Raw genomic sequence first — 115,343 nt, 5'->3', positions numbered from 1 at the left:
TCCTGGTCGGACCGATGGGCGTCGGCAAGTCCACCGTCGGGCAACTGCTCGCCGAGCGGCTGGGCGCCGGATTCCGGGACACGGACGAGGACATCGTCGCCGCCCAGGGACGGAGCATCGCCGAGATCTTCGTGGACGAGGGCGAGAGCGCCTTCCGGGCCCTGGAGAAGGAAGCGGTGCGCGGCGCGCTCGCCGAGCACGACGGGGTCCTCGCCCTCGGCGGCGGTGCCGTGCTGGACGCCGGGACGCGCGCGCTGCTCGCCGGGCAGCGGGTCGTCTACCTCTCGATGGACGTCGAGGAGGCCGTCAGGCGCACCGGTCTGAACGCGGCCCGCCCGCTGCTCGCGGTCAACCCGCGCAAACAGTGGCGCGAGCTGATGGAGGCCCGCAGGCACCTCTACGAGGAGGTCGCCACGGTCGTCGTGGCCACGGACGGCCGCACGCCGGAGGAAGTCACCCAAGCCGCCCTGGATGCAGTGGAGTTGAAGGACGTATGAGCGAGGCAGTCACCCGGATCCAGGTCGGCGGCACCGCCGGGTCCGACCCCTACGAGGTCCTGGTGGGCCGTCAGCTCCTGGGCGAGCTGGCCGGCCTGATCGGTGCCAGGGCCAAGCGGGTCGCGGTGATCCACCCCGAGGCGCTCGCCGAGACCGGTGACGCGCTGCGTGCCGACCTCGCCGAGCAGGGCTACGAGGCGATCGCCGTCCAGGTGCCCAACGCCGAGGAGGCCAAGACCGCCGAGGTCGCGGCGTACTGCTGGAAGGCGCTCGGCCAGTCCGGGTTCACCCGCACCGACGTCGTCGTCGGGGTCGGCGGCGGCGCCACCACCGACCTGGCCGGGTTCGTGGCCGCGACCTGGCTGCGCGGGGTGCGCTGGATCGCCGTCCCCACCACCGTGCTGGCCATGGTGGACGCGGCCGTCGGAGGCAAGACCGGCATCAACACCGCCGAGGGCAAGAACCTCGTCGGCTCCTTCCACCCGCCGGCCGGTGTCCTGTGCGACCTGGCCGCCCTGGACTCGCTCCCGGTCAACGACTACGTCTCCGGGCTGGCCGAGGTCATCAAGGCCGGCTTCATCGCCGACCCGGCGATCCTCGACCTGATCGAGTCCGACCCGCAGGCCGCACGGACCCCCGCCGGGCCGCACACCGCCGAGCTGATCGTGAGGTCCATCAACGTCAAGGCCGAGGTCGTCTCTTCCGACCTCAAGGAGGCGGGCCTCAGGGAGATCCTCAACTACGGCCACACCCTCGGCCACGCCATCGAGAAGAACGAGCGCTACAAGTGGCGCCACGGCGCCGCCGTCTCCGTCGGCATGCACTTCGCCGCCGAACTGGGCCGCCTGGCCGGACGGCTCGACGACGCGACCGCCGACCGCCACCGCAGCATCCTCGAGGCCGTCGGACTGCCGCTGCACTACCGGTACGACCAGTGGCCCAAGCTGGTCGAGAACATGAAGGTCGACAAGAAGTCCCGCGGCGACCTGCTGCGCTTCATCGTCCTGGACGGCCTCGCCAGGCCCACCGTGCTGGAAGGCCCCGACCCGGCCGTCCTCCTCGCCGCCTACGGTGAGGTGGGCGAGTAGTACCCCAGTGTGCCCTTCCGTCCGATTCGCCCTGCCGGACGGGCACTTCGGACCGCCCCGGGCCGTTCACCAAACAACGGCCGGGGGCGGTACCGTTCGGTAGCAGAACGGCGGGCCCCTTCCCGCCGCCAGCGCCCATCGCCTGTACGAGACGGAGTGGCACCGGATGCAGTACCCAGTGGGTTCTCCGCTGCCGCCGCCCCACCAGCCGGGGCACGGACCCGCCCTCGGCTGGTCCCCGGCCGCACACCACCCTGGCTCCCCCCAGGGACCCGCCCCCGTACCGCCCCCGGCGCCGGGCTACCCCACGGCACCGCGCCGGGCCCCGGCCCCGCAGCAGCCCGGACCGGCGCCCGCCCCGCACCAGCCGGTCTCCGGGCCCGCCTCCCCTCCGCCGGGCCCGGTACCGCACCCGCCGGCCTCCGCCGCGCCGGTGCCGGACACCACCGGCCACGTGCCGTTGCCGCCGGGCGCCCCGGTGGCCGTGCCCAGCGTGCCGCCCGCCGCGGCCGCCGCGCCCGACCCCACCACGACCACCCTCGCGGTACTGCTCATAGGACCGGCGGGGGCCGGCAAGACCAGCGTGGCCAAGTACTGGGCGGACCACCGCCGGGTCCCCACCGCGCACATCAGCCTCGACGACGTCCGCGAATGGGTCCGCTCCGGCTTCGCCGACCCCCAGACCGGGTGGAACGAGCACTCGGAGGCCCAGTACCGCCTCGCCCGCCGCACCTGCGGCTTCTCCGCGCGCAACTTCCTCGCCAACGGCATCTCCTGCATCCTCGACGACGCCGTCTTCCCGGACCGCCCGGTCGTCGGCCTCGGCGGCTGGAAGCGGCACGTCGGCCCCGGCCTGCTCCCGGTCGTCCTCCTGCCGGGCCTGGACATCGTCCTGGAGCGCAACGCCGAACGCAGCGGCAACCGCCGCCTCACCGACGAGGAGGTCGCCCGCATCCACGGCCGCATGGCGGGCTGGTACGGCTCCGGCCTCCCGATCATCGACAACTCCCAACTCGACATACCGGAAACCGCCCAGCTCCTCGACGAGGTCCTCTCCCGTTCCATAGCGAGTCCCCCGAACTGGTAGGCGCCGGTGAGGAAAGCGTCCCCAAGGGGCGCGGGGAACTGCGCGAGAAACCCCCACCGGCGTCCAGACGCCACACAGCACAAGCCCCCACCCCAAGGGGCGCACCCCGCGATTCCCCGGCCCCGCCCACTCGGCCCACCCAAGCGGCGCCCCCACCGGCGGAGCCATACGCTCGGCTCATGTCAGAGGTCTACGCGGCCCGCCGGACGCGCCTACGGGAACGCTGCAACGCGGGCGGCAGCGCGGCGGCGCTCGTCTCCCGGCCCGCCAACGTGCGCTATCTCGCGGGCGCGGCCCCGCGCGGCGCCGTGCTGCTGCTCGGCAGGACCGAGGACCTGCTGGTCTGCTCAGGCCCCCCGGACGACCGGCCGACCGAGGGCCGGCCCGACGAGTCCCTTCCGGTCCGCACCCTGCCCGGTCCCGGCGGCGACCCGGCCGTCACGGCCACCGGCCTCGCCGCGGAGCAGGGCGCCGAGTCCCTCGCCACCGAGGACCACCACCTCACCGTGGTCCGGCACCGGGCGATGACCTCGGTCGCCCCCCGCCTGCGCCTGACGGACCTCGGACAGGCCGTCGAACAGCTCCGGGTCGTCAAGGACGAGGAGGAGATCTCCTGCCTGCGCATCGGCGCAGAGATCGCCGACCAGGCACTCGGCGAACTCCTGGAGTCCATCCTGGTCGGCCGCACCGAACGGCACCTGGCCCTGGAGCTGGAACGCCGCCTCGTCGACCACGGTGCCGACGGCCCCGCCTTCCCCACCTCCGTGGGCACCGGACCGAACTCGGGGCGCCGCGGCCACCGGCCCACCGACCGGCGGGTCGAGGAGGGCGACTTCCTCTCCGTGTGCCTGGGCGCGACGTACCGCGGCTACCGCTGCGAGATCGGCCGCACCTTCGTCATCGGCACCTCGCCGGCCGACTGGCAGATCGAGTTGTACGACCTCGTCTTCTCCGCCCAGCGCTCCGGGCGTGAGGCCCTCGCACCCGGCGCCGCCTGCCGCGACGTGGACCGCGCGGCCCGCCAGGCACTGGACTCGGCGGGGTACGCGGAGAACCTCCCGGCACTCACCGGTCACGGTGTCGGGCTCGAAATCGACGAGGACCCGCAGTTGGCCCCCGCGGCCATGGGTAAACTGGACGCTTGTGTGCCGGTCACCGTCGAACCGGGGGTTCACCTCCCGGGCCGGGGCGGGGTCCGGATCGATGACACGCTCGTCGTGCGCCCCGAGGCGGACGGCGGACCCGAGCTACTCACCATCACGACCAAGGAGCTGCTCGCGCTCTAGCCCCGGGCTGGGCGTGCGTACCCGGGGTCGTCCACGTCAGTCCAGTCCAGGAGATTCCCCAACCGTGGCTTCCACGAACGACCTCAAGAACGGCCTGGTGCTCAAGCTCGAAGGCGGCCAGCTCTGGTCCGTCGTCGAGTTCCAGCACGTCAAGCCCGGCAAGGGCCCGGCCTTCGTGCGCACCAAGCTCAAGAACGTGCTCTCCGGCAAGACCGTCGACAAGACCTTCAACGCCGGGGTCAAGGTCGAGACGGCCACTGTCGACAAGCGTGACATGCAGTTCTCGTACATGGACGGCGAGTACTTCGTCTTCATGGACATGCAGACGTACGACCAGCTGATGGTCGACCGCAAGGTCGTCGGCGACGCCGCCCACTTCCTCGTGGAGGGCTTCGAGGCCACCGTCGCGCAGCACGAGGGCGAGGTGCTCTTCGTCGAGCTGCCCGCCGCCGTCGAGCTGACCGTCCAGGAGACCGAGCCCGGCGTCCAGGGCGACCGCTCCACCGGCGGCACCAAGCCCGCCACGCTGGAGACCGGCCACCAGATCCAGGTCCCGCTCTTCATCACGACCGGTGAGAAGATCAAGGTCGACACCCGTACGAGCGACTACCTCGGCCGGGTGAACAGCTAACCGTGGCTGCTCGCAACACGGCCCGCAAGCGCGCCTTCCAGATCCTCTTCGAGGGCGACCAGCGCGGCGCCGACGTCCTGACGGTGCTCGCCGACTGGGTCCGGCACTCCCGGTCCGACACCCGGCAGCCGCCGGTCAGCGAGTACACGATGGAGCTGGTCGAGGGGTACGCCGAGCGCGCCGAGCGCATCGACGAGCTGATCGCCCAGTACTCGGTCGACTGGACGCTCGACCGGATGCCGGTCGTCGACCGCAACATCCTGCGCCTGGGCGCGTACGAGCTGATCTGGGTCGACGAGACCCCGGACGCCGTCGTCCTGGACGAGATGGTGCAACTGGCGAAGGAGTTCTCCACGGACGACTCACCGGCGTTCGTCAACGGCCTGCTCGGCCGGCTGAAGGAACTGAAGTCCTCGCTGCGCCGGGACTAGCTCCGTGCGTGTCGCCCGTACGGCATGCGAAAACCGCCGGGGTGGCCGGAACCGAATGGTTCCAGCCACCCCGGCGGCACGTTTCTGCTGAGGCGGGCGAGGGTCAGAGTTCCTCGTGGGACGCCACCGCGCGGCGCGCGTCCGCGTCCAGGACACCCCAGCTGATCAGCTGCTCGGTGAGGACGGAGGGCGACTGGTCGTAGATGACGGCGAGCGTGCGCAGGTCGTCCTGGCGGATCGAGAGCACCTTGCCGTTGTAGTCGCCGCGCTGCGACTGGATCGTCGCCGCGTAGCGCTGGAGCGGGCCCGCCTTCTCGGCCGGCACGGTGGCCAGCCGCTCCAGGTCCAGGACCAGCTTCGGCGGCGGCTCGGCGGCACCGCCCGGGGTGGTGCCCGGCAGCAGCTCCTGCACGGGGACGCCGTAGAAGTCCGCCAGCTCGGCGAGGCGCTGCACGGTCACGGCACGGTCGCCGCGCTCGTACGAACCGACCACGACGGCCTTCCAGCGGCCCTGGGACTTCTCCTCGACACCGTGGAGGGAAAGGCCCTGCTGGGTGCGGATGGCCCGGAGCTTGGCCCCGAGCTGTTTGGCGTATTCGCTGGACATATGGCTCCCCGGACAAGGTGTCGACGCGGCAGGCGCTGTTGTCGGCCGCGCGGCTGGTAACTCACTGTGAGGTTACGCAGCGTTACTCTGCCGCGTCAAGCCGAATGGTCCGCACCGACGCTTCCGTGGTATTCGCCCGCCGCTGCTCCGGACGGGTGACCGCGGCGCGGCGCAGGGGTGACGGGGGAGTGTCGGTGGGGGTGCCGGACCGGTTCCGCGGGCCTGGTACCGTAGGTGGCGCAAATCCGACGTCCTTTAAGGTCCGTCCCGTGAGGCGGAGAAGGGGGTCCGTTTCGTATGGACAAGCACCAGGAAGAGCAGGGCGGTCCACAGTCGGCCGCACAGTCCGAGGCCCGGCCCGTTCTGGAAGCGCCCGACATCGCGCGGGTGCTCACCCGCATCGCCCACGAGATCGTCGAACGCGCCAAGGGCGCCGACGACGTGGTGCTCCTCGGCATCCCGACGCGCGGCGTCTTCCTCGCCCGGCGGCTCGCCGACAAGCTGGAGCAGATCACCGAGCGCAAGATCCCGGTCGGCTCGCTCGACATCACCATGTACCGCGACGACCTGCGCATGCACCCGCCGCGGGCCCTCGCCCGCACCGAGATCCCCGGTGACGGCATCGACGGCCGCCTCGTCGTCCTCGTCGACGACGTGCTCTTCTCCGGCCGCACCATCCGCGCCGCGCTCGACGCGCTCAACGACATCGGCCGCCCGCGCGCGGTGCAGCTCGCCGTCCTCGTCGACCGCGGCCACCGCGAACTGCCCATCCGCGCCGACTACGTCGGCAAGAACCTCCCGACGTCGCTGCGGGAGACGGTCAAGGTCCAGCTCGCCGAGGAGGACGGCCGCGACACCGTGCTGCTCGGTGCCAAGCCGGACGCCCCGGGCGCCCACCCGTAGCACCCGCGTACGCGCCCACCCGTGCCGTACGCGTGCTCGGCGTGCTCCCGCACGTGCCCGGCCGCCCGAATTATCCCGCTCTTCCGCATGAATCGCCCTACGGAGCCTGACAGATGCAGCGTCATCTCATCTCGGCCGCCGACCTCACCCGCGACGACGCCGTCCTGATCCTCGACACCGCCGAGGAGATGGCCCGGGTCGCGGACCGGCCGATCAAGAAACTGCCCACCCTGCGCGGCCGTACCGTCGTCAACCTCTTCTTCGAGGACTCCACGCGGACCCGGATCTCCTTCGAGGCCGCCGAGAAGCGGCTGTCCGCGGACGTCATCAACTTCACCGCCAAGGGCTCCAGCGTCTCCAAGGGCGAGTCCCTCAAGGACACCGCCCAGACCCTGGAGGCCATGGGTGTCGACGCCGTCGTCATCCGGCACGGCGCCTCCGGCGCTCCCTACCGCCTGGCCACCTCCGGCTGGATCGACGCCCACGTCATCAACGCGGGCGACGGCACCCACCAGCACCCCACCCAGGCCCTCCTGGACGCCTTCACCATGCGCCGCCGCCTGGTCGGCCCCGACGCCGGGCTCGGCAAGGACCTCGACGGCCGCCGCGTCACCCTGGTCGGCGACATCCTGCACAGCCGCGTCGCCCGCTCCAACGTCGACCTGCTGCACACCCTCGGCGCCGAGGTCACCCTCGTCGCCCCGCCGACCCTGCTGCCGGTCGGCGTCGAGACCTGGCCCTGCGAGGTCTCCTACGACCTCGACTCCACCCTGACCAAGTCCGACGCGGTGATGCTGCTGCGCGTGCAGCGCGAGCGCATGAACGCCGCGTTCTTCCCCACCGAGCGCGAGTACTCCCGCCGCTACGGCCTCGACGGCGACCGGATGGCGAGGATGCCCGACCACGCCGTCGTGATGCACCCCGGCCCGATGGTCCGCGGCATGGAGATCACCGCCGAGGTCGCCGACTCCGACCGCTGCACCGTCGTCGAGCAGGTCACCAACGGCGTCTCCGTGCGGATGGCCGTCCTCTACCTGCTGCTCGGCGGCGCCGAACCCGCCGTCGCCCACGCCCGACCCACCGAGGAGAAGTAAGACGATGAGCAAGACCCTGATCCGCGGTGCGAAGGTGCTCGGCGGCGAGCCGCAGGACGTGCTGATCGACGGCACGACGATCGCCGGGGTGGGCTCCGGCCTGTCCGCCGAGGGCGCGGAGGTCGTCGACGCCGACGGCAAGGTGCTGCTGCCCGGACTGGTCGACCTCCACACCCACCTGCGCGAGCCCGGCCGCGAGGACTCCGAGACCGTCCTGACCGGCACCCGCGCGGCGGCGAGCGGCGGCTACACCAACGTCTTCGCCATGGCCAACACCTTCCCGGTCGCCGACACCGCCGGCGTCGTCGAGCAGGTCTGGCGGCTCGGCCAGGAGTCCGGCTACTGCGACGTGCAGCCCATCGGCGCCGTCACCGTCGGCCTGGAGGGCGCCAAACTCGCCGAACTGGGCGCCATGCACGAGTCCGCGGCCGGTGTCACCGTCTTCTCCGACGACGGCAAGTGCGTCCACGACGCCGTGATCATGCGCCGGGCCCTGGAGTACGTGAAGGCCTTCGACGGCGTCGTCGCCCAGCACGCCCAGGAGCCCCGGCTCACCGAGGGCGCCCAGATGAACGAGGGCGTCGTCTCCGCCGAGCTGGGCCTCGGCGGCTGGCCGGCCGTCGCCGAGGAGTCGATCATCGCCCGGGACGTGCTGCTCGCCGAGCACGTCGGCTCCCGCGTCCACATCTGCCACCTGTCGACCGCCGGGTCCGTCGAGATCGTCCGCTGGGCCAAGTCCCGCGGCATCGACGTCACCGCCGAGGTCACCCCGCACCACCTGCTCCTCACCGACGAGCTGGTCCGGTCGTACAACCCGGTGTACAAGGTCAACCCGCCGCTGCGCACCGAGCGTGACGTCCTGGCCCTGCGCGAGGCCCTCGCCGACGGCACGATCGACATCGTCGCCACCGACCACGCCCCGCACCCGCACGAGGACAAGGACTGCGAGTGGGCCGCGGCGGCCATGGGGATGGTGGGCCTGGAGACCGCGCTGTCGGTGGTGCAGGAGACCATGGTGGACACGGGCCTGCTGGACTGGGCCGGCGTCGCCGACCGGATGTCCGTCAAGCCCGCGCAGATCGGACAGGCCACCGGACACGGCCGTCCCGTCTCGGCTGGTGAGCCCGCCAACCTCACGCTGGTCGACGCGGCATACCGTGGCCGGGTGGACCCCGCGGGCTTCGCCTCGCGCAGCCGCAACACCCCCTACGAGGGTCGTGAGCTGCCGGGCCGTGTGACGCACACGTGGCTGCGGGGCAAGGCCACGCTCGTCGACGGGAAGCTCACGTGACATCTGTAGCACCGGTAATCCTGCTGGCCGCCGAGAAGGAATCGGCGGAAGTGACCGACTGGGCCGCACGCGTCGGCTGGGTCGTCGGCCTCGGCCTGTTCGTCGCGCTCGTCTACTGGCTGATGCGCGAGGGCTGGAAGTGGCGCGGCACCCTCCAGAGCGACCTGCCGGCCCTCCCCACCGCGCCGGACGAGCCCGGCACGGCGAAACTGGCGATGAGCGGCCGCTACCACGGCTCCACCACCGCCGGGCAGTGGCTCGACCGCATCGTGGCGCACGGCCTGGGCACCCGCAGCCGGGTCGAGCTCACCCTGACGGACGCGGGACTGGACGTGGTACGCCCCGGCGCCGCCGACTTCTTCGTCCCCGCCGCCGCGCTGCGCGAGGCCCGGCTCGACAAGGGCATCGCCGGCAAGGTCCTCACCGAGGGCGGCCTGCTGGTCGTCACCTGGGCCCACGGCGACAAGCTGATCGACTCCGGCTTCCGCTCCGACCACGCGGCCGAGCACAACGAGTGGGTCGACACCCTGAACGACATGATCAACAAGACGGAAACGGAAGGCGCACGATGACGACCTCCACCAGGGGAGCCCACCGGACTCCCGCCGTACTCGTCCTGGAGGACGGCCGGACCTTCCGCGGCCGCGCCTACGGGGCCGTGGGGGCCACGTTCGGCGAAGCCGTGTTCTCCACCGGCATGACCGGCTACCAGGAGACCCTCACCGACCCGTCGTACCACCGCCAGGTCGTCGTCATGACCGCCCCGCACGTCGGGAACACCGGGATCAACGACGAGGACATGGAGTCCAAGAAGATCTGGGTCTCCGGCTACGTCGTGCGCGACCCCGCGCGCGTGCCCTCCAACTGGCGCTCGACCCGCTCCCTCGACGAGGAGCTGGCCGCCCAGGGCGTCGTCGGCATCTCCGGCATCGACACCCGTGCCCTCACCCGCCACCTGCGCGAGCGCGGCGCCATGCGCGTCGGCATCTTCTCCGGCAACGCGCTGCCCGACGAGGGCACCATGCTCGCCGAGGTCCGCCAGGCCCCCGAGATGAGCGGCGCCGACCTCTCCGCCGAGGTCGCCACCACCGAGGCGTACGTCGTCCCGGCGATCGGCGAGAAGAAGTTCACCGTCGCCGCCGTCGACCTCGGCATCAAGGGCATGACCCCGCACCGCATGGCCGAGCGCGGCATCGAGGTGCACGTCCTGCCCGCCACAGCCGGCGTCGAGGACGTCTACGCCGTCGACCCGGACGGCGTGTTCTTCTCCAACGGTCCCGGCGACCCCGCCACCGCCGACCACCCGGTCGCCCTGATGCGGGCGGTCCTGGAGCGCGGCACCCCGCTGTTCGGCATCTGCTTCGGCAACCAGATCCTGGGCCGCGCCCTCGGCTTCGGCACCTTCAAGCTGAAGTACGGCCACCGGGGCATCAACCAGCCGGTGCAGGACCGTACGACCGGCAAGGTCGAGGTCACCGCGCACAACCACGGATTCGCCGTCGACGCGCCGCTCGACCGGGTCTCCGACACCCCCTACGGCCGTGCCGAGGTCTCCCACGTCTGCCTCAACGACAACGTGGTGGAGGGGCTCCAGCTCCTCGACCGGCCGGCCTTCAGCGTCCAGTACCACCCCGAAGCGGCGGCGGGCCCGCACGACGCCGCCTACCTGTTCGACCGCTTCGTGAACCTCATGGAGGGCCAGCGTGCCTAAGCGCACCGATATCCAGTCCGTCCTGGTCATCGGCTCCGGCCCGATCGTCATCGGCCAGGCCGCCGAGTTCGACTACTCCGGCACCCAGGCGTGCCGGGTCCTGAAGTCCGAGGGCCTGCGGGTCATCCTCGTCAACTCCAACCCGGCGACGATCATGACCGACCCGGAGATCGCCGACGCCACCTACGTCGAGCCGATCACCCCCGAGTTCGTCGAGAAGATCATCGCCAAGGAGCGCCCGGACGCGCTGCTGCCGACCCTCGGCGGCCAGACGGCCCTGAACACCGCGATCTCCCTGCACGGCAACGGCGTCCTGGAGAAGTACGGCGTCGAGCTGATCGGCGCCAACGTCGAGGCCATCAACAAGGGTGAGGACCGCGACCTGTTCAAGGAGGTCGTCGAGGAGGTCCGCAAGAAGACCGGCCACGGCGAGTCCGCCCGGTCCTACATCTGCCACTCCATGGACGACGTCCTCCAGGGCGTCGACGCGCTCGGCGGCTACCCCGTCGTCGTCCGCCCCTCCTTCACCATGGGCGGCGCCGGCTCCGGCTTCGCCCACGACGAGGAGGAGCTGCGCCGCATCGCCGGACAGGGCCTCACCCTCTCGCCGACCACCGAGGTGCTCCTGGAGGAGTCCATCCTCGGCTGGAAGGAGTACGAGCTGGAGCTGATGCGCGACAAGAACGACAACGTCGTGGTCGTCTGCTCCATCGAGAACTTCGACCCCATGGGCGTGCACACCGGCGACTCGATCACCGTCGCGCCCGCCATGACGCTGACCGACCGCGAGTACCAGGTGCTGCGCGACGTCGGCATCGCCATCATCCGCGAGGTCGGCGTCGACACCGGCGGCTGCAACATCCAGTTCGCGGTGAACCCCGAGGACGGCCGGGTCATCGTCATCGAGATGAACCCGCGCGTGTCGCGCTCCTCGGCGCTCGCCTCCAAGGCGACCGGCTTCCCCATCGCCAAGATCGCGGCCAAGCTCGCCGTCGGCTACACCCTCGACGAGATCCCGAACGACATCACGCAGGAGACCCCGGCCTCCTTCGAGCCGACCCTCGACTACGTGGTCGTCAAGGCCCCGCGGTTCGCCTTCGAGAAGTTCCCGAGCGCGGACTCCACCCTCACCACGACCATGAAGTCGGTCGGCGAGGCCATGGCCATCGGCCGCAACTTCACCGAGGCGTTCCAGAAGGCGCTGCGCTCGCTGGAGCGCAAGGGCAGCCAGTTCACCTTCGTCGGCGAGCCCGGCGACAAGGACGAACTGCTGCGCGAGGCCGTACGGCCCACCGACGGCCGGATCAACGCCGTCATGCAGGCCATCCGCGCGGGCGCCACCCCCGAGGAGGTCTTCGACGCCACGAAGATCGACCCCTGGTTCGTCGACCAGCTCTTCCTCATCAAGGAGATCGCCGACGAGATCGCCGGGGCCCGCGAGCTGACGAGCGAGCTGCTCACCGAGGCCAAGCGGCACGGCTTCTCCGACCAGCAGATCGCCGAGATCAGCGGCCTGGGCGAGGACGTGGTCCGTCAGGTGCGGCACGCGCTCGGCGTCCGCCCGGTCTACAAGACCGTCGACACCTGCGCCGCCGAGTTCGCCGCGAAGACGCCGTACTTCTACTCCTCCTACGACGAGGAGAGCGAGGTCGCGCCCCGCGAGAAGCCCGCGGTGATCATCCTGGGCTCCGGCCCGAACCGCATCGGCCAGGGCATCGAGTTCGACTACTCCTGCGTCCACGCCTCCTTCGCGCTGTCCGACGCCGGGTACGAGACCGTGATGGTCAACTGCAACCCCGAGACCGTCTCCACCGACTACGACACCTCCGACCGGCTCTACTTCGAGCCGCTCACCCTGGAGGACGTCCTGGAGATCGTCCACGCCGAGCAGCAGGCCGGACCGGTCGCGGGCGTGGTCGTCCAGCTCGGCGGGCAGACCCCGCTGGGCCTGGCGCAGGCCCTGAAGGACAACGGCGTGCCGATCGTCGGCACCTCCCCGGAGGCCATCCACGCCGCCGAGGACCGCGGCGCCTTCGGGCGCGTCCTCGCCGAGGCCGGGCTGCCGGCCCCCAAGCACGGCACCGCCACCACGTTCGGCGAGGCCAAGGCCATCGCCGACGAGATCGGCTACCCGGTCCTGGTGCGGCCCTCCTACGTGCTCGGCGGACGCGGCATGGAGATCGTCTACGACGAGGCCCGGCTGGAGGCGTACATCGCCGAGTCGACCGAGATCAGCCCGTCCCGGCCGGTCCTGGTCGACCGCTTCCTGGACGACGCGATCGAGATCGACGTGGACGCCCTGTACGACGGCGAGGAGCTGTACCTCGGCGGCGTCATGGAGCACATCGAGGAGGCCGGCATCCACTCCGGCGACTCGGCGTGCGCCCTGCCCCCGATCACGCTCGGCGGCTTCGACATCAAGCGGCTGCGCGCCTCCACCGAGGGCATCGCCAAGGGCGTCGGCGTGCGCGGCCTGATCAACATCCAGTTCGCGCTGGCCGGCGACATCCTCTACGTCCTGGAGGCCAACCCGCGCGCCTCCCGCACCGTCCCCTTCACCTCGAAGGCGACGGCGGTGCCGCTGGCCAAGGCCGCCGCCCGCATCTCGCTGGGCGCCACCATCGCCGAGCTGCGCGCCGAGGGAGTGCTCCCGGCCAACGGCGACGGCGGCACCCTGCCGCTGGACGCGCCGATCTCCGTCAAGGAGGCCGTCATGCCGTGGTCCCGCTTCCGGGACATCCACGGCCGCGGCGTCGACACGGTCCTCGGCCCGGAGATGCGCTCCACCGGCGAGGTCATGGGCATCGACTCCGTCTTCGGCACGGCCTACGCCAAGTCGCAGGCCGGCGCGTACGGGCCGCTGCCCACCAAGGGCCGCGCCTTCATCTCGGTCGCCAACCGCGACAAGCGCTCGATGATCTTCCCGGCCCGCGAGCTGGTCGCCCACGGCTTCGAGCTGCTGGCCACCTCCGGCACCGCCGAGGTCCTCAAGCGCAACGGCATCAACGCCACCGTGGTGCGCAAGCAGTCCGAGGGCACCGGCCCGAACGGCGAGAAGACCATCGTCCAGCTCATCCACGACGGCGAGGTCGACCTCATCGTCAACACGCCGTACGGCACCGGCGGGCGCCTCGACGGCTACGACATCCGCACGGCGGCCGTGGCCCGCTCGGTGCCCTGCCTGACCACGGTCCAGGCGCTGGCCGCGGCGGTCCAGGGCATCGACGCCCTCACCCACGGCGACGTCGGAGTGCGCTCGCTCCAGGAACACGCCGAATTCCTGACCGCGGCCCGCGACTAGCGGCCCCGAGGGGGACACCGGAAACGGTGTCCCCCTCTTCATGAGCCCCAGAGCACCGCAGAGGCTTCCCGAGGACACATGTACAAGATCTTCTTCCAGCTCGTCTTCTCCCGCATGGACCCCGAACGGGCCCACCACCTCGCCTTCCGCTGGATCCGCCTGGCCGTCCGCGTCCCCGTCCTGCGCACCTTCGCCGCCGCCGCGCTCGCGCCCCGGTACAAGGAGCTGCGCACCGAGGCCCTGGGCCTGCGCATGCACGGTCCCTTCGGGCTCGCCGCCGGCTTCGACAAGAACGCGGTCGCGATCGACGGGATGGCGATGCTCGGCTTCGACCACGTCGAAATCGGCACGGTCACCGGCGAGCCGCAGCCCGGCAACCCCAAGAAGCGGCTGTTCCGCCTGGTGGGCGACCGGGCGCTGATCAACCGCATGGGCTTCAACAACGACGGCTCGCTGGCCGTCGCGGCCCGCCTGGCCTCCCGCACGCCCGTCTTCCGGACCGTCGTCGGCGTCAACATCGGCAAGACCAAGGTCGTCCCCGAGGAGGAGGCCGTCGGCGACTACGTGAAGTCCGCCGAGCGGCTCGCCCCGCACGCCGACTACCTGGTCGTCAACGTCTCCTCGCCCAACACGCCCGGCCTGCGCAACCTCCAGGCCACCGAGGCGCTGCGCCCGCTGCTGAGCGAGGTGCGCGAGGCCGCCGACCGCGCGGTGACCGCCCGGCGTGTCCCGCTGCTGGTCAAGATCGCGCCCGACCTCGCCGACGAGGACGTGGACGCGGTCGCCGACCTTGCCGTGGAGCTGGGCCTGGACGGCATCATCGCCACCAACACCACCATCGCGCGTGAGGGCCTCGGCCTGACCTCCTCGCCCGCCCTGGCCGGCGAGACCGGCGGGCTGTCCGGCGCCCCCCTCAAGGCACGCTCCCTGGAAGTGCTGCGCCGCCTGTACGCGCGCGTGGGCGACCGGATCACCCTGGTCGGCGTCGGCGGCGTCGAGACGGCCGAGGACGCCTGGGAGCGCATCCTGGCGGGCGCCACACTGGTCCAGGGCTACAGCGCGTTCATCTACGAGGGGCCCTTCTGGGGCCGCGCGATCCACAAGGGGCTCGCCGCGCGCCTGCGGCAGAGCCCGTACGCCACCCTCGCCGACGCGGTCGGCGCCGACGTGAGGAAGCACGCATGACGGTACGCGAACCCTTCGGCGCCCGGCTGCGCCGCGCGATGGACGAGCGCGGTCCCCTGTGCGTCGGCATCGACCCGCACGCCTCCCTGCTCGCCGACTGGGGCCTGAACGACGACGTGGCCGGCCTGGAGCGCTTCAGCCGCACCGTCGTGGAGGCGGTGGCCGACCGGGTGGCCGTGCTCAAGCCGCAGAGCGCCTTCTTCGAGCGTTTCGGCTCGCGCGGCGTCGCCGTCCTGGAGACGTCGGTCCAGGAGGCACGGGAGGCCGGTGCGCTGGTCCTGATGGACGCCAAGCGCGGCGACATCGGCTCGACCATGGCCGCCTACGCCGAGTCGTTCCTGCACAAGGACGCCCCGCTGTTCTCGGACGCGCTGACCGTCTCCCCGTACCTCGGCTACGGCTCCCTGAAGCCCGCCGTCGAGCTGGCGCGGGAGAGCGGCGCGGGCCTGTTCGTGCTGGCGCTGACCTCCAACCCGGAGGGCGGCGAGGTCCAGCACGCGGTGCGGGAGGACGGCCGGAGCGTCGGGGCGACGATGCTCGCCCACCTGGCCGCCGAGAACGCGGGGGAGGAGCCGCTGGGTTCGTTCGGCGCGGTGGTCGGCGCCACGCTCGGCGACCTGTCCTCGTACGACCTGGGCATCAACGGTCCGCTGCTGGCCCCGGGGATCGGCGCCCAGGGAGCCACGCCGGCCGACCTGCCGCGCGTGTTCGGAGCCGCGGTGCGCAACGTGGTGCCGAACGTCAGCCGGGGTGTTCTTCGTCACGGCCCGGACACGGACGCGTTGCGGACGGCCGCCGACCGCTTCGCCGCGGAGATCCGGGCCGCGGTCACGGCATCCTGACTCTGGATACACCCTCAAATCAGAGGGATTATGTCCTAAATGCCCGACCTGACAGAGGCTGACCAGGACTTTTCCGCTGTTCTCGCTGACTCTGGCGGAGTTGACCGCTAGTCTCCGTCGAGAGTCAACGGGCGAGCGTGTTGCTCGTGGCTCACCAGGTGAGGGACGACTAGGTTCCTCACCGGTCCGTATCCGACAGTTCGACATCCGAGGTGACGTAGGCGTGGCTCTTCCGCCCCTTACCCCTGAACAGCGCGCAGCCGCGCTCGAAAAGGCCGCCGCGGCTCGCCGGGAGCGGGCCGAGGTCAAGAATCGACTCAAGCACTCCGGTGCCTCCCTCCACGAGGTCATCCAGCAGGGACAGAAGAACGACGTCATCGGCAAGATGAAGGTCTCCGCCCTCCTCGAGTCCCTGCCGGGCGTGGGCAAAGTCCGCGCCAAGCAGATCATGGAGCGACTGGGCATCTCCGAGAGCCGCCGCGTGCGCGGTCTCGGTTCCAACCAGATCGCGTCCCTGGAGCGGGAGTTCGGCAGCACCGGTAGCTGAGTCCCGACCACTCCGCGATTGCTGGAATAATCGCTGCATGGCTGCAACACCCCGGGGGACGTCCCCCGTACCCCCGGACGCACGTCCGCGGCTGACCGTGCTCTCCGGCCCTTCGGGGGTCGGCAAGAGCACGGTCGTCGCCCATATGCGCAAGGAACACCCCGAGGTTTGGCTGTCGGTCTCGGCGACGACCCGCAAGCCCCGCCCCGGCGAGCGGCACGGCGTCCACTACTTCTTCGTCAGCGACGAGGAGATGGACAAGCTGATCGCCAACGGCGAGCTGCTGGAATGGGCCGAGTTCGCCGGCAATCGCTACGGCACGCCGCGCACGGCCGTGCTGGAGCGCCTGGAGGCCGGTGAGCCGGTCCTCCTCGAGATCGACCTCCAGGGTGCACGCCAGGTCCGCGAGTCCATGCCCGAGGCGCGGCTGGTCTTCCTGGCCCCGCCCTCCTGGGAGGAGCTGGTGCGCAGGCTCACCGGCCGGGGCACCGAACCGCCCGAGGTGATCGAGCGCCGCCTCGCCGCGGCCAGGGTCGAGCTGGCGGCCGAGCCGGAGTTCGACCAGACCCTGGTGAACACCTCCGTCGAGGACGTGGCGCGCGAGCTGCTAGCCTTGACGAACGTCGTGTGATCGCCACTGCTCATCCCGCGGTCGTCCCGACTGAATCTTTCCCATCCATCGGAAGGTAGAGCGTGTCCTCTTCCATCTCCGCGCCCGAGGGCATCATCAACCCGCCGATCGACGAGCTCCTCGAGGCCACGGACTCGAAGTACAGCCTCGTGATCTACGCGGCCAAGCGGGCCCGCCAGATCAACGCGTACTACTCGCAGCTCGGCGAGGGCCTCCTCGAGTACGTCGGTCCGCTCGTCGACACCCACGTCCACGAGAAGCCGCTCTCGATCGCCCTGCGCGAGATCAACGCGGGGCTGCTCACGTCCGAGGCCATCGAGGGCCCGGCGCAGTAGTACCAGCAGCATCGGCGGTCATATCTTCAGCCTTACGCTGACTTTTCCACAGGCCCGGCAGCCCGACTGCCGGGCCTGTGGTGTGTGATGGGTCGTGCGCCGCGGTCCGAGCGGCGCGCAGTGCGAACGCGTTATCCGAGCCGGGGAGAGACGGTGGACAAGCCCAAGGTCGTTCTGGGGGTCAGCGGCGGCATCGCCGCGTACAAGGCCTGTGAGCTGCTGCGCAGGCTCACCGAGTCCGGGCACGACGTCCGGGTCGTCCCCACCGCATCCGCGCTGCACTTCGTGGGCGCCGCCACCTGGTCCGCCCTGTCCGGCCACCCCGTGTCGACCGAGGTCTGGGACGCCGTCCACGAGGTCCCGCACGTGCGCATCGGCCAGCACGCCGACCTGGTCGTCGTCGCCCCCGCCACCGCCGACATGCTGGCCAAGGCGGCCCACGGCCTGGCCGACGACCTGCTCACCAACACCCTGCTCACGGCCCGCTGCCCCGTCGTCTTCGCCCCCGCCATGCACACCGAGATGTGGGAGCACCCGGCCACCCGGGAGAACGTGGCGACGCTGCGCCGCCGCGGCGCCGTCGTGATCGAACCCGCCGTCGGCCGCCTGACCGGCGTCGACACCGGCAAGGGTCGGCTGCCCGACCCGGGCGAGATCTTCGAGGTCTGCCGCCGGGTGCTGGCCCGCGGTGTCCGCGAGCCCGACCTCGCCGGGCGGCACGTGGTCGTCAGCGCCGGCGGCACCCGGGAGCCCCTCGACCCGGTCCGCTTCCTCGGCAACCGCTCCTCCGGCAAGCAGGGCTACGCCCTCGCCCGCACCGCGGCCGCCCGCGGCGCCCGCGTCACCCTGGTGGCGGCGAACGCGTCGATGCCGGACCCGGCGGGCGTGGACGTGGTGCCGGTCGGCACGGCGGTGGAGCTGCGCGAGGCGGTGCTGCGGGCCGCTGCGGACGCCGACGCCGTGGTCATGGCCGCTGCGGTGGCCGATTTCCGGCCATCGACGTACGTCACCGGGAAGATCAAGAAAAAGGACGGAGAGGAGCCCGCGCCGATCGCCCTCGTGCGCAATCCGGACATCCTCGCGGAGGTCTCCGGGACCCGGGCCCGCTCCGGGCAGGTGGTCGTCGGCTTCGCCGCCGAGACCGACGACGTCCTGGCCAACGGCCGGGCCAAGCTGAAACGCAAGGGCTGTGACCTGCTCGTGGTGAACGAGGTGGGGGAGCGCAAGACGTTCGGTTCCGAGGAGAACGAGGCGGTGGTCCTGGGCGCCGACGGCAGCGAGACACCGGTCGCCCGCGGCCCGAAGGAAGCCCTGGCCGACACGGTCTGGGACCTCGTCGCCCGCAGGCTGGAGTGAATGACCCATTCGCTCCAAGCGGCCCGGAAGACGTCTCATTCCAGCGTGGCGCCCCTGGCCAAGGACGCTTGCTTCCGGGCAGAATGCGGGTGCCGCAGGTCACAGCCCTCCCGAGAGCTGAGACGGGTGGGCCCGCGGCAGAGTGCGACCGATAAACTGTTCTCGGACGTCGCCGGGTGCAGCTCCCCGTGCCGTCCACAAATGATCAGCCAGCAGCCGCTGCAACCCCAGGGAGCGTTGTGTCCCGTCGCCTGTTCACCTCGGAGTCCGTGACCGAAGGTCACCCCGACAAGATCGCTGACCAGATCAGCGACACGATTCTCGACGCGCTTCTGCGTGAGGACCCGACCTCCCGGGTCGCCGTCGAAACCCTGATCACCACCGGTCTGGTGCACGTGGCCGGAGAGGTCACCACCAAGGCCTACGCGGACATCGCCAACCTGGTCCGCGGCAAGATCCTGGAGATCGGCTACGACTCCTCCAAGAAGGGCTTCGACGGCGCCTCCTGCGGCGTGTCGGTCTCCATCGGCGCCCAGTCGCCGGACATCGCGCAGGGCGTCGACACCGCGTACGAGAACCGCGTAGAGGGCGACGAGGACGAGCTGGACCGGCAGGGCGCCGGCGACCAGGGCCTGATGTTCGGCTACGCGTCCGACGAGACGCCGACGCTGATGCCGCTGCCGGTCTTCCTGGCGCACCGGCTGTCCAAGCGCCTGTCCGAGGTCCGCAAGAACGGCACCATCCCCTACCTGCGTCCGGACGGCAAGACCCAGGTCACCATCGAGTACGACGGCGACAAGGCGGTCCGGCTGGACACCGTCGTCGTCTCCTCGCAGCACGCGAGCGACATCGACCTGGAGTCGCTGCTGGCCCCGGACATCAAGGAGTTCGTCGTCGAGCCGGAGCTGAAGGCGCTCCTGGACGACGGCATCAAGATCGACACGGAGAACTACCGCCTCCTGGTCAACCCGACGGGCCGGTTCGAGATCGGCGGCCCGATGGGCGACGCCGGTCTGACCGGCCGCAAGATCATCATCGACACCTATGGCGGCATGGCCCGCCACGGCGGCGGTGCCTTCTCCGGCAAGGACCCGTCGAAGGTGGACCGCTCCGCCGCGTACGCGATGCGCTGGGTCGCCAAGAACGTCGTCGCCTCGGGCCTGGCCGCCCGCTGCGAGGTCCAGGTCGCCTACGCGATCGGCAAGGCCGAGCCGGTCGGCCTGTTCGTGGAGACCTTCGGCACCGCGAAGGTGGAGCCCGAGAAGATCGAGAAGGCGATCGACGAGGTCTTCGACCTGCGCCCGGCCGCCATCATCCGCGACCTCGACCTGCTCCGTCCGATCTACGCGCAGACCGCGGCGTACGGCCACTTCGGCCGTGAGCTGCCCGACTTCACCTGGGAGCGCACCGACCGCGTGGACGCGCTGCGCGAGGCCGCGGGCCTGTAGACGGGGCTCCCGGGCGGCGTCCCGCCCGACGGCACGTGAGGAGGCCCGGTGTCCCCGAGGGGGCGCCGGGCCTCCGCCGTGTGCCGCGGTTCCGGGGATCGCGCCGCCGCGCCGTCGCCCGGCCGCGCTGTCAGTGGTCTTTGCGAGAATGCAGGCGTGAGCAGCGACAACGGACCGGAGCAGGGCGGCGCGCAGGACGCGCCGCCCGAGCAGCTCGCGCTCATCCGGGAGACGGTCCGCAGGGCGAAGACCCCCCGGGCCAAGCCCCGCACCTGGCGCGGGGCCGCGCTCGCCAAGGAGCTGCCGGTCGCCCGCGTCCTCGTCGACAAGGGCGTGCTCCACCTCGACCGGTACTTCGACTACGCCGTGCCCGAGGAACTGGACGCCGAGGCCCAGCCGGGCGTTCGGGTGCGGGTGCGTTTCGGGGCCGGGCGGCACCGGGTGCGGGACGGACGGCGCGAGGGCGGCGGGCTCATCGACGGATTCCTCGTCGAGCGGCTCGCCGAGTCCGACTACACGGGGCCCCTGGCCGCGCTGGCGCAGGTCGTCTCGCCCGAGCGCATCCTCGACGAGGAGCTGCTCGGCCTCGTCCGCGCGGTCGCCGACCGGTACGCGGGCAGTGTCGCCGACGTCCTCCAGCTCGCCGTACCGCCGCGCAACGCCCGCGCCGAGAAGCGGGCCTCGCCGCAGCCGCTGCCCGCACCGCCGGTGCCCGAGCCGGGGTCGTGGGCGCGGTACGAGCAGGGGGCGGCGTTCCTGTCGGCCCTCGCGTCCGGTGCCGCGCCGCGCGCGGTGTGGAACGCGTTGCCCGGTCCGCAGTGGGCCGGGGAGCTGGCGCGGGCCGTCGTGGCGACGCTGGCCTCCGGCCGGGGCGCCCTCGTCGTCCTGCCGGACGGGCGGGCGGTCGCCCGCGTCGACGCCGCGCTCACCGCCCTCCTCGGCGAGGGACGGCACGCGGTGCTCACCGCCGACGCCGGACCCGAGAAGCGGTACGCACAGTGGCTCGCGGTGCGCCGGGGCGCCGTACGGGCCGTGATCGGGACCAGGGCCGCCATGTTCGCGCCGGTGCGCGACCTCGGTCTGGTCGCCCTGTGGGACGACGGCGACGACAGCCACAGCGAGCCGCACGCTCCCCAGCCGCACGCCCGCGAGGTGCTGCTGCTGCGCGCTGCCCAGGACCGGTGCGCGTTCCTGCTGGGCGGCTGGAGCTGCACCGTGGAGGCGGCCCAGCTCGTGGAGACCGGCTGGGCGCGGCCCCTGTTCGCCGCGCGGGAGCACGTGCGCGCCGCCGCGCCGCTGGTGCGGACCGTGGGGGACCAGGACCTGGCCCGTGACGAGGCCGCCCGCGCCGCGCGGCTGCCCACCCTCGCCTGGCAGGCCATCCGGGACGGCCTGCAGCACGGACCGGTGCTCGTGCAGGTGCCCCGGCGGGGCTACGTACCGCGGATGGCCTGTGCGGCGTGCCGGACGCCCGCGCGGTGCCGGCACTGTTCGGGCCCGTTGCAGGGGCAGGAGTCCGCCTCCGCCCTGCGGTGCGGCTGGTGCGGGCGCGAGGAGGGCGCCTGGCACTGTCCGGAGTGCGGGGCGTTCCGGCTGCGGGCGCAGGTCGTGGGCGCCCGGCGCACCGCCGAGGAGCTGGGGCGGGCCTTCCCGGCCGTGCCCGTGCGCACCTCCGGGCGGGAGCACGTGCTGGACACCGTCTCCGAGAGCCCTGCCCTGGTCGTGAGCACCCCGGGCGCCGAACCCGTGGCCGAGGGCGGTTACGCGGCGGCGCTGCTGCTCGACGGCTGGGCGATGCTCGGCCGGCCGGATCTGCGGGCCGGCGAGGACGCGTTGCGGCGTTGGATGGCCGCCGCCGCGCTGGTCCGCCCGCAGAGTGATGGGGGCACCGTCGTCGCGGTCGCCGAGCCGACGCTGCGGCCGGTGCAGGCGCTGGTGCGCTGGGACCCGGTCGGACACGCGTTGCGTGAGCTGGCCGAACGGGCGGAACTGGGCTTCCCGCCGGTGTCGCGGCTGGCGGCCGTGGCGGGGCCGCCCGAGGCGGTGGCCGACTTCCTCGGCGCGGTCGAGCTGCCCCGGGAGGCGGAGGTGCTGGGCCCGGTGCCCCTGCCGGTCACGGCGGCCGGACGGCCGCGGCGGGCGGGCGCCCCACCGCCCGGGGAGCACTGGGAGCGGGCACTGGTCCGGGTGCCGCCGGGGCGCGGGGCGGCACTGGCCGGTGCGCTGAAGACCGCCCAGGCGGCGCGCACGGCCCGGGGGAGCGACACGGCCGTGTGGGTGCGGATCGATCCGCCCGACATCGGGTGAGGCACGCTCGCACCGCGGCCCTCCGTCTCCCGGGGTCGGGGAGGGCGGAGGGCCGGTGCGGGGTCGCGGTTCGGCCGGTGCGTGCGGCCGGTGCGGGTGTGTCCTGGGGGTGGGTCCTGCGCGTCGGTTGTGCTGTGGTCGGTCGTGCTGTGGTCGGTCCCTGCGGTCAGCCGTTGCGCGGGCCGGGGAAGGCGGTCGGGCGGACCTCGTCGCGCAGGGACGGACTGCCCGAGGTCGGCTGGGTCGGCATGGAGCGGGCCGCCGGAACCGTGGGTACCGGGGGGAGCCCCGAGCCCACGTCGACCGGACGGGTGCCCGTCGGCTCCGGTGCGTGCTCGGTGGTCTCGGCGGTGGACGCGGCCGCCTGGGCGGCGGCGCGCCGGGAGCCGTAGCGCCGGTGCACCGCCTGTTTGGTGACGCCCAGCGCGGAGCCGACCGCGTCCCACGAGAAACCGAGCGAGCGGTCGAAGTCCACGGCGGCCGTGACCAAGGTCTCGACACTGTCCCGCAGCTCCTGGGCGAGACGGACCGTCGGGGCGGGGGCACGTCCGTAGACGACGAAGCCCGTGGAGGGGCCGGAGCGCCGCGGGCGGTAGACGTTGCCCAACTGGGCGGTGAGGGTGCGCAGTGCGTCCACCTGCCGGCGGACCCGCTCGATGTCCCGCACCAGCAAGTGCAGGCTGGCCCGAGCCTGGGCGTCGTGGGTTGCGTGGTCGGCCATGAACAAGCCTCTCGAACCGGCGTTGAAGGAATCGGGCCGCGCGGGCGGCCCGGTGTGTCAACTCTTCCTTGACCAACGTGCGGGTGCGGAGTTGGTCACGGGGCGGGGGCGTGGGGGCTGGCTCGTGCGCCCCCTCGGCCTCCCGGCCCGGGGCTCTCCCGCCCGCGCACCACCTGTTCGCCGTCGGTCGGTCGGCTGAGCCGTCCCGTGGGGTACCGCGCCGTGGGCGGCGCTCTCCCGTGGGACCCCGTGCCATGGGCGGCACGCGCACGCGGGGGTACCGCGCCGTCGGCGCCGCTCTACCGTGGGGCCCGCGCCGTCGGCGGCGCTCTCCCGTGGGGCCCCGCGCCGTCGGCGGCTTTCCGCCGCTCGACGGCTCGTAGACTGGGGCGTCGCCCGCAACCACCCCCGCCCGAGAGGCCCGTCCCACCCATGAAGCTCGTCTTCGCCGGTACCCCCGAGGTCGCCGTTCCCGCCCTGGACGCCCTGATCGCCTCCGGGCGCCACGAGGTCGCCGCCGTCGTCACGCGGCCCGACGCTCCGGCCGGGCGGGGGCGCAGGCTGGTCGCCTCGCCCGTGGCCGAGCGGGCCGAGGAGGCGGGCATCGAGGTGCTCAAGCCCGCGAAGCCGCGCGACCCCGGGTTCCTGGACCGGCTGCGCGAGATCGCCCCCGACTGCTGTCCCGTCGTCGCCTACGGTGCCCTGCTGCCCCGCGTCGCCCTCGACGTGCCCGCCCACGGCTGGGTCAACCTGCACTTCTCGCTGCTGCCCGCCTGGCGCGGCGCGGCTCCGGTGCAGCACGCGCTGATGGCGGGCGACGAGATCACCGGCGCCTCCACCTTCCAGATCGAGGAGGGCCTGGACTCCGGCCCCGTCTACGGGACGGTGACCGAGACCGTCCGCCCCACCGACACCAGCGGCGACCTGCTGACCCGGCTGGCCTTCGCCGGGGCGGGCCTGCTGGCCGCGACCATGGACGGCATCGAGGACGGCAGCCTGAAGGCCGTGCCGCAGCCGGAGGAGGGCGTCACGCTCGCCCCGAAGATCACCGTCGAGGACGCCCGGATCGACTGGAGCGCCCCCGCCCTGCGCGTGGACCGGGTGGTGCGCGGCTGCACCCCGGCCCCCGGCGCCTGGACCACCTTCCGGGGCGAGCGGCTCAAGCTCGTGCAGGCCCTGCCGCTGCCCGACCGGACCGACCTCGCCCCGGGACAGCTCGCCGCGGGGAAGAACAACGTGTACGTCGGCACCGGCTCGCACGCCGTCGAGCTGCTGTGGGTGCAGGCGCAGGGCAAGAAGCCGATGCGGGCCGCGGACTGGGCGCGCGGCGCGCGGATCACCGAGGGCGAGCTGCTCGGCGGCTGACCCGGGCCCTGCGCCCGCGACTCACCGCTCACCGGCCCGGCGTACGCTGGTGAGCGCACTTCACCCCACACCCGGAGCACCTTTTTCGTGAGCGAGCAGCCCCGTCGTCCCCGCAAGCCCGGCAAGCCGTACCGCAGGCCCCAGAAGGACCCCGTCCGCGTGCTCGCCTTCGAGGCCCTGCGGGCCGTGGACGAGCGGGACGCGTACGCCAACCTCGTCCTGCCGCCGCTGCTGCGCAAGGCCCGCGAGAAGGAGGGCCCCGAGAAGTTCGACGCCCGGGACGCGGCCCTCGCGACCGAGCTGGTGTACGGCACGCTGCGCCGGCAGGGGACGTACGACGCGATCATCGCGGACTGCGTGGACCGGCCGCTGCGCGAGGTCGATCCGCCGGTGCTCGACGTGCTCAGCCTGGGCGTGCACCAGTTGCTCGGCACGCGGATCCCGAGTCACGCCGCCGTGTCCGCCTCCGTGGAGCTGGCCCGGGTCGTGCTCGGCGACGGGCGGGCCAAGTTCGTCAACGCCGTGCTGCGCAAGGTGGCCCGGGACGACCTCGACGGCTGGCTGGAGCGGGTCGCCCCGCCCTACGACGAGGACCCCGAGGACCACCTGGCCGTCGTGCACTCGCACCCGCGCTGGGTCGTCTCCGCGCTGTGGGACTCCCTCGGCGGCGGCCGGGCCGGCATCGAAGACCTGCTGGCCGCCGACAACGAACGCCCCGAGGTGACCCTCGTCGCCCGCCCCGGACGGGCCACGGCCGACGAGTTGCTCGGCGAGGAGGCGGCCGTACCGGGGCGCTGGTCGCCCTACGCCGTGCGGCTGAGCGAGGGCGGTGAACCCGGGGCCGTCGAGGCCGTGCGGGAGGGCCGCGCCGGTGTGCAGGACGAGGGCAGCCAACTGGTCGCCCTGGCCCTCGCCCACGCCCCCCTGGACGGACCCGACCGGCGCTGGCTGGACGGGTGCGCGGGCCCCGGCGGCAAGGCCGCGCTGCTCGGTGCGCTCGCCGCCGAACGGGGCGCCTTCCTGCTCGCCTCCGAGAAGCAGCCGCACCGCGCCGGCCTCGTGGCCAGGGCGCTGGAGGGCAGCCCGGGGCCGTACCAGGTGATCGCCGCCGACGGGACCCGCCCCGCGTGGCGGCCCGGGAGCTTCGACCGGGTGCTGGTCGACGTGCCGTGCACGGGGCTCGGCGCCCTGCGGCGCCGGCCCGAGGCGCGCTGGCGGCGCCGCCCCGAGGACCTGGAGGGCTTCGCGCCGCTCCAGCGCGGGCTGCTGCGCGGTGCCCTGGAGGCCGTACGGGTCGGCGGCGTCGTCGCCTACGCGACCTGCTCGCCCCACCTCGCCGAGACCCGCGCCGTCGTCGCGGACGTCCTCAAGCAGCACCCCGGCGCCGAACTGCTCGACGCCCGGCCGCTGCTGCCCGGCGTCCCCGCCCTCGGTGAGGGGCCCGACGTCCAGCTCTGGCCGCACCTGCACGGCACGGACGCCATGTACCTGGCGCTCGTGCGCCGGACCTCCTGACCGGCCCCGCCCCTCGGCCCGGCTAGCGCCGGCCCACCTTCACCCGCTCGCCGCTCGCCAGCTCCGGTTTCAGGTCCACCTGGACCTGATGGGTGGTCTGGTGGTCGACCGAGCCGCCCAGTTCGGCCGTCACCACCCCGATCCGGACGCCGCCCCGGCCCGAACCGGCGCGGTGCACCTGCACGGTGAAGGTCAGACTCACGTTCTCCACGGCGAAACCGAGGTTCCGGCCCTCCGCCTCGGCGCGGGCCTCCTCCAGTTCGCCGCGGATCCGGCCGATCACCTCGGCCAGCCCCACGAAACCCGGTTCGTTCGTCAACTCGCCTCCGCACGGAGCTCGTTCACTCTTGTCGCAGCAGTATGCGCCAGGTGCACCCGCCCGTATAGTTCGCATATGGCTGCTGGCGGGGGAGATCCGGCCGCCTCGCCCTTGAAGACACCGAGCTGGGCGGTGCGGATCCGGGGAGCGGACGGGGAGATCGCGGGGGCCGGCATCCTGCTGACCCCCGACCAGGTGCTCACCTGCGCGCACGTGGTGGACCGCGCCGAGGAGCGGCTCACCGCGGAGTTCGTCGGCGCCGCCGACCACAGCGTGCCCGCGGTGCCCGCCCGGGTGGACGGCAGCGCCTACGTGCCGGAGACGCGGGACGCGGACGGCGACCCCGTCGGGGACGTGGCACTGCTGCGGCTGGACCGGCCCCGGCCGGCCGAGGAGACGGTGCGGCTGCACCGGCTGTCCGCACCCGGCCGCGAAGTGCGCATGTACGGCTTCCCCTACGCCCACAACGGCGGCATCTGGTTCCGTTCCACCGTCGTCGGCGGCTGCGGGCGGGACGGGCAGGTGCAGCTCAGCCCGGTCAGCCCCGGCGAACTGGCCAGCCCGGGGTGCAGCGGCGCGGGCGTCGCCGACAGCCGTACCGGCGAGGTCATCGGCATGGTGCTCAGCGGGCAGCAGGACCAGCACGGCAACCGGTTCTCCTTCATGAGCCCCGCCGAGACCATCGCCCGTCACCTGCCCCGGCTCAAGCCGCACATCGTGGGCCCCACGGCCGTCGACGAGCGGCTGCTGCCCACCGACGACGGTGCCGCCCAGGACCTGCTCGACGAGCCGTTCGCCCAGCGCCTGGCCGCCTGGCTGCGCGACGACGGCAGTCAGGTGAAGATCAGCGTGGTCCGATCCGGCGACGCCGCCCGCGCGGCCACGCTGCGGCGCGCCATCACGCTCGCCGACCGGGAACTGCGCACCGCGGTCTCGGTCGACCGCGCGTCCCTCGACCCGCCCGGCACCGTCCCGTCGGCCGGGGGCCACGACCTCGCCGTGGACGCGAGCGGGGTGAGCGCCGCCGAGATCGCCGAGCGGATCGCCGAACGCATGGGCCTGTGGCAGCACCCGGAGGATCCCCCGCTCGACCGCATCCGCGCCTCCCGGGCCACCCTCAACCTGGTCGTCGTCGGCGTCGACGAGGCCGTCGACCCGCTGCCGCTGCTGGACCTCCTGGAGGTGCTGCGGGCCGGCGGCAGCCGTCTGCTGCTGGTGTTCCGCGAGGACGGCGACTGCCACCGCCGTGCCCGCGACCGGCTGCTCACCCGGCCCGAGCGGGAGCGTCGCGCCCGGCTCGTCGAGCGGCTGCGGGCGATCACCGGGCCGCTCGCCCGTGACCTGCACGAACGCCTCGCGGCCGTGGTCCCGCACGGCATGCGCCCCCTCGACTCGGACCTGGTCGCCGCCCACGCCGCCCTGGCCGGTCTGCAGCGCACGGACGACACGGACGCGGACGACACGGAGCGGGAGGGCGAGGACCGGGTCGACGGAGACCGGGAGGGCGAGGACCGGGAGGGCGAGGACCGGGACGACGGTGGCCTGGAGGGCGGCCGTCCGGGCTCCGGCCGGGTGCCCGGGCCCGGCCTCGACCTCGGGCGGTACGAGCGCCTGGCCGACCGGGTGTCCCGCCGGCTGGTGAAGGCCGTCGCCGAGCTGGACCGGCTCCGCGACCGGCGCGACGAACTCGCCGGACGCCTGCGCAGCTACCACGTCCTGCACCAGCACGCCCTGCGCGGAGAGGAGGACCCGGCCGTGGACGGCCTCTACCTCCGGGCCCACACCCTGCTCCGGGCCAGACCCTGCGACGTGCGTGCGGCGGAGGCGGCGGTGGACGCCTACACCCGGCGCGTCGACGGCCACGGCGCAGCCGACGACCACGGCGAAGGGGACGCGCGATGACGGCGAGAAGACCCCGGCCCGCACCCCGGCCGTGCGGGGAGTTCCCGGCATGAGCGGCAGAGCCTGCGTCCGGGCCGACTGCCGGGGCGGTCACATCATGGTCACCGGGTTCTGCGACACCTGCTACCGGCGCGCCCCCGCCCCGGAACCCGCCCCGCCCGGGAGCACCACCGACCCGGCCGACCCCGCCGCTCCGGTGCCACCGCGTCCCCCGGCCACCGCGCCCCCTGGCGAGCTGGACCGCGACGGCCTCCTGGTCCTGCCGCACCTGCCCTCGCCGGACCCCTCCGAGGCCGCCGACACCGTCGCCCGGCCCCCGACCGGCGGGCGGCGCTGCGGCGTGGACAACTGCGCCGGCACCATCGGGGTCTCCTACGACGGCGGTCCCGCCCCCGACCACGGGTTCTGCCCGGAGTGCGGCACGGAGTACTCGTTCCGGCCGAAACTGCGGCCCGGTGACCGGGTCGGCGGGCACTACAAGGTGCTCGGCTATCTCGCGGTCGGCGGCCACGGCTGGGTCTACCTGGCCGAGGACACCCGGGTGCCCGGACTGCACGTCGTCCTCAAGGGACTGATCAACACCGGCGACGCCGTGGCCCGCCGGGCGGCCGTCGAGGAGCGGCGCTCGCTCAGCACCCTCCACCACCGCGACATCGTCCGCATCGTCACGCACGTCCAGCACCTGGCGCCGGGCGACGCCGAACCGACCGGCTACATCGTGATGGAGTACGTCGGCGGCCGGTCCCTCGCCTGGATCCGGTTCGCCCCCGAGGAGGAGCTGACGCGGCTGTTCGGCGCCGGGGGCCTCACCTTCGGGCACGTCATCACGTACGGCTGCAAGATCCTCGGCGCCCTGGAGTACCTGCACGACCGGGGCCTGCTCTACTGCGACATGAAGCCCGAGAACGTCATCCACTACGGTCGCGAGATCAAGGTCATCGACCTGGGCGCCATCCGCCGGATCGACGACCGTTCCTCCGGGCTCGTCCACACTCACGGCTATGCCCCGCCGAAGCGCGAACGCGACCGGCGCGGCCTCGACGTCGACAGCGACCTGTACACCGTCGGCCGGACCCTGAAGGTGCTCGCCGAGCGGGCCACCCGGCCCGCCGGACTGGCCGCCCGCTCCTTCGAGGCGCTGATCCGCAGGGCGACCCACCCCGAGCCCGCCGCCCGCTTCCGCTCCGCGGCCGAGATGTCCCGCCAACTGTGGGAGGTGCTGCGCGAGGACCAGGCGCTCGGCGGCCGGGAGCCGTACCCCGAGCGGTCCACCCGGTTCGAGCCGACCGCGGCGGTCTTCGGCGCCGGACTGGGTACGGTTCCGGCGCTGGGGTGGTGGACGCGGCGGTCCGGCACCGGGGCGCCGGAGCTGCCGGCCGGTGCTCCCGACCCTCGCGCGACGGCCCGGGCGCTGCCGGTTCCCCTGCCCGACGCCGCGGACCCGGCGGCCGTACTGCTCGGCGGGCTCGCCGCGGACACCCCCGACCGCACCGCCGAACGGGCGGAGCGCGACCCGGCGCTGCGCACCGTGGAGACGGCGCTGTGGCTGTGCCGCGCCTACCTGGACGCCGGGAACGCCGCCCGGGCCGAGGAGTGGGTGGCCCGGGCCAAGGGGTGGAGCGGTGACTACGACTGGCGGATCTTCTGGCACCGGGGCCTGGTCCACCTCACGCGCGGCGCGGTGGACCAGGCGGAGGACGAGTTCGCGGCCACCTACGCCGCGCTGCCCGGCGAGGCGGCGCCCAAGCTGGCGCTCGGCTACTGCGCCGAGTACCTGGCCGCACGGTTCCGGGAACCCGGCGCACGGGAGCCGGACCCGCCGGGGCCGGCCGCACGGGGAGCGGCCGCACGGGAACCGGGCGCGCGGGACCCGGGCGGGCGGGAGCCGGGCCCGCGCGGCCCGGACGCGGCGCAGGCGGCCGCGCGGGCGCGGGCCCGTGAGGCGCAGGCCGAGGAGTTCTACGAGGCCGTCCTGCGGCGGGACCCCACCCAGGGCAGCGCCGCCTTCGGGCTGGCCCGGGTCCGGCTGCGCCGTGACGGACGCCGCCGGGCCGTCGACGTGCTGGACGGGGTGCCGACCACCTCCCGGCACTACGACGCCGCACGCGTCGCGGCGGTGCGGATCCTGGCCGGCCGGCTGCCCGGCGGGCCCGCTCCGCTCGTCGCCGAGCTGCGCGAGGCCGGTGAACGGCTGGCGGAGCTGCACCTCGACGACGGCGGGTCCCGGGACCGGCTGGTGACCGAGTTGCGCGAGTACGCGCTCGTCTGCCGCCCGCCCGGCGGCTGGGGGAGCGGCTTCCCGGCCGGTGAGCTGCTGGGCCCGCGGGACACCGAGGACGCGCTGCGCAGGCTGCTGTCCGGGTCGCTGAGGCGCCTCGCCGACCAGGCGGGCAGCGCCGGCGAGCGCGGCGACCTGCTGGACGCCGCCTACGCGGTGCTCCCGGCACCGGCCGGGCTGCGGGAGCTGGTGCGGGGGTGGCGGCGTACGGCGTGAACGCGGGACGGTGCGGGCAGCCAGGACGTGGGCGGGACGGCGACGACGGGGTGAGGGGGCAGGGACACCGTGGTGACGGAAACGCCCGGGACGGGCGGAGCGGCCGGACAGGTGGCCGCCGGACTGGAGATCAGCCAGTGGAAGTACCTGTCCGGCGAGGCGGACGACCCGCAGATGCACGCCATCCTCAGCGTGCGCGTGGACGGCACCGGAGGCGCCGGCGGCCCGGGCGGGCCGGTGCTCGCGCAGGTCCTGGCCGTGGACTGCTCCAGCTCCATGACCTGGCCGGTGGAGAAGCTGCACGCCGCCCAGCAGGCGGCGGTCGCGGCGATCCGCAAGCTGCCCGACGGCACCCCGTTCGCGGTGGTCCGGGGCAACGAGCAGGCGACCGTGGTGTACCCGGACACCCCGCGCATGGCCCGCGCCTCGGCCGGAACCCGGGCGCGGGCCGCGGCGGCCGTGCGCGAGATGGTCGCGGGCGGCGGCACCTGCATCGGCGCCTGGCTGGACCTGAGCCGACGGCTGCTGGCCGAGCAGGACGCGCCGATCGGCCACGTCCTGCTGCTCACCGACGGCAAGAACCAGCACGACGAGCAGATGCCGCTCGCCCGGGTGCTGGAGGAGTGCGCGGGCCGGTTCGTCTGCGACGCCTGGGGCATCGGCGACGGCTGGGACGGCCGGGAACTGCTGCGGATCACCCGCCGGCTGCACGGCAGCGCCTCCTCGGTGCGTGAGGAGGCGGCCCTGCCGGGGGAGTACGAGCAGCTCATGAACCGGCTGCTCACCAAGACCGTGCCCGAGCTGGTGATCTCCGTGACCGCGATGCCCGGCTGCTCCGTGCGCTACCTCAAGCAGGTCTTCCCCACCGAGGCCGAGCTGACCGCCGAGGACGGCACCGGCCGGTTCGTCACCCGCGCCTGGGGCGACGAGACCCGCCGCTACCAGCTCTGCCTCACCGCCGACCCGTCCGGACGCCCGCGCCAGGAGGACCTCCAGCTCGCCGTGGTCGCCGTCGACGTGCCCGGCGGCGACGAGGTCCGGCTGCCGCCGCCGCAGCCCTGCCTGGTGCACTGGACCGACGATCCGGCGCTCTCCCGGCACACCGACGTCCAGGTCGAGCACTTCGAGCAGCACCAGAGGCTCGGCGAGGCCGTCGCCGCCGCCACCGACGCCCACCGCCGCGGACAGCGCGACCTGGCCGAACGGCACCTGGGCCGGGCCGTGCAACTGGCCCACGCGATGGGCGCCGACGGGCAGCTCGGCCGCCTGGCCCGGCTGGTGCGGATCGAGGACGCGCAGGAGGGCCGGGTCGCCCTGCGCCCCGACGTGGCGGCCGTCGACTTCCAGCACCTGATCACCGCGAGCAGCCACAGCACCTACGGCCCCGCACCGGGCACCGGCGCCGGCAGCAACGGCACGGCGGGCACCGCACCCGGCACCTCGGCCACCGTGCGCTGCCCGGCCTGCTCGCACCGGGCTCCGGCGACCGCCCGGTTCTGCCCCTCCTGCGGCCACCGCTTCGAGGCACGGCCGTGAGCACCACCGGCCGGGACCTGGTGCGCAGGCTCAGGCTGCTGCTGGTCCTGGCGACCGCGGCCACCCTCGCGCTGTTCTTCGCCTACCGGGGGGTGCACGACGACACCGTGCCCCTGTCCACCGCGAGCACGCCCGGCATCCGCGCCGTGGACACCGCGCGCGGCGCGCTGCGCCAGGCGCACGACGTGGTCCGCGAGGGCGGCGCCGAGGGCGACACCAGCGGCGAGTTCCTCACCCAGATCTCCGTCGCCCAGCAGAGTCTCGCGCTCGCCGCCTCGGAGAACGTCACCGGCCTGGCGGGCCGCCACGACGTCCAGACCGTCACCGGGCTGATCGCCGTCTACTCGGGCTGGGTCGAGCGCGGGGGCCGTGAACCGGAGGGCTCACCGCTGCGGGCCGCCTTCCTCCACTACGCCGAGAAGGTCCTCGGCGTGGAGACCGAGGCCGGAACCGAGGGCGACATCATGAGCCGCCTCGACGCCCTGCGCGGCGAACAACTGGCCGAGGCCCGGCGGCAGGCCGCCTTCCCCTGGGAACTGTGGCTCGGCTGGTGCACGGTCGCCGTGCTGTACGCGGCTCTGTGCGGGGCGCTGCTGGAGACCGGGCTGTTCCTGCGGCGCCGCTTCCGGCGGCCCGTGCCGGTGCGCCTGTCGGCCGCCACCGCGCTGTGTGCCGCGGGGGTGCCGGTGCTGGCCTGGCAGACCTTCTCGGCGCACCGCGCGATGACCGACGCCGTAGCCGGGGTGCGGGTGCCGCCGGCCGGTCCGGACGCCGTTCCCGAGGGGGCCGGCGAGGTGCGGGGCGCGCTCGCGGACGCCGGGTTCTGGGCCTCGCTGTCCAACTGGATACCGCTGGGAGGAGCCGCGGTGGTGGCGCTGACGCTGTGGGGACTGTGGCCGCGGATCGCCGAGTACCGGTTCCGGGGGCAGCGATGAGACGCCCGGGCGGCCGGACCCTCGGCATCCTCTGCCTCTGCCTGGTCCTGCTCGGGGCCGGCGTGTACGCGGGGGTCCGCTGGGCGCGCGACTGGGAGGGCTCGGTCACCCTGCTCGCCAACTGGAGCGGCACCGAGCGCGAGCAGTTCGAGGAGCACGTCCTCGAACCGTTCGAGAAGAAGTACCGGATCGACGTCGTCTACCAGGGCAGCTCCGCGCTCAGCCAGGTGCTCGCCGCCGACATGGCGGCCGGCAACCCGCCCGACGTGGCGGTGCTGCCCGGCCCCGGCGAACTGCTCGCCTACGCCGTCGACGGCCGCCTCCACCCGCTGGACGGCCTCTTCGACGCAGGGGACTACGACCGGTTCTGGGCTCCCGAGGTCACCGTGCCGGGGCAGGACGCCCACACCTACTGGCTGCCGGTGAAGACCGGCCTGAAGAGCATGGTCTGGTACGCCGGTCCGGCGCCGACCGCGAAGACGGCCGGTCCTCCCGGCCGCTGGTGCCTCGGCATGGAGTCCGGCGCGACCTCGGGCTGGCCCGGCACCGACTGGGTGGAGGACATCCTGCTCCAGCAGGCCGGCCCCGGGGTGTACGAGGACTGGGCCAACGGCAGGCTGCCCTGGACCGACGACGCCGTGCGCAGGGCCTGGACGACCTGGGCCGGCCTGGTGGGCGCGGGGGACGGCGCCCGGGTCGAGCAGGTGCTGACCACCGCGTTCGACGCCGACTGCGCGGCGGGCCGGCTGGAGCACCAGGGGTCCTTCCGCGCCGGGCACTGGCGGCGGGAGGGCGGCGACTACGTGCACTCCTCCGAGGTCGTGCCGGGGGCCGGGGCGGACGCCGGTGCCTGGGAGGTCTCCGGAGACCTGGCGGCCGTACTGAACCCGACCCCGGAGGCCGAGCAGCTCGTCCGCTACCTCGCCGACCCGGACACCGCGCTGCCCGAGTACACGGCGAACCGGGCCGCCCCGGCGGACACCGGGCAGGACGCCGCCGAGCGGCAGATCGGAGCCCTGCTGCGCGAACCCGGCCGCACCCGCTGCTGGGACGCCTCCGACGCCATGCCCCGCACCACCCGCGACGCCTTCCACCAGGCGGTACTGCGCGCCTTCGCCGAACCGTCCGGACTGGACGACCGCCTGAAGGAACTCGAAGCGCTCCGCCGGCCCCAGGACCTGCCGGTGTGCAGCGCCCGCTGAGACGCGCCCCGAAGGACACCCCCCTTCGCCACCACCCGAGGACCCGTGCCCGCCCGCCCCCGCGGGGCATGGCAGGCTTGGGCGCATGGCCCCCCAGATCAACCCCAGCATCCTGTCCGCCGACTTCGCCCGCCTCGCGGACGAGGCCAGGGCGGTCGAGGGAGCCGACTGGCTCCACGTCGACGTCATGGACAACCACTTCGTCCCGAACCTCACGCTCGGCGTGCCGGTGGTCGAGTCCCTGGCCCGGGCGACCGGCACCCCGCTGGACTGCCACCTGATGATCGAGGCCCCGGACCGCTGGGCGCCGCAGTACGTGGAGGCGGGCGCCGGTTCCGTCACCTTCCACGCCGAGGCGGCCGCCGCGCCCGTACGGCTGGCCCGGGAGATCCGGGCCAAGGGCGCCCGCGCGTCCATGGCGCTGAAGCCCGCGACGCCGATCGAGCCGTACGAGGACCTGCTCCCCGAACTCGACATGCTGCTGATCATGACGGTTGAACCCGGCTTCGGTGGGCAGGCGTTCCTCGACATCATGCTTCCGAAGATCCGCCGCACCCGTGAGCTGATCAGGAAGCACGGTCTGGAGCTGTGGCTCCAGGTCGACGGCGGGGTCTCGGCCACCACGATCGAGCGGTGCGCGGAGGCCGGCGCCGACGTCTTCGTCGCGGGTTCCGCGGTGTACGGGGCGTCCGACCCGGCCGAGGCGGTACGTGCACTGCGCACACAGGCACACGCGGCGACCGCCAAGGCGTCCTGGTCCTGCGACCACTGAGGAACAGAAAGTGAACGGCTCCCATCAGGGCTGATCAACAGCGCCGAATCTGCAAGGATGAACGGCGTATCCAGAGTGTGAACAGCAGTGAGGAGATCGCCGTGTCGGGTATGTCGGCGGGCCGTTCAGCCATGCGGATGGGACCCGCTGAGCTGGTCCAGGCGGCGGCCATGGCCCGCCGCTTCTACCTCGAGGGCAAGTCCAAGATCCAGATCGCGGAGGAGTTCGGCGTCAGCCGCTTCAAGGTGGCCAGGGTCCTCGAGACCGCCCTCGAGCGGGACCTTGTCCGCATCGAGATCCGGGTGCCGGCCGAGCTGGACGCCGAGCGCTCGGACGCCCTGCGCGCCCGCTACGGGCTCCGGCACGCCGTCGTGGTGGAGTCCCCGGCCGACGCCGAGGAGACACCCGACCCGGAGAACCTGGGGGAGGTGGCCGCCGACCTGCTCGGCGAGCTGGTCAACGAGGGCGACGTACTGGGCCTGGCCTGGGGCCGGTCCACCATCCACATGGCGGCGGCCCTGGACCGGCTGCCGCCGTGCACCGTGGTGCAGCTCACGGGCGTGTACGACGCCGGGACCGCCGAGCGCGGCTCCGTGGAGGCCGTGCGCCGCGCCGCCCAGGTGTCGGGCGGCGACGCCCACCCCATCTACGCGCCGATGCTCCTGCCGGACGCGGCCACCGCGCAGGCGCTGCGGCACCAGACCGGGATCGCCCGGGCCTTCGAGTACTTCGACAAGGTCACGGTCGCCTGCGTCTCCATCGGCTCCTGGGAGCCCGGCATCTCGACGGTGCACGACATGCTCAGCGACGAGGAGCGCGCGCACTACGCCTCGCTCGGCGTCGCCGCCGAGATGTCCGCGCACCTCTTCGACGCCGAGGGGCGCCGGGTCGGGCGGGACCTGGGGGAGCGGTGCATCACCGTCAAGGCCGACCAGCTCCGCCGCATCCCCGAGGTGGTGGCGATCGCGGGAGGGCAGCGCAAGGCCGCGGCCATCGACGCGGTGCTGCGCTCGGGCCTGGTCACCAGCCTGGTGACGGACACGTCGGCCGCGGACTACCTGATGACGGCGGGCTCGGCACCGAAGCCGACGCTCAACCGGACCGACCCGGACGGAATCTGACGGGCGGCCGGCACGGAAGGAAGGGCAGCGAGGCATGACCGAGGACTCCGCGGGGCGGCTCGTGGTCACGCTGGACCTCGCCGGGGTCACGGACAAGGCGGGCCTGATGGACCGCTGCGTCCGCGACCTGTCGCTGCCCGACTGGTTCGGCCGCAACTGGGACGCGCTCGCCGACTCCCTCGCCGACCCGTCGGTGTGGCCCGAGGGCGCGGCGGACCGGGGACTGGTGCTCGTCGTGACGGGCTGGCGGGGGTACGCCGAGGCGCGGCCGGACGAGTGGGCCGTCGCCGAGGAGGTCTTCGCCGAGGCCACCGACCGCGGCCCGGGGCTCTTCGTCACCCTGGGGCCTGGAGGAACCTCCAAGGGCGCCGCCGGCCGGCCTGGACGATCTGCCCGGGGATGACCGGCCACGTCTCGTGGGAGAATGAAGTACGTGCTCTTTCCCCCTGGCTGACCTGTCCGGGGGCCACCTCTGATCGACTGGGATGTGCAGCACGTGCGTTTCCTGAATGACATCCACCCCTCGTACGACCTGACGTACGACGACGTGTTCATGGTGCCGAGCCGTTCCGCCGTGGGCTCCCGGCAGGGCGTGGACCTCTCCTCCCCGGACGGCACGGGCACCACGATCCCGCTGGTCGTCGCCAACATGACCGCCATCGCGGGCCGCCGGATGGCCGAGACGGTGGCCCGGCGCGGCGGCCTCGTGGTCATCCCGCAGGACATCCCGATCGAGGTCGTCACCGACGTCGTCTCCTGGGTGAAGAGCCGCCACCACGTCCTGGACACCCCCATCGTGCTCGCCCCGCACCAGACCGTCGCCGACGCGCTGTCCCTGCTGCCCAAGCGCGCGCACAACGCGGGCGTCGTCGTGGACGGGGACCACAAGCCGGTCGGCGTGGTCACCGACGCCGACCTGTCCGGCGTGGACCGCTTCACCCAGCTCGAGGAGGTCATGTCCAAGGACCTGATCCTCATCGACGCCGACATGGATCCCCGCGAGGCCTTCAACACCCTCGACGCCGCCAACCGCCGCTACGCGCCCGCCGTCGACGGGGACGGCCGCCTCGCCGGCATCCTCACCCGCAAGGGCGCCCTGCGCGCCACGCTGTACACCCCGGCCGTCGACGCGAACGGCAGGCTCCGCATCGCCGCCGCCGTCGGCATCAACGGCGACGTGGCCGGCAAGGCCAAGCAGCTCCTGGACGCGGGCGTGGACACCCTCGTCATCGACACCGCGCACGGCCACCAGGAGTCGATGATCAGCGCGGTCAAGGTCGTGCGCGAACTGGACCCGCAGGTCCCGATCGTGGCCGGCAACATCGTCTCCGCCGAGGGCGTGCGCGACCTGATCGAGGCGGGCGCCGACATCATCAAGGTCGGCGTGGGCCCCGGCGCCATGTGCACCACCCGGATGATGACCGGCGTCGGCCGGCCGCAGTTCTCCGCCGTCCTGGAGTGCGCCGCCGAGGCGAGGAAGTACGGCAAGCACGTGTGGGCCGACGGCGGCGTGCGCCACCCGCGCGACGTGGCGATGGCCCTCGCGGCCGGCGCGTCCAACGTGATGGTCGGGTCCTGGTTCGCCGGGACCTACGAGTCGCCGGGCGACCTCCAGCACGACGCCAACGGCCGCGCCTACAAGGAGTCCTTCGGCATGGCCTCCGCGCGCGCGGTGCGCAACCGCACCTCGGAGGAGTCGGCGTACGACCGGGCGCGCAAGGCGCTGTTCGAGGAGGGCATCTCCACCTCCCGGATGTTCCTCGACCCGGCCCGCCCCGGCGTCGAGGACCTGATCGACTCGATCATCGCGGGCGTCCGCTCCTCCTGCACCTACGCCGGCGCCGGCTCCCTGGAGGAGTTCGCCGAGAAGGCCATCGTCGGCATCCAGAGCGCCGCCGGCTACGCCGAGGGCAAGCCGCTGCACGCAAGCTGGAGCTGACCGCGCCCGATCCGGGACCCGTCCAATCCGGGACCCGTCCGATCCGGGACCCGTCCGGCCGGGCCTCGCGGGCGACCCCGACGGCCACCGCCCGGGCACGGCCCGCCGTCCCCGGGCGGTGGCCGTGTCCGGCCGGCCGTCGGGCCCGTGGTCTACTTCCTGTACGGCCGACGCCGCTCCCGAACGCCGCAACCGGCTCCTCCCGGGGCCCGCACGCACCAGAAGCGAAGTGAACGACCCGCAGTGCTGAACGATCTCGACGAACGCATCGTGCACGCCCTCGCCGAGGACGCCCGCCGCTCCTACGCGGACATCGGGCAGTCGGTCGGCCTGTCCGCGCCGGCCGTCAAACGGCGCGTGGACCGGCTGCGCGCCACCGGCGCCATCACCGGCTTCACCGTACGGGTCGACCCGGCCGCGCTCGGCTGGCAGACCGAGGGGTTCGTGGAGATCTTCTGCCGCCGCAACACCTCGCCCGAGACCATCCGGCGGGGCCTGGAGCGCTACCAGGAGGTCGTGGCCGCGTCCACCGTGACCGGGGACGCGGACGCGGTCGCCCAGGTCTTCGCCGCCGACATGCGCCACTTCGAGCGGGTCCTGGAGCGGATCGCCGGGGAGCCGTTCGTGGAACGCACCAAGTCCGTGCTGGTGCTCTCGCCGCTCCTGCGGCGCCACTCGTCGGGCTCGCCCACGTAGTTCCCGCCATTCCGGTGGGCAGGGCGCCGTGCGGCGCCTAGCATCGGTGCCATGACCTGCCGACATTGATCCAACCGCACCACCCGTGGCGCCTCTTCCCGAGGGCCGCCCCGGACGCCGTACCCCCGGTGTCCGATCCGCCCCCTCGGGAAGGCCCCATGACCCTCTCTTCCTCGTCCTCGCCCTCCTCATCGCCTTCGCCCGGGCGCACCGCCGTGGCGCCCGCCGGTACGCGTCGGCTCGTGCGCACGCTGTACGCCTCCGCGTTCTGCGACGAGTTCGTCCTCCTCTACCCGGTGTACGCGCTGCTGTTCAGCGACACCGGTCTGTCCGTCTGGCAGCAGGCCTCGCTGTTCGCCCTGTGGTCGCTGACCGGCGTGCTGCTGGAGGTGCCCTCCGGCGCCTGGGCCGACGCCGTCTCCCGGCGGCTGCTGCTGATCGCCGGCCCGCTGCTGACCGCCGCCGGTTTCGCCCTGTGGGTGCTCGCGCCCTCCTACGGCGCCTTCGCCCTCGGCTTCGTGCTCTGGGGCGCCGGTGGTGCGCTCGGCTCGGGCGCGCTGGAGGCGCTGGTCTACGACGAACTCGAGCGGGCCGGCGCGGGCGACCGGTACGCCCGCGTCATGGGCCGGGCCCGGGCGATCGGCATCGCCGCGACGATGTCCGCCATGGGCCTGGCCGGCCCCGTCTTCGCCTGGGGCGGCTACGACGCGGTGGGCGCGGCGAGTGTGCTCGCCTGTCTGGCCGCGGCGGCCGTGGCCACCCGCTTCCCCGAGCACCGCACACCCCCCGGCGGCGCCGGGGGCGAGCGCTGGTCCGCGACCCTGCGCGCCGGACTCGCCGAGGCCCGCGCCGACCGGTCCGTGCGCGGCGCGCTGCTCCTCGTACCGGCGGTGACCGCGGTGTGGGGCGCGCTCGACGAGTACACGCCGCTGCTGGCGCGGGAGACCGGCGTGGCGCCCGAGACCGTGCCCTGGCTGCTGCTGGTGATCTGGGCCGGTGCCACCGCGGGCAGCCTGCTCGCCGGTCCCGCCGAACGCCTGACCGGCAACGGGTTCGCCGCGCTGCTCACCGGTTCCGCGCTCGCCCTGGCCGCGGGCGGCCTGGCCGGGACGCCCGCCGCCCTGGCCCTGGTGGCGCTCGCCTTCGGCGGCTTCCAACTGGCGACCGTGCTGGCCGACGCCCACCTCCAGCAGCGCATCGACGACACCGGGCGGGCCACCCTGACCTCCGTCGCGGGCCTCGGCACCGAGCTGGGCAACCTCACCACCTACGGCGTCTACGCGGCGGCGGCCACGGCCTGGGGACACGGCAGTGCCTTCGCGCTCTCCGCGGTGCCGTACCTCGTGACCGCGCTGGTGCTGGCCGGCGCCGCCCGGACCGCGGCCCGGGCCGCCCGGGCACGGCGCCGGAAGCACCGGTCCCCTTCCTGACGCCCCGGCGCCGTCGCCCCGCGGGCCCGCCCGCCGGTCACCCGCGGGGAACCGCAACGAATCGCCGAGGTGCGCCGAGCCCACGCAACGAACCGCCCACCGGCGCGCAACAGGTCCGTCTTGTCCGGCCGAGTCCGCCGCCCGTACCGTCTATCTGACTCCCCCGACACCCCCTCCGACCGGTGAGGACCACGCATGCGCACCGCCCTGCTCCAGAGCTCCGGCCGCCCCGGTTCCACCGTCGAGAACCTCAAGGTCCTCGACGGGGCCGCGGGCCGTGCCGCCGCCGCGGGCGCCGCACTGCTCGTCACCTCCGAGCTGTTCCTGACCGGCTACGCCATCGGCGACGCCGTCGCCGACCTCGCCGAACCCGCCGACGGCGACGCGGCCGACGCCGTCGCCGACATCGCTGGACGGCACGGCCTGGCCATCGCCTACGGCTACCCCGAGCGGGACGGCGGGGGCGTCTTCAACTCCCTCCAGCTCGTCTCCGCGGACGGCACCCGCCTGGCGAACTACCGCAAGACCCACCTCTTCGGCTGCTTCGAGCGCGACCACTTCGTCCCCGGCGAGCAGCCCGTCGTCCAGGCCGGACTGAACGGCCTCACCGTCGGCCTGATGATCTGCTACGACGTGGAGTTCCCGGAGCACGTCCGCGCCCACGCCCTGGCCGGCACCGACCTGCTGATCGTCCCGACCGCGCAGATGCACCCGTTCCAGTTCGTCGCCGAGTCCGTCGTCCCGGTGCGGGCCTTCGAGAACCAGATGTACGTCGCGTACGTCAACCGCGTGGGCCACGAGGGCGAGTTCGAGTTCGTCGGCCTGTCCACCCTGGCGGGCCCCGACGGCATCGCCCGCGCCCGGGCCGGGCGCACCGAGGAGCTGGTCCTCGCCGACGCCGACCCGGCGTTCCTGGCCGCCTCGCGCGAGGCCAACCCGTACCTCGAGGACCGCCGCCCCGGCCTCTACGGCAGCCTCGTGTGACCCCCTGAACCGCCCATCCCGCCCCGCACCCGTGCCACCCGTGCAAGGAGTCCGTACCCCATGACGTCCACCGTGCCCAACGCGATCGAGCACGCAGCCCAGCAGCAGCCGCCGATCACCATGTTCGGGCCGGACTTCCCGTACGCGTACGACGACTTCCTCGCCCACCCCGCCGGGCTCGGCCAGGTGCCCGCCACCGAGCACGGCACCGAGGTCGCCGTCGTCGGCGGCGGCCTGTCCGGGATCGTGGCCGCCTACGAGCTGATGAAGATGGGCCTCAGGCCCGTCGTCTACGAGGCCGACCGGATCGGCGGCCGGCTGCGGACCGTCGGCTTCGACGGCTGCGACCCCTCGCTGACCGCCGAGATGGGCGCGATGCGCTTCCCGCCGTCCTCCACCGCCCTGCAGCACTACATCGACCTGGTGGGCCTTCGGACCCGGGCGTTCCCCAACCCGCTCGCCGAGGCGACCCCCTCGACCGTCGTCGACCTCAAGGGCGAGTCGCACTACGCCGAGACCCTCGACGACCTGCCGCAGGTCTACCGCGACGTGGCCGACGCCTGGGCGCGGTGCCTCGAAGAGGGCGCCGACTTCTCCGACATGAACCGCGCCCTGCGCGAGCGCGACGTCCCGCGCATCCGCGAGATCTGGTCGAGGCTGGTCGAGAAGCTCGACAACCAGACCTTCTACGGCTTCCTGTGCGACTCGCCGGCCTTCAAGTCCTTCCGGCACCGCGAGATCTTCGGCCAGGTCGGCTTCGGCACCGGCGGCTGGGACACCGACTTCCCCAACTCCATCCTGGAGATCCTCCGCGTCGTCTACACCGAGGCCGACGACCACCACCGCGGCATCGTCGGCGGCTCCCAGCAACTGCCGCTGCGGCTCTGGGAGCGCGAGCCGCAGAAGATCGTCCACTGGCCGCTCGGCACCTCGCTGCGGTCCCTGCACCCGGGCGGCGAGCCCCGTCCGGCCGTGACCCGGCTGAACCGCACCGCCGGCAACCGCATCACCGTGACCGACGCCGACGGCGACATCCGCACCTACCGGGCCGCGGTCTTCACCGCGCAGTCCTGGATGCTGCTCTCGAAGATCGCCTGCGACGACTCCCTCTTCCCGATCGACCACTGGACCGCGATCGAGCGGACCCACTACATGGAGTCCAGCAAGCTCTTCGTGCCCGTGGACCGGCCCTTCTGGCTCGACAAGGCCGTCGACGACAGCGGCAACCCGACCGGCCGGGACGTCATGTCGATGACGCTCACCGACCGCATGACCCGCGGCACCTACCTGCTCGACGACGGCCCCGACCGGCCCGCCGTCATCTGCCTCTCCTACACCTGGTGCGACGACAGCCTGAAGTGGCTGCCGCTGTCCGCGAACGAGCGGATGGAGGTCATGCTGAAGTCGCTCGGCGAGATCTACCCGAAGGTCGACATCAGGAAGCACATCATCGGCAACCCCGTGACGGTCTCCTGGGAGAACGAGCCCTACTTCATGGGCGCGTTCAAGGCCAACCTGCCCGGCCACTACCGCTACCAGCGGCGCCTGTTCACCCACTTCATGCAGGACCGGCTGCCCGCGGACAAGCGGGGCATCTTCCTCGCCGGCGACGACATCTCCTGGACGGCCGGCTGGGCCGAGGGGGCCGTCCAGACCGCGCTGAACGCGGTCTGGGGCGTCATGCACCACCTCGGCGGCGAGACCGACCCGGCCAACCCCGGCCCGGGCGACCTCTACGAGGAGATCGCGCCGGTCGAACTCCCCGAGGACTAGGGGCGGCTTCGCCGAGAGGCAGTCAGACGCCGGCCGCCCGGGCCTTCTCGTAGACCAGGGCCGCGACGTCCTTGAGTTCCTCGGCGTCGCGCGCGGTGCTCTGCACGTCGACGAGGATCTCGTCCAGGCCGATCTCGGCGTGCGCGGCCAGGTCCTCGACGATCTGGTCGATGCCGCCCTGGAAGGGGCGCCGGTCGGAGCCCTCGTAGTTGGCCGCGCTGTAGCGGGTGTTGACCCGCAGCACCGTCCGGATCGGCTCGGTGCGGCCCCGCTCGGCGGCCAGGTCCCGCAGCTCCCGCAACTGCGCGGCGACGGTCTCGGCGCCGATGCCCGTCGGCAGCCAGCCGTCGGCGTGGTCGACCAGCCGGCGCCGGGCCCGGCCGCTGCCGCCCGCCGCCAGCAGGACCGGGATCGGCCGGGCCGGTTTCGGGCCGACCACCGCGGACGCGATCTTGGTGACCTCGCCGTCGTACACCACCGGGTCGGGACCCCACACCGCGCGGCACACCCCGATCAGCTCGTCCAGGGCGGCCCCGCGCTCCGCGAACGGCCTCACGGAGGCCGCCGCGTACTCGTCGTGCGACCAGCCGGTGCCGAAGCCCGCCACCACCCGGCCGCCGCTCGCCGCGTCCAGCGAGGCGAGGGCCTTGGCCAGTTGGAAGGGGACGTGCAGCGGGGCGACCAGCACGCTCGTGCCCAGCCGGGCCCGTTCGGTGACCGCGGCGGCAAGAGCCAGGGTCACCAGCGGCTCCGCGACGCTCCGGTAGGTGTCCGGCCAGGGCAGCCCCTCGACGCCGTACAGCCCCTGGGTGGCGGGCTCGGGGAACAGGGCGCGCTCGAACACCCACAGGCTCTCGTAGCCCATCCGTTCCGCCGCGCGCGCCACGTCGGTGACGTCCTTGCCGATGTCGTACTGCCGCATCTGGGGGAGGCCGAGTCCGAGCCGGGTCGTCATACCGGGTGCTCCTTCGCATTCGGGGTGCGATGCTGGCCGCGGTGCCGCGTGGTTCGCAGGAGGCGAACCGATTTCAACGTACAACGACTCCGGGGGAGTCCGGCGGCGCCCGGCGGGAACGGCCGGATCAGTCCCGCAGCGGGGTGAGCAGCATGCGTCCCGCGAAGCCCACGGCGGCGTCCAGCCGTTCGGTGAACTCCCCGGCGACGTCCGGCAGCCGGCGCAGCGCCCACAGCGCGCGGGCGGCGGCCCAGGCGGCCTCGCGGGCCCGCTCCAGGCTCCAGGAACCCAGCAGATGGGTCAGCGGGTCGGCGATCCGCAGCAGGTCGGGACCCGGCATCAGCTCGTCGCGGACCCGCTCCTCCAGCGAGACGAGGAGGTCACCCACGCGGTCGAACTCGTCCTCCAGGTCGGCCGGTTCGCAGCCGAGCGTACGACAGGTGTCCACCACGGCCAGCGCGAGGTCGTGGCCGACGTGCGCGTTGGCGCCCGCCAGCGCGAACTGCAGTGGCCGTACCCCGGGATGGCGGCGGAACTGGAACAGCGGGCGCCAGCAGGCGGGCGGACGGCGGTCCTCGGCCGCCGCGTCCACGGCGGCCAGGTAGCGCTCGGCGAACCGCACGTCCAGCGCGGTCGCGGCGCGGGGGGCCGCGAACCGGCCGCCGTCGATGCGTCGGTCCACGGCCTCCGTGACCGAGAGGTAGACGCGGTTGAAGACGGCCAGACCGTCGCGGGGCGGCAGCCCCGCGCCGACGGTGCGCATCCGGGACAGGACGGCGTCCACCGTCAGGACGGCCGGCGGGACTTGCTCGCAGTGCGCCATGGCGGCAGCGTCGCAGCTTTAGGCTGACGGCGGTGCCGGCGGGTACGGGGCTTCCCCAGAACGGGGGAACGCGCCCGCCGCGCGGGGGAGGGGGACCGTACGTGTCACACCTTCGCGCCCGGCGGCGCGCCGTTCGCCGGGCCGAGCGCAGACGTGCCGCCGGCCGCGGCGCGATGGTCGTGGCGGCGTCCGTCGTCGTCGCGGTGGGCACCGCGACCGGCATGCTGACCGCGCTCGGCGGCGACGGCGGCACCCGCGCCACGGACCGGGCCGGGGCGCGGGTGACCACGGCGCCGCGGTGGAACCCGCCGGCCGGCACTCCGTCCGGGGCACCCCCGGCCTCCCCGTCTCCAGCCGCCTCGCCAACGCCGAAGCCGACGCCGACGCAGACGGGCACGGGCGCGGGCACGGGCGCGGGCGCGGGCGCGTCGCCGCGGACGGCTCCCGCGAGCCCCTCCGCCCCGGAATCCCGGCCCCCGGCCGCCGCCCGGCTCTACCGGCACCCCGACTCCCAGGTCCTCGACTGGGTCCGCGGCCACCCCGACGACCCCCGCCGGGACGTCATCGCCGCCCGGATCGCCGGCCGGCCGGCCGCCGTCTGGTTCACCGATCCCAGCCCGGCCGCCGTCACCGCCCGGGTCCGCGCGGTCACCTCCGCGGGTGCCGCCCAGGGCCGGGTGCCGGTCCTCGTGCCGTACGCGATACCCGACCGCGACTGCGGCGGCCACTCCGAGGGCGGCGCACCCGGCCTCGACGCCTACGACGCCTGGATCGACGGGTTCGCCGCCGGGCTCGGCTCCGGAGAGGTGATCGTCGTACTGGAACCCGACTCGGTCGCCCAGGCCGAGTGCCTGTCCGCCGGTGACCGGGCCGACCGTTTCGCCTCCCTGGCCCGGGCCGGGCGGGTGATCAAGGACGCCGATCCGCGCGCCCGGGTCTACTACGACGCGGGCCACTCCGGCTGGCACGCGCCCGCCCGGCAGGCCGGCTGGCTCAGGCAGGCGGGTGCCGCCTCGGCGGACTCCTCCGACGGCGTCTTCAGCAACGTCTCCAACTTCCAGGCCACCGCCGACGAGATCGCCTACGACCGTGCCGTCCTCGACGCCCTCGGCGGCCCGCCGGGCCTCGGCGCCGTCATCGACACCAGCCGCAACGGCAACGGCGCCCCGGCCGACGGCGAGTGGTGCGACCCGGCCGGCCGCAGGATAGGCCGCGCCCCGACCCTGAGTACCGGCATGGGACGCGTCGACGCCTACCTGTGGGTCAAGCTGCCCGGGGAGTCGGACGGCTGCAAGGGCGAACCGGGCACGTTCGTCCCCGCGTACGCCTACGACCTGGCGCGGTGACCCCCGCCGGCCCCGCCGGCCCCGCCGCCCTCGCTCCCGGTCTCCTCGTCGTACGACGACGTGCCCTCGTCGAGCAGCGGCTGCTGGGTCTTGAGGTGGGCCGGGGCGAAGGCGCGCAGCGCGTGGTAGCCGGTGATGACGACCAGGGTGCCGAGCGCGATGCCGCTGAGGGAGAAGTTGTCCGTGAACTTCATGGTGACGTTGCCGACGCCGATGATGATGCCCGCGGCGGCCGGCACCAGGTTCAGCGGATTGCGCAGGTCCACCCGGGCGTTGGTCCAGATCTGGGCGCCGAGCAGGCCGATCATGCCGTAGAGGATGACGGTGATGCCGCCGAGGACACCGCCCGGGATCGCGGCCACGACCGCGCCGAACTTCGGGCAGAGGCCGAAGAGGAGGGCGAAGCCCGCCGCGGCCCAGTAGGCGGCCGTCGAGTAGACCCGGGTCGCGGCCATCACACCGATGTTCTCGGAGTACGTGGTGTTGGGCGGGCCGCCGACCGCGGTGGAGAGCACCGAGCCGACACCGTCGGCCGAGATCGCCGTGCCGAGCCTGTCGTCGAGGTTGTCGCCGGTCATCTCGCCGACCGCCTTGACGTGCCCGGCGTTCTCCGCGATCAGCGCGATGACGACCGGCAGCGCGACCAGGATCGCCGACCACTCGAAGCTCGGCCCGTGGAAGGACGGCAGCCCGATCCAGTCGGCCTGGCCCACCGCCGAGAAGTCCAGCCGCCAGTGGTCGGTCACCTTGCCGCTGCCGTCCACGGAGTGGATCTTCCCGAAGATCCGGTCGAGCGCCCAGGACAGGACGTACCCGAAGACCAGCCCCAGGAAGATCGCGATCCGGGACCAGAAGCCGCGCAGGCACACCACGGCCAGACCGGTGAACAGCATCACCAGGAGCGCCGTCCACTGGTCCTGCGGCCAGTAGGTCGATGCGGTGACCGGGGCCAGGTTGAAGCCGATCAGCATCACCACCGCGCCGGTGACGACCGGCGGCATCGCGGCGTGGATGATCCGGGCCCCGAACCGCTGTACGGCGAGCCCCACCAGGAACAGCACGACGCCGACGACCAGGACCGCGCCGGTCACCGTGGCGCTGGTGCCGCCCTGCGCCCGGATCACCGCGGCGACGCCCACGAAGGAGAGCGAGCAGCCGAGGTAGCTGGGCACCCGGCCGCGCGTGGCGAGCAGGAAGATGACGGTCGCCACGCCCGACATCATGATCGCGAGGTTGGGATCGAGGCCCATCAGGACCGGAGCCACGAAGGACGCCCCGAACATGGCCACCACGTGCTGGGCGCCGAGCCCGGCCGTGCGGGGCCACGAGAGCCGTTCGTCGGGGCGGACCACCGCTCCGGGGGCGGGAACCTTCCCGTCCCCGTGCAGCTTCCAGCGCACGCCGAGGTCCATGGTGAGGTTTCGCTTTCTCTGTACGTGAGGACTGTCCTGACCATTGTCAGGGGTCGCCGGCCGTGCGGTTGACCTGCACCCTTCCCCGGCCGGCGTCCTGAGCGTCCGCTTAGGATGAGGGGGAAGCGCCGTACCCGAGCACAGCCGAGCACCACCAGGAGTCCCGCCCGTGACCGCCGAAGCCCCCGCCGCGCCCGCCCTGTCCCACGGCCGGCTCGTCCCCGTCACCGTCCACTTCGACGACCTGGACGCGCTCGGACTGCTGCACAACGCCCGCTACCCGGTGCTGGTCGAACGGGCCTGGAGCGAACTGTGGGCCGGGGAGGGCTTCCGGTTCGAGGGCGACTGGGCGGCGGCCGGCGACGCCTGCAACGCGGTCAGGGAACTGACGATCGGCTACGAGGCGCCGGTCACCCGGCCGGGAGACTACGCCGTCCACCTGTGGCTGGACCGGCTCGGCACCACCGGGCTGACCTACGGCTTCCGGTTCTGCTCGGCGGACGGCGCCACCACCTACGCCCGCGGCACCCGGGTGCTGGTCCGGCTGGACTCCGGGACGCTGCGCCCGGCGCCCTGGAGCGAGGCGTTCAGGACTGCGGGCCGGGCACTTCTGCGGCCCGCGGACTGATCGTCGGCCGGTTGCGGTCCCCGGCCCGCAGCACCCGCGCGAACACCACCAGGCAGCAGGCCAGCACGGTCACCAGACCGAACGACACCACCAGGCTGGTCGCCTGGGCCACCCCGCCGATCGCGCTCGGCGCGACCAGGCCCGAGGTGTACGTGATGGTGGCGACGCCCGCGATGGCCAGGCTCGGGTTGGAACCGGCGCGGCCGGCCGCGGCGAAGCACAGCGGGACGACCACGGCGATGCCGAGTCCCATCAGTGCGAAGCCGGTCATCGCCACCGCCGGGTGGCCACCGATCACGACCAGCAGCCCGCCGAGGGCGGCCAGCACCCCGCTCACCCGGACCGTGCGCACCGCGCCGAACCGGTCCACCACCCGGTCTCCGGCGAGCCTGGCCAGCGCCATGGTCAGCGTGAAGCCCGTCGTGCACGCCGCCGCCAGACCGGCCGAGGCGGTCAGCTCGTCCCGCAGGTAGACCGCCGACCAGTCCAGGCTCGCGCCCTCCGCGAAGACCGCGCAGAAGCCGACCGCGCCGATCAGCACCGCCGACCTGGGCGGCAGCGCGAACCGCGGCGGCGGGTCCTCGTCCTCGGCGGGCTGCAGGTCCAGCACCCAGGTGCAGGCGACCAGGCCGGTCGCCGTCAGCACCGCGGCGGCCAGCAGGTGGTGGGTGCGGGCGTCAGCGCCCAGGTGGGCGGCGAGCGTGCCGGCCGCCGACCCGATCAGCGCGCCCGCACTCCACATGCCGTGCAGCCCGGACATGATCGACTTGTCGAGACGGTTCTCGATCTCCACGCCGAGCGCGTTCATCGCCACGTCCGACATGCCCGCCGTGGCGCCGTAGACGAACAGGGCGAGGCACAGGGTGAGCAGGTTCGGGGCGAGGGAGGGCAGGACCAGCGCGAGCGTCCACAGCGCCAGCAGGGCGCGCAGGGCGGTGCGGGCGCCGAAACGGTGCGTGACGCGGCCGGCCAGCGGCATGGCGAGGGACGCGCCGAGCGCCGGGAAGGCGAGCGCCAGTCCCAACTGGCCCGCGCTGACACCGGCGTGGTCCTGGATCCACGGCACGCGGGTCGCGAAGGAGCCGGTGACGGAGCCGTGCACGGCGAACACGGCCGCCACCGCGTACCGGGCGCGCTTCACCTCGCTTCGCCCGTAGATCCCTGTGCTCATGGTCCACCCCTCCGTGTCCTCGGTGCGCGGCAGTGTGCGGCAGCGCGTCGCGTAAACTATCAGGGAGGTTGCCTGATAGATAGTGGGTTACCGGCGCGGGCCCCCGCGCCGGCGATCTGGAAGGATCCCGGCATGCCCGCATCCCCGAGCACCGCCCGGGCCATCAACGACCGGCTCGCCCTCCATCTGCTCCAGCAGGAGGGCCCGTTGACGGCAGGCCAGTTGAAGAAGCTGACCGGCCTGTCCCGGCCCACCGTCGCCGACCTCGTCGAACGCCTCACCGCCTCCGGACTGGTCGAGGTGGCCGGGGAGTCCGGCGAGCAGCGCCGCGGACCCAACGCCAAGCTGTACGGCATCGTCGCCGGCCGCGCCCACCTCGCCGCCCTCGACGTGCGCACCGAGGGCGTCGCCGTACTCGTCTCCGACCTGCTCGGCCGGGTCCTCGCCGAGGCATCCGTGCCGATCGACGACCACTCCGGCACCGGTCCCGCGGTGGAGCAGGCGGTCGGCCTGGTGGAGCGCGCGGTGAAGGAGGCCGGCGCCGACCGGCTGCACACCGTCGGGATCGGCGCCCCCGGCCTGATCGACCCGGCCGGCGGTGAACTGCGGGACTCCTCCGGGCTGCCCGAGTGGCACCGCAGGCTGGTGGCCGCACTCCAGGAGAAGTTCCCCGAGGCCCGGGTCGGCGTCGAGAACGAGACCAACCTCGCCGCCCTGGCCGAACAGCGCGACGGCGCCGCCCGCGACCGCGACACCTTCGTCCTGCTCTGGCTGGGCCTGGGCATCGGCGCCGCCGTCGTCCTCGACGGCACCCTGCGCCGCGGCGTGTCCGGCGGCGCGGGCGAGATCGGTTTCCTGCCGGTGCCGGGCACCGCGGGCCTGCCGTCGGCCACCGACTGCGAGGGCGGCTTCCACTCCGTGGCGGGCGCGGCGGCGGTCACCGCCCTGGCGGCGGAGCACGGACTGACGGCCCGGACCGACGGACCCGAGCCGCACGCCGCGACGCTGGTCCGGGAGGCGGTGCGCCGGTCGGCCGCCGGGGCCGACCCGGCCGCCGAGCGGTTCCTCGACGCCCTCGCCGACCGCGTCGTCCTCGGTGCCGCCGCCGTCGTCTCCGTCCTCGACCCCGGCTGCCTGGTGCTCGCCGGCGAGGTCGGCCGGGCCGGCGCCGACGCCCTCGCCGACCGGGTCCGGGACCGCCTCGCCCGGATGTCCCCGCTCGCCACGGAGGTGCGGCCCAGCACCCTGGGCGGCGGCGCGGTCCTGCGCGGCGCCCTGCTGACCGCCCGCGACCGGGCCCAGGACGACCTCTTCGCCCCGCCGCAGCGGTAGCCAGCGGTGCCCGCAACGGGCTCACCCGGGAGGTGCGGACCGCCGTACCGCCGGGTCGGGCGCGCGGAACGCCGAGCCGTCCGCCGCCAGCCACACCAGAACCGCCGGGAGCAGCACCGCCGCCCCCAGCAGGGCCATGAAGCCCGCGGCGCTCGCCGCCGACAGCGGCTCCAGGTGCCGGGCGTGGAACAGGAGGTGGGCGACCGAGGAGACCAGGTAGGCCGTCAGCGCCGTCAGCACCAGGCGGCGCTCCATCACCGCCACCGCCGCACAGAGCACCACGGCGAGCGCGAGGGACGCGCCGCCGAAGTCCCGCAGCAGATGCTCGTTGTAGGGCGGCAGGTGCGACACCCAGGGCCACTTCCAGAACAGCTCGGGCAGCAGCAGGATCCACAGCCCCAGCACCAGTTGGCCGCCCGCGAGCACTCCCAGCCCCGTCCGCAGCCCCGCCCGTCTGCTCATCCGCGCCGCCCGTCCTCCCCGTGGCCGTACCGCACGGCCAGGTGCTCCTCGAAGGTTCCTTGCCGGCCGCGTGGCCGGGCGCGAGGGGGGTGGGGGGACCCGGCGGTGGGCAAGGGCCTTCGTCACCACCGCCGGGCCCGTTCGGGTGGGGTCAGCAGGCGCCGAGGTCCTGCCAGACACCCCATTCACCGGTGGTCCCGGGCTCCTCGCCCTTCGTCCACCACTTGGACTTCCACGTGTGCCCCCGGTGGGAGACGGCGGTGCCACTGCCGTACGACGCCGCCGTGTCCCAGGCCGGGGCGGCGCACTGCCCGGTGCCGCCCGTCGGGCCCGGTCCGGGAGTCCCGGTGTCCGTGGGCGTGGGGGCCGGCGTCTGCGCCCCGGGGTCCACCACCGTCGTGCCCCGGGCGAGGTCGCCGGCCAGGGCGTACGCCGTGCCGCCGATCGTCACCGTCCAGTTCGAGGGCGTCGACACGGGCAGGTAGTAGTTGAACGCCAGGTCGACGCTCCCGCCCGGGGCCAGCGACTGCCACGCCGGCAGCTTCAGCGACACCCGGTGGAAGTCACCCTTCAGGCCGCCCACGTTGCCGCCCGTGTGGTCGCTGCGGACGACCTTGGTGCCGAAGCCGGACTGGTCGGAGGCGTTCCCCGGCGCCGAGGTCGCGTAGTCGAACTGGAACTCCGTGCCGCCCGGCAGCGCGGTCCTCGTGTTGTTGGTGATCCGCAGCTTCGGCGTGATCGGGTAGTTGGAGTCGCCCAGCTTGAAGTCCGTGAACTCCACGCCCACGTCGACGGCCTGCGCCGGCAGGTCCGCGTTCGACTTCTTCGCGCCGTACGGTGCGGCCGACTTGAACCTGTCGTACATCAGCGAGGTGAGGGTGTCGCCCGGCTCGTACTGTCCCTTGGCCGCGTTCCAGCCGTAGTCGCCGGCCAGTTCCCAGATCATCGTGCCGCCGATGCCCCGGTCCACCACGTAGTCGGCCTTGGCCCCGACCGACTGCTCGTCCTCGGTGGAGAGGAAGACCTTCTTCTCGGCGTTCCACAGCCAGGGGGCGACCAGCGTCGCGTCGTACTTGCGGGCGTAGGTGCCGGTCAGCTTCGTGTCCGCCGGGAAGCCGTAGTCGGTGACGTAGTCGCCGACGATGCCCTTCTCGAGGTTCTTGGCGTGCCACATCGGGTTGGAGCCCGCCGGGGACTCCTTGCCGTTGGTGTCGAGGTCGTGCCAGAGGTTGTCGATGCCGACGGCGCCGTCACCGCACTTGGTCAGGCCGGAACCCGCCGGGCAGGAGGAGGCGGACGCCTTGCCCCACAGTCCGTCGGTTCCGCCCTGGACGTTCTTGTGGCCGCGCGTGTAGTACGGCAGGCCGATGTTGATGCGGCCGGCCGGCATGGAGCCGCGGAAGTAGTGGTAGGCCCAGTCGGTGTTCAGGTAGCCGAGGCCGCCGTACTGGGCGCTGCCGTAGACGCCCGCGGCCGCCAGCTCGGCGTCCTTGCCGTCGTCGAAGAGCGAGGCGTTCGGGCCGACGTACTCGTTCCAGGCGCCGTGCAGGTCGTACGACATGATGTTGACGTAGTCCAGGTACTTCTGGACCTGGAAGGTCTCCATGCCGCGCAGCAGGTACCCGGAGGACGGCGCGGCCACGGAGAGCAGGTAGTGCCTGCCGTCCGCGGCGCCCGCGCGGTCCAGCTTCTCGCGCAGCGTCTTCATCAGCGCCGCGTAGCCCTTGACCAGCCCGGCCCGGCGGCCGTTGGCGAGGGACCAGTCGAGCGGGTTGCCCGCGTCCTTCATCGTGGTCGGGTACTCGTAGTCGATGTCGACGCCGTTGAAGCCGTACGTGCGGACGAAGTCGACCGCCGAGTCGGCGAAGGTGTCGATGCCGGCCTGGTTGACCGAGCCGTCGGCCTTCGTGGCCATGGAGTAGAAGCCGCCGGAGTCCACCCGCGAGCCGTCGTCCGCGAAGTAGCCGCCCGTCTCGGCCCAGCCGCCCACCGAGATCATCGTCTTGACGTCGGGGTGCTGCTTCTTGAACTTGTTGAGCAGGTTGAAGTGGCCCTTGTAGGGCAGCCCGGGGTCCATCTCGGCGCCCGCCACCCCGGGCCACGTCATGCCGGTCGCCGGGTTCTTCTCGCCGTCGGGGCCGACGGAGAGCCGGTTGCCGCCGTCGACGTGCGCGAAGGCGTAGTTGATGTGGGTGATCTTGTCCCACGGGATGTCCGAGGCGAGGTAGGCCGGCTTGCCGTCCTTGCCCGTGCGCCAGCCGGTGAAGTAGCCGATCACCCGGCGCGGGTGGTCGGCGCCCATCTTCTCCCGGCCCGCCGAGTCGTAGACCGAGCAGTAGGGGACGCTGACCCCGGGTGTCTCGTAGAGCCCGTCGGGGCGACAGGATTCCTGGCCGGCGGCCTGGGAGGCGGTCGCCGGGAGGCCGGCGAGCAGTAGACCGGCGACGGCGGCGGCCCCCGCGAACAGGGCCGGCCCCGCTCTGTGGCGGGTTCTGGAGCGTGAGGGGGAAGGCACAGTCGGTTCCTCTCCACGGAAGTTGCGCAGACAGTAGAGAGGACTAGACCAGTGAGTCAATAGGTATGGACCAATCTCAAGACGGAGCGGCAGAGGCCCAGTTGGGGCCTCCCCGGTCCGGCATCGCACACCGCGGGAGCGCCCTGTGAGCCAGCCCACACGCTCCGTGCGGATGGACGCCGATCAGTCGTGGCACACTGGGCCTGTACCAGAAGCAGCGCACTCCGGGGTCGGTGAAAGTCCGAACCGGCGGTTACAGTCCGCGACCCGGTCGCTTCCAGCGGCCGGTTGACCAGGTGAAATTCCTGGACCGACGGTTAAAGTCCGGATGGGAGGCAGTGCGCGGCGGGCGAGCACACGTGCGCGCCGCCGGCCTTCGGGGCACGTCCGTCACGGACGGACCCCGTCCGGCGTCGTCGTTTCCGGTGTTCCCGTCCGTCCCTTCTGTCGTTCGTCGACAGCCCCGGAGTCCGTGCCCGAAGAGGCAGGGAGGACCCGGGAAGTGTTCACCGGAATCGTCGAAGAGCTGGGCGAGGTCACCGCCGTCGAGACCCTCGACGACGCCTGTCGCTTCCGCCTGCGCGGCCCCGCGGTCACCGAAGGAGCCCGCCACGGCGACTCCATCGCGGTCAACGGCGTCTGCCTCACGGTCGTCGACCAGGAGGGCGACGAGTTCACCGCCGACGTCATGGCCGAGACCCTGAAGCGCTCCAGCCTCGGTGTCCTCGCCGTCGGCTCCCGCGTCAACCTGGAACGCCCCACCGCCGTCGGCGCCCGGCTCGGCGGCCACATCGTGCAGGGCCACGTCGACGGCACCGGCGCGATCCTGGAGCGCGAGCCCTCCGAGCACTGGGAGCTCGTGAAGATCTCCCTGCCCGCCGGCCTCGCCCGCTACGTCGTGGAGAAGGGCTCCATCACCGTCGACGGCATCAGCCTCACCGTCGTCGACGCCGGACCCGACTTCTTCACCGTCAGCCTCATCCCCACCACCCTCGCCCTGACCACGCTGGGCGTCAAACAGCCCGGCGACCCGGTCAACCTCGAGGTCGACGTCATCGCCAAGTACGTCGAGCGGCTGCTCGGCACCCAGGGGGGCACCCGGTGAACTGGCTCAACTCCGAGGCGTTCACGCTTTTCGACCAGCACATCAAGTGGTCGGACATGACCGGCAACGTGGTCGGGCTGCTCGGCCTCGCCCTCGGCTGGCGGCGCTCGATCTGGACCTGGCCCGTGCAGTTCCTCTCCGGGCTCGTCCTCTTCGCCGCCTTCGCCACCGCCCACCTCTCCGGCAGCGCCGGCAAGCAGATCGTCGTCATGGTCGTCGCCGCCTGGGGCTTCTGGCAGTGGAACCGCGGCCGGCGGCAGAGCCAGGACGGCTCCGTCGCCGTACGGTTCGCCACCTGGCGCGAACGCGGCGCCCTGGCCGCCGCGGCCGCCGTCGGCACCCTCGCGGTGGGCGCCCTGTTCACCGCGTTCCCCACCCTGTCCTGGGACCCCTGGCCGGACGCGTACATCTTCGTCGGCACCGTCGTCGCCATGTACGCCCAGGCCCGCGGCATGGTCGAGTTCTGGTTCGCCTGGCTGCTCGTCGACCTCGTCGGCGTCCCGCTGAACTTCGCCAACGGCTTCGCCTTCTCCGGCTTCGTCTACGTCCTGTACGGCGCGCTCGTCCTGTGGGGCCTGCGCGACTGGTGGCTGCGCTCGCGCAACGCGGCCCGCCCCCTCCCGGAAGGAGCGCCCGCATGAGCACGGCACCCGTCCTCTACAGCCCCGACGGCATCGACGACCTCTCCCTCGACCCCGTCGAGCGGGCCGTCGCGGACATCGCCGCCGGCCGGCCCGTCGTGGTCGTCGACGACGAGAACCGCGAGAACGAGGGCGACCTCGTCGTCGCCGCGGAGAAGGCGACCGAGGAGATCGTCGCCTTCATGATGAGCGAGTGCCGCGGCCTGATCTGCGCCCCCATGGAGGGCGACGAACTGGACCGGCTCCGGCTCCCGCAGATGGTCGACGACAACACCGAGTCGATGAAGACCGCCTTCACCGTCTCCGTGGACGCCACCGCCGCCCACGGCGTCAGCACCGGCATCTCCGCCGCCGACCGCGCCACCACCCTGCGACTCCTGGCGAGCGGCACGGCCGAACCCGCCGACCTGGTCCGCCCCGGGCACGTCTTCCCGCTGCGCGCCCGCCCGGGCGGCGTGCTCGTGCGCAACGGGCACACCGAGGCCGCCGTCGACCTCGCCCGCCTCGCGGGCCTGCGCCCGGCCGGCGCCATCGTGGAGATCGCCGGCGAGGACGGTCGCATGCTGCGGCTGCCCGAGCTGATCCCGTTCGCCCGCAAGCACGGCCTGACGATCATCTCCATCGAGGATCTGATCGCCTACCGGCGCAGCGAGGAACCCACCGTCCGCCGCGAGGCCGAGGTCCGACTGCCCACCCGGCACGGCGAGTTCACCGCGTACGGCTACCGCTCCACCGTCGACGGCGTCGAGCACATCGCCCTCGTGCACGGCGAGATCGGCGACGGGAAGGACGTCCTGGTCCGCGTCCACTCCGAGTGCCTCACCGGCGACGTCTTCGGCTCCCAGCGCTGCGACTGCGGCCCTCAGCTCGACGCCTCCCTGGACCGCATCCAGGCCCAGGGCAGGGGAGTGGTCGTCTACCTGCGCGGCCACGAGGGACGCGGCATCGGCCTGATGTCCAAGCTGCGCGCCTACGAACTCCAGGAGCGCGGCCGCGACACCCTCGACGCCAACCTGGAGCTCGGCCTGCCCGCCGACGCCCGCGACTACGGCGCCGGGGCGCAGATCCTCGCGGACCTCGGCGTGCGCACCGTACGCCTGATGACCAACAACCCCGACAAGAGCGCCGCCCTCGAACGGCACGGCATCACGGTCACCGGTCGCGAGGCCATGCCCGTCCAGGCCGGCGAGCACAACCTCCGCTACCTGCGCACCAAGCGGGACCGGATGGGGCACGACCTGCCCTGGCTGGACACGACCCCCGTGTCCACCTGCGGCAACCAGTGAGCAAGCGAAGACGAGGAGATGCGAGACACGTGAGCGGCAAGGGTGCACCGGAACTGTCCGTACGCAACGTCGGGGACCTCAGGGTCGCCGTGATCGCGTCGCTGTGGCACGACAAGGTGATGGACGGACTGGTGGACGGCGCCCTGCGCGCCCTCGGCGAACTGGGGATCGACGAGCCGACCCTGCTCAGGGTCCCCGGCAGCTTCGAGCTCCCGGTCGTCGCCAAGGTCCTCGCGGGCCGCGGCTACGACGCGATCGTCGCCCTCGGCGTCGTCATCCGCGGCGGCACCCCCCACTTCGACTACGTGTGCCAGGGCGTCACCCAGGGCCTGGTCCAGGTCTCCGTCGAGACCGGCGTCCCCGTCGGCTTCGGCGTCCTCACCTGCGACACCGAGGAGCAGGCCCTGGACCGGGCCGGCCTCGACGGGTCCAGCGAGGACAAGGGACACGAGGCGGTGACCGCGGCCGTCGCCACGGCGGCCACGCTCCGCTCAGTATCCGAACCGTGGCGCTAGGCCCGCCGGGGCACGCGTAAAGTGGGGGCCATCATGTCCAAGAAGACGTTCGAGGAGCTGTTCACCGAGCTCCAGCACAAGGCAGCCCACGGCGACCCCGCCACCTCCCGCACCGCCGAACTGGTCGACAAGGGCGTCCACGCCATCGGCAAGAAGGTCGTCGAGGAGGCCGCGGAGGTCTGGATGGCCGCCGAGTACGAGGGCAAGGACGCGGCCGCCGAGGAGATCTCGCAGCTCCTGTACCACGTCCAGGTCATGATGGTCGCCCGCGGCATCTCCCTGGACGACGTCTACGCCCACCTGTAAGACACCGCGCCCCCTCTCTCCCCCTCCACGCAAAGGAAGCCGACCTCATGCTGCGCATCGCCGTCCCCAACAAGGGTTCCCTGTCAGGCCCCGCGGGGGAGATGCTGCATGAGGCCGGCTACCAGCAGCGCCGCGAGTCCAAGGAACTGCGGATCGTCGACCCGGTCAACGAGGTGGAGTTCTTCTACCTCCGCCCCCGCGACATCGCGATCTACGTCTCCTCCGGAAAGCTCGACATCGGCATCACCGGCCGCGACCTGCTGGTCGACTCCGGCGCCCACGCCGAGGAGATCCTCCCGCTCGGCTTCGCCCGCTCCACCTTCCGCTTCGCCGGCAGGCCCGGCGCCGCGAGCGGCATCGACGACCTCAAGGGCCGCACCGTCGCCACCTCCTACGAGGGCATCGTCGCCGCCCACCTGGCCGACCGGGGCATCGACGCCTCCGTCGTCCACCTCGACGGCGCCGTGGAGACCGCCATCGAGCTGGGCGTCGCCGAGGTCATCGCGGACGTCGTCGAGACCGGCACCTCCCTGCGCAACGCGGGCCTGGAGGTCTTCGGCGAGCCCATCATGAAGTCCGAGGCCGTCGTGATCCGCCGCTCGGACGCCGAACCCGACGAGACCACCGAGCCCAAGGTCCAGCAGTTCCTGCGCCGCCTCCAGGGCGTCCTGGTGGCCCGGACCTACGTGATGATGGACTACGACTGCCGGGTCGAGCAGTTGGAGAAGGCCGTCGCCCTCACCCCCGGCCTGGAGTCCCCGACCGTGTCCCCGCTGCACAACGAGGGCTGGGTCGCCGTCCGCGCGATGGTCCCCGCCAAGGAGGCCCAGCGGATCATGGACGACCTCTACGAGATCGGCGCCCGGGCCATCCTGACCACGGCCATCCACGCCTGCCGGCTCTGACCCGTCCCGCCGCACAGGAGCACGACCGGAGCCCCACCATGCCCGACACCACGCCGGACCACCTGCCGGCCCTGCCCGTCACCTTCCGCCCGGGACGCACCCGCGCCGTCCTGATCGTCCTCGCGGTCGTGACCTTCGTGACCGTCACGGCCCTCGGGATGCTGCTGGGCGGCCTCGGCCCCGGCGAGCGCCTCAGCTTCGTCCTGACCGCCCTCGTCCTGGCCGGCGTGCTGCTCCTGCTGGCCCGGCCCCGGGTGGTCGCCGACGAGAGCGGCGTCACCGTGGTCAACCTGACCGCCCGGCGGCACCTCGCCTGGCCCGAGGTCCTCAGGGTCAACCTCCGCCAGGGCGACCCCTGGGTCTTCCTCGACCTCAGCGACGGCACCAGCCTGCCCGCCCTGGGCATCCAGCCCGGCATCGCCCGGCAGCGCGCCCTCGCCGACGCACGAGCCCTGCGCGACCTCGTGGCGGCCCGTTCCGCCGCCCTTCCCGAGGCCCCGCGCGACTGACGCGGTGCCGCCGGGCCTGCCGCGGGCACCCTTTTCGTGATTAATCTGGGAACGAGGACGCGGCCCGTCGCGTCCTCGCCCCGTCGCTCCGCCCGGTGCGCGGGGTTCCTGCTACCCGAGGAGTGACTCCCTCCGGCGATGGACGGACCGTCCTGCAGTATCTGCGCCGCCCCCTGCTGTGACACCCCACAGGCGGCGGCATCATGACCACCCCCCTGCTGCTCCTGGCAGCCGCGCTCCTGCTGATCCTCGCCAACGGCTTCTTCGTCGCGGCCGAGTTCGGCCTGGTGACCGTCGAACGCCCCGACGCCGAGCAGGCCGCCGCGGCCGGCGACCGGCGCGCCCACCGGGTCGTCGAGTCCCTCAAGGAGCTGTCCTTCCAGCTCTCCGGCACCCAGCTCGGGATCACCCTCACCTCCCTCGTCGTCGGCATGCTCGCCGAACCGGCGCTCGCCCAGTTGCTCGACGGCCCGTTCACGGCGATCGGCGTCCCCGACGGCGCCGTCTCCGGCGTGTCGGTCGTCGTCGGCATGCTGCTGGCCTCGGCGGTCCAGATGGTGATCGGCGAGCTGGTGCCCAAGAACTGGGCGGTGTCCAAACCGCTCCAGGTCGCGCGCTTCGTCGCCGGCCCCCAGCACGCCTTCGCCCGTCTCTTCCACCCGGTGATCGCCGCGCTCAACACCGTGGCCAACCGCCTGGTCCGCGCGCTCGGCATCGAACCCGCCGACGAGCTGGCCTCCGCCCGCACCCCTGGCGAACTGGTCTCCCTGGCCCGGCACTCGGCCCGGGCCGGCACGTTGGAGCAGGACACCGCCGACCTCTTCGTACGGACCCTGTCGCTCGGCGAACTGACCGCCCAGCACGTCATGACCCCCCGCGTGAAGGTCAGCGCCCTGCACTCGTCGGCCACCGCCGAGGACGTCGTGAACCTGACCCGCGCCACCGGCCTGTCCCGCTTCCCCGTCTACCGGGAGAAGATCGACGAGGTCGTCGGCATGGTCCACCTCAAGGACGCCCTCGCCGTCCCCTCGCACGACCGGCTGCGCACCCCGGCCGGCCGCATCGCCCGCCCGGCGCTGCTGGTCCCCGAGTCCCTGCCCGTACGGCCGCTGCTGACCCGGCTGCGCAGCGAGCAGCCCATCGCGGTCGTCGTCGACGAGTACGGCGGCACGGCCGGCGTCGTCACCCTGGAGGACATCGTCGAGGAGATCGTCGGCGAGGTCCGCGACGAGCACGACGGCCTCGACGTGCCGGAACTGGCCCCGGCCCCGCCCGAGGACGGCCGCCCCGCCTGGGACGTCGACGGCAGTTGCCGCGTCGACGCCCTGCGCCGCGTCGGTCTCGAGGCGCCCGAGGGGCCGTACGAGACCGTGGCCGGACTCGTCGCCGACCTCCTCGGCCGCATCCCCGCCGTCGGCGACCGGGCCGAACTGCCCGGCTGGCGGCTCTCGGTCCGCCAGGTCGGCCACTACCGCGCCGAGCGGATACGGCTGGTGCGCACCGCGCCGGTCTCCGTGCTGGAGGCCGCCCGATGAGCATCCTGCAACTCCTCTTCGCCGCGCTGCTGGTGCTCGCCAACGGCTTCTTCGTCGGCGCGGAGTTCGCCCTCGTCTCCGTGCGCCGCAGCCAGATCGAGCCGCTCGGCACCGCCCGCGCCCGACAGGTGCTGTACGGCCTCGAACGACTGCCGCAGATGATGGCCGCCGCGCAGTTCGGCATCACCGTCTGCTCGCTGACCCTCGGCGCGGTCGCCGAGCCGACCGTCGCCCACCTGCTGGAGCCGGTCTTCGAGTGGGTCCACCTGCCGCACGGCATGATCCACCCGCTCGGCTACGTCGTCGCGCTGGCCGCCGTGGTCTTCTGCCACCTCGTCATCGGCGAGATGGTGCCGAAGAACCTCGCGATGGCCGCCCCGGAGAAGGCCGCGCTGTGGCTCAGCCCCGGCCTGGTCGCCTTCGCCCGCGTGTGCCGGCCGGTCACCGTGGCGCTCGGCGCCTGCGCGCAGGGCATCCTGCGGCTGTTCCGCGTCGAGCCCAAGGACGAGGTCGAGGCCGTCTTCACCAGCGAGCAGCTCAACCGTCTCGTGGAGGACGCCGGCCAGGCCGGCCTGCTCGACCCGGAGGAACAGGAACGGCTGGAGGACGCCCTGGAGCTGGGTTCCCGCCCGGTCACGGACGTCCTGCTCGGACGCGAGTCCCTGGTGACGGTCAGCCCCTCGGTCACACCGGGGGAGATCGTCGAGCTGACCGCCCGTACCGGATACTCGCGCTTCCCGATCGCGGCGGAACAGGGTGCCTTCATGGGCTACCTGCACGTCAAGGACGTCCTCGACCTGGAGGAGTCCGACCGTGCCGTGCCCCAGCACCTCTGGCGCCCGATGACCACGCTGCGCCCCGAACTCCCCCTGGACGACGCCCTCACGGTCATGCGCCGCGCCGCCACCCACCTGGCCCAGGTCAAGGACGCACCGGGCAGGGTGCTGGGCCTGGTCGCCCTGGAGGACGTGCTGGAACTCCTGGTCGGCGAGGTGAGGGACCCGGCGCACAGGGACAGGGAGGTGACCCTGGCCACGTAGCCCCGCTGCTGCGGGCAGTCGTGCCGCTGGGGCGGCCAGGGCGCAGCCGCACCCCGCCAACGCCGGGCTGCGCCCCCCCGCAGCCATGCCCGGCCGCTACACGGCCGACGGTCCCCCCGGCCCCCGCCCCGACAGCACCTCCCCGTACGCCTGCATCAGATCCGGCAACCGCAACGTCGCCAGATCGTCCCGGGTCAGCACCCCGGGACACACCGACAACCGCAGGTCCCGGTACGCGCAGCTCTTCTCGTACAGCGTCCGCAGGAACCGCCCGTTCCCCAACTCGTCGATCCAGCCCTGGTCCACCACGTGCCCCGCGATCGACCGCAGCTCGTCGAGCGCCTCCTCGTCCCACACGTCCCCGTTCTCCGCCGCGAGCACCTCCCCGATCGAGGTCAGCTCCAGCGGCCGGTACGACGGGAAGTCCACCCGCGTCGTGAAACGCGAGGACAGCCCGGGATTGGCGCCCAGCAGCCGGTCCATGCCCTCCGGATAGCCGGCCAGGATCACCACCAGGTGGTCCCGGTTGTCCTCGGCCCGCTTCAGCAGCACCTGCAGCGCCTCGTCGCCGTACGCGTCGCCCTTGTTGTAACCGGAGTTGGACAGGGCGTACGCCTCGTCGACGAAGAGGACGCCGCCGAGCGCGGAGTCGATCAGCTCGTTGGCCTTCACGGCGGTCTGGCCCAGGTACTCGCCGACCAGATCGGCCCGCTGCGCCTCCACCAGGTGGTCGCCGCCCAGCAGCCCGAGGGCGTAGAAGACGCGGCCCAGGATGCGGGCCACCGTGGTCTTGCCGGTGCCGGAGGGGCCGGAGAAGACGAAGTGACGTTTGGGCGGCTGCACCGGCAGACCCTGCCCCGCCCGCAGCCGGGCCATGTTCAACTGCGCGGACAGCGCCTTGACCTGACGCTTCACCGGTTCGAGGCCCACCATCCGCTCCAGCTCGGCGAGCGCCTCCTCCAGCAGCGCGGGATCGGTGGGCCCGGTGGGCAGGGACGGGTCGGGGCCGCCCGGCTTCTCGCGCACCGCTGCTCCGCCCAGGGGCGGCAGCGGCGCGACCGGAGGGGGCTCGGGCACGGAGAGCTTGACGCCGCGCTCCTCGGTGCCGAAGAGGGGGTCGAGGCCGTCCAGCCCGTCCGTCCCGACACCGGGCTGGGCGAGACCCGCGAGGTCGGCCGGGTCGTCGTAGCCGTCGCCCTCGGCGATCGCGGCCAGCCGGGCGGAGGTGTCCATGAAGGCGGGGTCGACGCGGTGCACCGCCCGGTACAGCGGGAGCGCGGCGGCGCTGCGCCCGGTGCCCTCGTGGGCCCGCGCCAGCCAGTAACGCAGTTCCTTGCGCTGCGGCTGTTCGCTGCGGCACCGCATCAGCGCCGCCGACAGCAGCGGCTCGGCCTGCCCGTACATCTCCAGGCGCACCCGGGCCATGCCGCTGAACAGGCCCGCCTCGATGCCCAGTAAGGGGTCGCCGAGCAGCGGGTCGGTGTGCCGGACGAGCTGTTCCCAGTCCTTGACGAGGTAGGCGCGGCAGGCGTGCAGGAAGCGGACCTGGGGATCGGAGTCCACCGGCGGCAGCCCGGCCAGGGCCCGGTCCAGCTCCGGAACGTGCCGGCCGTCCAGCCAGTGCGAGGCGTGCGCCAGCAGCAGGTCGCGCGGGTTCTCCAGCACGGGCTGCACCCACCAGCCGAGCCAGTACCAGGAGTTGAGGGTGCGGCGGTGGCGGGCCCGCTGCTCGCCGAAGCGGTCGCGGTTGCGGAACATTCGCAGGAGCGCGTTCGTGGTGTCGACGCGCAACGCGTGCAGTCCCAGCCAGCCGTCGGCCATCGTGGGGTCGATCCGCACCGCCGTCCGGAACTCCTCCTCCGCCTGCGGGTACGCCCCCATCGTGTAGGCGTCCACGCCCCGCAGCCAGGCGAGTTCGGCGGGGGCGGGCGGGCCCTGCGTGCCGAAGTCCATCACGTCCCCACCTACCGTGCCCCCGTCGGTATGCCGCCGAGCCGTCGCTCGCCGGCCGCCTCGGCCAACGGTGTTGCCGCGGACCGGAGTTGCAGGTGCGTGCGGCAATCTCCCGTAGCCCGCACCGAGGGCATCGTACCCGCGGCGGCCTTTCCTCCGAAGGGTGCGGGAGAGGCCGTTCCGCGAGGTCGGAGCGGGAGGGCGCACGGCGGAGCGGTGACCGAGAGTGAGCGCACGGCGCCGTGGAGCAGCCGGAAAACGCGCTCAGGGCAGAACGAAGCCCCCGATCACGGGGGAACAACCGGGGGCTTCGCGTCTGCCGGCGGCTTCGAACTGCCGCACATCCAGAACGTAAGACCTGTACGGCCCCTGGGTCAAGCGAAGTTGGGGCACGTCGGCGGGTTGCCGTGACCTGATCTTCACGAGTTCAACACATCGCCGACGGCCCGTCACGCTGCGTGAGGAAGTGGGCTCCGGTGCCGGTTCCCGCGGGCCCCGGCAGCACCTCGTACCCCTGTTCCCGCTGACGCACCAGAAGGTGCGCGAAGGGGCGTGAGGGGTCCTCGGCGAAGTGCCGGCGCTCGGCCGGGATCCACCCGTCCCAGAACGTCCGCTGCTCCGCTCCGTCGCGCGCCCGGCCGCGCGCCCACGCCTGCTCGGGGGGCAGGTCCATCCAGATCAGCCCAGCCAGGTGCGGTCGCAGCGCCGAACGGCCGGCGCCGACCCCCTCCACGAGGACCACCGGAGCGGGCGGCAGCGCACGCGGCGCGCCGAACCGCCGGGACCGCCAGTCGTACGGCGTGAGGTGCGCGGTCTCCCCGCGCCGCAGGGGCTCGATCACCTGGGCGAACAGGCGAGCGGTCCAGTCGAACAGCTCGTCGTGACTGGCGACGTCGTCGAGGTGCAGCACCGGCGCACCGTCCAGCCCGGCCGCCAGCCTCTTGGCGAAGGTGGACTTGCCGGACCCGGCGTGCCCGTCGACGCCGATCAGGCGCACGGGCCCGCAGGAGGGGGGAAGCCGGCGGAGCCGGGCTGCCAGGTCGAGGATGGCGGTTCCTGTGGGCGGGAGAGGGCGGACACGGTCACCCGCACTCTAGTCACTGGTCGACACCAATATTGGTGGCGTGGCGTGCGTGGAAGTGCTGGCAGGACCGGCCGCCTGCGGCCATAGTTGGCGCACGACCGTGCAACGACGGACCCGCCCGACCCGGACACACCTGGGGGTCTCCCGCCCATGAGCAGAGTCGAACAGCCCTCCCGCAGGACCCTCCTGGCCGCGGCCGTCGCCGCGGCCGCCGCGGCGGGCGGCGCGATCCCGGCCGCCGCCGCCCAGGCCGCGCCCGCCGCGGGCTCCGGCACAGGTGCCGCGGACCCCGGCCGCGCCGCCTCCCCGCGAGCGGTCGACTACCGCGCCTGGACCACGTTCGAGGACTGGCGCGGCGGGACCGCGAAGGGGGTCCGCGCCGTCGCGGGCGCCCGCCCCGGCGTCGTGATCGGCGCCCCGGCCGGCACCACCGACTACACCGACCCGCACACCGGCACCACCGCCGCCTGGGAGTACGCGACCTGGACCTCGCCCGTCCACCGGCTCCCGGTGCCCGCGACGGAGGTCATCGCGTCCTGGAACGCGCACACGCCGGCCGGTACCTGGATCCAGGTGGAGCTCGAGGGCACCTACACCGACGGCACGGCCACCCCCCGGTACGTCCTCGGCCGCTGGACGGCCGGTGACGGCGAGCAGGACATCAGGCGGACCTCGGTCGACGGCCAGAGCGACGGCAAGAGCAGCATCTGGACCGACACCTTCTCCATCGACGACGCCTCCACCGGCCTGCGCCTGGTCTCCTACCGGCTCCGGCTCACCCTCCACCGCCGTCCCGGCACGCGCACCACGCCCACCGTCTGGCGGCTGGGCGCGATGGGCTCCGACGTCCCCGACCGCTTCACCGTCCCGGCCTCCACGCCGCGCCACGCCGGGGAACTGCGCGTCCCGCGCTACTCGCAGGAGATCCACAAGGGCCAGTACCCCGAGTACGACAACGGCGGCGAGGCCTGGTGCAGCCCCACCTCCTCGCAGATGATCGTCGAGTACTGGGGCGGCCGTCTCACGGAGGAGCAACTGGCCTGGGTGGACCCCTCCTACGCCGACCCGCAGGTCTGCCACGCCGCCCGGTACACCTACGACAACCAGTACGAGGGCTGCGGCAACTGGCCCTTCAACGCCGCCTACGCCGCCACGTTCAAGGGCCTCCAGGGCGTGGTCACCCGCCTCGGCTCCCTCGCGGACCTGGAGACGCTGATCGCGGCCGGCATCCCGGCGATCACGTCCCAGTCGTTCCTGGCGGAGGAGCTGACCGGGGCGGGGTACGGCACCTCGGGACATCTGATGACCGTGATCGGCTTCACCGCCGACGGCGACGTGATCGCCAACGACCCGGCCTCGCACGACAACGACGCCGTGCGCCGTGTCTACCGGCGGCGGGAGTGGGAGAACATCTGGCTGCGGACCAAGCGGTACAACGCCAGTGGCAAGGTCGTCTCCGGCACCGGCGGCGTCTGCTACCTGTACTTCCCGGCCCACCCGAGCCCGCGCCAGCGCAAGGCGCTCGCGGCGGTGGGCGTGCGCTGACCCGTGCCGCTGTGACCAAGCTCTCGGCCGCACAAGCCGCTCACGGTGGCAAAGTGGACACCGTGAGCGGGGGGAATCCGCCGCAGCCGAAGCCCGAGACCAGCGAGAAGCCATGAGCGCACACACCACAGCCGCCGCCCGCGCCCGTACCGGCGGCCCCAAGCCCGACGGCCCGAAGATCCTCGAGCACGTCATGGGCTGGGTCCTCGTCGTGGTGGTCGCGATGCTCGTGGTCCGGCTGGGCCTCCTGTGACGTGTCCCGGGGCTCCGGCGGCGTGACCCGGGCCGTCCGTGACGTGACCCGGGTGTGACCTGCCCCACGACCCGACCTGCCATACTGCGGATGTCCCGCCGCCCGTTGGAGACCAGGGTCGAAATTGAATATCAGTCAACAGCGTGCCGACACCCGTCCCCGGGCGCGCGGCACCGAGCGCTCGGCGGCACGTCGCGCCGAACTCATCGCCATCGGGCGGAAGTTGTTCGCCGACACGTCGTACGACGCGCTCTCGATGGACGACATCGCCCGCCAGGCGCATGTCGCCAAGGGGCTGATCTACTACTACTTCCAGTCCAAGCGGGGCTACTACCTGGCGATCGTCGAGGACTCCGTCGCCGACCTCGTCACCACCGCGGCGCGCGGCCACGAACTGCCGCAGGTGGACCGCGTCCAGCGCACCATCGACGGCTATCTGCGCTACGCCGAGCACAACCAGGCCGCCTACCGCACCATCGTCAGCGGCGGCGTCGGCTTCGACGCCGAGGTGCACGCCATCCGGGACGGGGTGCGCGAGGCGATCGTCGTCACCATCGCCGAAGGGGCGTACGGACGCTCGGACATCGGGCCGCTGGCCCGGATGGGCCTGCTCGCCTGGGTGTGCAGCGTCGAGGGCGCCACCCTGGACTGGATCGGCCGCCCGGAACTGGCCCGCGCGACCATGTGCGCACTGCTCGTGAAGTCGCTGGGCGGCACGCTGCGCGCCATCGAGGAACTGGACCCCGCCTGTCCGGCCCCGGCCCCGGCGCGCCGCGACGACGCCTGACGGCGCACGGACGGAGGGGTGGCGACCCGAGCCGGTCTCCGCCCCTCCGCCCCCCGTGTGCGCCGGACGGTTCAGTCGATCGCCTTGATCAGCTCACCGTCGGCGGTGTCGCCGCTCAGCTCCCAGAAGAAGGTGCCGCCCAGACCCTGCTCGTTCTTGTACGCCATCTTGGTGGCGATGGTCTGCGGGGTGTCGTAACTCCACCAGTCGCTGCCGCACTTGGCGTAGGCGGTGCCGCCCACCGTGCCGGTCGCGGGGCAACTGGTCTTGAGCACCTTGTAGTCCTCGATGCCGTTCTCGTACGTGCCCTTCGCGGGCCCGGTCGCGGTGCCGCCCGGTTCCGCCTGGGTGACGCCGGTCCAGCCGCGGCCGTAGAAGCCGAGCCCGAGCAGGAGCTTGGAGGACGGGACGCCGAGGCCCTTGAGCTTCGCGATCGTCGCCGAGGTGTGGAAGTCCTCCTTCGGGATGCCGGAGTACGAGGTCAGCGGCGAGTGGGGGGCCGTCGGTCCGGTGGCGTCCCAGGCGCCGAAGAAGTCGTACGTCATCGGGTTGTACCAGTCGACGTACTGCGCGGCGCCCGCGTAGTCCGCCGCGTCGATCTTGCCGCCGGAGGTGGCGTCGGCCGTGATCGCGGCGGTGACCAGGTAGTCCTGGCCGAACTTGGCGCGCAGGGCGCTCATCAGCTTCGGGAAGGCCTCGCGGCCGCTGGTGTCGCAGCTCAGGCCGCAGGCGTTCGGGTACTCCCAGTCGATGTCGATGCCGTCGAAGACGTCGGCCCACTTCGAGTTCTCGACCAGGTCGTAGCAGGACTGCGCGAACGCCTCCGGGTTCTGGGCGGCCTGCGCGAAGCCGCCGGACCAGGTCCAGCCGCCGAACGACCAGAGGATCTTCAGGTCCGGGTGCTTCTTCTTCAGCTTGAGCAGTTGGTTGAAGTTGCCGCGCAGCGGCTGGTCCCAGGTGTCGGCGACGCCGTCCACCGAGTCGGCCGCGGTGTAGGCCCGGTCGGTCGCCGCGTAGGCGTCGCCCATGGCGCACTTGCCGCCGGTGACGTTGCCGAACGAGTAGTTGATGTGGGTGAGTTTGCCGGCGGAGCCCGAGGACTCGATGTTCTTGACGTGGTAATTGCGGTCGTAGACGCCCCATTCGGTGAAGTAGCCGACGACCTTGGACCCGGCCGCGGCCTGCGCGGCGGGTGCCTGGGCCGGCCCGGCGGGTGCCGCGGCGGTGGCCGTGGCCGGACCGGCGCCGGCCAGCAGCCCGGCGCCGAGGGCGGCGGTGCACAGGGCGGACAGGAGCGCCCGGACGGGGCGGACGCGGGGGAGGTGCGGGACGTGCATCGGGTGTCTCCTCGTGGGGGGAAGAGGGAACGCGCGCCGATTGGCATGAACGCGTTAAGGCGTTCGGTTCGTCACCGTAGGAGGACTAGACCAGTGCGTCAATGGTGCGGACCAATTTCGGGATCACGAACCCGCGATTCGTGCCCGCGGGGCCCGGTGCGGGCGATTTCCCGAATTCTTCGAGTAAGCGGTCGTTAACTGGTGACTCCGTGCCCCTGATCGGGCATACTCACAGCGCACAGCCGCTGGTCAGACGCCTCCGCGACCCGGAAGCGCGAGGACCGGCCAGGCCCGAACGACCCGGCGGAGCCGCCTCCACCCAAGGCTCACGCCCGCCGATGTGCCCGACAGGGAGGAGAGCGTCGACATGCCCGACCGCGCCCCGCAGCCGGTGGACCGGCAACTGCCCACGGACGAGGCCCGGGACCTGATCTCGCTCGTCCGCGACATCGCGCAGCGTGAGATCGTCCCCGGCGCGGCCGAGGAGGAGGACGCCGGACGCTTCCCGCGCGAGGTCTTCACCCTCCTGTCCGACTCCGGCCTCCTCGGGCTTCCCTACGACGCCGAGTTCGGCGGCGGCGAGCAGCCCTACGAGGTCTACCTCCAGGTCCTGGAGGAGCTGGCCGCGGCGCGGCTCACCGTCGGCCTCGGTGTCAGCGTGCACACCCTCGCCTCCTACGCCCTCGCCACCCATGGCACCAAGGAGCAGCAGGCCGAGCACCTGCCCGTGATGCTCGGCGGCGGTCTGCTCGGCGCCTACTGCCTCTCCGAACCCGCCTCCGGCTCCGACGCCGCCTCGCTGCGCACCAAGGCCGTGCGCGACGGGGACGACTGGGTGATCACCGGTACCAAGGCGTGGATCACGCACGGCGGCATCGCCGACTTCTACACCGTCATGGCGCGCACCGGCGAGGACGGGCCGCGCGGCATCACCGCCTTCCTGGTCCCCGGCGACGCCGACGGCCTGAGCGCCGCGGCGCCGGAGAAAAAGATGGGGCTCAAGGGCTCGCCCACCGCGCAGGTCCACCTCGACGGGGTGCGGGTGCCCGACGCCCGGCGCATCGGCGACGAGGGGCAGGGCTTCGCGATCGCGCTGTCCGCGCTCGACTCCGGCCGGCTCGGCATCGCCGCCTGCGCCATCGGTGTGGCCCAGGCGGCGCTGGACGAGGCGGTGTCCTACGCGGCCGAGCGCCGGCAGTTCGGCAAGCCGATCGTCGACTTCCAGGGGCTGCGCTTCATGCTCGCCGACATGGCGACGCAGATCGAGGCCGGCCGCGCCCTGTACCTGACGGCGGCCCGGCTGCGCGACGCCGGGCTCCCGTTCGCCAAGCAGGCCGCCATGGCCAAGCTGCACTGCACCGACACGGCGATGCGCGTCACCACCGACGCCGTGCAGGTCCTCGGCGGGTACGGCTACACCGCCGACTTCCCGGCCGAGCGCTACCTGCGCGAGGCCAAGGTGCTGCAGATCGTCGAGGGCACCAACCAGATCCAGCGGATGGTCATCGCCCGTCACCTCGCGGGTCCCGAGGAGCGCTGAGACCGGCGGCGACGGCGAGGCCGCCGTCGGCCCGGACATCACCGGTGGTGAAGAAGTCGCCGGTGGCGAAGCCGCCGAGCCCGCGCGGCGGTTCCGCGAGCCTGACCCACTCCGGGTCGTGGCGTCCCGGCAGGGTGCGGCCGCCGTCGGCCCAGGTCCGCATCAGCTCGCGGTAGATCGGCGGGTCCGGGATCTGCGGGGCCGGGGGAACCGGCCCCGCGGCAACGGGTACGAACACGCGGCGCCGACTCCCGGTCGACGAGTACGTGGGGGTCATGCCCGGGCAACGCGTGGCGGCGCGGGCAGGTCACCGCCGGACGCAATCGAGCGTGAGTTCGCGAGTGTCCACGGACAAGTGCCGGGCGCCGGGGGCCGCCTGACGGCCCGTCGTCCGCCGCTCGCGTCACGGCTTTGCGGACACCGTGACGCGGGCCGGTACCGCTTCCTCAGGCCGCTTCGCGGCGCATCGTCGGCACCCGCATCGGGCGCGAGCCCGGGCCGCCGACGTGGGAGAAGGGCTGGGTCCGCCAGTCGAGACCCCGGGGGAGCGTCAACAGCAGGGCGGTGTCCTGCTCGTGGGGCAGGAACGACTCGTCCGCGGGACGTGCCTCGGTGGCCCGGCGGCCGGTGCCGACGCAGACCGTGAGCCCGAACGGGTTCCATGGCGAGGCGCACAGCGCGTGCTCGGGCAGCGTCTCCTCGTCCGCCAGCAGCGCGATGGGCTGCGCGCAGTCCGGGCAGATCACCCGGTACATCTCGAAGGTGTCGTAGGCGTCGGGCTCCTCGTCGTCGAAGACGTCCGGTTCGACGCCCTCCGATACGGGCTGGACGACCGGCTGCTGCCGCTTGGACGTGGTACGACCAGGGCGCTTAAGACTCTGCATGGGATCTCCCCCTCGGGCTGGGCCGTGACGGCACTGCGGCCTCGACCACAGCAAGCACTTCCCGTCCCCCCGCCGGGGTAATCACGGGAACATTACGGAGAACGTTCAACCAGTGTGGCCTTCGTCACATGCCGCTCGCAGGTGCCCCGTGTGGCGGGTTTGTCCCCGCCCGTCCGCCGCCCGACGCCCCGTCACATCACGAACGGGGCATGACCTGGGCCGTTCGGCTGTCGGAGGAGATCAACCGCACGGTAGGTTCTTGCGCCATGGAGGAGCTGGACCGACAGATCGTGCGGCTGCTGGTCAAGGACGGGCGGATGAGCTACACCGACCTGGGCAAGGCCACGGGCCTGTCCACGTCGGCCGTGCACCAGCGGGTGCGGCGGCTGGAACAGCGGGGCGTCATCCGCGGTTACGCGGCCGAGGTCGACCCGGAGGCCGTCGGGCTGCCCATGACCGCCTTCATCTCGGTCAAGCCGTTCGACCCCAGCGCCCCCGACGACATCGCGGACCGCCTCGCCGGCGTCCCCGAGATCGAGGCCTGCCACAGCGTCGCGGGCGACGAGAACTACATCCTCAAGGTCCGGGTGGCCACCCCCCACGAGCTGGAGGAACTGCTCGCGCGCGTCCGCTCCCTCGCCGGCGTCTCCACCCGTACGACCGTGGTCCTGTCGACCCCGTACGAGGCACGGCCGCCGCGGATCTGACCGGCGCCGCGAGTCGGCACCGGACCCCGCCCGGCTCCCCGGCCGCCCCGACTGCCCGGCGCGGCCCGCCAGGGGCGAGACTGGTGCCCATGAGTGAGTCCACCACCCCGTCCTCGACCGTCCTGCTGCGCCGCGGCGAGGTCCACAGTCCCGCCGACCCCTTCGCGACGGCCATGGTCGTCGAGCGCGGCCAGGTCGCCTGGGTCGGCTCGGAGGGCGCCGCGGACGCCTTCGCGGACGGGGTCGACGAGGTGATCGACCTGGACGGCGCCCTCGTCACCCCGGCGTTCACCGACGCACACGTGCACACCACCGCCACGGGCCTCGCGCTCACCGGCCTCGACCTGACCGGCGCCGCCTCCCGCGAGGCCGCCCTCGCCCTCGTACGGGACTTCGCCGCCGCCCGCCCGGACGACCGGGTGCTCCTCGGTCACGGCTGGGACACCGCCCGCTGGCCCGACGGACGGCCCCCGGCCCGCGCCGAACTGGACGCGGCCACCGGCGGCCGTCCCCTCTACCTCAGCCGCGTCGACGTCCACTCGGCCGTCGTCACCACCGCGCTGCTCGACCTGGTGCCCGGCGGCCTCCCCCGCGGCGACGGTCCGCTCACCGGCGACGCCCACCACGCCGTACGCGCCGCCGCCCTCGGGGCCGTCGCCCCGGCCCAGCGTGCCGAGGCCCAGCGTGCCGCCCTCGCGCACGCCGCCTCCCTCGGCATCGGAACCGTTCACGAATGCGCAGGCCCGCAGATCTCCTCCGAGGACGACCTCACCGGCCTGCTGCGCCTGTCGGCCGGGGAACCGGGTCCGCGGGTCGTCGGCTACTGGGCCGAGCAGGACGTCGACAAGGCGCGCGAGCTGGGCGCCGTCGGCGCCGCCGGCGACCTCTTCGTCGACGGCTCCCTCGGCTCGCACACCGCCTGCCTGCACCAGCCCTACGCCGACGCCGGCCACACCGGCACCGCCCACCTGGACGCCGACGCCGTCGCCGCCCACGTCGTCGCCTGCACCGACGCGGGCCTCCAGGCGGGCTTCCACGCCATCGGGGACGCCGCCGTGACCGCCGTCGTGGCGGGAGTGCGCGCCGCCGCCGAGAAGGTGGGCCTCGCCCGCGTCCGGGCCGCCCGGCACCGGATCGAGCACGCCGAGATGCTCACCCCCGAGACCGTCGCGGCCTTCGCCGAACTGGGCCTGACCGCCTCCGTCCAGCCCGCCTTCGACGCGCTCTGGGGCGGCGAGGAGGGCATGTACGCCCAGCGCCTGGGTGCCGAGCGGGCCCGCACACTCAACCCCTACGCGGCCCTGCTGCGCGCCGGTGTACCGCTCGCCTTCGGCTCCGACAGCCCGGTCACCCCCCTCGACCCCTGGGGCACCGTCCGCGCCGCCGCCTTCCACCGGACCCCGGAGCACCGCGTCTCCGTCCGCGCGGCGTTCACGGCGCACACGCGCGGCGGCTGGCGGGCGGTCGGCCGCGACGACGCGGGCGTCCTGGTGCCGGGCGCGCCCGCGGACTACGCCGTGTGGCGCACCGGCGACCTCGTGGTCCAGGCCCCGGACGACCGGGTGGCGCGCTGGTCGACCGACCCGCGCTCGGGCACGCCCGGCCTGCCCGACCTGGCCCCCGGCCTCGACCTGCCGGTCTGCCTGCGTACCGTGGTGGGCGGCCGGACCGTCTTCGTACGGCCGGGCGAGTGATCTCCACGGCCGACGGGGCGGTGATCTTCGCACGGCCACGACCTGCGGCGCCTCCGCGCTGACCTGCGCATTGGCGGCAAAGGTGCAGGTCGAACGGCTGTTGACAGGCGACGGCGGGGGGCCGGTAGGTTCGGCGGAGTCCACCACCGGACGCCCGACCGGGGAAACTTCCGCACACGCGTCGCGGCGCCGCTGAGTCAGGGACGGTGTGCCGCACCGGAGCACCGTCACTGGGAGCCAGGCTCAGTGCCCGCACCGCGACGAGGGAACGTTCCGGCCGGTCGGGAGGTGTGACCCGGGTGGGGCCCGGGCGCTCAGTAGACAACGGCTCAGGTCGACCCGCAGCCGGCGGGTCCCGGGCCGGCCCGAAGGGTGCCGGGCCCCCATCCGTCGCACAACGTGCCGAAACGGCCATCCCTACCCCGCTTCCCGGGAACCGACACCACCGAAGGACCGTCCTGTCACGTTGACGCAGGCCGCGGCGATTATGGTGGTGGTCTGTGCACGGACACGAAGGGGCAGTGGTGAACGACGGCGACGGGACGCCCGCGGCTGCGGGGCGTGAGAGGCGGTTCGGCCCCCTGGGCACGGCCCTGGTGATCATCCCGACCTACAACGAGGCGGAGAACATCAAGGCGATCGTCGCGCGTGTGCGCGAGGCCGTCCCCGAGGCACACGTGCTCGTGGCCGACGACAACAGTCCCGACGGCACCGGCCGGCTCGCCGACGAGCTGGCCGCCGCGGACGACCACGTCCAGGTCATGCACCGCAAGGGCAAGGAAGGGCTGGGCGCCGCCTATCTCGCGGGCTTCCGCTGGGGCATGGAGCACGGCTACGGCGTACTGGTCGAGATGGACGCCGACGGCTCCCACCAGCCCGAGGAGCTGCCCCGCCTGCTGACCGCCCTCAAGGGCGCCGACCTGGTGCTCGGCTCCCGCTGGGTGCCGGGCGGCCGGGTGGTGAACTGGCCCAAGTCCCGCGAGTTCATCTCGCGGGGCGGCAGCATGTACTCGCGGATCGCGCTCGACCTGCCGCTGCGCGACATCACCGGCGGCTACCGCGCCTTCCGCCGCGAGACCCTCGAAGGGCTCGGCCTCGAAGAGGTCGCCTCGCAGGGGTACTGCTTCCAGGTCGACCTCGCCCGTCGGGCGATCAAGGCCGGGTACCACGTCGTCGAGGTGCCGATCACGTTCGTCGAGCGTGAACTGGGCGACTCCAAGATGAGCCGCGACATCCTCGTCGAGGCCCTGTGGCGGGTCACCACGTGGGGCGTGGGGGAGAGGGTCGGCAAGGTGCTGGGGCGCGACAAGCGGACTGGTGACAAGCCCGCCGGTACGGCGGCTACGGAGCCGGCGAAGGTGTCCGACGGAAGGGCCTGACCTCCCCCTTATGCCGCACTGAGCCGGGGCCAGGCACACTGGAAGCATGACGACTGGCGCTCAGACCCCCAGGTCCCCCGCCCGGCCCCCGCGCTCCCGGCTGCGCACGTTCCTGCCGCTGGGCGTCGCCCTGTGGCTCGTGCTGGAGATCTGGCTGCTGACCGTGGTCGCGGGAGCGTCCAACGGCTTCGTGGTCTTCCTGCTGCTGGTCGCCGGCGTCGTCCTCGGCTCCGTGGTCGTCAAGGCGGCCGGCCGCCGGGCCTTCCGCAACCTCACGGAGACGCTCAACCAGCAGCAGTCGGGCGTACCGCCCGAGTCCGCCCGCCCGAACAGCGAGGGCAACGGCCTGATGATGCTGGGCGGGCTGCTCCTGATCCTGCCCGGTCTGATCTCGGACGCCCTCGGCCTGCTGATGCTGGTGCCCCCGGTGCAGAAGGCCGTCAGCCGCTACGCCCAGCGGACGGTCGAGCGCAAGCTCCGCGACGCCGGTCCGGGCACCCTGGGGGATGCCTTCCGCCAGGCCCGGATGCACCGCCCGGACGGCAAGGTGGTCCAGGGCGAGGTCATACGGGACGACCACCCGGACGACGCTCCGCAGGGCCCGCGTCCTCCGCTGACGCACTGAGTCCTGCGGGGGCCTCGACGGACACGACGAAACCGCGGGTGCCGCACATGAAGCCATGTGCGGCACCCGCGGTTTTGTCGTGCTGTGTCGCCCTACGGTCTCCCGCTACGCACTCTTGCGGCTGTCTCGCGGATGGACCGCGATGTTCATCGCGCCGGAGCGCAGAACGGCCAGCCGCTCCTCGAGGACCTCTTCGAGCTCCTCGCGGGTGCGTCGCTCCATCAGCATGTCCCAGTGCGTACGCGCGGGCTTGGCCTTCTTCTCCTCAGGGCCGTCGCCGTCCACGAGAAGTGCCTGGGCCCCGCAGACCTTGCACTCCCACTCCGGCGGGATCTCCGCCTCGACCGAGAACGGCATCTCGAACCGATGCCCCTTCTCGCATGCGTACTCCACGGCCTGGCGCGGGGCCAGGTCGATGCCGCGGTCCGTCTCGTAGCTGGTCACCACGAGGCGCGTGCCGCGAAGAGCTCGCTCACTCATGAATCGTGCCTCCCGGGCTTGTCGCCCACAGGACAGGTGTCGCTGTCGTCGTCATCCGGTCAACGTCCGGGCGGCGGTAAAGATTCCCGTCCCGACTCCCGATCCGGGCCCTGCGTCGCCGTCGCAGCCGCAGCCTTGCAACCAGTGCAGTACCCGCCGACGTCCGGTTTGTCACCTCTGCAGCCAGATGTGACATAGCGATTCGGCACCTTTGACGCGCAGTAACGGTACGCCTGGCAGGCCAAACGCGTACACTACAGCCCTTTCGCGCCGAGCGCTAAATCCTTTCGGGCACCGGGTTGCCTGCGTCGCCGATCGCCCGCCGCACGGGCACGCGCGCCAGCAGCAGGAAGCCGAGCACGAAGAAGGCGACCAGCGAGATGATCGCGTCGCGGTAGCTCCCGGTGAGCTGGTAGGTGAGGCCGAAGAGCAGCGGCCCGAGCCAGCTCATCCCGCGGTCGCTCAGCTCGTACGCCGAGAAGTACTCGGCCTCCTTGCCCGGCGGGACCAGGTGCGAGAACAGGGAGCGGGACAGCGCCTGGCTGCCGCCCAGGACGAGCCCGATGCCCGAGGCCAGCACGAAGAACCACCCGGGCGCCCCGGCGGGCAGGAAGTACCCGGCGGCGAGGGTCACCGTCCAGGCGACCAGAGATCCGAGGATCGTGCGCTTGGCCCCGTACCTGCGGGCCAGCAGGCCCAGCGCCAGCGCGCCCGCCACCGCCAGGACCTGGACCAGCAGCACCGCCACGATGAGCGTGGACTGCCCGAGGCCCAGTTCCTCGGAGCCGTAGACCGAAGCCTGGGAGATCACCGTCTGGATGCCGTCGTTGTAGACCAGGTACGCCAGCAGGAAGGCCAGCGTCAGCGGGCGGCGGCGCATGTCGCGGACGGTCGCGGCGAGTTGCCGGAACCCGGGCAGCGCGGCCTCCCGGGCCGCCGCCCGCCGGTCCCGCAGCCGCCGCAGCGGAACGAGCGCGAAGGCGCCCCACCACAGCCCCGCCGACGCCAGGCAGATGCGGACCGCCGCGCTCTCGCTCAGCCCGAACGAGTCGTGACCGGTGTAGAGGACCAGGTTGGCGACCAGGACCAGGGAACCGGCCGCGTAGCCGAAGGCCCAGCCGCGGGAGGAGACCGCGTCGCGCTCCTCGGGCGGGGCGATCTGCGGCAGGTAGGAGTTGTAGAGCATCATCGCGACCGACTGAGCCGCGTTGGCGACGACGAGGAGCAGGCCGCCCAGCAGATAGCGGTCGCCGTCCAGGAAGAACATGCCGGTCGTGGCCGTGGCGCCGGTGTACGCGGCGGCCGCCAGCAGCGGCTTCTTGCGGCCCGAGCGGTCGGCGGCGGCACCCACCAGGGGCATCACCAGCACCGCCACGATCACCGACAGCGACACCGAGTACGCGAAGAACGACCCGGCCCGCACCGGAATGCCCAGCGGGTGGACGTACCCGTCCGCGTCCGCCGCCGACTCGGCGACCGAGGTCAGGTAGGGCCCCAGGAAAACGGTGAGCACGCTCGTCGAGTAGACGGAGCACGCCCAGTCGTAGAAGTACCAGCCGCGCTGCTCGCGCCGCCGTTCGGCCGCCCCGTCGGCCCCGTCGGCCGCGTCCGTCCGCAGGGTGTCGGTGCCCACCCGTGCCCTCGCCTCCCCGTGCACGCGCGCCGCCCCCGGGGCGCGGCCGGGCCTCACGCCCAGACGCCGCGCTCTTCCATGACCTTGCGCAGTGTGTCGATGTGATCGGTCATGATGCCATCCACGCCCAGATCCAGGAGCCGGTGCATCCGGTCCGGATCGTTCACCGTCCACACGTGCACCTGCCGCCCGCGCGCGTGGGCGGCGCGCACGAAGCGGTGGTCCACCACGCGGACGCCCGACTGGGCCTCGGGAACCTGCGCGGCCACCGCCGAGCGGCGCAGCGCGGCCGGTATGCCCCAGGAACGCAGCCGCAGACCGAGGACGCCCCGGGTTCCGTACGAGGTGGCCAGGCGCGGCCCGGCCAGACGCTGGGCGCGGACCACGCGCGCCTCGGAGAACGAGCCGACGCAGACCCGGTCCCAGGCGTCGTGCCGTCCGACCAGTTCGAGCAGGGGCCGCAGCGCGGGCTCCGCCTTCACGTCGATGTTCCACCGCGTTGCGGGGAAGGTCTCGAGCAGTTCCTCGAAGAGCGGCACCGGTTCCTCGCCCGCCACGCGCGCGTGGCGCACGTCCTGCCACGGCAGGTCGGCGATCCGCCCGGCCCCGTCCGTCACCCGGTCCAGGGTCGCGTCGTGGAAGGCGACCAGCTTGCCGTCCCGCGTGGCGTGCACGTCGGTCTCGATGTACCGGTAGCCGGCCGCCACCGCGCGGCGGAACTGCCGCAGCGTGTTCTCCAGGCCGTCCGCGGCCCCGCCCCGGTGGGCGAAGGCGATCGGGCCGGGATGGTCGAGGTAGGGGTGGCGTATCGGCGTGGTCACCGACGCAGTATCGCGCGCCGGGGCCGGCCCGCGGCAACCACCGTGCTGCCGTACGGTGCCGCCGGTACGGCGAACACGCGCAGGAAAACCTGGGCCAGCGGGCCGATCGACACCGCGTAGAGCAGCGTGCCGAGGCCGACCGTGCCGCCGAGGGCGAAGCCCGTCACCACGACGGCGATCTCGACGGCGGTCCGCACCAGCCGGACCGAGAGCCCGGTGCGCTGGTTCAGCCCCGTCATCAGGCCGTCGCGCGGCCCCGGGCCGAACCGCGCGGCGATGTACAGTCCGGTCGCCGCGCCGTTCAGGACGATGCCCGCCACCATCGCGGCGATCCGCAGCGCCCAGCCGCGGGCGTCCGGCACGACGCCGAGCGTGGCGTCCATCGCTGCGCCGATCACCAGCACGTTGGAGACCGTGCCGAGGCCCGGCCGCTGGCGCAGCGGTATCCACAGGAGCAGGACCACCGCGCCCACGATCGTCAGCACCACGCCCATCGACAGCCCGGTGTGCTCCGCGAGGCCCTGGTGCAGCACGTTCCAGGGCTCCAGCCCGAGTCCGGACCTGACCAGCAGCGCGGAACTCGCGCCGTAGAGCACGAGACCGCCGTAGAGCTGGCTCAGCCGCCGCGGGAGTCGGCCCGGCTGCCCGGTCCGCGAGGTGTGAGTGGTCCGCCTGGACAAGAGGTGCCCCCTGTGTGGTCGTAGTGGCCTGCCGCATGACACCCTGTGGCTTGATAGGGAGAGTCAACCATGGCCAATTCGGGGAAGGTGGACTGATTTCCATGGCGCAGTGGACCTCCGCTGTGGGGGCGGGGCAACTGGCCCGGCTCCTCGGCTCGCAGCAGGACCGTCCGGCCGGGCCCGGCACCCGCCGCCCACCGGCCTACCGTGCGCTCGCCGACGGCATCCGGCTGCTCGTGCTGGAGGGGCGCGTCCCGGTCGCCGCCCGGCTGCCCGCCGAACGCGAGCTGGCCCTCGCCCTGACCGTCAGCCGCACCACCGTCGCCGCCGCCTACGAGGCGCTGCGTGCCGAGGGCTTCCTGGAGTCCCGGCGGGGAGCGGGTAGCTGGACCGCCGTGCCGGCCGGCAACCCGCTGCCGGCCCGCGGTCTGGAACCGCTGCCGCCCGAGGCCCTCGGCTCCGTGATCGACCTGGGGTGCGCGGCGCTGCCCGCACCCGAGCCCTGGCTCACCCGCGCCGTGCAGGGTGCCCTGGAGGAACTGCCGCCCTACGCGCACACCCACGGCGACTACCCGGCCGGGCTGCCCGCGCTGCGCGCGATGATCGCCGAGCGCTACACCGCGCGGGGCATCCCCACCATGCCCGAGCAGATCATGGTGACCACCGGGGCCATGGGCGCGATCGACGCCATCTGCCACCTCTTCGGCGGACGCGGCGAACGCATCGCCGTGGAGTCGCCGTCCTACGCCAACATCCTCCAGCTCATGCGCGAGGCCGGGGCCCGGCTGGTGCCCGTCGCGATGGCCGAGGGGCTCACCGGCTGGGACGTGGACCGCTGGCGGCAGGTGCTGCGCGACGCCGCGCCCCGCATCGCCTATGTCGTCGCCGACTTCCACAACCCCACCGGCGCGCTCGCCGACGACGACCAGCGGCGGCGCCTGGTCGACGCGGCCCGCTCGGCGGGGACGGTGCTGGTGGCCGACGAGACGATGACCGAGCTGCGGCTCGACGACGACGTCGAGATGCCGCGTCCCGTGTGCGCCTTCGACCCGGCCGGGTCCACCGTGATCACCGTCGGCTCCGCGAGCAAGGCCTTCTGGGCCGGGATGCGCATCGGCTGGGTCCGGGCCGCGCCCGACGTGGTCCGCAGCCTGGTCGCCGCGCGCGCGTACGCCGATCTGGGCACGCCGGTGCTGGAGCAGCTCGCCGTGAACTGGCTGTTCAACACCGGCGGCTGGGAGCAGGCCGTGACGGTGCGCCGCGAGCAGGCCCGGCAGAACCGGGACGAACTGGTGACGGCGGTACGGCGGGAGCTGCCCGGCTGGGAGTTCGAGGTGCCCCGGGGCGGTCTCACCCTCTGGGTGCGGACCGGGGGCCTGTCGGGCTCCCGGCTCGCCGAGGCGGGGGAGCGGGTGGGCGTGCGGGTCCCGTCCGGGCCGCGCTTCGGAGTGGACGGCGCCTTCGAGGGGTATGTCCGGCTGCCGTTCACGGTGGGCGGCGCGGTGGCCGAGGAGGCGGCGGTGCGACTGGCCGCTGCGGCCCGGCTGGTGGAGAACGGGGGCGCGGGGGGCGGCGAGGCACCGCGGACGTTCGTGGCCTAGGCGTGCTGTCCTGGGACGTCGGTGACACGCGGACCGGGTGCTTGAAAGGGTGAGGGCCTTCTGGGTTCGGTGTGGATTGCGGCGTTCGGTGTGGATTGCGACATCTGCACCGGCGCTCAGGAGGCCCTCCCGTCCCACCGTGATGCCCCGCTGACCCCGACCGGGAGGCTGCGTCCGGCCCGGTGTGTCGTTGAGGACGGCCAACCGCCAGCCGGCCGCGTCACCAACCTCTCCGATCAGCACACCCAGGCGGTGTCTTGGGACAGTCTCAGCACGTCCTGGGGCCGGTCCGGCGGAGCGGGCCGAAGGCTTGCCACCGGTGTTCGTGGACCCCGGCCGGTGAACCCCGGTCCGTGCGGCCGCCGCGGTCGGGGCGGCGCCGGCGCGCTCCGGCCGCCGGGGTTCCCGGACGCGAGGGGGCCGGAGCGGCGCGGTGGGTCGCGCCGGCCCCGGCCCGGGTGTCAGGAGGTCTCCGCGGCGACCGCTTCGGCCGGGACCGGCTCGGACCGGGTCCGCGCGTCCGTCCCCGGCTCCGGCGGCTCCGCGTCCGTCGCGTCCCCGTCCGGCTCATCCGCGGTCACCGGGGCCGGGGCGTCCCCCTTCTCCATGGAGACGGCCTTCGCTCCGGCCTCCGCCGCCTCCGCCTTCGCCTCCGGGGGAAGGGGTGCCTGTTCCCCGTCCGCCGGTGTCGTGCGCGGGGGGAGCAGGTCGAGCACCGCCTGCCGGTGTGCCTCGCTCGTCGCGTCGTCGTAGGGGTCCGGGGTGGCCGGGACCTGGAGGCGGTGCACCGGTCCGGTGCCGAGGCGGGCGTAACCCCGCCCGGGCGGGACCTGGTCGACGGGCGTGGTGTGCGGGGGAGCGCCCAGCGCGGCCGTCAGCTCGTCCGCGCTCGCCGGACCGAGCACGACACGCGCGCGCGTGTGCTGCCGTACGGCGTCGGTGAGGCCGTCCAGGGCGTCGAGCTGGTCGGCGACGACCACGGTCACGTTCGCGGCCCGGCCGTGCCGCAGCGGGAGCTGGAGCAGGGTCTGCGGGTCGCGCCGGCCGCCCGTCTCGGCGAGGTGGGTGAAGGCGGTGGGGCGGTCCAGGAAGACCCACAGGGGACGCCGGGTGTCGTCCGGCGCCGCCAGGCCCTGCTGACGGGCCCGGTTCACGGAGATCAGGCGCCGTTCCGTTTCCGCGGCGGCCCACTCCAGGCTGGTCAGCGCGCCGGTGAGGCCGCACTCCACTGCCAGGACGCCGTCCCGGCCGACCAGGCAGGCGTACTCCCCGGTGCCGCCGCCGTCCACGATCAGCAGGTCGCCGTGGTGCAGCGCCTGGAGGGCGATCGAGCGCAGCAGGGTGGAGGTGCCGGTGCCGGGCTGTCCCAGGACCAGCAGGTGGGGCTCGGTCGAGCGGATACCGGTGCGCCAGACGACCGGCGGCACGTCCCGCTGCTCCGCGCCGTGGGTGAGCGGGAGCGTGCGCTGGACGCCGGCCGGGTCGGTGAAGCCCAGGACGGTCTCGCCGGGCGCCGTCACGAAGCGCTGGGCGGCGATGTCGGTGGGCAGCGCCGGCAGCACGTCCACGGAGAGGTGGTTGGCCTCCTCGTCCCACGTGAAGCGGTACTCCCGGCCCCGGCCGGACTTCGTGGCGAGCAGGTGCTCGATCCGCGCGCGGGACTCCGCCTCGCCGTCGGTGAAGTAGGCGGGGTAGCGGATCACCAGGTGGGTGACGCGGCCGTCGTCGTCGAACTCGTGGGCAGGGAGGGCCTTCTCCCACCCGCCGCCGTGGGAGTACAGCGGGTCGGGGTCCTCGGCGATCGAGAAGTACGGGACCAGCGCCTCGTAGAGCGACTGCAGGCGCCGGCTCCGCGAGTCGTCGGGGACCGCGGGCGCGGGCGGGGTGCGGTCCCTGCCCTGCCAGGCCGCCGCCGCCATCAGGACGACGACGGCGAGCAGCGGACCGTACGGCACGAGCGCCACGACCAGGACCACCGAGGCCACGAGGAACAGGAGCGCGCCGCGCCGGTCCTTGGGGGTCTCGGTCCACCTGCGCCCCGCGGCCGAGGCCAGTCGGCGCAGACCGCGGGCGATCGTGATCAGCGGCTGGAGGACGTCGGTGGCGCCGTCGGCCGCCGTCCGGGCCAGCTCCCGGCTCCGGGCGAGCTGTGCGCCGCCGTTGCTCAGAATGCGGGGGAGGGGCCGCCGGGCCACTGCTGCCTCCTGGAGGTGCGTACGTGCGGATGTCGGGCGGGGGAGCGGGCCGTCAGAACTTGATGCCGCCGAGGAGGCCCGCCAGGCTCTCGCCGCCCGCCTTGATGCTCGGGGCGATGGCCGTACTCGCGAGGTAGAACCCGAAGAGAACGGCGACCAGCAGGTGCGAGGCCTTGAGGCCGTCCTTGCGGAAGAAGATGAAGACGACGACGCCGAGCAGGACGACGCCGGAGATCGAGAGGATCATGTGAGTTCTCCTGGTTCACGGGGACAGTCACCATGAGTACTGCCAGGCTCACAGCATGTATCCATACGATAAAAGGTGCAAATGGGGGAAATTCGCGAGAATTGCCCCAGGTGGCAGAGGGGTCCTTGATCCGCTCGGGTGTCCCGCGAGCCAGTACCCTGGCGATTCGCTCGCGCGGCCACACCGCTCGTGGCCGTGCGTACACGTTGTCCCCGGCGTCCGTCGGCCCTTCAGGACGGGCGGCACGTTCGCGGTGACTGAGCAGTGAGAGGTGGTCCGGCCGATGAGTGAAGCCCCCGACCCCGAGGTCGTGGAGCTGGCGACCAAGATCTTCGACCTGGCCCGGCAGGGGCGGACCGAAGACCTGGTGGCGTACGTGGACGCCGGTGTCCCCGCCGATCTCACCAACGACCGCGGCGACTCCCTCGTCATGCTCGCCGCCTACCACGGCCACGCCGACGCGGTGCGCGCGCTGCTCGCCCGTGGCGCCGACGCCGACCGGGTCAACGACCGGGGTCAGACGCCACTCGCCGGGGCCGCCTTCAAGGGGGAGACGGAAGTGACCAAGGCGCTCCTGGAGGCCGGCGCGGACCCGGCGGCGGGCACCCCGTCGGCCGTCGACACGGCGCGGATGTTCGCCCGGGCGGACCTGCTGGAGCTGTTCGGCGCCTCGTGACGGGGCGGCGGAACGGAACCCGCCCGGGGCCGCTCCGCACTTTCTGACCAGGCAAAACACTGAAAACGGGGGAGGCGGTGCAGGGCCGCCGGAATTTCGGTCGCGGCAGATGTGACCGCCGGGTCATCATGACGACGTGGTTCACGGACGTGATGGCCGGGCAGATGTTGCCGCACCGCGCGGGCCGTGACACGGCCCGCAAGGGCCACCGACGAGAGGCAGAGGAACATGGCTTTCAGCAAGCAAGAGACGGCGGGCGCTCCGACGTGTTGGCGCACGGCCAGGTAACGCGTGCTCCCCGGTTGCGTCGACGCTTGATGTGAGGCTGTTTCCCATGTTCGATCCGGTCATAGCGCCCAGCGGTACGCTGCTCGGCCTGCTTCAGCGGGGTCGCGGCGACGGCACGCTGCACGCGCTCACCGCTCCGCGTGCCGAAGCGCTCGCGGCGCTGAACCACTGTGTGCTCCACGACCCCCGCCACGACTGGCAGGTCGAGAACCGCTCCCTCTACTACGCCCGCCTCTACCTCGACCTGGACGGCGAACTGGACGCGGTCGAGGCCCACCTGTTCGACCCCGAGGACGTCCTGGTCGCCGACGAGTCGCGCACCGGGCTGGCCCTCGCGGTCCTCGGCCATCTCGCCGCCTACGGCAGGCTGGACGCGCTCCAGTTGCTGCGCCGGTACGCCGCTCACGGCGTCAACTGGGCGTGGGCCCTGGACGAACTGGCGCTGCGCGACGACGACGCCGGTCTGCGCGCCCTCGCCGCCCCCGTGCTCGCCCGCTTCCCGCGCGACGCCGAGGGCGAGGCCGAACTCGCCGCCGCGATGCGCGAGGCCTTCGAGCCCCGGCCCTGGCGCCTGTGGGCCGACGATCCCCGCGAATCGATCGCCACGCGCGTGCGTGCCGCCCAGGAGACGGGCTGCTTCGACCGCTGGCAGCGCCAGATGGACTCCACCGGGCCGCGTCCCGGCTGGAGCGTGCGGGCCGTGTTCGAGTGGGCCGAGCAGGGCGTCGAGCGCGGCACCCCGCTCCATGTGCCGGCCGCCCGCTGTCTCACCGCCGTCGCCGGTCCCGAGGACCGTCCCGAGATCGTCGAGGCCGCGCGGGCCGGCACCGAGGGCGCCCGCTGCACCGCCCTGCGCTATCTCGCCGACGGCGACGACCCGGACGTCCTCGACCTCATCGAGCGTGCCGTGGCCACCGGCTCCGCGGCGGTCGTGGAGGGTGCCGTCGCCGCCTACGAGCGGATGCGCGGCCCCGCCGCCGTCGACCGGGCCCGCGGCTGGGTGCACCGGCCCGACGCCCTGGGCGCCGCCGCCGGGCGCGTGCTGGCCTGCCGGGGCGCCGCCCAGGACCGCGATCTCGTTCTCGCCGCGCTGCGCGAGGCGGTACGCGGCGAAGGCCCCGACGCGCCGACCCTGTGGACCCTCGTCGACGGCACCGGGCGGCTCGGCATCGCCTGCGCCGCTCCCGTACTGCGCCACATCTACCGCGAAACCGCCTCCTCCCACCTGCGCGGCCGGGCCGCCCGTGCACTGGCCGCCACCGATCCGTCCTTCGCGGCGGGCTTCGCCGTCGAGTGTCTGTGGGACTGCGAGGAGACCACCCGCGAACTCGCCGCCCGCCACGCCGAGACCGGCGACAACCGCGTCGTGGAACGGCTGCGCAGGCTCGCCAGCGACCCGGCCGAGGAGGACGAGGTCCAGACGGCGGTGCGCAGCCGCTTCGGCCCGGACGCGCCGGCCGTGTGAGCGCCGCGCCGCCGTCGCGGGCGGCTCCTTCCCCCAGCGCGCGCAACGCGTCGGCCCGGGCGCCCCGCCGGACCCCGGGCTCCCGGGCCCGCGCGATCGTTCAACGATCCCTCGATACCCCTGTTGTTTCGTCCTGGCATCTGCGATTGAATCCCGGCATGGCAGAGCAGTTGACGGGACTGGCCGGCGACCGTGCCCTCCTCGGGCGGACCAGTACCGCCGAGCGGGTCTCGGACATCCTCAGGAGCCGGATAGCCGAGGGCTACTTCCCGCCCGGGACCCGGCTCTCGGAGGACGGCATCGGCGGCGCCCTCGGCGTCTCCCGCAACACCCTGCGCGAGTCGTTCCGCCTGCTCACCCACGAACGCCTGCTCGTCCACGAACTGAACCGGGGCGTCTTCGTCCGCGTCCTGACCGTCGAGGACGTCGAGGACATCTACCGCACCCGTTCCCTCGTCGAGTGCGCCGTCGTCCGCGGCCTCGGCGAGCCGCCGTACCGTCTCGACGGGCTCGCCGAAGCCGTCGAGGCCGGGCGCCGGTCGGCCGGTGAGGGCGACTGGAAGGGCGTGGGTACGGCCAACATCCACTTCCACCGGGAACTGGTGGCCCTCGCGGGCAGCGAACGCACCGACGAACTGATGCGCAGTGTCTTCGCCGAACTGCGCCTCGCCTTCCACGTCGTGGACGACCCGCGGCGCCTGCACGAGCCGTACATCGCCAAGAACGAGGAACTTCTCAAGACCCTGGAGAGCGGTGGGCGGGAGGCCGCGGCCCGCATGCTCGCGGTCTACCTCGACCACTCGCTCGAGCGCGTGGTGGAGGTCTACCGGCGGCGCGTCGGGGACGACGCGTAGGCCGGGGCCGCACGGCTGCCCGACCCCGTGCCCCCGGGACAGATCTGCGCCGTTTGGGCCGATGTCAGACCGAGGACCTAGTCTGTGCACCGTGACTTCGCCTGCATCGACGGACAGCGTTCCGCCCCAGCTCAGCGCGGGGCCGCGCCCCGCCCCGGGCCCGGCCGCCGACGAGGGGCTGGCGCGGCGGCTGCGCGCGCTCGCCTGCACCGCGCCGTTGCACGACCTCGACGCGCGCAAGGCCAACCTCGCCGGTGAGTACTCGGTGTACGGCATGGCGGAGGTCGCCCTCGCCGCCATCGACCTCGTCACGCTGAACATGGACTTCGACACGGGTGCCGATCACGACCAGATAGTGGCCAGGCTCGTCCCGCGCGTCGCCGCCCAGGCCCCGCACCGCCCCGCCGCCGAGCACGAGCGCGTGGCCCGCTGGGTCCTGGAGAACCTGATCAACGTCGGCAGCGTCGACCGCGGCTTCCGCGCGGTGTACGGCACCTTCGGACCGGACGGCACCTACGTGCGCCGGGACTACGACTTCAAGCTCCTCGAAGAGGTCCCCGGCCCCGGCGGCACCGTCTACCTGCGCACCACCGACGAGGCGGTCAACGTCCTCGTCGGCGCCCTGGACACCGACGTCACCAGCGCCCAGATCGCCGCCGAGGTCAAGCTCGAGGTGCTCATCAGCCGCGGCCGTCTCGCCGACGCCCAACTGGCCGCCGAACAGGCCCGGTACCGGACCGTGCAGTACTCCGAGACGCTGCGCAGGGCACTGGACGCCACCCGGCGCAACGTCCGCGCGGTGGACTGGCTCAGCGCCGTCCCCGACCTGATCGCCGAGGCCCTGGACCACGTCGCCGACCGGTACCGCCACGAGAACGCGATCCTCACCAACATCCGCAAGGCCCGCGACGAGACCGAGGACGCCGGGCACAAGCGCCGCGCGGCCGAGCTGGTCGACATCGTCAAGGACTGCATCCGCCGCCACACCCAGCTCCAGTCCCGCCTCCTGGAAGCGGGCCCGCTCTTCCGCGCGGAACAGGACCGGCAGGCCTTCGCGACCCCCCTGACCACCTCCGGCCTCGACCTGTACGGCCACCTCGTCGCCCCCGTGCTGCCGCTGCCCGTGGAGAGCGCGCTGCGCGTCACCGACGCCTTCTTCGCCCGTGGCACCGGCTTGCGCACGCCCGTCTCCGTCCGGGTCGGTGACCTCGTCGACCTCCTCCTGACCCCGCCGGTGGAGCGGGAGCACCTGGGGGCCGAGATGCCGGAGCCGGACCTGATCGCCACCCCGGACGACAGCCGCTTCAGCGAGGAACAGCTCGCCGCCGCCACGGAGCTGCTCGACCTGCCGCACGACGCCCCGCGCCGCCTGTCGGGGCTGCTGGCCGACGCCCGCGAACGGGACGCGGACCTGCCGTACCTCGTGGCCCTGCTCGCCGTCCACGCGGCCAGCCCGCCGGTCGGCACCGCCTACCGCCAGGGCGAGCCGAAGCTGCTGTTCGCCGTGGACGACGGCACCGAGCTGGACGACCCCGAGTTCGGCGGCGCCGACCTCATCGTCGGCACGGCGCTGCTGGACGCGGCGGGCATGGCCGCGGACCGTACGGAGGCGGCATGACCGGCCCGCGCCGCCCCGCCCACCGTCCCACCCACCGCCCGTCCCGCCACCGCGGCACCGAGCGGCAGCACAGCAAGGAGTACCGACCGTGACCGAGCACGTCGACCGGAGCGAACCGGAGGCGGGTGCCGCACCGGCCACCGCGGCCGTCACGCCCGCCGACGCCGCCGACGCGGCGCGGCTCGTCGCCTTCGGCCTCCAGCCCAAGCTGCTCCCCGCCCGCGACCAGGAATACGCCGACCTGCTGCGCCGCTACCGCGAGGACCCGCCCTTCGCCCGGCTCGCCGACGCCGTGGCCGCCGGTCTCGGGCTCGTCGTCCTGGAGGTGTCCCCCCGCGCGGGGATGGCCGTCACCGCGGCCGAGGACTCGGTGTTCGCCGTCCGCATGGGCGACTACGCGCGCCGCGCCGCCACCGACTCCGGCGACCGCTTCCTGCACGGCCTCGCCCACCTCGCCGTCGCCGCCATGGCCTACCCCCGCCCCGAGGACCTCGCCGACGACGGCTACATCGGCCGCGTCACGGTCAACGGCGTGGACGCGTTCGTCCGCCAGGCCTGCCGCAGGCTCGAGGAGCGCGCGGAGCAGCAGGGCGAGAACACCGACCCGGCCACCGACGCCCCCGGCCTGGAGGCCGCCTGGCGGATCTGGGTCAGGCGCAGTGCGACCGGCGCCACCAAGGACGCCCGCAGACTCCCGGGCTCCACCACCGGCATCGTCGGCAGGGCCGCCGCGTTCCTCACCGAGTCCGGCTTCCTCCAGCGCACCGGCGACGACCACGGCGGCACGTACCGGACGACCGCCCGCTACCAGCTCCAGGTGCGCGACATGGCGGGCAGCGCCGCGATGGCCGAACTGCTGGACCTGGGCGTCGTCCCGGTCACCGACGGCACCGCGACGCTGCTGCCCGCCGAGGAGACGGACGACCTGGAGCTGGTCGCCGACGCCGGCCTGCCCTTCCACTCCTCCTGACCCGCCCCGCGCCCACCGCCCCCGACCGACCGCCACACCCCGTCGTCCGAACGTCCCCGACCTCCGAAGACTTACGAGAGTCCGCCATGTACGAGCTGTCCCGGGTCCGCCTCTACTCCATCGGACCCGCCGGTGCGCGCTACGCCGACACCGTGCTTGACCTGCGCGGGGTGGGCGAGCCCGTGCCCGATCCCGCGCCCACGCAGGCGGAGTTCTTCGAGGAGGAGCCGGTCGGCCCGCCGCGCCGGCCCGCGCCCGCCGGCGTGCTCTTCCTGGAGAACGGCGGCGGCAAGTCCGTCCTCCTCAAGCTGATCTTCTCGGTGATGCTGCCGGGCCACCGCAACACCCTGGGCGGCGCCAGCTCCGGTGTGCTGCGCAAGTTCCTGCTCGCCGACGACTGCGGGCACGTGGCGCTGGAATGGCAGCACGTGCAGACCGGCGAGTGCGTCGTCGTCGGCAAGGTCAGCGAGTGGCGCGGACGGCAGGTCTCGGGCGACCCGCGGAAGTTCGCCGAGGCCTGGTACTCCTTCCGGCCGGGCCCCGGACTGACCCTGGACAACCTGCCGGTCGCCGAGGCCACCGCCGTACGCCCGCCCGTCGAGGGCGCCTCCGGCGCGCAGGGCAGGCGGCGCACCATGAAGGGCTTCCGGGACGCGCTCACCGAGGCCGGCAAGGCCTACCCGCACCTGGAGGTGCACTGGGAGGAGATCCACGACCGCTGGAACGAGCACCTGGGCGACCTCGGACTCGACCCCGAACTCTTCCGCTACCAGCGCGAGATGAACGCCGACGAGGGCGAGGCCGCCGGTCTCTTCGCGGTCAAGAAGGACTCCGACTTCACCGACCTGCTGCTGCGCGCCGTCACCGACACCCGCGACACCGACGGCCTCGCCGACCTGGTCGGCGGCTTCGGCAACAAGCTCGGCCGGCGCGCCGAGCTGATCGCCGAACGGGACTTCACCGCCGGGTCCGTCGACCTTCTCGGCCGGATCGTCGAGGCCGCCGAGGGGCGCGCCCGCGCCCGGGACATCCACACCGCAGCCGAACGCCGCACCAGGAACCTCGCCCGCCGGCTCTCCGCCCGCGGTGCCCTGGAACGGGTCCGCGCGGGCGACCTCGCCCAACGGGTCACGGCCGCCGCGTACGCCGTCACCCACGCCGAGTCCGCCCGGGACCGCAGCGGTCTCATCGCCGCCGAACTCGCCTACCGGCACGCCTCCCTGGCCCTGGCCGGCGCCGAGAAGGCCGCCGCGGCGCAGAAGCGCGAACTGGCCGACGCCCGCACCCTGCACGCCGCCTGGCAGGCCGCGGAGGCCGTACTGCGCCACCGCGCCGCCGCCGACCGCGTGGCCCGCGTGTCCACCGCCATCCAGGAGGCAGAACGGGACGCGGCCCCCGCCCTCGCCGCCCGCACCAGGGCCGCCGTCGACCTCGTCCGCGCCCTGCACGCGGCCGCCGGAAAGGCCGAGCAGCACGCCAACGAGGAGGAGGAGAGGTCCGCCGCCCTCCAGGAGGTCAGCGACGCCGCCCACCGCGACTCCACCACCGCCGCCACCGAGGCCCAGCGCGCCCGCAGCGAGGCCGGGCACCTGCGCCAGCGCCTCACCGAGGTCGAGCAGGAGACCGCCGAGGCCGTCCGCGCAGGCTGGCTGGACGACAGCGCGCCCGACGCCGACCCCGCCCGCGCGGCCCTCGCCGCCAGCGACGCGGAGAAGACGGCCGTCGCCGCCTGGGACACCGCCCGCGAAGCCGCCCGCCGGACCACCGAGCAGGCCCGCGAGGCCGCCGCCGCCGAGAGCCGCGCCGAACTGACCGCAGCCCGCGCGGCGGACGCGGCCACCGCCGCCGAGCGCGCCCACGAGGGCGAACGGCGCACCGCCGAAGCACTGGCCGCGGAGGAACGGCTCGCCGAACTGCTCGGCCTGGCCACCGGAGCCCGCCCGGGCATCCCCCAGCCCCGCAGGGACGCCGACCACCAGGACCGCGCCGCCGCTCCCGGCGCCCCGGACAGCGCGCTCGGCCCCGAGGAACTCGACCGCTTCGCCGACGAACTGCGCGAACTGCTCGACGGCACCGTCTCCGCCGCCGAACGCCAGTTGTTCGAGCTGCGCACCGCCGCCGCCGACGACTCCCGCATCCTCGGCGCGCTCGGCGACGGCGGACTGCTGCCGCCGGGGCCGGACGTGCTGGCCACCGTCGAGTTCCTGGGCGAACACGGCATCCCCGCCCTGCCCGGCTGGCGCTACCTCGCCCAGGCCGTCGACCCCGCCGACCACGCGCGCGTGCTGGCCGCCCGGCCCGAGCTGGTCGACGGCGTGATCATCACCGACCCCGACTCGCACACCCGTGCCCGCGAGGTCCTCGGTGACGCCGCCCTGCTGCCGCGTTCCGCCGTCGCCGTGGGCACGGCCGCCGCCCTGCTCGCCCCGGCGCCGGCCGCCGGGTCCGGCACAGGGGACGTCTTCCTCGTACCGCCGAACCCGGCCATGCACGACGAGCAGGCCGCCGACGAGGAGCGGCACGCGCTGCGCGCCCGGGCGGGCGAGCGGGACGAGGAGATCCGCACCCTCGCCGCCCGCCTCGGCAAGGACCGTGAGCTGGCGGCACGGCTCGCCTCCTGGCGCACCGGCTGCCCCGCCGGACGCCTCGCGGAGCTGGCCCGCACCGCCGAGGAGGCCCGTGCCTTCGCCGAGGAGACCGAGGCCGAGCTGGCCGAGGCCCGCGCCCTGCGCGCCGAGGCCGACGAGAGCGCCGCCGAGGCCGTCCACCTGCGGGACGAGCGCCAGGAGGCCGCGCAGAAGGCCCGCCGCGCCGCCGACGCCCTCGCCGGACTCGCGTTCCGGCTGCGCGAACGCGCGGGCTGGCAGGCCAAGGTCCGCGAACTGGCCGACGAGGCGGCCGAGGCCGAGGCCCGCGCCCAGGCCTGCCTGGAACGGGCCCGCGCCGCCGACGAGGACCGGCGCGCCGCCCAGCGCGCCGCCGACGACGCCCGCCGCACCGCGCGGGCCCTGCGCGCCGAGCGTGCCGAGATCGCGGGCGCCCCCGACGACGTACCCGAAGAGGCCGGCGAGGACGGCGCCGAGGCGCCCAGGGCGAAGGCGTCCCTGCCCGATCTGCGCGAGGCCTACCGCGCCGCCTCCCAGGTGTACGAGAAGGTCGGCGTCGGCGCCGACCTCCGCGCCGAACAGGCCCGCGCGGAGAGCGACGAGAGCGCCGCCCGCGCGGAACTGGACCGGCTCAGCAACAAGGTCCGCACCCGCGCCGGGCAGCTCCTGGAGTCGCCCGACGGCTCCGACGGGCCCTCCCGGCAGGCCGCCGCCGCCCGCGCCGAGGAACTGGTGCAGCTTCTGGAGACCCGCATGTCCAGCGCGAGCGAACAGCTCGGCCGGCTGCGCGGCGAGGCCGAACGGCACGCGCCCGAGGACGGCGACACCCACACCGACCTGCCCGAGGAGCTCCAGCCGCGCGACGCCGAGCACGCCCAGAGCCTGCTGCGCACCGCGACCGCCGAACTCGCCTCCCGCACCGAGGCGCTCGCCCGGGCCCGCGAGGCACACGCCGAACTGCTCGACGCGCACCGCGCCGCCGAGGACGCGGCGGGCGGCTTCGACGAGACCGCTGCCCTCCTGCGCGACCTGCTGCGCGACCACGCGCCCGAGGAGGAGCAGGACGAGCCCGAGCCCTACGCGGGCGACCTGGAGGAGGCCCGCAGGGCCGCCGCCGAGGCCCGCCGCTCGCTGCGCGGCTGCGCCGCCGACCTGTCCGCCGCCGAGGCCGCCGTCCGCGAGGCGAGCGACGTCCTGGTCCGGCACGCCAACTCCACCCGCTACGAGCAGGTCCGTACCCCCGCCCGCCAGCAGATCCGCGAACTGCCCGCCGCCGCGCTGCCCGAGCACGCCGCCAAGTGGGCGGACGCCTTCGCGCCCCGGCTGCGCGTCCTCACCGACGAGCTGTCCCAGTTGGAGCGCAACCGCGACTCGATCGTGGACCGCCTGCGCGGCCTGGTCGAGTCCGCCCTCGCCACCCTCCGCTCCGCCCAGCGGCTCTCCCGGCTGCCGGAAGGGCTCGGCGAGTGGTCGGGACAGGAGTTCCTGCGCATCCGCTTCGAGGAGCCCGACCAGGCCACGCTCACCGAGCGGCTCGGCGAGGTCGTCGACGAGGCCACCCGCGCCGCCGTGAAGAAGAACTCCGACCTGCGCCGCGACGGCATGTCCCTGCTGCTGCGGGGCGTCGCCGCCGCCCTGCACCCCAAGGGCGTCGCCGTCGAGATCCTCAAGCCCGACGCCGTCCTGCGCGCCGAGCGCGTCCCCGTCGGGCAGATGGGCGACGTCTTCTCCGGCGGCCAGCTCCTCACCGCCGCCATCGCCCTGTACTGCACGATGGCCGCGCTGCGCAGCAACGACCGGGGCCGCGACCGGCACCGCCACGCCGGCACCCTGTTCCTCGACAACCCCATCGGCCGCGCCAACGCCACCTACCTGCTGGAGCTCCAGCGGGCCGTGTCCGACGCGCTCGGCGTTCAGCTCCTGTACACCACGGGCCTGTTCGACACCACCGCGCTGGCCGAGTTCCCCCTGGTCATCCGGCTGCGCAACGACGCCGACCTGAGGGCGGGCCTGAAGTACATCAGCGTGGAGGAGCACCTGAGGCCGGGCCTGCCCCAGCCCGCCCCCGCCGCCGGGGGAGAGGGCGAGGCGGTGCACAGCGAGATCACGGCGACCCGCATGTTCAAACGCCCCGCACAGTCGCCCGCGTGACCACGCTCCACACGTGAAACCGGTGTGGAAATGCAGTGGAGGCATTGTCAGAGGTTCGCTCTATGCTGCTCCAGTTGATCAAGCGGCACCTGGGGAGGGCGCGACATGCTCGGCAAGCTGTTCGGCAAGGCGGGGGAGAGACCGGCGGGGGACCCGCACGCCCTCCCCGCCCCGCGCGGGCGCCGGAACGGGACGTATCCGGTGCGTGCCCTCGGCGACACGCGGGTGCTGGCGCTGGTGGAAGCCGCCGACGCGGGGGACTGGGCCGGGGTGAAGGCCGCGCTGGCCCCGTTCGACCTCGGCCGCGACCACCGGGTGCTCGGTGAACTGGCCGACCTGGACGGGGTGCAGGACTGGATCGGCCGGGCCGTCGAGCAGGACACGGAGCACCGGGCGACCGCGCTGCTGATATCGGGGGCGCGCCACATCGCCTGGGGCTGGGAGGCGCGGACCGCCGACCGTGCCGCGAACGTCACGCGGGAGCAGTGGCGCGTCTTCCACGAACGGCTCGAGATCGCCGAGGAACACCTGCTGCTCGCCGCCGAGTCGCGCCCGGACTGGGTCACCCCCTGGGTCCGGCTCCTGACCTCCGCCCGCGGCATGTCGCTCCCGGACGACGTGAAGCGGACCCGGTACGAGGCCGCGCTGCGCCGTGACCCCCTGGACCTGGAGACCCACCTGGAGCGCGTGTCCCAGATGCAGCCCCGCTGGGGCGGCGAACCGGGGGAGGCGATGAGATACGCCCGCGAGGCGTTCACCCACGCTCCCGAGGGACACCGCCTCGGCTGTGTGGTGGCCATGGCCCACATCGAGGACTGGGTGGAGTCGGACAGCCCGAGCTGCCTCGACCTGCCCTACATCCAGAGGGAGTTGCGGGACGCCGCCCGGCACAGCATCCTCCACCCCGCCTACGAGCGGGGCCCGGGCTGGCAGCAGGACTTCAACATGTTCGCCATGGCCCTGTCGCTGGCCTCGGAAAGCGTCGTCGCCCCGCGGGTCTTCCACGAGCTGGGCGGCGCCTACACGCCCTGGCCCTGGCGCTACATGGCCCAGCCCGAGAAGGCGTACGCCCGCTTCCGCCGCCACGCCTGAGCCGGGCCGGCCCTACCGCGCCCCCGGCGCACACCCCCCCCGCGCCCGCCCCGGCGCCCCTCACTCCTCCATCACGCCACCCCGGGACTGCCCGATGACTCTGCCCGACGCCCCTTCCAACCCGGCCGGCGCCGACCGCACCTTCCAGGTGGACCTGCGCGGCCTCGTCGACCTCCTCTCCCACCACCTGTACTCCAGCCCCCGGGTCTACCTGCGCGAACTCCTGCAGAACGCGGTGGACGCGCTGACCGCCCGGCACACCCTCGAACCGGCCGCCCCCGAGGGCGCCTTCGGCATCCGGCTGTACGCCGACGGTTCGGTCGTCCGGGTCGAGGACGACGGGGTCGGCCTGACCGAGGCCGACGTGCACACCTTCCTCGCCACGATCGGCCGCAGCAGCAAGCGTGCCGAGCAGGTCGCCGAGCAACGCGGCGACTTCATCGGCCAGTTCGGCATCGGACTGCTCTCCTGCTTCCTGGTCGCGGACGAGATCCACGTCCTGAGCCGCTCCGCCCGGACCCCCGACGCGCCCGCCGTGGAGTGGCGCGGACGCGGCGACGGCAGCTACACCATCCGCACCCTGCGCTCCTCCGCCCGGCCCCGGCCCGGCACCACCGTCACGCTGACGCCCCGCGCCGACGCCGGGGAGTGGACCCGGCCGGCCCAGGTGCAGGCACTGGCCCGGCACTTCGGCTCCCTGCTGCGGCACCCCGTGACCTTCGACGACGGCACGGGCGGCGGCACGGGCACCGCCGTGAACCCCGAGCCCGCGCCCTGGGCCCGTGCCCACCCCACCCCCGGGGCCCGTGCGCGCGCCCTGGCCGCGTACGGCGAGGAGGTCTTCGGGTTCACGCCACTGGACACCATCGAACTGGACCTGCCGGCCGTGGGCCTGAAGGGCATCGCCTGCGTACTCCCGCAGTCGGTACCGGCCGGACGCCGCCACGGCCACCGCGTGCACGTCAAAGGCATGCTGCTGTCCGAACAGGCCGAGGAGATCCTGCCCGAGTGGGCGTTCTTCGTCCGCTGCGTCGTCGACGCCGAGAGCCTGCGCCCGACGGCGTCCCGCGAGTCCCTGTACGAGGACGACACCCTCGCCGCGGTCCGCGACGCCCTCGCCGAGAAGCTGCGCGCCTGGATCGCCCGGGCCGCCGCCGGCGACCCCGACCTGCTCGCCCGCTTCCTGCACGTCCACCACCTGGCCGTGAAGTCCCTCGCCGTGCACGACGACGAGATCCTGCGGATGCTGCTGCCCTGGCTGCCGTTCGAGACCACCGACGGGCACACCACCCTCGACGAGTTCGCCCGCACCCACCGCACCGTGCTCGTCACCGCGAACGTGGAGGAGTTCCGGCAGGTCGCGGCGATCGCCTCGGCCGCCGGGCTCGGCGTCGTCAACGGCGGCTACACCTACGACCGCGAACTGGTCCACCGGCTGCCCGAGATCAGGCCCGAGACCAGCGTCGCCGACCTCGACCCGGCCACCCTCACCGCGCACCTCGACCCGGTCGACCGGGAGACCGAACTGGCCGCGGCCGCCTACCTCGCCCGGGCCCGCGAGGCCCTCGCCGTCTTCGACTGCGACGTCGCGCTGCGCACCTTCCAGCCCGCCTCCGCCCCCGCCCTGCTCGTCGACAGCCGCGAGGCCCGCCACGAGCGCACCCGTTCCCAGCTCGCCCGGGAGCAGGAGGGCGGCCTGTGGGGCGACATCCTCGGCGCCCTGCGCCAGGAGGTCCCGCGCGCCCAGCTCATCCTCAACCAGCTCAACCCGCTGGTCCGCACCGCCGTCGCCATCGACGAGCCGGAACTGGCCCGCACCAGCGCCGAAGCCCTCTACGGACAGGCGGCGCTGCTGTCCCGGCGCCCGCTCAGGCCCGCCGAGTCGAGCCTCATCAACCGCTCCTTCCTCGACCTCCTCGCCCACGCCCTCCGCAAGGACCACTGACGATGCCGACCGCACCCCAGACCATCGACGAGCTGTACGAGGCGCTCCAGGCCAACCAGCGGCGCCCCTACGGCCGTACGCGCACCGTCACCGCCGAGGAACTCGCCGACGCCGCCGAGCAGTTCGGCGAGCCGCTCCCGCTCGTGCGCGCGCTGCTCGAACTCCAGGAGGCGTACACGTACGGCTCCGAGCCCCGCAAGTCGCCCGTGGCCTTCGCCCGGCTGCTCACCCTCTTCGACGAGCAGCCCGACGTCTTCGACGAGAACCTGCGCCACCTGGTGTTCTGGCGGTTCAAGTGGGTGGCCGCCGCCCTGCGCGCGCTGCCGGAGATACCCCTGACGAGCCTGCGCCAGTGGCTGACCGAGATGCGCGAGAGGTACGAGAAGGCCGGTCACGGCCTCCAGCCCTACTACGGGCAGGCCTACCGGCTCGCCGCCCACGTGGGCGAGGACACGGACCTCGCATTCGAGCTGTGGGCAGGCCGCACGCGCACCCCGCTCAGCGACTGCGAGGCCTGCGAGATCTGCGAACGCGCCCTCCACCACCTCGCGACCGGCGACGACGAGCGGGCGCTGCGCACCTGGGAGCCCGTCCTGGCCGGCAAGGAGTCGTGCCAGGAGGAACCCGCCCGCTCCATCGCCCACGCCCTGCTGCCCCTGCTGCGCGCCGGCCACACCGACCGGGCCCGGGAGCTGCACCTCGCCGGGTACCGCGGCTGCCGCCGCAACCCCGGGATGTCCGGCGAGGTCGGCCGGCACCTGGAGTTCTGCGCGCTGACCGGCAACGAGGCACGCGGCCTGGAACTGCTCGCCGAGAACCGGAACCTGTTCGACGAGGTCGACTCGCCGCTGGAGCTCCTCGACTTCCTCAACGGCGTCGAGGTCCTCCTCCAGCGCGTCGAGCGACTCGGCCACGGCGAACTGCCCGCCGCCGGCTACCCGGGCCGCACCTGGACGGTGACCGGCCTGCGCGCCGAGGTGCACGGCCGCGCCGACGACCTGGCCGCCCGCTTCGACGCCCGCAACGGCACCACGGCGCACACGGAGCGCCGCGTGGCCCGCCTCGAGCGCACCCCGCTCCTGGAGGCACTGGAACTGACCCTCCGCCCCCGCCGCCTCGACGACGTGGCCCCGGCCGCGCCGGTCGCCGCCCCCGCCGCCCGCAGGGCTCCCGCGGTCCCCGAGTCACTGCCCGAACTGGTCGCCCGCGCACGGGCGCTGGACGAACAGGGGCACCCGGACGCGCGGGCCTGCTGGGCGGAGTTGCGCACCCGTCTCGCCGCCCGCGACTACACGCACCCCGACGACCCCGCCGTGGGCCCGCTCGAGCGGCTGCGCGCCGACCTGCTGGCCGACGAGGCGGGCCGGCTGGGCGAGAAGGACGACTTCGCCGAGGCCGCCGCCCTGTACGAGGAGGCCGCCGGCCTGTACGAGGAGGCGGGAGCGCCGGCCCACGCGGCACTCGCCCGGGCCCACGCCCTCCTCGCCACGGCCGAGGCCCCGGCCCTGACCCCGGCGCCCGTGCGGGCCACCACCGAGCCGTCCACGAAGTCCGGGGCGCCCGCCGGACCCACCGCTGACGCACCCGCACCCGCGCCCGCCGCGGCCCTGGCGGAGGCGGAGGCCGGGGCGTCCGCCGAGGCCGCCGCCGAGCCCGCGGTGCCGGGGGCCCCGTCCGCCGCCGAAGCGGGCGTCGAGCCTTCGGCTGCGGCGGCTCCGGCCCTGGCGGACGCTCCCGCCGGGGAGCCCACGGTCTCCGGGACGGCGCCCGACACGCAGCCCGCCACCGAGCCCCCGGCTACGTCCGGGGCGCCCGCCGGTGCCGCCACCGACGCACCCGCCGCGTCTCTGCCGGGGGCGGTGGCCTCGGACGGTGCCGCCGAGGCCCTCGCCGGTGCCGCGGCCGATACCCGGGGCTCCGCCGACGCCGACGCCGCCGCGACGACCGCCGCGCCGGATTCCGCCGGAGTCCGCGCGCAGGACCCCGCCGGAGCCCCGCCCCAGCCCCCGGCGGACGGTGCCGACGACGACACCGCGGCCAAGGTCGCCGCGCTGAGCGACGCGCACGCCGCCATGGTGCGCCTGCACGAGGCGACGCCCGGCCTGGTCCCGTACCAGGAGGCCCGGCTGCTGCGGCTCAGGGCCACCGTGCTGGGCCTGCGCCTGCAGGCGTCCGGGAGCGACGAGCACGTCGCCCCGGTCCTCGCCGAGGCCGGGCTCCTGCATGCCTTCGCCACCCGGCACGATGTCCTGGGGCAGATCGCCGGTGCCCTGCTGCTGCGGGCCAGCACCCACGCGATCTCCGGCGACCTGCCCGCCGCGCTCGCCGAGACCGACGCGCTCCTGGACCGGCTGAACGCCCACGGTCCCGCCTGGCACCTGCCCCGGGCCCTGGGACTGCGCGCGCGGCTCCGGCTCGGTCTCCGGGACGCGCAGGCCGCCCACGCGGACCTGAGCGAGGCGCTGCGCCTGGCCGCCGACTGGCCGGCCGACGCCGTCGACACCGCCCGCCTCCACGGCGACCTCGCCGAGGCCTGCATGCACCTGGGCCGTCCCGACGACGCGCTGCGGCACCTGACCCGCTCCGCGGAGCTGAACCTCCGCCGCGGCGACCGCTTCGACGCGTACTGCGCCTACAGCAACGCGGCCACGCTCAGCCTCGACCTCGGCCGCGTAGAGGACTGCATCGCCCTGCTCGACTCCGTGCTGGCCGAACCCGACGTCGTCGCCGGAGAGCTGGACGACCGGCTGGTCGCCCAACTGCGCCTGACCCGAGCCCGTGCACTGCACACCGGCGAGGACCTCAAGGCGGCCACCGCGGAGTTCCTCGCCCTGGCCGCCGAGTCGGCAGGCTGGGACGACGACCCGGGCAGCCACGCCATGATCGCCGCGGAGACGGCCGTACTCCTCGCCGAGGGCGGGGAGTTCGGCCGGGCCCGGGAGGCGGCCGACCAGGCGCTGACCGCGCACGCCCGAGCCCCGCGCCACGAGGCGCTCAGCAACTGCCTGCGCGAACTGGCCCGTCTCCAGGCCCAGCAGCAGGGCCCCGAGGGCCTGGCCGACGCGCTCGCCTTCCTCGCCGACGCGGGCACGGTCGCCGACGGGGCCCGTGCCGCCGGGTACGAGGCCCACGGCCGACCCCTGGACTCCGCGCTGGCCTACGAGTACGGGCGGGTCAACGCCTACGCCGGCGCCTACGAGGACGCTCTGACCGCACTGGAGAAGGCCCTCGCCCTGGTCGGCGAGCCGGGGCCGGAGAACAACCGCGCCGGAGAGTGGGCCGAGTGCGTCCGCTTCGCGGCCGCCATGGAGGGCGTCTACCTCGAACGCCCCGCCCCCGCCCTCGCCCGCCTCGACGCGGCCGTCTCCCGCCTGGCCGCCCTGGGGCACACCGAGGAGACCGAGCCGCTGACGTCACTGGCGGCCCGACTGCGCGACGAGGAGTGAGCAAACCGTGGGCGCCGGCGGGGCGGGAGCGGCCGGGCGAGTGCCGTCCGGCCGCTCAGGGGTGCGACAACTGTCCCGCGCCGCCCCGCCGGCCTATCCGCCCGTCGCCCGCCTCGGCGGCCCTGGCCCGCCGCCGCGCCCGACGGCGCTCGCGGCGCATGGCCCGCGCGGTGCTGCTCGGCACCGACACCACCCCGTGCCGCTGGTTCCACACCTGCCGTGTCACCCACACGTCCAGGACGCCCCAGGTGGCCACCACGGTGCCCGCGACACTGGCGAGCACCATCGGGAACGCCAGCCAGGACTCCGCCAGCGTGCACAGGAAGGCCACCATCGCCAGTATCAGCGTCACGGAGACCACGAGGACCGCCCGTACCGCGGCCGTACGCACCGGATCCGGCATCCGCCGGCGCCGAGCGGGCTCCTCGTGCCACAACGGTCGGTACCCCGACCGCCGTTCACCCGCTTCCGTGTCCGGCCCGGCCGCCGGGACGCCGTGCTCCGGTGCCGTGGCGGCCCTTGGTGCGGTCACCCCGGTCACCCCGGTCGCACCGCCCTCCGGCGCCCCGCGCCGCTCCGCCGTACCCATCGCCATGTCACTCCCCACCGCCGGCAGACAGCTCACCCGTGTCCCACGACACGGCTCCCCTCTGGCTGCCCGGCTTGCGCCGCTTTACGCCACCCGGGGGCGGCATGCGGCTCCTGTGGCCGATTCCGCCTTCGTTTCCCGTAGTGAAGGACGAACGACGGGTCCCCAAGATTCCCGGAAATCACGCCCAGTCGAAAAATTTCGGCCATTCCACCCTCACCCCGGAACGACCGCCCGTCGTCCGCCGGGCGGTCCCGGGGACGCAATCTCCCGCAATGGGCGGACAACTGACCATCACCGGCCCGGGGTACGGAAGTACGGCCTCCGGATGGGTCTTCGAGTTACCTGTGGGTCGGTAGTAGGCTCGCGCCGTTTGTTGACGCACACGTGTACCCCCGCCGCAGGGGGCCGAGCTGGGGGAGGCCATGCGCTTTCGCGGGAAGTCGATCCGCCGGAAGATCGTGGCGCTGCTCCTCGTGCCGCTGGTGTCCCTGACCGCGATCTGGGCCTTCGCCACGGTGCTGACGGGACGTGAGGCGGCGCAGTTGTTCAGCGTCTCCACGGTCGTCGAGAAGATCGGCTACCCGGTCGAGGACACCGTCCGCGTCCTCCAGCAGGAACGCCGCCAGACCCTCGTCCACCTCGCGGACCCGCGCGCCTCCGACGGCCTCGCCGCCCTGCAGCGCAGCCGCACCGCCACCGACGAGGCCGTCGCCGAGATCCGCCGCAACGCCGCCGACGGCGACGTGCGGGGCGCCCTCGGCCAGGCCGAGGAGGAACGGCTCACGGCCGTGCTGGACGCCTTCGACGGCATCGGTTCCCTGCGCCGCAGCGTCGAGGACGGCACCGTCAACCGCGCGCAGGCCCTCGGCCTCTACAACCGCCTGGTCGACCCCTGCCACGACCTGCTCGCCAACCTCGCCGTCGTCGACAACGTGGGCCTGGACAAGCAGTACCGCGCGCTCGTCAACCTCTCCCGCGCCCGCGAACTGCTCTCCCGCGAGGACGCCCTGCTCGGCTCCGCCCTGGTCACCGGACGGCTCACCCACACCGAGGTCCGGGACGTCTCCGACCTCGTGGCCCAGCGCACCATGATGTACGACATCAACCTGCCGCTGCTGCCCGCCGCCGAACGCGGCCGCTACCAGCGCTTCTGGAAGAACGCCTCCTCCGCCCCCCTCCGGGTCGCCGAGCAGGCCGCCGTCTCCGCAGACACCGGCACCCCCCGCGGAGTCACCGCCAAGAGCTGGGACACCGCCGCCGGAAGCGTCCTCCAGGAACTCGCCGAACTCGACGACACCGCCGCCGACCGCTACCAGGACCGCGTCGACCCGGTCGCCACCCGCACCATCGTCAAGGCCGTTGTCGCCGGGGCGCTCGGCCTGATCGCCCTGCTGTACTCCCTCTTCCTGTCCGTGCGCGTCGGGCGTTCCCTCATCCGCGACCTCAAGCAACTGCGCCTGGAGGCCCACGAAGCCTCCGGGGTCCGCCTGCCCAGCGTGATGCGCCGCCTGTCGGCGGGCGAGGAGGTCGACGTCGAGACCGAGGTGCCGCGCCTGGAGTACGACAAGAACGAGATGGGCGAGGTCGGCCAGGCCCTCAACACCCTCCAGCGGGCCGCCGTGGAAGCCGCCGTCAAGCAGGCCGAACTCCGCGCCGGCGTCTCCGAGGTCTTCGTCAACCTCGCGCGCCGCAGCCAGGTGCTCCTGCACAAGCAGCTCACCCTGCTCGACACCATGGAGCGCCGGACCGAGGACACCGAGGAACTCGCCGACCTGTTCCGCCTCGACCACCTGACCACCCGCATGCGCCGGCACGCCGAGGGCCTGGTCATCCTCTCCGGCGCCGCCCCCTCCCGGCAGTGGCGCAAGCCCGTCCAGCTCATGGACGTGGTCCGGGCCGCCGTCGCCGAGGTCGAGGACTACGAACGCATCGAGGTCCGCAGGCTGCCGCGCGTCGCGGTCACCGGCCCGGCGGTCGCCGACCTCACCCACCTGGTGGCCGAACTCCTGGAGAACGCCACGGTGTTCTCGCCGCCCCACACCGCGGTCCAGGTGCTGGGCGAGCGCGTCGCCAACGGGTTCACCCTGGAGATCCACGACCGGGGACTCGGCATGGCCGCCGACGCCCTCCTCGACGCCAACCTCCGGCTGGCCGAGACCCCCGAGTTCGAGCTGTCCGACACCGACCGGCTCGGCCTGTTCGTCGTCAGCCGGCTCGCCCAGCGCCAGAACGTCCGGGTGTCCCTGCAGCCCTCCCCGTACGGCGGCACGACCGCGGTCGTCTTCGTCCCCGACGCGCTGCTCACCGACGACGCCCCGGACACCAACGGCGTCGGCTTCCGCCTCGACCGTCCCCGGACCGCGCGGAAGAAGCGGGAGGACGAGCGCCCTTCCGCCCTCTCCCACGGGCCCGCCCGGCTCCCCGAGCGGCCGGCCGCGCTGCTGGACGGTCCGGTCGAACTGGACGCGCCCGTCGACCTCGACGCCCTCGGCCTGCCGGACCTGCTCGACGACCAGGACGGCGAACGCGGCGGCCTGTTCCGCCCGCGCCGCTCCCTGACCGCGGCCGACGACGAGCCGACGGCCCGACGCCCCGGACGGCGACGCACCGAGCCCCGGCACGGCAACGACGCGGCCGACGACGGCCACGAGGCCGACGCGCCGGTCGCGCTGCCGCGCCGCCGTACCCCCAAGCTGGTCAGCTCGCACGGGCGCCCGGTCCCCGAACGGCCCGCCCGGGACTCGGCCGACGAGCCGTCCGTGACCGGCACGGACCGGACGGACCCCCGGGCCGCGCCCCGGCCCGGGACGGACGACCTCCCGGCCCTGCCCACCCGCCGCCGCGGCGACCGCGCCGCGGACCGGACCGCGGACCGGACCGAGGGCCCCGCCGTCGACCGCGACGACGAGCCCCCCGCGCGCGAGGACACGCCGCCCGCGCACGCCGGGACCGGCCCGCTGCCCCGGCGCGTACGGCAGGCCAGCCTGGCACCGCAGCTCCGGCAGAGCCCCGAACCGACCACCGAGGACCGCTCCGGCCCCGCCGACCGCGACGCCGACGAGGTGCGCAGCCGGATGGCCTCGCTCCAGCGCGGCTGGCAGCGCGGCCGGGAGGAGAACGCCGAGACCGACGACCCGCCCGGCGGTACAGCACCTTCAGCACCATCAGCACCACGAGGAACGACTAAGGGGGACGGTCGATGACCGCACCGAAGGCGACCGGCCACACCGAGACCAGGTCCGGCGAGCTGAACTGGCTCCTCGACGACCTGGTGGACCGTGTCGCGAGCATCCGCAAGGCCGTCGTCCTGTCCGGCGACGGGCTGGCGACGGGCGTCTCCAAGGATCTCACCCGGGAGGACAGCGAGCACCTGGCCGCCGTGGCGTCCGGGTTCCACAGCCTCGCCAAGGGCGTGGGCCGGCACTTCGAGGCGGGCACCGTCCGGCAGACGGTCGTCGAACTGGACGAGGCCTTCCTGTTCGTCACGGCCGCCGGCGACGGGAGTTGCCTGGCCGTCCTGTCCGACGCCGACTCCGACGTCGGTCAAGTCGCCTACGAGATGACCCTGCTCGTCAAACGGGTCGGCGTGCACCTGGGCACCGCTCCGCGCACCGATCTGCCCTCCGGCGGGTAAGTGGGATGACATGAGCGCAGACGGTCAGGGAAGAAACCACTGGTTCGACGACGAGGCCGGCCCCGTCGTCCGCCCGTACGCCATGACGCGCGGCCGCACCACCAGCGCGGGCCAGCACCGCCTCGACCTGATCGCGGTGGTCGTCACCGAACCCCACGCGGACGACCCGGAGGCGGACGCCACCCTGTCCCCGGAGCACGTGGACATCGTCGGCCTGTGCCGCGAGAGCCCGCAGTCGGTCGCCGAACTCGCCGCCGGACTCGACCTCCCCGTCGGGGTCGTACGGGTCCTGGTCGGCGACCTCGTGGACAGCGAACTCGTCCACGTCAACCGTCCCGTTCCCCCGGCCGAACTGCCGGACGAGAACATCCTGCGCGACGTGATCAGCGGGCTGAGGGCACTGTGAGCCGGCTCCCGGGCACGTCGGGCGACGGCACGTCAAGGAGAAGAGATCGATGATCTTCGGGCGTTCCCAGCGCGGCGAGCCGCCGGTCGAGCCCGTCACGCTGAAGATCCTCGTGGCCGGCGGGTTCGGCGTGGGCAAGACCACCCTCGTCGGCGCGGTCAGCGAGATCAGGCCGCTGCGCACCGAGGAACTTCTCACCGAGGCCGGGCGGCCCGTCGACGACGTCAGCGGCGTGGAGGGCAAGCACACCACCACGGTGGCCATGGACTTCGGGCGGATCACCCTGCGTGAGGACCTGGTGCTGTACCTCTTCGGCACGCCCGGCCAGGAGCGGTTCTGGTTCATGTGGGACGAGCTGTCCGAGGGCGCGCTCGGCGCCGTCGTGCTGGCCGACACCCGGCGCCTGGAGGACTGCTTCGCCGCCGTCGACTACTTCGAGCGGCGCTCCATCCCGTTCGTGGTCGGCGTCAACTGCTTCGAGGGGTCGGCACGCTACCCGGCCGACACCGTCCGCCAGGCGCTCGACCTCGACGCGGACGTGCCCCTGGTGATGTGCGACGCGCGGGACCGGGAGTCCGTCAAGGAGGTCCTCATCGGCGTGGTCCAGCACGCGATGGCCCAGGCGGCGGACCGCCGCCGGACCGTCACGACCTGAACCCGCCCGGCCCCTTCCCCCGCGGAACCCCGGCCTGGTAGATGCAGGGGACATGACACGACTCTCCACCACCCTCCGCGGTCTGGTCACCGCCTTCGTCGCCGTACTCGCCGTCACGGCCGTTCCCGCCACCGCGCAGGCACGGCCCGAACCGAGGGCCCCGGAGGACTTCGTGGCGCTGCGCGCCGTCGACCCGACGATCATCGAGGAGATGCGCTACGCCACCACCCACAACTTCGTCGGCGAGCGCGTCGACGGCTACGCGCAGCCGCTGTGCATCCTCACCCGCCCCGCCGCCGAGGCCCTCCACCGCGCCCAGACCCGGCTGCTGCGCCAGGGCTACTCCCTCAAGGTGTACGACTGCTACCGCCCCCAGCGCGCCGTCGACCACTTCGTCCGCTGGGCCGAGGACCTCGACGACCAGAAGATGAAGGCGGAGTTCTACCCGGAGGTCGACAAGACCCGCCTGTTCGCCGACGGCTACATCGCGGAGAAGTCCGGCCACAGCCGGGGCTCGACCGTGGACCTCACCCTCGTACGGCTCCCCGCGAAGCCGACCCGCCCGTACCACCCCGGACAGCCCCTGGTGTCCTGCTTCGCACCGCAGGACGAGCGCTTCCCCGACAACTCCGTCGACATGGGCACCGGCTACGACTGCTTCGACACCCGCTCGCACACGCTCGACCCGCGCATCCAGGGCAGCCGGCACGCCAACCGGATGCTGCTCAAGAACACCCTGGAGGACGTCGGCCTGGTGAACCTGCCCGAGGAGTGGTGGCACTTCACCTACAAGCCGGAGGCCCACCCGGACACCTACTTCGACTTCCCGGTCTCCGCCAGGTCGCTCGCCGGCCGTCGCTGACCGGCCTGCCGGAGCCGCCCCCTCCGCGATCGGATACAGTCCGCCGCGTGTCCGAAACTCAAACCTCCGTTCCCAACTCCGCGGCCGGCTCCCACTGTTCGAGCTGCGGATCGCCCTACGGAGAGGGCGTCTCCGGCTGGCCCCGCACCTGCCCCGCGTGCGGCACCGTGGCCTACCGCAACCCGCTGCCGGTCGCGGTGGCACTCCAGCCCGTGTACGACACGCAGGGCACCTCCCTGGTCGTCATCACCCGCTCCGTGCCCCCCGCGCGCGGGGGAGTCGCCCTGCCCGGCGGCTACATCGACGACCGGGAGGACTGGCGGCAGGCCGTCGTCCGCGAGCTCAAGGAGGAGACGGGCATCGACGCCGCGAGCCGCGACGTACGCCTCGCCGACGCCATGAGTGCGGCCGACGGCCACCTCCTGCTCTTCGGCCTGCTGCCCGAGCGGCCCGCCGAGAACCTGCCGCCCTCCGCCGCCACGGACGAGACCGAGGGCCGGCACCTCCTGCGCCGGGCGGAAGAGCTCGCCTTCCCGCTCCACACCCAGGCCGTACGGGCGTTCTTCGAGGGCCGCTACATCTGAGCCGTCCGCTCCGCGAGCCCACGGACGCGGACCGGGCAGGACGGCGCACCCACGCCGTCCTCGCCCGACCGTTCCACGACCACCCGCCGCCCCTCCCAGCGGGACACGTACCGCTCGATCTCCGGTTCCACCCAGCCGTCGCCCGCGTCGGACACGACCAGCCCACCGCCGGTCCGCCCCCGCGCGGGCGCCCACACCTCCAGCTCCGGCGCGCCGTCCTCCCCGCGCACCGCAAGCACCGCTCCCGCGCGCGCGAACACCGGTATCCGCTCCACAGGGGCGTCGACGAGCACCTGCGCGGGCCCCTCGTACGCCCGTTCCGTCCGCACGTCGTACCAGCGTCCCCGCGGCAACCGCACCGCCCGCCGGTCCGCTCCCGGACGCAGCACCGGGGCCACCAGCAGACAGTCGCCCAGCAGAAAGGCGTCCTCGCAGTCCCGCAACGTCCGGTCCTCCGGCGCCTGCCACCACAGCGGGCGCACGTAGGGGGCGCCCGTACGCCGGGCCAGATGCGCCAGCGTCACGAAGTACGGCAGCAGCCGCCGCCGCTCGACGAGCACCGCGCGCGCGTGCCCGAGGACCGCGTCCCCGAACCCCCACGGCTCCCGACTTGCCGCCCCCGGCCCGGCGTGCGTGCGGAACAGCGGCAGATACGCGGCCAGTTGCAGCCCCCGCAGATACAGCTCCGGCGACGGCGCCCGTCCGGACCCGCCCACATCGGGCCCCGAGTACGGCACCCCGCACAGCCCGAGCCCCATCACCCGGGCCAGCGACGCCCGCAGCCCCGCCCAGTCCGTCACCGCGTCCCCGGACCACGTACCGCCGTAGCGCTGCAGGCCGGCCCATCCGGAACGGGCCAGGACGAACGGCCGCTCCTCGGGCGACAGCTCCCGCAGCCCCTCGTACCCGGCCCGCGCCACGCACAGCCCGTAGACGTTGTGCGCCTCCCTGTGATCGCCGCCCCGGCCCTCCAGCCCGTGCCGGGCCGACCGCGGCAGCGTCGGTTCCCCGAAGGCGGCGAACGACGTGGGCGCGTCCAGGTCGTGCCAGAACCCGGCGAACCCCTGCCCGAGCCGTTCCCCGTAGAGCCCGCCCCACCACGCCCGCACGCGCGCGTGCGTGACGTCCGGGAAGACCACCTCGCCGGCCCGCCCCACCCCTCGGACGACTGCCCCCGCGGCGTCCCGCACGAACACGTCGCCGCGCGCCCCCTCGTCGTACACCGCGTTGCCGGGAACGGCCACGACCGCCGGCTCGACGGCCGAGACCAGCCGGACACCCTCTCGGCGCAGCTCCTCGGCGAGCACCGGCAGCTTCGGGAACCGATCCTCGTCGACGGTGAACACCCGCTGGGCGTCGGCGTGCCCCAGACCCAGATGCACCGCCTCCAGCGGCAGACCGCGCTCCTGATGACCGGCCACGATCCGCCGCAGCTCCTGCTCGTCCCCCGAGCCGGAACACGCGTGATGGTGCCCCAGCGCCCACGCCGGCGGCAGCGCGGGCGGACCGGTCAGCGACGCCCAGGTCAGCAGCACGCGCGCGGGGGTCCCCACCGTCACCCAGCACCGCAGCGGACCGCCGTCCATCCGCAGCACACTCCGCCCCGGCCGGTCGTGCCCTGACCCCGCTCCCTCCTCGCCCTCGCGCAACACCACCGTGCCGTCCCACGTCGTGTCGTGGAAGACCAGATGCGTCCCCGCGTCCGCCACCACCATCTGCACCGGCATCGTGACGGACGCCGCGTCCGCACCGGCGGCGGACCGGAGCCCCGGGCCCGAGTTCCACAGGCGGTACGTGCCGTCGCGCAGCCGGGGCCCCACGGACCGCCCGCCCAGCCCGAAGAACCGGGCGTCGGCCGCCACCTCCGACCGCTGCGTCCAGCGCGCCGGCCCGCCGTCGACCGGCTCCCACCAGCGGGGCGGCACCTCACGGCGCAGGACCACACCCCCGGGCGTGCGCACCTCCACCGCACCGTGGCGGGACACGGCCACCGTCACCCGCTCCGCCACCACCCGCCGTCCGCCGTCCTTGTCCGGCTCCAGCACCGCCCGCGGATCCGGCTCGGGACAGCGGCCCGCCAAGGCGTGGGAAGGCTCCGGCCCGGCCCCGTCCCACCCCCAGAACACGGCACCGTTGACCGCGACGAGGACGCGCAGCTCCGACCGCTCGAACCGGACCACACCGCCCCCGGGCCCGGGCACCACTTCCCGCATCGCCCCCGGCACCCGCGCCCGCTCCGCACCCCGCCGGGGCAGCGCGGCGGCATCGGCACGCCGACTGCGCCACGCCGCCCGCACCGTGCGCAACCCCTGAGCCACCCCCGCGGAACCGACCGCCTTCATCGAACGCACCAGGTCACGACCGTCCATGCCGATCACCCTGCCATCGACCACCACGCGCGTGGGCGTCGTTCAACTGCCGTTCACCCGGGGCCGGGCCACATCTGCGCGGCACCGCCTGTGTGAGGCGTGCCCTGGTGCGGAAGTCGATCACGTGGCATCGTCCCTGTCAGCCGCGTCACGCGCACACCCCAGCCCGTGCGCGACAGGACGCACACGACGCGCACAGTCCGGGAGCCGCCCCATGCCGACCGAGAACGCCCAGCCGCTCTGGCAGCCAGACGCGCACCGCATCGAACAGGCACGTATCACCAGGTTCCAGACCTGGGCGGCCGAGCACCACGGAGCCCCCGCCGACGGCGGATACGCAGCCCTGCACCGCTGGTCCGTCGACAACCTGGACACCTTCTGGAAAGCCGTCACGGAGTGGTTCGACGTCCGCTTCTCGACCCCCTACGCGCGCGTACTGGGCGACCGGACGATGCCCGGCGCCCAGTGGTTCCCGGGCGCCACACTGAACTACGCCGAACACGCCCTCCGCGCGGCCGGCACCCGCCCGGACGAAACGGCCCTCCTGCACGTCGACGAGACCCACGAACCGACCCCCGTCACCTGGGCCGAACTGCGCCGCCAGGTCGGCTCGCTCGCCGCCGAACTGCGCACCCTGGGCGTACGCCCCGGCGACCGAGTCAGCGGCTACCTCCCCAACATCCCCCAGGCCGTCGTCGCCCTCCTCGCCACCGCGGCCGTGGGCGGCGTCTGGACCTCCTGCGCGCCCGACTTCGGCGCCCGCAGTGTCCTGGACCGCTTCCAGCAGGTCGAACCCGTCGTCCTGTTCACCGTCGACGGCTACCGCTACGGCGGCAAGGAACACGACCGCAGGGACACCGTCGCCGAACTCCGCAGGGAACTGCCCACCCTGCGCGCGGTCGTCCACATCCCGCTCCTCGGCACCCCGGCCCCCGACGGCGCGCTGGACTGGCAGACCCTGACGGCCGCGGACACGGAACCCGAGTTCGAGCAGGTGCCCTTCGACCACCCGCTGTGGGTGCTCTACTCCTCCGGCACCACGGGCCTGCCCAAAGCCATCGTCCAGTCCCAGGGCGGCATCCTCGTCGAGCACCTCAAACAGCTCGGCCTGCACTGCGACCTCGGTCCCGAGGACCGCTTCTTCTGGTACACCTCGACCGGCTGGATGATGTGGAACTTCCTCGTCTCCGGCCTGCTGACCGGCACCACGATCGTCCTCTACGACGGCAGTCCCGGCTTCCCGGGCACCGACGCCCAGTGGCGCGTCGCGGAACGCACCGGCGCCACACTCTTCGGCACCTCCGCCGCCTACGTCATGGCCTGCCGCAAGGCCGACGTCCACCCGGCCCGCGACCTGGACCTCTCCGCGATCCAGTGCGTCGCCACCACCGGCTCCCCGCTCCCGCCCGACGGCTTCCGCTGGCTGCACGACGAGTTCGCCGCGAGCGGCGCCGACCTGTGGATCGCCTCCGTCAGCGGCGGCACCGACGTCTGCTCCTGCTTCGCGGGCGCCGTCCCCACCCTCCCGGTCCACATCGGCGAGCTCCAGGCCCCCGGCCTGGGCACCGACCTCCAGTCCTGGGACCCGAGCGGCAACCCCCTCACCGACGAGGTCGGCGAACTGGTCGTCACCAACCCCATGCCCTCCATGCCGCTCCGCTTCTGGAACGACCCCGACGGCAGCCGCTACCACGACAGCTACTTCGACACCTACCCCGGCGTCTGGCGGCACGGCGACTGGATCACCCTCACCTCCCACGGCTCCGTCGTCATCCACGGCCGCTCCGACTCCACCCTCAACCGGCAGGGCGTGCGCATGGGCTCGGCCGACGTCTACGAAGCCGTCGAGCGGCTCCCCGAGATCAGGGAATCCCTCGTCGTCGGCATCGAACAGCCCGACGGCGGCTACTGGATGCCCCTGTTCGTCCACCTGGCCCCCGGGGCCGCCCTCGACGACGCCCTCCTGGACCGCATCAAGCAGACCATCCGCGCCAACCTCTCCCCGCGCCACGTCCCCGACGAGGTCATCGAGGTCCCGGGCATCCCGCACACCCTCACCGGCAAACGCATCGAGGTCCCGGTCAAGCGCCTCCTCCAGGGCACTCCGCTGGACAAGGCCGTCAACCCCGGCTCCATCGACAACCTCGACCTGCTCCACTTCTACGAGGACCTCGCCCGCAAACGCTCCTGACCAGCACACCAACGAGCCGGCCGCCCCGAACCGCGGCCGGCTCCCGCGCCCGCCCGACGCCGTTGTCAGTGCCGCCGATTACTGTGAGTGAGCATTGATCGACCGTGCACAGGGGGAAAAATGGCGCACACCGGCAAGACCGACCAGACCATGCGACGCGTCCTGCGCCGTGAGATCGCGGGCACGATCGGCCTGCTCACCGACGAACACGACTTCCACGCCATGCGGCGCTACCGCAGCTTCACCTTCCGCGACCACGCCGTCTACCTCCGCCAGGTCGAGGCCCTCCTCAGGGCCCGCGCGGCACAGGGCACCCACACCACGGTCGCCCTCTTCGACCCGGAGGAGTACGCAGACTTCTGCACGGCGGCCGGCCTGGACGCCGACGCCCCCGCCAGCCGCGCCCGCTTCACCGCAGAACTGGCCGCCCACGGCCCCACCGTCCCGTACGAGGGCCAGTCCCTCACCGACCTGCTGCCCGCCCTGGTCGACGAAGCCGTGCGCCAGGCCACCTGGGAGTACACCTCGACGCTCCTCGCCACCCTCGGCAACTGCGCCACTTGCGGCGAGGACCTCGGCCGGGCCGCCTTCACCCGGGCCTCCCGACTCCTGCACCGCGTCCTGGAGACGGCCCCACCGGGCAGTCGGCACCTGGTCTGCAGCGTCTCCGGCCCGCCGGGGGAGACCCTCGTCTCCGCCCTGTTCGTCGACGAGGAGACCGACGGCACCCCGCACATCGACGAGGCCGAGGCCCTGGAGTTCACCGGCGTCCTCGCCCTCGGCCTGGTGACCCACAGCCCCGGCGGACTCGTCATGCGCATCAGCCCGCGCAGCGGCCCCGACCGCATCCACGGCTGGCGCCTGCGCGGATACGGCCTCGCACCGCTCACCGCCGCCGAGGTCTTCGACGCCTACTGCACCGACATCGAGTCCGGCGACCTCGTCTCCCCCGAATCCAACGTCGACTACTGCGCACCGCCCGACCTCGGGGAGGACCCGCTCCCACCGGGACACCACCACTGAACGCGGACGGGGCGCCCCACCCGAAGGTGGAACGCCCCGCACCACGGCCACATCGGCGACCGCACCCCGGCCCTACTCGCCGGACAGCACCGCCTGCGCGGCGTTCCGTGCCTCCTCGGCACTGTCCGTCGCCCGCGCGGCAGCCGCGGCACGCTCGCACTGCGCCAGCGTGAACTTCGCCAGGGTCGCCCGGACGTACGGCAGCGACGCCGCGCCCATGGACAGGGAGGTGACACCGAGACCGGTCAGCACACACGCCAGCAGCGGGTCCGATGCGGCCTCACCGCAGACACCGCAGCTCTTGCCCTCGGCCTTCGCCGCCTCGGCCGACAGCGCGATCAGGTCGAGCAGCGCCGGCTGCCACGGGTCCTGCAGGCGGGACACCGCACCCACCTGGCGGTCGGCGGCGAAGGTGTACTGCGCGAGGTCGTTCGTCCCCAGCGAGAGGAACTCGACCTCCTGCAGCACCGAGCGGGCCCGCAGCGCGGCCGACGGGATCTCCACCATCGCGCCGAACTTCGCCCGCAGCCCGGCCTCGCGGCAGGCGTCCGCGAACGCCTTCGCGTCGGCCCGGTCCGCCACCATCGGAGCCATGACCTCGAGGTAGACCGGCAGCCCCTCGGCCGCCTTGGCCAGCGCGGTCAGCTGGGTACGCAAGACGTCGGGGTGGTCCAGCAGCGTCCGCAGGCCACGCACGCCCAGTGCCGGGTTCGGCTCGTCGCCCGGCGTGAGGAAGTCCAGCGGCTTGTCGGCACCCGCGTCCAGCACCCGCACGACGACCCGGCCCTCCGGGAACGCCTCCAGCACCTGACGGTAGGCGGTGACCTGCTTCTCCTCCGACGGCGCGTTCGCACTGTCGTCGAGGAAGAGGAACTCGGTACGGAACAGACCGACGCCCTCCGCGCCGGCCTCGACCGCCGCGGGCACGTCGGCGGGACCACCGATGTTGGCCAGCAGCGGCACCTTGTGACCGTCCGAGGTCGCGCCCGGCCCCGTCGCCGCGGCAAGCGCGGCCTTGCGCTCGGCGGCCTCCGCCGCCAGCCGCGCCTTCTTCTCCTCACCGGGGTTCACGAAGATCTCACCGGTGCTGCCGTCGACGGCGACGACCGTGCCCTCGGGAAGCTCACCGGCCCCCGGCAGAGCAACCACGGCGGGCACACCGAGCGCCCGCGCGAGGATCGCGCTGTGACTGGTCGGCCCGCCCTCTTCGGTGACGAAACCCAGGACCAGGGTCGGGTCGAGCAGCGCGGTGTCGGCCGGCGCCAGGTCCCGCGCGATGAGCACGTACGGTTCGTCGCTGTCCGGCACGCCCGGCATCGGCACCCCGAGCAGACGGGCGACGATACGGTTCCGCACGTCGTCGAGGTCCGCCACGCGGCCGGCCAGGTACTCACCGGCACCGGCAAGGAGGGCACGATAAGCGGCGAAGGCGTCGTACACGGCACGCTCCGCCGTGCTCCCGACGGTGATCCGCCGCTCGACGTCGGCCATCAGTTCGGGATCCTGGGCCATCATGGCCTGTGCCTCGAGCACGGCCTGGGCCTCGCCCCCCGCCAGATTGCCGCGCGCCATCAGGTCGGCCGCCACAGCTTCCACGGCCTTGCGGGCGCGCCCCTGCTCGCGCTCCGCGTCCTCGGCCGGAATCTGCTTCGCCGGCGGCTCCAGGACCGCCGTCCCCATGTGCCGAACCTCGCCGATCGCCACACCGTGGCTCACGCCGACGCCTCGCAGCGTTGTCTCCATCTCACCCGTCCCGATCATGCGGCGGGTCCCGCCGCCACTGTGGTTGTCCTGCCGGCCGACGACGCCGTCGTGCGACGGCGCGGGCGTCACTTCCAGAGGAAGAGGCTCTCGCCGGCCTTCACGTCGCCCTTCTCAACGAGGTCGGTGAGCGCTTCGGCCGTGGCTTCCAGGGCCACGACCGGGCAGATCGGCGACTTGCCCGCGGCCTCGACCGCGGCGGGGTCCCAGCGCACCACGCCCTGACCGCGCACCACGGTGTCCCCCTTGTTCACCAGCAGCTCGAAACCGTCCCCATTGAGCTGCACGGTGTCGATGCCGAGGTGGGTCAGCACCCCGTGCCCGCTTTCGTCGACCACGACGAAGGCGTGCGGGTGCAGGGAAACGATGACGCCGTCGACCGGGGCGACCGCCTCGGAGGGCTCCCGCACGGGGTCGATGGCGGTGCCCGGGCCCACCATGGCCCCGGAGAAGACGGGATCGGGCACGGCGGCCAGGCCGATGGCGCGTCCTGCGAGCGGGGACGAGACGGTGGTCATGGGAAGCCTCCCAGGGCGGAGATCTGTACGGGCCGTCACTGCTTGTCCCGGACGGCACACTGAGCAGCAGGGTATGTCATAGGAAGTACCGGTTCCGCATGAGTCTTCCCAATAGAGGTCTAGACCACATCTCTCACGGATTTGCACCCGTTCAGCGGCCCCGTGTACAGTCGTTACTCCTGCCTGAGGTTGAGCGGTGCGATGAGACGCGCCCTGACCGCGGCAGTACCCAACTCATCAGATCCTATCTCTGGACCGCCTCCTGCATGCCCGCAGGACGGTGGTCAGGGGGCCTGGAAAAGCCTGATAGTGTTGGAAACACCGGAGGGAAGCGCCCGGAGGAAAGCCCGAGAGGGTGAGTACAAAGGAAGCGTCCGTTCCTTGAGAACTCAACAGCGTGCCAAAAGTCAACGCCAGATATGTT

General features: G+C 73.4%; 97 protein-coding genes and 1 riboswitch (1 of these 98 running past the window's edge). Of the genes, 73 read left to right on the top strand and 24 right to left on the bottom strand.

Annotated features, from left to right (window positions below; genetic code table 11):
• From IG88_RS0116895 to nusB, 6 genes are all read left to right on the top strand, one after another.
• Positions 1-497, top strand: partial view of a shikimate kinase gene (locus tag IG88_RS0116895; RefSeq protein WP_031041254.1) — the 3' portion only. It extends 19 nt beyond the left edge of the window; the window shows 497 of its 516 coding nt (coding positions 20-516); the start codon falls outside the window, past its left edge; its stop codon occupies positions 495-497.
• Positions 494-1,585, top strand: a complete 1,092-nt coding sequence (aroB, locus tag IG88_RS0116890) for a 3-dehydroquinate synthase (protein ID WP_031041251.1) — start codon at positions 494-496, stop codon at positions 1,583-1,585. Before IG88_RS0116895 ends, aroB begins: the two co-directional genes overlap by 4 nt.
• Before the next feature lie 166 nt (positions 1,586-1,751).
• Complete coding sequence (locus IG88_RS0116885) at positions 1,752-2,672, top strand: Pro-rich N-terminal domain-containing protein (RefSeq protein WP_031041247.1); 921 nt, start codon at positions 1,752-1,754, stop codon at positions 2,670-2,672.
• A gap of 179 nt (positions 2,673-2,851) precedes the next feature.
• On the top strand, positions 2,852-3,958 hold the full coding sequence (locus tag IG88_RS0116880) for an aminopeptidase P family protein (RefSeq protein WP_031041244.1): 1,107 nt from the start codon (positions 2,852-2,854) through the stop codon (positions 3,956-3,958).
• A gap of 64 nt (positions 3,959-4,022) precedes the next feature.
• Positions 4,023-4,589: an elongation factor P gene (efp, locus tag IG88_RS0116875; protein WP_031041241.1), complete on the top strand. Its 567-nt coding sequence runs from the start codon at positions 4,023-4,025 to the stop codon at positions 4,587-4,589.
• Positions 4,590-4,591: 2 nt separating this feature from the next.
• Positions 4,592-5,020 carry a transcription antitermination factor NusB gene (gene nusB, locus IG88_RS0116870; RefSeq protein WP_031041238.1) on the top strand — a complete coding sequence of 143 codons (429 nt, stop codon included), beginning with the start codon at positions 4,592-4,594 and terminating at the stop codon, positions 5,018-5,020.
• 103 nt (positions 5,021-5,123) lie between these two features.
• On the opposite strand, the gene bldD is transcribed toward nusB, so the two are convergent.
• Positions 5,124-5,627 carry a transcriptional regulator BldD gene (gene bldD / locus IG88_RS0116865; protein WP_007447547.1) on the bottom strand — a complete coding sequence of 168 codons (504 nt, stop codon included), beginning with the start codon at positions 5,625-5,627 and terminating at the stop codon, positions 5,124-5,126.
• A 297-nt stretch (positions 5,628-5,924) separates the two neighbouring features.
• Here bldD and pyrR point away from each other — a divergent pair, with 297 nt between their 5' ends.
• From pyrR to IG88_RS0116795, 14 genes are all read left to right on the top strand, one after another.
• Entirely contained in the window at positions 5,925-6,530 is a 606-nt protein-coding gene (pyrR, locus tag IG88_RS0116860) for a bifunctional pyr operon transcriptional regulator/uracil phosphoribosyltransferase PyrR (protein ID WP_031041235.1), read from the top strand.
• 113 nt (positions 6,531-6,643) lie between these two features.
• Entirely contained in the window at positions 6,644-7,624 is a 981-nt protein-coding gene (locus IG88_RS0116855) for an aspartate carbamoyltransferase catalytic subunit (protein WP_031041232.1), read from the top strand.
• A 4-nt stretch (positions 7,625-7,628) separates the two neighbouring features.
• Positions 7,629-8,915 (top strand): dihydroorotase, encoded by a 1,287-nt coding sequence (locus tag IG88_RS0116850; RefSeq protein WP_031041229.1) that lies wholly within the window; start codon positions 7,629-7,631, stop codon positions 8,913-8,915.
• On the top strand, positions 8,912-9,487 hold the full coding sequence (locus tag IG88_RS0116845; protein WP_031041226.1) for a hypothetical protein: 576 nt from the start codon (positions 8,912-8,914) through the stop codon (positions 9,485-9,487). The genes IG88_RS0116850 and IG88_RS0116845 overlap by 4 nt, the downstream gene beginning before the upstream one ends.
• Positions 9,484-10,626 (top strand): glutamine-hydrolyzing carbamoyl-phosphate synthase small subunit, encoded by a 1,143-nt coding sequence (carA, locus tag IG88_RS0116840; protein WP_031041223.1) that lies wholly within the window; start codon positions 9,484-9,486, stop codon positions 10,624-10,626. Before IG88_RS0116845 ends, carA begins: the two co-directional genes overlap by 4 nt.
• Positions 10,619-13,927, top strand: coding sequence for a carbamoyl-phosphate synthase large subunit (gene carB / locus IG88_RS0116835; protein WP_031041220.1), 3,309 nt, complete (start codon positions 10,619-10,621; stop codon positions 13,925-13,927). The genes carA and carB overlap by 8 nt, the downstream gene beginning before the upstream one ends.
• A 78-nt stretch (positions 13,928-14,005) precedes the next feature.
• Positions 14,006-15,112, top strand: coding sequence for a quinone-dependent dihydroorotate dehydrogenase (locus IG88_RS0116830; protein WP_031041216.1), 1,107 nt, complete (start codon positions 14,006-14,008; stop codon positions 15,110-15,112).
• Complete coding sequence (gene pyrF, locus IG88_RS0116825) at positions 15,109-15,954, top strand: orotidine-5'-phosphate decarboxylase (RefSeq protein ID WP_031041214.1); 846 nt, start codon at positions 15,109-15,111, stop codon at positions 15,952-15,954. Before IG88_RS0116830 ends, pyrF begins: the two co-directional genes overlap by 4 nt.
• Positions 15,955-16,177: 223 nt before the next feature.
• Positions 16,178-16,501, top strand: coding sequence for an integration host factor (locus IG88_RS0116820; RefSeq protein ID WP_016572363.1), 324 nt, complete (start codon positions 16,178-16,180; stop codon positions 16,499-16,501).
• A gap of 37 nt (positions 16,502-16,538) precedes the next feature.
• Complete coding sequence (gene gmk, locus IG88_RS0116815) at positions 16,539-17,132, top strand: guanylate kinase (RefSeq protein ID WP_031041207.1); 594 nt, start codon at positions 16,539-16,541, stop codon at positions 17,130-17,132.
• Between the two features lie 62 nt (positions 17,133-17,194).
• Positions 17,195-17,467 (top strand): DNA-directed RNA polymerase subunit omega, encoded by a 273-nt coding sequence (gene rpoZ / locus IG88_RS0116810; RefSeq protein WP_003977348.1) that lies wholly within the window; start codon positions 17,195-17,197, stop codon positions 17,465-17,467.
• Positions 17,468-17,620: 153 nt separating this feature from the next.
• Positions 17,621-18,823 carry a bifunctional phosphopantothenoylcysteine decarboxylase/phosphopantothenate--cysteine ligase CoaBC gene (coaBC, locus tag IG88_RS0116805; protein ID WP_031041204.1) on the top strand — a complete coding sequence of 401 codons (1,203 nt, stop codon included), beginning with the start codon at positions 17,621-17,623 and terminating at the stop codon, positions 18,821-18,823.
• A 239-nt stretch (positions 18,824-19,062) separates the two neighbouring features.
• Entirely contained in the window at positions 19,063-20,271 is a 1,209-nt protein-coding gene (metK, locus tag IG88_RS0116800; protein WP_031041201.1) for a methionine adenosyltransferase, read from the top strand.
• A gap of 156 nt (positions 20,272-20,427) precedes the next feature.
• Positions 20,428-22,578 carry a primosomal protein N' gene (locus tag IG88_RS0116795; RefSeq protein WP_031041198.1) on the top strand — a complete coding sequence of 717 codons (2,151 nt, stop codon included), beginning with the start codon at positions 20,428-20,430 and terminating at the stop codon, positions 22,576-22,578.
• 166 nt (positions 22,579-22,744) lie between these two features.
• Here IG88_RS0116795 and IG88_RS0116790 read toward each other — a convergent pair whose 3' ends face one another.
• The gene (locus tag IG88_RS0116790; protein ID WP_031041194.1) at positions 22,745-23,299 is read right to left on the bottom strand and encodes a hypothetical protein; all 555 of its coding nucleotides are present in this window, start codon (positions 23,297-23,299) and stop codon (positions 22,745-22,747) included.
• Positions 23,300-23,731: 432 nt separating this feature from the next.
• On the opposite strand from IG88_RS0116790, the gene fmt reads away from it, so the two are divergent.
• Complete coding sequence (gene fmt, locus IG88_RS0116785; protein ID WP_031041192.1) at positions 23,732-24,664, top strand: methionyl-tRNA formyltransferase; 933 nt, start codon at positions 23,732-23,734, stop codon at positions 24,662-24,664.
• An 87-nt stretch (positions 24,665-24,751) separates the two neighbouring features.
• Entirely contained in the window at positions 24,752-26,179 is a 1,428-nt protein-coding gene (locus tag IG88_RS0116780; protein ID WP_031041190.1) for an RsmB/NOP family class I SAM-dependent RNA methyltransferase, read from the top strand.
• 22 nt (positions 26,180-26,201) lie between these two features.
• Here IG88_RS0116780 and IG88_RS38735 read toward each other — a convergent pair whose 3' ends face one another.
• Positions 26,202-26,498, bottom strand: coding sequence for a trypco2 family protein (locus tag IG88_RS38735; RefSeq protein ID WP_031041188.1), 297 nt, complete (start codon positions 26,496-26,498; stop codon positions 26,202-26,204).
• 75 nt (positions 26,499-26,573) lie between these two features.
• Between IG88_RS38735 and IG88_RS0116770 the strand changes: the two genes are divergently transcribed.
• The 13 genes from IG88_RS0116770 (at position 26,574) to IG88_RS0116710 (ending at position 43,282) form a co-directional block, all read left to right on the top strand.
• Positions 26,574-28,400 carry a S1 family peptidase gene (locus IG88_RS0116770; RefSeq protein ID WP_078861515.1) on the top strand — a complete coding sequence of 609 codons (1,827 nt, stop codon included), beginning with the start codon at positions 26,574-26,576 and terminating at the stop codon, positions 28,398-28,400.
• 49 nt (positions 28,401-28,449) lie between these two features.
• Complete coding sequence (locus IG88_RS0116765; RefSeq protein ID WP_031041183.1) at positions 28,450-30,894, top strand: serine/threonine-protein kinase; 2,445 nt, start codon at positions 28,450-28,452, stop codon at positions 30,892-30,894.
• Between the two features lie 72 nt (positions 30,895-30,966).
• Complete coding sequence (locus IG88_RS0116760) at positions 30,967-32,430, top strand: VWA domain-containing protein (RefSeq protein ID WP_234332174.1); 1,464 nt, start codon at positions 30,967-30,969, stop codon at positions 32,428-32,430.
• A complete protein-coding gene (locus IG88_RS0116755) occupies positions 32,427-33,365 on the top strand; it encodes a hypothetical protein (RefSeq protein ID WP_031041177.1) in 939 nt (312 codons plus the stop codon). The genes IG88_RS0116760 and IG88_RS0116755 overlap by 4 nt, the downstream gene beginning before the upstream one ends.
• Positions 33,362-34,567, top strand: coding sequence for an ABC transporter substrate-binding protein (locus IG88_RS0116750; RefSeq protein ID WP_031041174.1), 1,206 nt, complete (start codon positions 33,362-33,364; stop codon positions 34,565-34,567). Before IG88_RS0116755 ends, IG88_RS0116750 begins: the two co-directional genes overlap by 4 nt.
• 85 nt (positions 34,568-34,652) lie before the next feature.
• Positions 34,653-35,339 (top strand): ribulose-phosphate 3-epimerase, encoded by a 687-nt coding sequence (gene rpe / locus IG88_RS0116745; RefSeq protein WP_031041170.1) that lies wholly within the window; start codon positions 34,653-34,655, stop codon positions 35,337-35,339.
• 77 nt (positions 35,340-35,416) lie between these two features.
• Complete coding sequence (locus IG88_RS0116740; RefSeq protein WP_030399039.1) at positions 35,417-36,460, top strand: sugar-binding transcriptional regulator; 1,044 nt, start codon at positions 35,417-35,419, stop codon at positions 36,458-36,460.
• A 34-nt stretch (positions 36,461-36,494) separates the two neighbouring features.
• Positions 36,495-36,863: a barstar family protein gene (locus IG88_RS0116735; protein ID WP_031041164.1), complete on the top strand. Its 369-nt coding sequence runs from the start codon at positions 36,495-36,497 to the stop codon at positions 36,861-36,863.
• Between the two features lie 93 nt (positions 36,864-36,956).
• Complete coding sequence (locus IG88_RS0116730; protein ID WP_031041161.1) at positions 36,957-38,399, top strand: GuaB1 family IMP dehydrogenase-related protein; 1,443 nt, start codon at positions 36,957-36,959, stop codon at positions 38,397-38,399.
• 243 nt (positions 38,400-38,642) lie between these two features.
• On the top strand, positions 38,643-39,095 hold the full coding sequence (locus tag IG88_RS0116725) for an Lrp/AsnC family transcriptional regulator (protein ID WP_031041159.1): 453 nt from the start codon (positions 38,643-38,645) through the stop codon (positions 39,093-39,095).
• A gap of 158 nt (positions 39,096-39,253) precedes the next feature.
• Entirely contained in the window at positions 39,254-40,525 is a 1,272-nt protein-coding gene (locus IG88_RS0116720; protein ID WP_031041156.1) for an MFS transporter, read from the top strand.
• A 195-nt stretch (positions 40,526-40,720) separates the two neighbouring features.
• Positions 40,721-41,509: a carbon-nitrogen hydrolase family protein gene (locus IG88_RS0116715; protein ID WP_031041153.1), complete on the top strand. Its 789-nt coding sequence runs from the start codon at positions 40,721-40,723 to the stop codon at positions 41,507-41,509.
• Positions 41,510-41,569: 60 nt separating this feature from the next.
• Positions 41,570-43,282, top strand: coding sequence for a flavin monoamine oxidase family protein (locus IG88_RS0116710; protein ID WP_031041150.1), 1,713 nt, complete (start codon positions 41,570-41,572; stop codon positions 43,280-43,282).
• Positions 43,283-43,304: 22 nt separating this feature from the next.
• On the opposite strand, the gene IG88_RS0116705 is transcribed toward IG88_RS0116710, so the two are convergent.
• A complete protein-coding gene (locus IG88_RS0116705; RefSeq protein WP_031041146.1) occupies positions 43,305-44,237 on the bottom strand; it encodes an LLM class F420-dependent oxidoreductase in 933 nt (310 codons plus the stop codon).
• 127 nt (positions 44,238-44,364) lie between these two features.
• Complete coding sequence (locus IG88_RS0116700; protein ID WP_031041143.1) at positions 44,365-45,060, bottom strand: DUF5995 family protein; 696 nt, start codon at positions 45,058-45,060, stop codon at positions 44,365-44,367.
• A gap of 173 nt (positions 45,061-45,233) precedes the next feature.
• Between IG88_RS0116700 and IG88_RS0116695 the strand changes: the two genes are divergently transcribed.
• The gene (locus IG88_RS0116695; RefSeq protein WP_031041140.1) at positions 45,234-46,406 is read left to right on the top strand and encodes a glycoside hydrolase family 6 protein; all 1,173 of its coding nucleotides are present in this window, start codon (positions 45,234-45,236) and stop codon (positions 46,404-46,406) included.
• Here the strand turns inward: IG88_RS0116695 and IG88_RS0116690 are convergent.
• A complete protein-coding gene (locus IG88_RS0116690; protein ID WP_031041137.1) occupies positions 46,388-47,818 on the bottom strand; it encodes a uracil-xanthine permease family protein in 1,431 nt (476 codons plus the stop codon). The genes IG88_RS0116695 and IG88_RS0116690 overlap by 19 nt on opposite strands.
• A 169-nt stretch (positions 47,819-47,987) precedes the next feature.
• Here IG88_RS0116690 and IG88_RS0116685 point away from each other — a divergent pair, with 169 nt between their 5' ends.
• Positions 47,988-48,446, top strand: coding sequence for an acyl-CoA thioesterase (locus tag IG88_RS0116685; protein ID WP_031041136.1), 459 nt, complete (start codon positions 47,988-47,990; stop codon positions 48,444-48,446).
• On the opposite strand, the gene IG88_RS0116680 is transcribed toward IG88_RS0116685, so the two are convergent.
• Entirely contained in the window at positions 48,406-49,617 is a 1,212-nt protein-coding gene (locus IG88_RS0116680; protein ID WP_031041133.1) for an MFS transporter, read from the bottom strand. The two genes, IG88_RS0116685 and IG88_RS0116680, sit on opposite strands and share 41 nt — an antisense overlap.
• Positions 49,618-49,749: 132 nt before the next feature.
• On the opposite strand from IG88_RS0116680, the gene IG88_RS0116675 reads away from it, so the two are divergent.
• Positions 49,750-50,949 (top strand): ROK family transcriptional regulator, encoded by a 1,200-nt coding sequence (locus tag IG88_RS0116675; protein ID WP_031041131.1) that lies wholly within the window; start codon positions 49,750-49,752, stop codon positions 50,947-50,949.
• A 21-nt stretch (positions 50,950-50,970) separates the two neighbouring features.
• Here the strand turns inward: IG88_RS0116675 and IG88_RS0116670 are convergent, their stop codons facing one another.
• Both IG88_RS0116670 and IG88_RS0116665 read right to left on the bottom strand, forming a co-directional pair.
• A complete protein-coding gene (locus tag IG88_RS0116670; protein WP_234332172.1) occupies positions 50,971-51,411 on the bottom strand; it encodes a hypothetical protein in 441 nt (146 codons plus the stop codon).
• 151 nt (positions 51,412-51,562) lie between these two features.
• A complete protein-coding gene (locus IG88_RS0116665; RefSeq protein ID WP_031041127.1) occupies positions 51,563-53,926 on the bottom strand; it encodes a chitinase C-terminal domain-containing protein in 2,364 nt (787 codons plus the stop codon).
• Between the two features lie 215 nt (positions 53,927-54,141).
• Positions 54,142-54,272, top strand: a riboswitch (FMN riboswitch).
• Positions 54,273-54,428: 156 nt separating this feature from the next.
• Here IG88_RS0116665 and IG88_RS0116660 point away from each other — a divergent pair.
• From IG88_RS0116660 to IG88_RS0116620, 9 genes are all read left to right on the top strand, one after another.
• Positions 54,429-55,031, top strand: coding sequence for a riboflavin synthase (locus IG88_RS0116660; protein ID WP_031041124.1), 603 nt, complete (start codon positions 54,429-54,431; stop codon positions 55,029-55,031).
• Positions 55,028-55,672 carry a nicotinamide mononucleotide transporter family protein gene (locus tag IG88_RS0116655; RefSeq protein ID WP_031041121.1) on the top strand — a complete coding sequence of 215 codons (645 nt, stop codon included), beginning with the start codon at positions 55,028-55,030 and terminating at the stop codon, positions 55,670-55,672. The genes IG88_RS0116660 and IG88_RS0116655 overlap by 4 nt, the downstream gene beginning before the upstream one ends.
• Entirely contained in the window at positions 55,669-56,958 is a 1,290-nt protein-coding gene (locus IG88_RS0116650; RefSeq protein ID WP_031041118.1) for a bifunctional 3,4-dihydroxy-2-butanone-4-phosphate synthase/GTP cyclohydrolase II, read from the top strand. The genes IG88_RS0116655 and IG88_RS0116650 overlap by 4 nt, the downstream gene beginning before the upstream one ends.
• Positions 56,959-56,987: 29 nt before the next feature.
• Positions 56,988-57,473 (top strand): 6,7-dimethyl-8-ribityllumazine synthase, encoded by a 486-nt coding sequence (gene ribH, locus IG88_RS0116645; protein ID WP_031041116.1) that lies wholly within the window; start codon positions 56,988-56,990, stop codon positions 57,471-57,473.
• A gap of 33 nt (positions 57,474-57,506) precedes the next feature.
• On the top strand, positions 57,507-57,779 hold the full coding sequence (locus IG88_RS0116640) for a phosphoribosyl-ATP diphosphatase (RefSeq protein ID WP_030185156.1): 273 nt from the start codon (positions 57,507-57,509) through the stop codon (positions 57,777-57,779).
• Between the two features lie 47 nt (positions 57,780-57,826).
• Entirely contained in the window at positions 57,827-58,684 is an 858-nt protein-coding gene (hisG, locus tag IG88_RS0116635; RefSeq protein WP_031041114.1) for an ATP phosphoribosyltransferase, read from the top strand.
• Between the two features lie 38 nt (positions 58,685-58,722).
• Positions 58,723-59,193, top strand: a complete 471-nt coding sequence (locus tag IG88_RS0116630) for a PH domain-containing protein (RefSeq protein WP_031041113.1) — start codon at positions 58,723-58,725, stop codon at positions 59,191-59,193.
• Positions 59,194-59,396: 203 nt separating this feature from the next.
• The gene (locus IG88_RS0116625; RefSeq protein ID WP_031041111.1) at positions 59,397-60,728 is read left to right on the top strand and encodes a hemolysin family protein; all 1,332 of its coding nucleotides are present in this window, start codon (positions 59,397-59,399) and stop codon (positions 60,726-60,728) included.
• Positions 60,725-61,768, top strand: coding sequence for a hemolysin family protein (locus IG88_RS0116620; protein WP_031041110.1), 1,044 nt, complete (start codon positions 60,725-60,727; stop codon positions 61,766-61,768). Before IG88_RS0116625 ends, IG88_RS0116620 begins: the two co-directional genes overlap by 4 nt.
• A gap of 96 nt (positions 61,769-61,864) precedes the next feature.
• Here the strand turns inward: IG88_RS0116620 and IG88_RS0116615 are convergent, their stop codons facing one another.
• Positions 61,865-63,721, bottom strand: a complete 1,857-nt coding sequence (locus IG88_RS0116615) for an AAA family ATPase (RefSeq protein ID WP_031041108.1) — start codon at positions 63,719-63,721, stop codon at positions 61,865-61,867.
• Positions 63,722-64,148: 427 nt separating this feature from the next.
• Complete coding sequence (locus IG88_RS42620) at positions 64,149-64,718, bottom strand: uridine kinase family protein (RefSeq protein WP_234332171.1); 570 nt, start codon at positions 64,716-64,718, stop codon at positions 64,149-64,151.
• 237 nt (positions 64,719-64,955) lie between these two features.
• Between IG88_RS42620 and IG88_RS0116605 the strand changes: the two genes are divergently transcribed.
• From IG88_RS0116605 to IG88_RS0116595, 3 genes are all read left to right on the top strand, one after another.
• On the top strand, positions 64,956-66,350 hold the full coding sequence (locus tag IG88_RS0116605; protein WP_031041104.1) for a peptidase C39 family protein: 1,395 nt from the start codon (positions 64,956-64,958) through the stop codon (positions 66,348-66,350).
• Between the two features lie 112 nt (positions 66,351-66,462).
• Entirely contained in the window at positions 66,463-66,603 is a 141-nt protein-coding gene (locus IG88_RS42615) for an SCO1431 family membrane protein (protein WP_107452192.1), read from the top strand.
• Positions 66,604-66,727: 124 nt separating this feature from the next.
• Complete coding sequence (locus IG88_RS0116595) at positions 66,728-67,390, top strand: TetR/AcrR family transcriptional regulator (protein ID WP_031041099.1); 663 nt, start codon at positions 66,728-66,730, stop codon at positions 67,388-67,390.
• A 71-nt stretch (positions 67,391-67,461) separates the two neighbouring features.
• Here the strand turns inward: IG88_RS0116595 and IG88_RS0116590 are convergent, their stop codons facing one another.
• The gene (locus tag IG88_RS0116590) at positions 67,462-68,727 is read right to left on the bottom strand and encodes a glycoside hydrolase family 18 protein (RefSeq protein ID WP_031041096.1); all 1,266 of its coding nucleotides are present in this window, start codon (positions 68,725-68,727) and stop codon (positions 67,462-67,464) included.
• 367 nt (positions 68,728-69,094) lie between these two features.
• Between IG88_RS0116590 and IG88_RS0116585 the strand changes: the two genes are divergently transcribed.
• On the top strand, positions 69,095-70,267 hold the full coding sequence (locus tag IG88_RS0116585; protein WP_031041093.1) for an acyl-CoA dehydrogenase family protein: 1,173 nt from the start codon (positions 69,095-69,097) through the stop codon (positions 70,265-70,267).
• On the opposite strand, the gene IG88_RS0116580 is transcribed toward IG88_RS0116585, so the two are convergent.
• Entirely contained in the window at positions 70,230-70,544 is a 315-nt protein-coding gene (locus tag IG88_RS0116580; protein WP_031041090.1) for a hypothetical protein, read from the bottom strand. The two genes, IG88_RS0116585 and IG88_RS0116580, sit on opposite strands and share 38 nt — an antisense overlap.
• A 169-nt stretch (positions 70,545-70,713) precedes the next feature.
• A complete protein-coding gene (locus IG88_RS0116575) occupies positions 70,714-71,151 on the bottom strand; it encodes a hypothetical protein (protein ID WP_031041086.1) in 438 nt (145 codons plus the stop codon).
• 266 nt (positions 71,152-71,417) lie between these two features.
• Here IG88_RS0116575 and IG88_RS0116570 point away from each other — a divergent pair, with 266 nt between their 5' ends.
• The 4 genes from IG88_RS0116570 (at position 71,418) to fxsA (ending at position 75,556) form a co-directional block, all read left to right on the top strand.
• Positions 71,418-71,858: an Lrp/AsnC family transcriptional regulator gene (locus tag IG88_RS0116570; protein WP_030399004.1), complete on the top strand. Its 441-nt coding sequence runs from the start codon at positions 71,418-71,420 to the stop codon at positions 71,856-71,858.
• A gap of 89 nt (positions 71,859-71,947) precedes the next feature.
• Entirely contained in the window at positions 71,948-73,552 is a 1,605-nt protein-coding gene (locus tag IG88_RS0116565; RefSeq protein WP_031041083.1) for an amidohydrolase, read from the top strand.
• Between the two features lie 524 nt (positions 73,553-74,076).
• Entirely contained in the window at positions 74,077-74,931 is an 855-nt protein-coding gene (locus IG88_RS0116560; RefSeq protein WP_031041080.1) for a polyprenol monophosphomannose synthase, read from the top strand.
• A 46-nt stretch (positions 74,932-74,977) separates the two neighbouring features.
• Entirely contained in the window at positions 74,978-75,556 is a 579-nt protein-coding gene (gene fxsA, locus IG88_RS0116555; protein ID WP_031041077.1) for an FxsA family membrane protein, read from the top strand.
• Between the two features lie 105 nt (positions 75,557-75,661).
• On the opposite strand, the gene IG88_RS0116550 is transcribed toward fxsA, so the two are convergent.
• The 4 genes from IG88_RS0116550 to IG88_RS0116535 all read right to left on the bottom strand — a co-directional run bounded on the left by IG88_RS0116550 (position 75,662) and on the right by IG88_RS0116535 (position 79,170).
• Entirely contained in the window at positions 75,662-76,036 is a 375-nt protein-coding gene (locus IG88_RS0116550) for an RNA polymerase-binding protein RbpA (RefSeq protein ID WP_003977404.1), read from the bottom strand.
• Positions 76,037-76,313: 277 nt separating this feature from the next.
• Complete coding sequence (locus tag IG88_RS0116545) at positions 76,314-77,669, bottom strand: MFS transporter (protein WP_031041074.1); 1,356 nt, start codon at positions 77,667-77,669, stop codon at positions 76,314-76,316.
• 53 nt (positions 77,670-77,722) lie between these two features.
• Positions 77,723-78,490, bottom strand: coding sequence for a glycerophosphodiester phosphodiesterase (locus IG88_RS0116540; RefSeq protein WP_031041071.1), 768 nt, complete (start codon positions 78,488-78,490; stop codon positions 77,723-77,725).
• A complete protein-coding gene (locus IG88_RS0116535) occupies positions 78,487-79,170 on the bottom strand; it encodes a YczE/YyaS/YitT family protein (protein WP_031041069.1) in 684 nt (227 codons plus the stop codon). Before IG88_RS0116535 ends, IG88_RS0116540 begins: the two co-directional genes overlap by 4 nt.
• A 101-nt stretch (positions 79,171-79,271) precedes the next feature.
• On the opposite strand from IG88_RS0116535, the gene IG88_RS0116530 reads away from it, so the two are divergent.
• Positions 79,272-80,771 (top strand): PLP-dependent aminotransferase family protein, encoded by a 1,500-nt coding sequence (locus IG88_RS0116530; protein ID WP_031041067.1) that lies wholly within the window; start codon positions 79,272-79,274, stop codon positions 80,769-80,771.
• Between the two features lie 461 nt (positions 80,772-81,232).
• On the opposite strand, the gene IG88_RS0116525 is transcribed toward IG88_RS0116530, so the two are convergent.
• Together IG88_RS0116525 and IG88_RS0116520 are read right to left on the bottom strand one after the other, a co-directional pair.
• On the bottom strand, positions 81,233-82,966 hold the full coding sequence (locus IG88_RS0116525; RefSeq protein ID WP_031041065.1) for a membrane protein: 1,734 nt from the start codon (positions 82,964-82,966) through the stop codon (positions 81,233-81,235).
• Between the two features lie 52 nt (positions 82,967-83,018).
• Positions 83,019-83,213: a hypothetical protein gene (locus IG88_RS0116520; RefSeq protein WP_007447353.1), complete on the bottom strand. Its 195-nt coding sequence runs from the start codon at positions 83,211-83,213 to the stop codon at positions 83,019-83,021.
• Positions 83,214-83,496: 283 nt separating this feature from the next.
• On the opposite strand from IG88_RS0116520, the gene IG88_RS0116515 reads away from it, so the two are divergent.
• From IG88_RS0116515 to IG88_RS44290, 9 genes are all read left to right on the top strand, one after another.
• Positions 83,497-83,889, top strand: a complete 393-nt coding sequence (locus tag IG88_RS0116515) for an ankyrin repeat domain-containing protein (RefSeq protein WP_031041061.1) — start codon at positions 83,497-83,499, stop codon at positions 83,887-83,889.
• Positions 83,890-84,223: 334 nt separating this feature from the next.
• A complete protein-coding gene (locus IG88_RS0116510) occupies positions 84,224-85,642 on the top strand; it encodes a hypothetical protein (RefSeq protein ID WP_031041058.1) in 1,419 nt (472 codons plus the stop codon).
• A gap of 158 nt (positions 85,643-85,800) precedes the next feature.
• The gene (locus IG88_RS0116505) at positions 85,801-86,496 is read left to right on the top strand and encodes a GntR family transcriptional regulator (RefSeq protein WP_031041057.1); all 696 of its coding nucleotides are present in this window, start codon (positions 85,801-85,803) and stop codon (positions 86,494-86,496) included.
• Between the two features lie 91 nt (positions 86,497-86,587).
• Positions 86,588-88,114, top strand: a complete 1,527-nt coding sequence (locus IG88_RS0116500) for a hypothetical protein (protein WP_031041055.1) — start codon at positions 86,588-86,590, stop codon at positions 88,112-88,114.
• Between the two features lie 88 nt (positions 88,115-88,202).
• Positions 88,203-89,084, top strand: a complete 882-nt coding sequence (locus IG88_RS0116490; RefSeq protein WP_031041052.1) for a hypothetical protein — start codon at positions 88,203-88,205, stop codon at positions 89,082-89,084.
• 86 nt (positions 89,085-89,170) lie between these two features.
• Complete coding sequence (locus tag IG88_RS0116485; RefSeq protein WP_031041050.1) at positions 89,171-93,841, top strand: hypothetical protein; 4,671 nt, start codon at positions 89,171-89,173, stop codon at positions 93,839-93,841.
• Positions 93,842-93,946: 105 nt separating this feature from the next.
• Positions 93,947-94,933 (top strand): hypothetical protein, encoded by a 987-nt coding sequence (locus IG88_RS0116480; protein WP_031041047.1) that lies wholly within the window; start codon positions 93,947-93,949, stop codon positions 94,931-94,933.
• A 94-nt stretch (positions 94,934-95,027) separates the two neighbouring features.
• Positions 95,028-96,878, top strand: coding sequence for an HSP90 family protein (locus tag IG88_RS0116475; protein ID WP_031041043.1), 1,851 nt, complete (start codon positions 95,028-95,030; stop codon positions 96,876-96,878).
• A gap of 2 nt (positions 96,879-96,880) precedes the next feature.
• Positions 96,881-100,324, top strand: a complete 3,444-nt coding sequence (locus IG88_RS44290; protein ID WP_031041040.1) for a hypothetical protein — start codon at positions 96,881-96,883, stop codon at positions 100,322-100,324.
• A 55-nt stretch (positions 100,325-100,379) separates the two neighbouring features.
• Here the strand turns inward: IG88_RS44290 and IG88_RS0116465 are convergent, their stop codons facing one another.
• Entirely contained in the window at positions 100,380-100,913 is a 534-nt protein-coding gene (locus IG88_RS0116465) for a hypothetical protein (protein WP_078861523.1), read from the bottom strand.
• A gap of 425 nt (positions 100,914-101,338) precedes the next feature.
• Here IG88_RS0116465 and IG88_RS0116460 point away from each other — a divergent pair, with 425 nt between their 5' ends.
• Genes IG88_RS0116460 through IG88_RS0116435 form a run of 6 tightly spaced genes read left to right on the top strand, consistent with a single transcriptional unit; the run spans position 101,339 to position 107,057 of the window.
• Positions 101,339-104,119 carry a nitrate- and nitrite sensing domain-containing protein gene (locus IG88_RS0116460; protein ID WP_031041034.1) on the top strand — a complete coding sequence of 927 codons (2,781 nt, stop codon included), beginning with the start codon at positions 101,339-101,341 and terminating at the stop codon, positions 104,117-104,119.
• The gene (locus IG88_RS0116455) at positions 104,116-104,550 is read left to right on the top strand and encodes a roadblock/LC7 domain-containing protein (RefSeq protein ID WP_031041028.1); all 435 of its coding nucleotides are present in this window, start codon (positions 104,116-104,118) and stop codon (positions 104,548-104,550) included. Before IG88_RS0116460 ends, IG88_RS0116455 begins: the two co-directional genes overlap by 4 nt.
• A gap of 10 nt (positions 104,551-104,560) precedes the next feature.
• Positions 104,561-104,956, top strand: coding sequence for a DUF742 domain-containing protein (locus IG88_RS0116450; RefSeq protein ID WP_031041025.1), 396 nt, complete (start codon positions 104,561-104,563; stop codon positions 104,954-104,956).
• Positions 104,957-105,005: 49 nt separating this feature from the next.
• Positions 105,006-105,611 (top strand): GTP-binding protein, encoded by a 606-nt coding sequence (locus IG88_RS0116445; protein WP_031041023.1) that lies wholly within the window; start codon positions 105,006-105,008, stop codon positions 105,609-105,611.
• Positions 105,612-105,663: 52 nt separating this feature from the next.
• A complete protein-coding gene (locus IG88_RS0116440; RefSeq protein WP_031041021.1) occupies positions 105,664-106,473 on the top strand; it encodes a M15 family metallopeptidase in 810 nt (269 codons plus the stop codon).
• Positions 106,474-106,520: 47 nt separating this feature from the next.
• Positions 106,521-107,057, top strand: coding sequence for an NUDIX domain-containing protein (locus tag IG88_RS0116435; protein WP_031041019.1), 537 nt, complete (start codon positions 106,521-106,523; stop codon positions 107,055-107,057).
• On the opposite strand, the gene IG88_RS0116430 is transcribed toward IG88_RS0116435, so the two are convergent.
• Entirely contained in the window at positions 107,048-109,426 is a 2,379-nt protein-coding gene (locus tag IG88_RS0116430; protein ID WP_031041017.1) for a glycoside hydrolase family 31 protein, read from the bottom strand. The two genes, IG88_RS0116435 and IG88_RS0116430, sit on opposite strands and share 10 nt — an antisense overlap.
• Positions 109,427-109,640: 214 nt before the next feature.
• Between IG88_RS0116430 and IG88_RS0116425 the strand changes: the two genes are divergently transcribed.
• Positions 109,641-111,617, top strand: coding sequence for an acetoacetate--CoA ligase (locus tag IG88_RS0116425; protein WP_031041015.1), 1,977 nt, complete (start codon positions 109,641-109,643; stop codon positions 111,615-111,617).
• Positions 111,618-111,737: 120 nt separating this feature from the next.
• On the top strand, positions 111,738-112,640 hold the full coding sequence (locus IG88_RS0116420; RefSeq protein WP_031041013.1) for a hypothetical protein: 903 nt from the start codon (positions 111,738-111,740) through the stop codon (positions 112,638-112,640).
• A gap of 72 nt (positions 112,641-112,712) precedes the next feature.
• Here IG88_RS0116420 and ptsP read toward each other — a convergent pair whose 3' ends face one another.
• Positions 112,713-114,383 (bottom strand): phosphoenolpyruvate--protein phosphotransferase, encoded by a 1,671-nt coding sequence (gene ptsP / locus IG88_RS0116415; protein ID WP_031041010.1) that lies wholly within the window; start codon positions 114,381-114,383, stop codon positions 112,713-112,715.
• 86 nt (positions 114,384-114,469) lie between these two features.
• Positions 114,470-114,919, bottom strand: coding sequence for a PTS sugar transporter subunit IIA (locus IG88_RS0116410; protein ID WP_031041007.1), 450 nt, complete (start codon positions 114,917-114,919; stop codon positions 114,470-114,472).
• Positions 114,920-115,343: the final 424 nt, after the last annotated feature.

The organism is Streptomyces sp. NRRL F-5650, from assembly GCF_000721365.1.
GTDB lineage: Bacteria > Actinomycetota > Actinomycetes > Streptomycetales > Streptomycetaceae > Streptomyces > Streptomyces ardesiacus.
This window is presented reverse-complemented; position numbering and strand designations above follow the sequence as displayed.

Excerpts from the sequence above, each read along its gene's own strand:
- aroB (WP_031041251.1), top strand. The coding sequence starts at position 494 with ATGAGCGAGGCAGTCACCCGGATCCAGGTCGGCGGCACCGCCGGGTCC.
- IG88_RS0116885 (WP_031041247.1), top strand. The coding sequence starts at position 1,752 with ATGCAGTACCCAGTGGGTTCTCCGCTGCCGCCGCCCCACCAGCCGGGG.
- IG88_RS0116880 (WP_031041244.1), top strand. The coding sequence starts at position 2,852 with ATGTCAGAGGTCTACGCGGCCCGCCGGACGCGCCTACGGGAACGCTGC.
- bldD (WP_007447547.1), bottom strand. The coding sequence starts at position 5,627 with ATGTCCAGCGAATACGCCAAACAGCTCGGGGCCAAGCTCCGGGCCATC.
- pyrR (WP_031041235.1), top strand. The coding sequence starts at position 5,925 with ATGGACAAGCACCAGGAAGAGCAGGGCGGTCCACAGTCGGCCGCACAG.
- IG88_RS0116855 (WP_031041232.1), top strand. The coding sequence starts at position 6,644 with ATGCAGCGTCATCTCATCTCGGCCGCCGACCTCACCCGCGACGACGCC.
- IG88_RS0116850 (WP_031041229.1), top strand. The coding sequence starts at position 7,629 with ATGAGCAAGACCCTGATCCGCGGTGCGAAGGTGCTCGGCGGCGAGCCG.
- carA (WP_031041223.1), top strand. The coding sequence starts at position 9,484 with ATGACGACCTCCACCAGGGGAGCCCACCGGACTCCCGCCGTACTCGTC.
- IG88_RS0116830 (WP_031041216.1), top strand. The coding sequence starts at position 14,006 with ATGTACAAGATCTTCTTCCAGCTCGTCTTCTCCCGCATGGACCCCGAA.
- pyrF (WP_031041214.1), top strand. The coding sequence starts at position 15,109 with ATGACGGTACGCGAACCCTTCGGCGCCCGGCTGCGCCGCGCGATGGAC.
- gmk (WP_031041207.1), top strand. The coding sequence starts at position 16,539 with ATGGCTGCAACACCCCGGGGGACGTCCCCCGTACCCCCGGACGCACGT.
- IG88_RS0116790 (WP_031041194.1), bottom strand. The coding sequence starts at position 23,299 with ATGGCCGACCACGCAACCCACGACGCCCAGGCTCGGGCCAGCCTGCAC.
- fmt (WP_031041192.1), top strand. The coding sequence starts at position 23,732 with ATGAAGCTCGTCTTCGCCGGTACCCCCGAGGTCGCCGTTCCCGCCCTG.
- IG88_RS0116770 (WP_078861515.1), top strand. The coding sequence starts at position 26,574 with ATGGCTGCTGGCGGGGGAGATCCGGCCGCCTCGCCCTTGAAGACACCG.
- IG88_RS0116765 (WP_031041183.1), top strand. The coding sequence starts at position 28,450 with ATGAGCGGCAGAGCCTGCGTCCGGGCCGACTGCCGGGGCGGTCACATC.
- IG88_RS0116750 (WP_031041174.1), top strand. The coding sequence starts at position 33,362 with ATGAGACGCCCGGGCGGCCGGACCCTCGGCATCCTCTGCCTCTGCCTG.
- rpe (WP_031041170.1), top strand. The coding sequence starts at position 34,653 with ATGGCCCCCCAGATCAACCCCAGCATCCTGTCCGCCGACTTCGCCCGC.
- IG88_RS0116735 (WP_031041164.1), top strand. The coding sequence starts at position 36,495 with ATGACCGAGGACTCCGCGGGGCGGCTCGTGGTCACGCTGGACCTCGCC.
- IG88_RS0116720 (WP_031041156.1), top strand. The coding sequence starts at position 39,254 with ATGACCCTCTCTTCCTCGTCCTCGCCCTCCTCATCGCCTTCGCCCGGG.
- IG88_RS0116715 (WP_031041153.1), top strand. The coding sequence starts at position 40,721 with ATGCGCACCGCCCTGCTCCAGAGCTCCGGCCGCCCCGGTTCCACCGTC.
- IG88_RS0116710 (WP_031041150.1), top strand. The coding sequence starts at position 41,570 with ATGACGTCCACCGTGCCCAACGCGATCGAGCACGCAGCCCAGCAGCAG.
- IG88_RS0116705 (WP_031041146.1), bottom strand. The coding sequence starts at position 44,237 with ATGACGACCCGGCTCGGACTCGGCCTCCCCCAGATGCGGCAGTACGAC.
- IG88_RS0116700 (WP_031041143.1), bottom strand. The coding sequence starts at position 45,060 with ATGGCGCACTGCGAGCAAGTCCCGCCGGCCGTCCTGACGGTGGACGCC.
- IG88_RS0116695 (WP_031041140.1), top strand. The coding sequence starts at position 45,234 with ATGGTCGTGGCGGCGTCCGTCGTCGTCGCGGTGGGCACCGCGACCGGC.
- IG88_RS0116690 (WP_031041137.1), bottom strand. The coding sequence starts at position 47,818 with ATGGACCTCGGCGTGCGCTGGAAGCTGCACGGGGACGGGAAGGTTCCC.
- IG88_RS0116680 (WP_031041133.1), bottom strand. The coding sequence starts at position 49,617 with ATGAGCACAGGGATCTACGGGCGAAGCGAGGTGAAGCGCGCCCGGTAC.
- IG88_RS0116675 (WP_031041131.1), top strand. The coding sequence starts at position 49,750 with ATGCCCGCATCCCCGAGCACCGCCCGGGCCATCAACGACCGGCTCGCC.
- IG88_RS0116670 (WP_234332172.1), bottom strand. The coding sequence starts at position 51,411 with ATGAGCAGACGGGCGGGGCTGCGGACGGGGCTGGGAGTGCTCGCGGGC.
- IG88_RS0116650 (WP_031041118.1), top strand. The coding sequence starts at position 55,669 with ATGAGCACGGCACCCGTCCTCTACAGCCCCGACGGCATCGACGACCTC.
- IG88_RS0116640 (WP_030185156.1), top strand. The coding sequence starts at position 57,507 with ATGTCCAAGAAGACGTTCGAGGAGCTGTTCACCGAGCTCCAGCACAAG.
- hisG (WP_031041114.1), top strand. The coding sequence starts at position 57,827 with ATGCTGCGCATCGCCGTCCCCAACAAGGGTTCCCTGTCAGGCCCCGCG.
- IG88_RS0116630 (WP_031041113.1), top strand. The coding sequence starts at position 58,723 with ATGCCCGACACCACGCCGGACCACCTGCCGGCCCTGCCCGTCACCTTC.
- IG88_RS0116625 (WP_031041111.1), top strand. The coding sequence starts at position 59,397 with ATGACCACCCCCCTGCTGCTCCTGGCAGCCGCGCTCCTGCTGATCCTC.
- IG88_RS0116620 (WP_031041110.1), top strand. The coding sequence starts at position 60,725 with ATGAGCATCCTGCAACTCCTCTTCGCCGCGCTGCTGGTGCTCGCCAAC.
- IG88_RS0116615 (WP_031041108.1), bottom strand. The coding sequence starts at position 63,721 with ATGGACTTCGGCACGCAGGGCCCGCCCGCCCCCGCCGAACTCGCCTGG.
- IG88_RS0116605 (WP_031041104.1), top strand. The coding sequence starts at position 64,956 with ATGAGCAGAGTCGAACAGCCCTCCCGCAGGACCCTCCTGGCCGCGGCC.
- IG88_RS42615 (WP_107452192.1), top strand. The coding sequence starts at position 66,463 with ATGAGCGCACACACCACAGCCGCCGCCCGCGCCCGTACCGGCGGCCCC.
- IG88_RS0116590 (WP_031041096.1), bottom strand. The coding sequence starts at position 68,727 with ATGCACGTCCCGCACCTCCCCCGCGTCCGCCCCGTCCGGGCGCTCCTG.
- IG88_RS0116585 (WP_031041093.1), top strand. The coding sequence starts at position 69,095 with ATGCCCGACCGCGCCCCGCAGCCGGTGGACCGGCAACTGCCCACGGAC.
- IG88_RS0116580 (WP_031041090.1), bottom strand. The coding sequence starts at position 70,544 with ATGACCCCCACGTACTCGTCGACCGGGAGTCGGCGCCGCGTGTTCGTA.
- IG88_RS0116575 (WP_031041086.1), bottom strand. The coding sequence starts at position 71,151 with ATGCAGAGTCTTAAGCGCCCTGGTCGTACCACGTCCAAGCGGCAGCAG.
- IG88_RS0116570 (WP_030399004.1), top strand. The coding sequence starts at position 71,418 with ATGGAGGAGCTGGACCGACAGATCGTGCGGCTGCTGGTCAAGGACGGG.
- IG88_RS0116565 (WP_031041083.1), top strand. The coding sequence starts at position 71,948 with ATGAGTGAGTCCACCACCCCGTCCTCGACCGTCCTGCTGCGCCGCGGC.
- fxsA (WP_031041077.1), top strand. The coding sequence starts at position 74,978 with ATGACGACTGGCGCTCAGACCCCCAGGTCCCCCGCCCGGCCCCCGCGC.
- IG88_RS0116550 (WP_003977404.1), bottom strand. The coding sequence starts at position 76,036 with ATGAGTGAGCGAGCTCTTCGCGGCACGCGCCTCGTGGTGACCAGCTAC.
- IG88_RS0116530 (WP_031041067.1), top strand. The coding sequence starts at position 79,272 with ATGGCGCAGTGGACCTCCGCTGTGGGGGCGGGGCAACTGGCCCGGCTC.
- IG88_RS0116520 (WP_007447353.1), bottom strand. The coding sequence starts at position 83,213 with ATGATCCTCTCGATCTCCGGCGTCGTCCTGCTCGGCGTCGTCGTCTTC.
- IG88_RS0116515 (WP_031041061.1), top strand. The coding sequence starts at position 83,497 with ATGAGTGAAGCCCCCGACCCCGAGGTCGTGGAGCTGGCGACCAAGATC.
- IG88_RS0116510 (WP_031041058.1), top strand. The coding sequence starts at position 84,224 with ATGTTCGATCCGGTCATAGCGCCCAGCGGTACGCTGCTCGGCCTGCTT.
- IG88_RS0116505 (WP_031041057.1), top strand. The coding sequence starts at position 85,801 with ATGGCAGAGCAGTTGACGGGACTGGCCGGCGACCGTGCCCTCCTCGGG.
- IG88_RS0116485 (WP_031041050.1), top strand. The coding sequence starts at position 89,171 with ATGTACGAGCTGTCCCGGGTCCGCCTCTACTCCATCGGACCCGCCGGT.
- IG88_RS0116480 (WP_031041047.1), top strand. The coding sequence starts at position 93,947 with ATGCTCGGCAAGCTGTTCGGCAAGGCGGGGGAGAGACCGGCGGGGGAC.
- IG88_RS0116475 (WP_031041043.1), top strand. The coding sequence starts at position 95,028 with ATGACTCTGCCCGACGCCCCTTCCAACCCGGCCGGCGCCGACCGCACC.
- IG88_RS44290 (WP_031041040.1), top strand. The coding sequence starts at position 96,881 with ATGCCGACCGCACCCCAGACCATCGACGAGCTGTACGAGGCGCTCCAG.
- IG88_RS0116465 (WP_078861523.1), bottom strand. The coding sequence starts at position 100,913 with ATGGGTACGGCGGAGCGGCGCGGGGCGCCGGAGGGCGGTGCGACCGGG.
- IG88_RS0116460 (WP_031041034.1), top strand. The coding sequence starts at position 101,339 with ATGCGCTTTCGCGGGAAGTCGATCCGCCGGAAGATCGTGGCGCTGCTC.
- IG88_RS0116455 (WP_031041028.1), top strand. The coding sequence starts at position 104,116 with ATGACCGCACCGAAGGCGACCGGCCACACCGAGACCAGGTCCGGCGAG.
- IG88_RS0116450 (WP_031041025.1), top strand. The coding sequence starts at position 104,561 with ATGAGCGCAGACGGTCAGGGAAGAAACCACTGGTTCGACGACGAGGCC.
- IG88_RS0116445 (WP_031041023.1), top strand. The coding sequence starts at position 105,006 with ATGATCTTCGGGCGTTCCCAGCGCGGCGAGCCGCCGGTCGAGCCCGTC.
- IG88_RS0116440 (WP_031041021.1), top strand. The coding sequence starts at position 105,664 with ATGACACGACTCTCCACCACCCTCCGCGGTCTGGTCACCGCCTTCGTC.
- IG88_RS0116430 (WP_031041017.1), bottom strand. The coding sequence starts at position 109,426 with ATGGACGGTCGTGACCTGGTGCGTTCGATGAAGGCGGTCGGTTCCGCG.
- IG88_RS0116425 (WP_031041015.1), top strand. The coding sequence starts at position 109,641 with ATGCCGACCGAGAACGCCCAGCCGCTCTGGCAGCCAGACGCGCACCGC.
- IG88_RS0116420 (WP_031041013.1), top strand. The coding sequence starts at position 111,738 with ATGGCGCACACCGGCAAGACCGACCAGACCATGCGACGCGTCCTGCGC.
- ptsP (WP_031041010.1), bottom strand. The coding sequence starts at position 114,383 with ATGGAGACAACGCTGCGAGGCGTCGGCGTGAGCCACGGTGTGGCGATC.
- IG88_RS0116410 (WP_031041007.1), bottom strand. The coding sequence starts at position 114,919 with ATGACCACCGTCTCGTCCCCGCTCGCAGGACGCGCCATCGGCCTGGCC.